We start from the raw sequence: 112,977 nt of genomic DNA, 5'->3' as shown, positions 1-112,977 counted from the left end.
CGTCAACGGTCTGGAATTCGCGACCGTCGTTCAGGGTGATCAGGCTAGGGGTGGAGCAGCCGGCCAGGGTGGCGAAGGCGCCGATCAACAGGGCGGGCAGCAGAAGCTTTTTCATGCGGTGTTTCCTGAAGTTCTGAAGGTGGAGCCATTAGGATGCCTGTGCCGGTATGCGAGGGCCGGTGCAGGCAAGCGTATCAGTCGATGTACTCGAACAGCTTGACGATCTTTTGCACGCCCGACACGCCCTGTACCACGGCAGTGGCGGAGTTGGCTTCCTGCCGGGTAACCAGGCCTAGCAGGTAGACGATACCGTTCTCGGTGATGACCTTGATGCGTGAGCTGGGCACGGCATTGTCGGTGAGCATCTGGGTCTTGATCTTGGTGGTCAGCCAGGCGTCGTTATTGCGCGCAAGGATGGAGGAGGGTTGCATCACCTGCAGCTCGTTATGCACCCGCTTGACCCGCTGCACTTGGCTGGCAGTCTGCTCGGCCAGGCTCTTCAGGTCGGCGCGCGGGGTTTGGCCGGCGAGCAGGACAATGCCGTTGTAGCTGCTGACGACAATGTGCGAACCCTTGTCCAGATCAGGGTTGGCCTTGGAGATGTTTACAGCGGCCTTGGTTTCGATCAACGAGTCGTCGATCTTGCTGCCGATGGTGCGAGTGCCGCGATCATCCTCGATCGGCGAATTGCGGGTCGAGGTCAGTACCGAGCTGCAGCCGGTGACGCTCAGGCACAGGGTCAGGGCCATCAGGCCGAGGCGCTTGGGGATCATTCTTCACTCCCGAACAGTTGGCTGTCGATCAGATCACACAGGCAGTGGATCGCCAGCAGGTGGACTTCCTGGATGCGTGCAGTGACCGTCGAGGGTACGCGGATCTCCACGTCCTCGGGCAACAGCAGCGAAGCCATGCCGCCACCGTCACGCCCGGTCAATGCTACGACAATCATTTCGCGATCATGTGCCGCCTGGATCGCTTGAATCACGTTTGCCGAGTTGCCGCTGGTCGAAATCGCCAGCAGGACGTCGCCGGGCTGGCCCAAGGCGCGAATCTGCTTGGAAAAGATTTCGTTGTAGCTGTAGTCGTTGGCAATCGAGGTCAGTGTCGAGCTGTCGGTGGTCAAAGCGATTGCCGGCAGGCTCGGACGCTCGCGCTCAAAGCGGTTGAGCAGCTCCGAAGAGAAATGCTGGGCGTCGCCGGCCGAGCCGCCGTTGCCGCAGGCGAGCATCTTGCCCTCGTTGAGCAGCGCATTGACCATGACCAGGCTGGCCTGCTCGATGTGCGGTGCCAGGATGTCCATTGCCTGTTGCTTGGTATCGATGCTGGCCTGGAACAGCCGGCGAATTCGGGATTGCATGTCCATCTGGTGACCTTAAGTGGGGCGGTGGCCTTTGCTACGCGCAACAGGGACCAGCCCGCGAAACATAGAGCAAAAATAGGGGAGTGGGTTCAGCATTCGAAGGCGTTTTTCAGCCATTGAAGCGGCCTGCCTGCATGGTGGCTACCCTGCAAGGCGACAACATCGAAGCGGCAAGGGTGGTTGGCCCAGCAAGACTCCTTCAGCAGAAAAAGGCTGGCGGCATGCACCAGTCGCTTCTGCTTGCGCCCGTCGATACTGCCCAGGGCGCCACCGAAGCCCGCGTGCAACCGATAGCGGACTTCGACGAATACTACTGTATCGGTGTCGAGCATGACCAGATCAAGCTCGCCGCCTTTGCATCGCCAATTGCGCGTCAGCAGTTGCAGGCCTTGCCCTTGAAGAAACTCAAGGGCCTGGTTTTCTGCGGCCTGGCCGGCGCTGGTTGGCGATGCTTGGGGCATCAGCGGATGGTATCGGGCAGGCGCTTGACCTGGCCGCCAGAGAATTCAGCCCATGGCAGCTGGCGCTCGATGCGCTGGCTGGCGCTCATGCTCAGGCTGCCGGAAAGGCCTTGTACACGGTTGTCCGGCAGTGCTTTGAGCTGGCCCAGGCGTGGCGCCAGGCTATAGGCGTCTACGCCCATTGCATACAGGCGGCCGAGGCTGCCAGCGGCTTGTGGCCACTGCTGAACCACCTGCTGGCGCAGGCTGTTGGTGGTGTCGAGCAGCCACGGGGTTTCGCAGAAGCGAATGCCGTTCATGTCTTTGTACTGGTTGACGTCACCGCTGGCGCTGTAAAGATTCGAGGTGGCGTAGACCGGAACGTCGCCAGCGTACTGGAAGTTCAGGGTCGGTTTGATCTGCTGCGCCTGTTGCGGGGTCGAGGCGAGGAAGATGAAGTCGATGTCCTGGCGGCGCGATGGCTGCGCGGCAATGGTGCCGCCCACGGTGCTCTGCAGGCTCTGTGCGCGGCCTTCGCTCTGGCGCAGCTGGAACAGGTTGGCGATCTGCTGGGCCAGGGCGACCGGCTGGGCGATGCGTTCGGCGGCGATGATGGTGCCGCCATTGCCTTCCCAGTCTTGGCGGAACGCGGCAAGCACGCGGTCGCCCCATTCACCGCTCGGCACCAGGGCCACCGCGCGAACCATGCCGTCGGCGCGGGCGCGGCGCGAGACTTCGCGGGCTTCGTCTTCGGCCGCCAGGCCGAACTGGAAAAGCTGTGGCGGGGCGTTCTGGCCGGCGTCGGCGTAATTCAGGGCGAGGGTCGTGATGGGCAGCTGCGCATTGGCGGCCAGTTTCTTTACCAGCGCTTTTTCCAGGGGGCCGACTACCAGTTGCACGCCATCGGCCTGGGCCAGACGATAGAACTCGTCCAGCGAGCCGATGCGTGAGCTGTCGTACACCTGTACGGCCGGCGCTTGCTGGCCAGCTTGCTGGGCCTGGAAGTGCGCGGCCATGAAGCCGTCACGCAGGGCGCGGGCGACACCGGCAAGCGGGCCTTCCTGGGGCAGCAGCAGACCGATCTTGGTCAGCGGCTGGCTTGCCAGTTCCTTGAGCTTGACCAGAGCCGATGGCAGCTGCTGTGCCGCGGGGTGGTCGGGGTGCTGCTTGCGCCAGGTTTCGATGGCGGCCTGTTGCTGCTCCAGAGTGCCGGCGCTTTTCACGGCCAGGGCCAGGCTGGTCCAGCCGGCCAGGGTCTGGTCGCCGGCGGGCTGCTGCAGTTGCTCTGCCGGCAGCGAGGCGACCAGGGCCCAGATCGCGTCATTGTTGGCGCTGGCAGCCTGGCCGCTGAGCAGTGGGCCCAGCATTACGCGCTGTTGTGCAGCGGCCAGGGCCTGGCCGTCGGCTTCAAGGGCGGCGGCGTGGACGCCGTAGGTGCGCACCTGCTGCTCTGCCGGCAATTGGGCGAGGTGCTGCAGGCTGGTGTGCGAGAGGGCGCTGAGGGCGGCTTTGGGCTGGTTGCGGCTCATGGCCAGTTCGGCGCCAAGTGTGGCGGCGAAGATTTGTTGGGCGGGCTTGAGCGTATCCATGGGGACCTGCTCGAGAATGCGTGCGGCGCGCGGGTAATCCTTCTGCTTGTATGCCAGGTCGGCAGCGCTCAGGCGCAGCAGGGCGGCATCTTCGGCAGACGTGCTGGCCGCCGCTTTTTCGAGCAGTTGCTCGATGCTGGCGTCCGGCGTGCGTGGCAGCTCTCCGAGGCTGGATGAGGGCGAGCTGGCGCAGGCTGCCAGCAGGGCAGCGAGGCAGAGGGCTGTGAGCAGCCGCAGGCAAGCGATCATGTAAAGGTCCTGTTACTCGATCAAGTTGGCCGGCAATTGTACCCAAGCGTTGGCCGGGGCGCGATGTTGCTGAACGGGAACCTTCACTATAGGTGTACTTGACGTGGCCGCAGGTGAAGTTCTTTGCGCCCTGTTACCGGCGCTCGGGCTACAATGGCGCCTTTGATCCGAAAGGCAGGTGTGCGCAGTGACTGATGTGGCAGGGGCTTCGAAATCCACCGTGGGGACGCTGTATGTGGTCGCAACCCCCATTGGCAACCTCGACGACATGAGCGCCAGGGCATTGAAGGTGCTGGCCAACGTCGCCTTGATCGCCGCCGAGGACACCCGGCACTCGATCCGCCTGCTGCAGCATTTCGGCATCGACACGCCGCTGGCAGCCTGTCACGAGCACAATGAGCGGGACGAAGGCGGGCGATTCATCACCAAGCTGTTGGCCGGTGAGGATGTGGCGTTGGTTTCCGATGCCGGTACACCGTTGATTTCCGATCCTGGCTACCACCTGGTGCGTCAGGCGCGAGCCGCAGGCGTCGATGTGGTGCCTGTGCCTGGCGCCTGCGCGCTGATCGCCGCGCTTTCGGCGGCCGGGCTGCCTTCCGATCGGTTCATTTTCGAAGGTTTCCTCCCCGCCAAAAGCGCCGGTCGCCGTGGCCGGCTCGAGCAGGTGAAGGAAGAGCCGCGCACGTTGATTTTCTACGAAGCGCCTCATCGTATTCTTGAGTGTCTGGAGGATATGAAGCTGGTGTTCGGTGCCGAGCGCCCGGCGTTGCTCGCACGTGAGCTGACCAAAACCTTCGAGACCCTCAAAGGGTTGCCGCTCGCAGAGTTGTGCGAGTTCGTGGCGGGTGACAGTAACCAGCAGCGCGGCGAGTGCGTGGTGTTGGTCGGTGGCTGGAGTGCGCCGGAAGGTGAGGCGGCGATCAGTGTCCAAGCGCAGCGTGTGCTGGACCTGCTGCTGGCCGAGTTGCCGCTCAAGCGTGCGGCGGCCTTGGCGGCCGAGATCACCGGTGTGCGCAAGAACCTGTTGTATCAGGCGGCACTGGAAAAGCAGAAACCGCAGTAGTGGCAATTTGATATAGTTGCGGTATTGCTTGTTCTTGAGCGCAGCTGCCGTTAACCTTGGCGCCGGAGAGTCGATCGGACAGTCGCTGCCTGCTTTTGTTCCGCAACTTTTGTTGCGTAACGGCGGGGGGAGGAAAGTCCGGGCTCCATAGGGCAGAGTGCCAGGTAACGCCTGGGAGGCGCGAGCCTACGGAAAGTGCCACAGAAAATAACCGCCTAAGCACTTCGGTGCCGGTAAGGGTGAAAAGGTGCGGTAAGAGCGCACCGCACGTCTGGCAACAGTTCGTGGCTAGGTAAACCCCACTCGGAGCAAGACCAAATAGGGTTCCATCAGGCGTGGCCCGCGTCGGAACCGGGTAGGTTGCTAGAGGCGTCCAGTGATGGCCGTCGTAGAGGAATGACTGTCCTCGACAAAACCCGGCTTACAGATCGACTCTCCACCTCTCCTCCCTTCTGCTCGATCGATAGCAGAGCGCGTTTGTAATACCGAAAAGATCTTACTCTTAATAAATCACTTTAAGTTCAAACGGTATCCGTTTGAGTGGGTTTGATTTTTCACGTTTTTTTTTGCCCCCAGTACTCCTTCCTTCTTCCTTTATTGAGCTAAATCTCGGTCCTGTAAGGGTTTTCCCTATGAACGCGCCTTGACGGTGCAGCGGACGGATTCCTATAGTGTGCGCAAGTGGCAGAAAGTGGGATGAAGTGGGTTTTCTGGCACAAAAAAGCTACCATTGTGGGGAATCGCAGCCGTGTTCCGCGGAGCCAACGCCGTCAGCCTCGATGCAAAGGGCCGTCTCGCCATGCCGAGCCGGTACCGTGACGAGCTCGATTCGCGTTGCAATGGTCAGCTGATCGTGACCATCGACGCCGTCGACCCCTGCTTGTGTGTTTATCCCCTCGATGAGTGGGAGCAGATTGAAGCCAAGTTGCGTGCCTTGCCGTCGTTGCGTGAGGAAAACCGCCGCCTGCAGCGTTTGCTGATCGGTAATGCGGTGGACCTGGAGCTCGACGGCAGTGGCCGTTTCCTGGTACCGCCCCGCCTGCGGGAGTACGCCAAGCTGGACAAGAAGGCGATGCTGGTGGGGCAGTTGAACAAATTCCAGCTGTGGGATGAGGATGCCTGGAACGCAGTTTCGGCAGCCGACCTTGCAGCTATCCAACAACCGGGCGCCATGCCCGACGATTTACGTGACCTGATCCTGTGACCATAGATAGCGGCTTCAACCACATCACCGTCCTGCTCGACGAAGCTGTCGAGGCATTGGCCCTGCGCGCCGACGGTTGCTATCTCGACGGCACCTTCGGCCGCGGCGGGCACAGCCGTCTGATCCTCAGCAAGCTCGGGCCGCAAGGGCGGCTGCTGGGCTTCGACAAAGATCCTCAAGCGATTGCCACGGGGCAAGCGCTGGCGGCCGAAGACGGCCGCTTTGTCATTGTGCAGCGCAGTTTTGCCGAACTGGGCGCGGAAGTGGCCGAGCGCGGGCTGGCTGGCAAGGTCAGCGGTATCCTGCTTGATCTGGGCGTGTCCTCGCCCCAGCTGGACGACCCCGAGCGTGGTTTCAGTTTCCTCAATGACGGCCCGCTGGACATGCGCATGAACCCCGACCAGGGCGTCAGTGCTGCCGAGTTCATCGCCACCGCGCCGGTTGAGGAAATTGCCCGCGTTTTCAAAGAGTACGGCGAGGAGCGTTTTGCCGGGCGCATGGCGCGTGCCGTGGTAGAGCGCCGCGAAAAGCAGCCGTTCACGCGTACTGCGGACCTGGCCGAGGTGCTCAAGGTCGCCAACCCTGCCTGGGAAAAGGGTAAGAACCCGGCTACCCGTGCCTTCCAGGGCCTGCGCATTCACGTTAACAACGAGCTGGGCGATCTTGAGGCCGGCCTTGAAGCCGCGCTCGATGCGCTGGAAGTCGGCGGCCGTTTGGCGGTGATCAGCTTCCACTCGCTGGAAGACCGTATCGTCAAGCTGTTCATGCGCAAACTGGTCAAGGGTGAAGCGGACAACCTGCCGCGCAACCTCCCGGTTCAGCACAAGGTCTTCGAGCCGAAGATCCGTCTGATCGGCAAGGCCCAGTTTGCTTCCGAAGCCGAGCTCAAGGCCAATCCGCGGTCGCGCAGCGCCGTGATGCGGGTGGCGGAGAAGCTTCGGTGAGCCGGCTATTTGCCAAACCTTTGCCAGGCGGAAGCTTCCTGATGCTTCTGCTGTTCGTTGGCGTGCTTGTTTCGGCCATTGCCGTATCGTACAGCGCCCACTGGAATCGCCAGTTGCTCAACACCCTGTACGGCGAGTTGAATGAGCGCGACAAGGCCCAGGCCGAGTGGGGCCGGCTTATCCTCGAACAAAGCACTTGGACCGCTGCCAGCCGCATCGAGAACCTGGCTTCCGAGCAGCTGAAGATGCACGTGCCTGCCGCCGACGAAGTACGGATGGTGGCGCCATGATGAAGCTCGAAGGCGCGCTCTACCCCTGGCGCTTCCGCGTGGTGATCGGCTTGCTGGCGTTGATGGTCGGTGCCATCTGCTGGCGCATCATCGACCTGCAGGTGGTCGACCGTGACTTCCTCAAGGGCCAGGGCGATGCCCGCAGCCTGCGTCATATCCCTATTCCGGCACACCGTGGTCTGATTACCGATCGCAATGGTGAGCCTCTGGCCGTCAGTACGCCTGTCACCACCTTGTGGGCCAACCCCAAGGAAATGCAAGCCTCCAAGGAGCGCTGGCCGCAACTGGCCGCAGCACTGGGGCAAAACGCCCAACAGCTGAGCGAGCGCCTGACCCAGCAGGCCAGCAAAGAATTCATCTACCTGGTCCGCGGCCTGACCCCGGAGCAGGGGCAGCATGTGCTCGACCTGAAAGTGCCGGGTGTATACGGCCTTGAAGAATTCCGCCGCTTCTATCCCGCCGGTGATGTCACCGCGCACATGGTCGGTTTCACCGACCTGGATGACCATGGCCGCGAAGGGGTGGAACTGGCCTACGATGAATGGCTGGCCGGGGTGCCCGGCAAGCGGCAAGTGATCAAGGACCGGCGCGGCCGCTTGATCAAGGACATTCAGGTAACCAAGAACGCCAAGGCCGGCAAGACCTTGGCGTTGTCCATCGACCTGCGCCTGCAATACCTGGCCACTCGCGAACTGCGTAACGCAATCGCCGAACAGGACGCCAAGGCCGGCAGCCTGGTGATCATGGATGTCAAGACCGGTGAGGTCCTGGCGATGGTCAACCAGCCGACCTACAACCCGAACAACCGTCGCACCATGTTCCCGGCGGCGATGCGTAACCGGGCGATCATTGACGTGTTCGAGCCAGGCTCCACGGTCAAACCGATCTCCATGAGCGCCGCATTGGAGAGTGGGCGCTGGAAGCCCACCGACAAGGTCGAGGTGTACCCGGGCAGCTTGCAGATCGGCCGCTACACCATCAAGGACGTGTCCAGGAGCGAGGGGCCGATCCTCGACCTGACCGGCATCCTGATCAACTCCAGTAACGTCGGCATGAGCAAGATCGCCTTCGATATCGGCGGCGAAGCCATCTACCGGGTCATGTCCCAGGTCGGCCTTGGCCAGTACACCGGCCTTGGGTTCCCGGGGGAGCGCGTTGGCAACCTGCCCAACCATCGCGAGTGGCGCAAGGCCGAAACCGCGACCTTGTCCTATGGCTACGGCGTCTCGGTTACCGCCCTGCAGCTGGTGCATGCCTACGCGGCGCTGGCCAACGACGGCAAGATGGTGCCGCTGTCGATCCTCAAGGTCGACAAGGCGCCCGAGGCAGTCCAGGCCATTCCAAAGGACACCGCCGAGACCGTGCAAGGCATGTTGCAGCAAGTGATCGAGGCGCCGCGCGGGGTATTCCGTGCCCAGGTGCCGTTCTATCACGTGGCCGGCAAGTCCGGTACCGCACGTAAAGCCACAGTTGGCGCCAAGGGCTACACCGAAAACGCCTACCGCTCGCTGTTCGCCGGCTTCGGCCCGATGAGCGACCCGCGTTACGCCATTGTCGTGGTCATCGACGAGCCGAGGAAAGGCGGTTATTTCGGTGGTCTGGTATCGGCGCCGGTGTTCAGCAACGTCATGTCGGGCACCCTGCGGCTGATGAATGTGCCGCCAGACAACCTGCCACCGCCTGCCGACCCGCAACAAGTCAATGCAGTACCCGCCAAGGGAGGGCGTGGATGATGACAATGCCACTGAGCAAGCTTTTCGCCCACGCCAGTCGCGACCCGCTGATCCGTGAGCTGACCCTGGACAGCCGTGCTGTGCGCGCAGGTGACCTGTTCCTGGCCGTGCCGGGGGCCAAGGTCGATGGCCGTGACCATATCAGCGACGCGCTGGCCCGTGGTGCCGCCGCAGTCGCTTACGAACAGCAGGGCACCCATGTGCTGCCGATCACCGATGTGCCGCTGATCCCGGTCAAAGGCCTGATCGCCCAGCTGTCGGATATTGCCGGCCGCTTCTATGGCGAGCCGAGCCGTCAGCTGAACCTGGTCGGGGTTACCGGCACCAACGGCAAGACCAGCGTCACTCAGCTGGTGGCCCAGGCGCTCGATGCACTTGGCCAGCGGTGCGGCCTGATCGGCACCCTGGGTACCGGGTTTCATGGTGAGTTGCAGAGCGGTCGGTTGACCACGCCAGACCCGATTGCGGTGCAGTCGACCCTTTATGATCTGAAAAAGGCTGGCGCCAAGGCTGTGGCGATGGAAGTATCCTCGCACGCCCTGGAACAGGGTCGTGTTGCTGCGCTGGAATTCGATATCGCGGTGATGACCAACCTGTCCCGTGATCATCTGGACTATCACGGCAGCATGGAGGCCTATGAGGCCGCGAAGGCCAAGCTTTTCGCCTGGCCTGGCCTGCGTTGCCAGGTGGTCAACCTGGATGACGGATTCGGGCGTCGCCTGGCGGCTGATTTTGCCCGTCGTCCGAGTGTCGATCATATCGAGACCCGTTTGCTCAGCTATAGCCTGGAAAACTCCGACGCTTCCTTGTATTGCCGTGAAGCCAAATTCGACGACGATGGCGTACGCGCCATCATCGTCACTGCCCAGGGTGAGCGCACCTTGCGCAGCCAGCTGCTGGGCCGCTTCAACTTGAGCAACATGCTCGCGGCCGTGGCCACTCTGATGGCTCTGGATTATTCGCTGGATGAAATCCTCAAGGTCACCCCGCAATTGCAGGGCCCGGTGGGCCGCATGCAGCGCCTTGGCGGTGGTGAGAAGCCGCTGGTGGTGGTCGACTACGCGCACACTCCTGACGCCCTGGAAAAAGTACTCCAGGCCCTGCGCCCGCACGCCCACGGCCAATTGCTGTGCCTGTTCGGTTGTGGCGGCGATCGCGATCGTGGCAAGCGTCCGCTGATGGCCGAGGTGGCCGAGCGCCTGGCTGACCGTGTACTGGTCACTGACGATAACCCACGTACCGAAGACCCGCAGGCCATCTTCAACGACATTCGCCCTGGTTTTGCCCGGCCCGCCGAGGTCGAGTTCATCGCTGGCCGTGGCGAGGCCATTGCACACCTGATCGCTTCTGCTGCCGCCTCGGACGTCATCGTCCTGGCCGGCAAGGGGCACGAGGATTACCAGGAAATCAATGGCCAGCGCCATGACTTCTCCGACTTGGTCGAAGCCGAAAAGGCACTTGCAGCCTGGGAGGCTCCACATGCTTAAGCCCATGACACTCAGCCAGCTGACCGCAGCACTGAGCGCTCGCCTGGTCGGCGCAGACGCCAGCTTCAGCGGTGTCAGCATCGACAGCCGCAGCGTCGGCGCCGGGCAGTTGTTCGTCGCCCTGGCGGGGCCGCGTTTCGATGGCCACGACTACCTGGCCGATGTGCAGGCCAAGGGGGCTGTGGCAGCGCTGGTGGAGCGTGAAGTGGCCGATGTCGACCTGCCGCAACTGGTGGTTGCCGACAGTCGTCTGGCCCTCGGCCAGCTTGGTGCGCTGAACCGTGCCGGCTACGACAAACCTGTGGTAGCGATCACCGGCTCCAGCGGCAAGACCACGGTCAAAGAGATGCTTGCCTGCATCCTGCGTACCCGTGGCCCTGTTCATGCCACCCGTGGCAACCTGAACAACGACCTGGGTGCACCGCTGACCCTGCTGGAAATTGCCCCGCAGCACAGCGCCGCCGTCATTGAGCTGGGCGCTTCGCGCATTGGCGAGATCCGCTATACCGTGGGCCTCACCCAGCCACAGGTGGTCATCATCAACAACGCAGGTACTGCCCACGTCGGCGAGTTCGGCGGGCCAGAGAAGATCGTTGAAGCCAAGGGCGAGATTCTCGAAGGGCTGGGCGAGGGTGGCACGGCCATCCTCAACCTGGACGACAAGGCCTTTGCCATCTGGAAGGCGCGTGCGGGTGCGCACAAGGTCATCAGCTTTGCCCGCAGCGACGCCCGCGCCGACTTCCATGCCACCGACATCGGGCGCGACGCGCGGGGTTGCCCGTCGTTCACACTGCATGGCGCCGGCGCATCGGTGGCCGTGCAGCTCAATGTGCTCGGTGAGCATAACGTCAGCAACGCCTTGGCCGCCGCCGCCGCCGCCCATGCCGTTGGTCTGAGCCTGAGCGGCATTGCCGCCGGCCTGAACGCCATGCAGCCGGTCAAGGGCCGTACCGTGGCGCAAATCGCCCCGAATGGCGTGCGCGTGATCGATGACAGTTACAACGCAAATCCCACCTCGATGTGCGCGGCCATTGATATACTCGCCGGCTTTTCCGGTCGCACCGTTCTGGTGCTGGGGGATATCGGCGAGCTGGGGCAGTGGGCCGAAGAAGGCCACCGTCAGGTGGGCGATTACGCGCGCGGTAAGGTCGATGCCCTGTATGCAGTGGGTACCAACATGACACATGCGGTCAAGGCGTTCGGCGCCAATGGCCGTCATTTCGCAACTCAAGCTGAGCTGATCGAGGCCGTTCGTGCCGAAACTGCCAGCAACACCACTATCTTGATCAAGGGCTCGCGCAGCGCTGCGATGGAAAACGTCGTGGCTGCATTGTGCGGTGCCAGCGGGGAGAAACATTAATGCTGCTGCTGTTGGCTGAGTATCTGCAACAGTTCCACAAAGGCTTCGCGGTCTTCCAGTACCTGTCCCTGCGCGGGATCCTTGGCGTACTGACCGCGTTGTCGCTGGCGCTGTGGCTGGGCCCGTGGATGATCCGTACCCTGCAGATCCGCCAGATCGGTCAGGCCGTCCGTAATGACGGCCCGCAATCGCACTTGTCCAAATCCGGCACGCCAACCATGGGTGGTGCCTTGATCCTGTCCGCCATCGGCATCAGCACCCTGCTGTGGGCCGACCTGTCGAACCGCTATGTGTGGACGGTACTGATCGTCACGCTGCTGTTCGGCGCCATCGGGTGGGTCGACGACTACCGCAAGGTGATCGAAAAGAACTCGCGCGGCCTGCCTAGCCGCTGGAAGTACTTCTGGCAGTCGGTGTTCGGCCTGACGGCGGCGATCTTCCTGTATCAGACGGCCCCGACCACTGTCGAAACCACCCTGATCGTGCCGTTCCTCAAGGACGTCACCATCCCGCTGGGCATCGGCTTCGTCGTCCTCACCTACTTCGTCATCGTCGGGTCGAGCAATGCGGTCAACCTGACCGATGGCCTCGATGGCCTGGCGATCATGCCGACGGTGATGGTTGGCGGTGCGCTGGGCATCTTCTGCTACCTGTCGGGTAACGTGAAGTTCGCTGAGTACTTGCTCATTCCTTATGTGCCGGGTTCAGGTGAGCTCATCGTGTTCTGCGGCGCGCTGATCGGCGCCGGCCTGGGCTTTTTGTGGTTCAACACCTATCCGGCCCAGGTGTTCATGGGTGACGTCGGCGCGCTGGCGCTGGGCGCTGCACTGGGCACCATCGCCGTAATCGTGCGCCAGGAAATCGTGCTGTTCATCATGGGCGGCATCTTCGTGATGGAAACCCTGTCGGTGGTGATCCAGGTGGCTTCCTTCAAGCTGACCGGCAAGCGCGTGTTCCGCATGGCACCGATCCACCACCACTTTGAACTCAAGGGTTGGCCTGAACCACGGGTGATTGTCCGTTTCTGGATCATCACCGTGATTCTGGTGCTGATCGGCCTTGCAACCCTGAAACTGAGGTAGACGAGCGTGTCACTGATCGCTTCCGACCAATTCCGCATCGTTGTCGGCCTCGGCAAGAGCGGCATGTCCCTGGTTCGCTTCCTGGCGAACCAGGGCATTGCCTTTGCGGTCGCCGACACCCGCGAGCAACCGCCGGAACTGGACACCCTGCGCCGTGATTACCCGCAGGTGGAAGTACGCTGTGGTGAACTGGACGTGGACTTCCTGTGCCGCGCCAACGAGTTGTATGTGAGCCCAGGCCTGGCACTGGCCACGCCGGCCCTGCAGCAGGCGGCGGCGCGTGGCGTGAAGCTGTCCGGTGACATCGAACTGTTCGCCCGCCATGCCAAGGCGCCGATCGTGGCGATCAGTGGCTCCAATGCGAAAAGCACGGTAACCACCCTGGTCGGCGAGATGGCCGCCAAGGCCGGCAAGCGCGTGGCCGTCGGCGGCAACCTGGGTACACCGGCCCTGGACCTGCTCAGTGATGATGTCGAGCTGTATGTCATGGAGCTGTCGAGCTTCCAGCTGGAAACCACCGACCAGCTCAATGCCGAAGTTGCCACGGTGCTGAACATCAGCGAAGACCACATGGACCGCTACAGCGGCCTGCCGGCCTATCACCTGGCCAAGCACCGGATATTCCGTGGCGCCCGCCAAGTGGTGGTGAACCGCCAGGATGCCCTGAGCCGGCCGTTGCCGGTCGAAAATCGCCCGTGCTGGAGCTTTGGCCTGAATCAGCCGGACTTCAAGGCCTTCGGCTTGCGTGAAGTCGAGGGCGAGAAGTACCTGGCTTTCGAGTTCCAGGCACTGATGCCGGTCCGTGACCTGAAAATTCGGGGTGCCCACAACCAGAGCAACGCCCTGGCGGCCCTGGCCCTCGGGCATGCCGCCGGTCTGCCGTTCGAGCCGATGCTCGAAGCCCTGCGCGAATTCGGCGGCCTGGCCCATCGTTGCCAATGGGTGCGTGCGCGCAACGGTGTGAGCTGGTACGACGATTCCAAGGCGACCAACGTCGGTGCTGCCCTGGCCGCCATCGAAGGCCTGGGCGCGGATATCGACGGCAAGCTGGTGCTGATCGCCGGCGGCGACGGCAAGGGTGCCGATTTTGCCGCCCTGCGTCAGCCGGTGGCACGTTTTTGCCGCGCCGTTGTGTTGCTCGGCCGTGATGCCGAACGCCTGGCCGAGGTGCTAGGTGATGCCGTGCCGCTGGTGCGGGTCAAGACGCTGGACGAGGCCGTGCAGCAATGCGCCGAGCTGGCCCTGCCGGGTGACGCCGTGTTGCTGTCGCCGGCGTGCGCCAGCCTCGACATGTTCAAGAACTTTGAAGAACGCGGGCGGCTGTTCGCCCAGGCGGCGGGAGGGCTGGCATGATCTTCGGCATCCTCAAGCCGTACCCGTCGCCGCTTATCAGCGGCCGTGGCATCGACCTCGACTTCGCCTTCCTGGCCGGCTGCCTGGCGCTGCTCGGCCTGGGCCTGGTGATGATCACCTCGGCGTCGTCGGAAGTGGCCGCAGTACAGTCAGGCAACCCGCTGTACCACATGTTCCGCCATCTGGTTTATGTGGCCATTGGCCTGGTCGCCTGTGGTGCGACCCTGCTGGTGCCGATCGCCACGTGGCAGCGCATGGGCTTCATGATGCTGGTTGGTGCCTTTGGCCTGCTGGTACTGGTGCTGGTGCCTGGCATTGGTCGGGAAGTGAACGGCTCGATGCGCTGGATCGGCTTCAGCTTCTTCAACGTCCAGCCTTCGGAGATCGCCAAGGTCTTCGTGGTCATTTATCTCGCCGGCTACCTGGTACGTCGGCAGACCGAAGTGCGCGAAAGCTGGATGGGCTTTTTCAAACCGTTCATCGTGCTGCTGCCGATGGCCGGCCTGCTGCTGATGGAGCCGGACTTCGGTGCCACCGTGGTCATGATGGGCGCTGCCGCAGCCATGCTGTTCCTCGGCGGAGTAGGGTTGTTCCGCTTCAGCCTGATGGTGGTGCTGGCGGTGGTCGCAGTGTTCGTGCTGGTGCAGGCGCAGCCCTACCGGATGGCGCGCCTGATCACTTTTACCGACCCCTGGTCCGACCAGTTCGGCTCTGGTTACCAGTTGACCCAGGCATTGATCGCCTTCGGCCGCGGCGAGTGGCTGGGCGTAGGGCTGGGCAACAGTGTGCAAAAGCAGTTCTACCTGCCTGAAGCGCACACCGACTTCGTGTTCTCGGTACTCGCCGAGGAGTTGGGCGTGGTCGGTTCGCTGGTGACCATCGCGCTGTTCGTATTCGTGACCGTGCGCGCCCTCTACATCGGCCTGTGGGCCGAGAAGGCCAAGCAGTACTTTGCCGCCTACATGGCATTTGGCCTGGCGTTCCTGTGGATTGGCCAGTTCCTGATCAACATTGGCGTGAACGTCGGCTTGCTGCCGACCAAGGGCCTGACCTTGCCCTTCCTCAGTTACGGGGGCAGCTCCCTGGTGATCTGCTGTGCCTGCGTCGGCTTGTTGCTGCGTATCGAATGGGAAAGCCGCACGCACTTGGGCAGCGAGGAACACGAATTCAGCGAAAGCGATTTTGCCGAGGAGACCAGTCATGGCCGCTGACGGCAAAAACGTACTGATCATGGCGGGTGGCACCGGAGGCCATGTGTTCCCGGCCCTGGCCTGCGCACGTGAGTTCCAGGCGCGCGGCTATACCGTGCACTGGCTGGGCACCCCCCGCGGCATCGAGAATGAGCTGGTCCCCCAGGCCGGCCTGGCGCTGCACCTGATCCAGGTCAGCGGCTTGCGTGGCAAGGGCAAGCTGTCGCTGCTCAAGGCACCGTTTACCCTGGTCAAGGCCGTGCTCCAGGCGCGGCGTATCATTGGCCAGCTCAAGCCGGTCTGCGTGATCGGCTTCGGTGGCTATGTGACCGGCCCTGGCGGCGTCGCCGCGCGTCTGTGCGGTGTGCCGCTGGTGATTCACGAACAGAACGCCCGCGCCGGTACCGCCAATCGCCTGCTGGTGCCGTTGTCGGCGCGTGTCTGCGAGGCTTTCCCAGGCACGTTTGAAGCTGGCGAAAAGCTGCGTACCACCGGCAATCCGGTGCGCCCTGAGCTGTTCATGGACGCGCAGCGTGCGCCCTTGGGCGAGCGCCGTGCCCGCCTGTTGGTCATGGGTGGCAGCCTGGGTGCGGAACCATTGAACAAATTGTTGCCTAAGGCCCTGTCCGAGGTGCCCGCTGACCTGCGGCCCGAGGTGTTCCATCAGGCCGGCAAGCACCACGCGCCGATCACCGCCGAGCGTTATCAAGAGGCGGGTGTCGAGGCTCAGGTAGAGCCGTTCATCAAGGACATGGCCCACGCCTACAGCTGGGCCGACCTGGTGGTGTGCCGGGCCGGTGCCCTGACCGTCAGCGAGCTCGCGGCGGCCGGCCTGCCTTCGATGCTGGTGCCTTTGCCCCATGCCATCGACGACCACCAGACCCATAACGCCCAATATCTGGCTCGGGAAGGCGCCGCCTTCCTCATGCCACAAGCGACAACTGGCGCAGCGCAACTCGCTGAACGCCTGAACGAGGTGCTGATGCAACCCGAGAAACTCAACACCATGGCACGCACCGCACGGGGCCTTGCCAAACCTTCCGCAACCAGCACCGTGGTCGATATCTGCCTGGAGGTGGCCCATGGTTGAAAGCCAGAAAGCCATGCCCCAGCCGAAGATGGGCCGTATTCATCGTATCCACTTCGTCGGTATCGGCGGCGTGGGCATGTGCGGTATTGCCGAAGTGCTGCTGAATCTGGGCTATGAAGTGTCCGGCTCCGACCTCAAGGTGTCGCCGGTTACCCAGCGCCTGGAGTCGTTCGGTGCCGAGATCTTCGTTGGCCACCGTGCCGAAAACGCCGCCAATGCCGATGTACTGGTGGTGTCCAGCGCCATCAACCCGGCCAACCCGGAAGTCGCCACTGCGCTTGAACGGCGCATCCCAGTGGTGCCGCGTGCCGAAATGCTCGCTGAGCTGATGCGCTACCGCCATGGTGTGGCGGTTGCCGGTACCCATGGCAAAACCACCACCACCAGCCTGCTGGCCTCGGTATTTGCCGCCGGTGGCCTGGACCCGACGTTCGTCATCGGTGGCCGCCTGACCGCTGCCGGCACCAATGCGCAGTTGGGAACCAGCCGTTACCTGATCGCCGAAGCCGACGAAAGCGACGCCAGCTTCCTGCACCTGCAGCCGATGGTTGCTGTGGTCACCAACATCGACGCCGACCACATGGCCACCTACGAGGGTGACTTCAACAAACTGAAGAAAACCTTCGTCGAGTTCCTGCACAACCTGCCGTTCTACGGCCTGGCCGTGATGTGCCTGGACGACCCGGTGGTGCGTGAGATCCTGCCGCAGGTCAAGCGCCCGACCGTGACCTACGGTTTCAGCGAAGAGGCTGACATCCGCGCGATCAACGTCAGCCAGAAGGGCATGCAGACCCACTTCACCGTGCTGCGCCGTGATCGTGAGCCGCTGGAAGTGTCGGTCAACATGCCGGGTAACCACAACGTGCTCAATGCCCTGGCCACCATCGCCATCGCCACCGACGAAGGCATCAGCGACGAAGCCATCGTGCAGGGGCTTTCGGGCTTCCAGGGTGTCGGTCGACGCTTCCAGGTGTACGGCGAACTGCCGGTTGAAGGCGGCAGCGTGATGCTGGTCGACGACTACGGCCACCACCCGACCGAAGTGGCGGCGGTGATCAAGGCTGTACGCGGTGGCTGGCCAAGCCGTCGCCTGGTCATCGTCTACCAGCCACACCGTTACAGCCGCACCCGTGACCTGTACGACGATTTCGTGCAGGTGCTGGGCGATGCCAACGTGCTGCTGCTGATGGAGGTGTACCCGGCCGGTGAAGAGCCGATACCCGGTGCCGACAGCCGTCAGCTGTGCCACAGCATCCGCCAGCGCGGCAAGCTGGACCCGATCTACATCGAACGCGGCGCCGAGCTGGCACCGCTGGTCAAGCCGCTGCTGCGTGCCGGTGACATCCTGCTGTGCCAAGGTGCCGGCGATGTCGGTGGCCTGGCCCCGCAATTGATGAAAAGCCCGCTGTTCGCTGGCGCCAAGCAGGAGAAGTCGAAATGACCAGCGCCTACGAGAAGCTACATTCAACCCTGGACGTCAACGCGTTCGGCCGTGTCGCTGTACTGTACGGCGGCAAGAGCGCCGAGCGTGAAGTCTCGCTCAAGTCGGGCGCTGCCGTGATCGAGGCGCTGCGCAGCGCCGGTGTCGACGTGGTCGCCATCGACGTGGGCGATGACCTGCTGGCCCGCCTGCAAAGCGAGAAGATCGACCGTGCCTTCATCATCCTGCACGGCCGCGGCGGTGAGGACGGCAGCATGCAAGGCCTGCTGGAGTGCCTGGGCATTCCCTACACCGGCAGTGGCATCCTCGCCTCGGCCCTGGCCATGGACAAGCTGCGGACCAAGCAGGTATGGCAAAGCCTGGGCATTCCGACCCCGCGTCATGCTGTGCTGGCCAGCGAAGAAGATTGTGTTGTAGCTGGTACGGAACTGGGCTTCCCGCTGATCGTCAAACCTGCCCATGAAGGCTCTAGCATCGGCATGGCCAAGGTGAACAGCGAGCAGGAACTGGTCGCTGCCTGGCAAGACGCCGCCAAATACGATTCTCAGGTGCTGGTCGAGCAATGGATTCACGGCCCGGAGTTCACCATTGCCGTTCTGCGTGGCCAGGTGCTGCCGCCGATCGCCCTGGGCACTCCGCACGTGTTCTACGACTACGACGCCAAGTACATCGCCAATGACACCCAGTACCGCATTCCGTGCGGGCTGGACAGTGCCAAGGAGCAGGAGCTTATCGACCTGACCGCGCGCGCCTGCGATGCCATCGGCATTGAAGGGTGGGGCCGTCTGGACGTGATGCAGGACGAGCAGGGCCGGTTCTGGCTGCTCGAAGTAAACACCGCGCCGGGCATGACTGATCATAGCCTGGTGCCCATGGCGGCCCGCGCGGCCGGTCTGGACTTCCAGCAACTGGTGCTGGCGATCCTGGCCGACAGCGTAGCGACGCGAGGTTAACAAACCATGCAAGGCGCAATGATACGTCAGCAGCAACCCGTTACCGGCCGTAGCAAGCCGGTGCCGCGTGGTGCCAGCCGACTGGTGGCCGACGAGCCCGTATCGGCGCGCCTGCCGCGGCCCAGCCTGGGCGGCCTCAAGCGCCTGCTGTGGCCGGTGTTGCTGGTGGCCGCAGGCTTTGGCGCCTACGAGGGCGCCATTCGCCTGATGCCGTACGCCGACCGGCCGATCACCAAGATCGACGTGCAGGGCGACCTCAGTTACATCAGCCAGCAGTCGGTGCAGCAGCGGATCGCGCCATACGTGGCAGCGAGTTTCTTCAGCGTCGACCTCACGGCGATGCGAGCCGAGCTCGAACAGATGCCATGGATCGCCCACGCCGAAGTACGCCGGGTTTGGCCGGACGAGGTGGTGATTCGCCTGGAAGAACAGTTGCCGGTGGCACGCTGGGGTGAGGAAGCCTTGCTCAACAACCAGGGCCAGGCCTTCACCCCGCGCGAGTTGGCCAACTACGAGCATCTGCCGCAGTTGGCCGGGCCGCAGCGTGCCCAGCAGCAAGTCATGCAGCAGTATCAGGTTTTGAGCCAGATGCTGCGCCCCTTGGGCTTTTCCATCGCTCGCCTGGAGCTGCGCGAGCGTGGCAGCTGGTTCCTGACCACCGGTGCGGGCAGCACCGGGCAGGGCGTCGAGCTGCTGCTGGGGCGCGATCATCTGGTGGAGAAGATGCGCCGTTTCATTGCCATTTACGACAAGACACTCAAAGAGCAGATCACCAACATCGCCCGCATTGATCTGCGTTATTCCAACGGACTTGCCGTTGGTTGGCGGGAACCGAACGCACCGACGACGGCCCAACCCGCCGTTGCGAAGAATTAGAGAGAGGCAGGACCATGGCAAACGCGCATAGCGGCAAAATGATCGTCGGGCTGGACATTGGCACCTCCAAGGTGGTGGCGCTGGTGGGTGAAGTAGGCGAAGACGGTACCCTGGAGATCGTCGGGATCGGTACTCACCCTTCCCGCGGCCTGAAGAAGGGCGTGGTGGTGAACATCGAGTCCACCGTGCAGTCGATCCAGCGCGCAGTGGAAGAAGCGCAGCTGATGGCTGGCTGCCGCATCCACTCGGCGTTCGTCGGCGTGGCCGGCAACCATATCCGCAGCCTGAACTCCCACGGCATCGTCGCCATTCGCGACCGCGAGGTCAGCCTTGCCGACCTCGAGCGTGTGCTTGACGCTGCCCAGGCCGTGGCCATTCCGGCTGACCAGCGCGTGCTGCACACCCTGCCGCAGGACTACGTGATCGATAACCAGGAAGGTGTGCGCGAGCCGCTGGGCATGTCTGGCGTGCGCCTGGAAGCCAAGGTTCACGTGGTCACTTGCGCGGTCAACGCGGCGCAGAACATCGAGAAGTGCGTGCGCCGTTGTGGCCTGGAAATCGACGACATCATCCTCGAGCAACTGGCCTCGGCCTACTCGGTGCTGACCGACGATGAGAAAGAGCTCGGTGTGTGCCTGGTGGACATCGGCGGCGGCACCACCGACATCGCCATCTTCACCGAAGGCGCGATCCGTCACACTGCGGTCATCCCGATTGCCGGCGACCAGGTCACCAACGACATCGCCATGGCCCTGCGTACACCCACCCAGTACGCCGAGGAAATCAAGATCCGTTACGCCTGCGCCTTGGCCAAACTGGCCGGCGCCGGCGAGACCATCAAGGTGCCGAGCGTGGGCGACCGCCCACCGCGCGAACTGTCGCGCCAGGCCCTGGCCGAGGTGGTAGAGCCCCGTTACGACGAGCTTTTCACGCTGATCCAGGCCGAGCTGCGCCGCAGCGGTTACGAGGACCTGGTGCCGGCCGGCATCGTCCTCACCGGCGGCACCGCGAAGATGGAAGGCGCCGTGGAACTGGCCGAAGAAATTTTCCACATGCCGGTACGCCTGGGCGTACCGCACAGCGTTCGGGGGTTGAGCGACGTGGTGCGCAACCCGATCTATTCCACCGGCGTGGGCTTGCTCGCTTACGGCCTGCAGAAGCAGTCCGAAGACTTGCCCCTGACCGGTAACAGCAGCAGCAACAGCTATGGCGATGAACCGAAGGCCCCAGTGCTTGAGCGCTTCAAGCGGTGGGTTCAGGGCAACTTCTAAGTTTCAAAGCAGTAGTGGTAGGCGCGACAACTAGAGAACTGAAAGGAGAGGGAAAATGTTCGAGCTCGTAGACAACGTCCCGCAAAGCCCGGTCATCAAAGTGATCGGTGTCGGCGGTGGCGGCGGCAACGCCGTCAACCACATGGTGAAAAGCAGCATCGAAGGCGTCGAGTTCATCTGCGCCAACACCGATGCTCAGGCGCTGAAAAACATCGGCGCGCGCACCATCCTGCAACTGGGTACCGGGGTCACCAAGGGCCTTGGTGCAGGTGCCAATCCGGAAGTCGGCCGTCAGGCTGCTCTGGAAGACCGTGAGCGCATCGCCGAGGTGCTGCAGGGCACCAACATGGTGTTCATCACTACCGGCATGGGCGGCGGTACCGGTACCGGTGCAGCGCCGATCATCGCCGAAGTGGCGAAGGAAATGGGCATTCTCACGGTTGCCGTGGTAACCCGCCCGTTCCCGTTCGAAGGTCGCAAACGTATGCAGATCGCCGATGAAGGCATCCGCATGCTGGCCGAGAGCGTCGACTCGCTGATCACCATTCCCAACGAGAAGCTGCTGACCATCCTGGGCAAGGATGCCAGCCTGCTGTCCGCCTTTGCCAAGGCTGACGATGTACTGGCCGGTGCCGTTCGCGGTATTTCCGACATCATCAAGCGCCCGGGCATGATCAACGTCGACTTCGCCGACGTGCGCACCGTGATGGGCGAGATGGGCATGGCGATGATGGGTACCGGTTGCGCCAGCGGCCCGAACCGTGCTCGCGAAGCCACCGAGGCGGCAATCCGCAACCCGCTGCTCGAAGACGTCAACCTGCAGGGCGCCCGCGGCATCCTGGTGAACATCACCGCAGGCCCTGACCTGTCGCTGGGCGAGTACTCCGATGTGGGTAGCATCATCGAAGCCTTCGCCTCCGACCACGCGATGGTCAAGGTGGGCACCGTGATCGACCCGGACATGCGCGATGAGCTGCACGTGACCGTGGTGGCCACTGGCCTGGGCGCGCGTATCGAGAAGCCGGTCAAGGTGGTCGACAACACACTGCAGACTGCCCAGCAGGCGTACGAGGCCTCCAACCCGGCCCCTGTTCGTCAGGAGCAGCCAGCGGTCAACTACCGTGACCTGGAGCGTCCGACCGTGATGCGCAACCAGGCCCACGCAGGCGCTGCCGCAGCAGCTAAACTCAACCCTCAGGATGACTTGGACTACCTGGATATCCCGGCCTTCCTGCGTCGTCAGGCCGATTAATGGAATTTATCAGGGGTATAAGGGTGATTGGTGTTCAGCAAAGGCCGGGTCTGTTATCATCCTCAGCCTTTGTTGATACCTGTTCGCAATTTGCGCTGAAGCGGCCAATGCCATGATTAGACAACGCACCCTGAAGAATACCATCCGTGCCACAGGCGTCGGCCTGCACTCCGGGGAGAAGGTCTATCTGACCCTCAAGCCTGCGCCTGTCGATACCGGCATCGTCTTCCGTCGCGCCGACCTCGACCCTGTGGTCGAGATCCCGGCACGTGCGGCCAACGTCGGTGAGACCACCATGTCCACCACGCTGGTCAACGGTGACGTCAAGGTCGATACCGTCGAGCACCTGCTTTCCGCCATGGCGGGGTTGGGCATCGATAACGCCTACGTCGAGCTCTCCGCCTCGGAAGTTCCGATCATGGATGGCAGCGCCGGTCCCTTCGTATTCCTGATTCAGTCTGCCGGCCTGGAAGAGCAGGACGCAGCCAAGAAGTTCATCCGCATCCTGCGTGAAGTGACAGTGGAGGAGGGCGACAAGCGCGCTACCTTCCTGCCTTTCGAAGGCTTCAAGGTGAGCTTCGAGATCGACTTCGATCACCCGGTCCTCAAGGGCCAGACCCAGAGCGCCGTCGTCGACTTCTCCAGCACTTCGTTCGTCAAGGAAGTCAGCCGCGCCCGTACTTTCGGCTTCATGCGTGACATCGAGTACCTGCGCAAGCACAACCTTGCGCTGGGTGGCAGTGTCGAGAACGCCATCGTTGTCGATGAGACCGGTGTCCTTAACGAAGACGGCCTTCGCTCCGAAGACGAGTTCGTCAAGCACAAGATCCTCGACGCCATCGGCGACCTTTACCTGCTGGGCAACAGCCTGATTGGCGAGTTCAAGGGCTACAAGTCCGGGCACGCGCTGAACAACCAGCTGCTGCGCAAGCTGATCAATGAAACCGATGCCTGGGAAGTGGTCACTTTCGAAGATGCCAGTACGGCACCGATCTCTTATATGCGCCCTGTTGCGGCCGTGTAAGTTCGAACACTCTCTCTAGTGATTAAGGCCACCTTCGGGTGGCCTTTTTTATGGGTTGTGCTCAGGCCTGCTGACTCAACCCTTGCCCTTGGCGTGACTGGCCAGGCGTTCCAGTGCTTCACGCAGTTTGGGGTCGGTGATGCCTTCGGCGGAACCCCGAATGCCTTCGGCGGCATTGGTCGACAGCTCGGTCATGTTACCGCCGCGCTTGGCCGGAACCAGCGGCGGCTGCACCTTGTAAAGGATGCGCTGAAGGTTGCCGAACGCTTCCAGCGCCTGCAGCTGACGCATCAGGCGCTTCTGCTGATAGCGCAGGCGGGTGGCCCAGTGCCCGTCCGTGACCACCAGCAGCAGCGTGCCGTCGCGCCACGAAGCCACGTGGCAGTGCTCGCGGGCTGCCGGTTGCAACTGGCTTTCCAGCAGGCGCTGCAGGTGCGCCAGGCGTTCGGCCTGGTTCAGCAACAGGCGCAGCGGGCGCACCTGGCGCAGCAGTGCCGAAGGGGGCTGGGCGGGGAGGGTTTGTAGGCCATGGGGGTCGCATCAGGTTACAAGATTGGCAGTCTAACACCTCTGTCGGCCCCACTGACGGCGCCAGCGCCATCGCACACAGACAGCATACGAGTCATTCTCGATACGTTTCATGATGCTCCGGGTTGAACTCAGCGAAAATGCCCTTATCTTAGAAACGCCCCCGCCAAAGCGCTGTGCCAGCATCGTGGAAATCCACCACTTTCCTCACCATCGTTTCCGGGTAGAATGCTCGTTCGCATGCGGCCCAAGGGCTGCACGGGCGACTCATGGGGCCGCCCTCCATCCCTACGTGTGGAAGATCCTGCCGATATGTTTGCGCCTTTGTTAAAGAAACTTTTTGGAAGCAAGAACGAGCGTGAAGTCAAACGCATGCTCAAGACGGTGAACATCGTCAATGCCTTCGAAGAGAAAATGGTCGCCCTCTCCGATGAGCAACTGCGCGCCAAAACCGCAGAGTTCAAGGAGCGTCTGGCCAAAGGCGAGACACTGGACCAACTGCTGCCTGAAGCCTTCGCCGTGGCCCGTGAAGCCGGCAAGCGCGTGATGGGCATGCGCCACTTCGATGTGCAGCTGATCGGCGGCATGACCCTGCACGAGGGCATGATCGCAGAAATGCGCACCGGTGAAGGCAAGACCTTGGTCGGTACCCTGGCCGTTTACCTCAACGCCCTTTCCGGCAAAGGGGTGCACGTGGTCACGGTCAACGACTACCTGGCCCGCCGCGACGCCAACTGGATGCGCCCTCTGTACGAATTCCTCGGTCTGTCCGTAGGCATCGTCTCGGCCTTCCAGCCACCAGAGGAAAAGCGCGCTGCGTATGCCTCCGATATCACCTACGGCACCAACAACGAGTTCGGTTTCGACTACCTGCGCGACAACATGGCTTTCAGCCTGGAAGAGAAATTCCAGCGTGAACTGAATTTCGCCGTGATCGACGAAGTCGACTCGATCCTCATCGACGAAGCCCGTACGCCGCTGATCATCTCCGGCCAGGCAGAAGACAGCTCCAAGCTGTACATCGAGATCAACCGCCTGATCCCGCGCCTGACCCAGCACATCGAAGAAGTCGAAGGCCAGGTCACCCAGGAAGGTCATTTCTCCATCGACGAGAAGAGCCGCCAGGTCGAGCTCAACGAAGCCGGTCACCAGTTCATCGAAGAGATGCTCACCCAGTCCGGCCTGCTGGCTGAGGGCGAGAGCCTCTACTCGTCGCACAACCTGGGCCTGCTGACTCATGTCTATGCCGGCCTGCGTGCGCACAAACTGTTCCACCGCAATGTCGAGTACATCGTTCAGGACGGTCAGGTCCTGCTGATCGACGAGCACACCGGCCGTACCATGCCTGGCCGTCGCCTTTCCGAAGGCTTGCACCAGGCCATCGAGGCGAAAGAGAACCTGAACATCCAGGCCGAGAGCCAGACCCTGGCTTCGACCACCTTCCAGAATTATTTCCGTCTGTACACCAAGCTGTCCGGCATGACCGGTACCGCCGACACCGAAGCGTTCGAGTTCCAGTCGATCTACGGCCTCAACGTGATGGTGATTCCGCCGAACAAGCCGCTGGCGCGTAAGGACTTCAACGACCTGGTGTACCTGACCGCGGACGAGAAGTACGCCGCGATCATTGCCGACATCAAAGAAAGCATGACCCAGGGCCGTCCGGTTCTGGTGGGTACTGCGACCATTGAAACCTCCGAGCACATGTCGAACCTGCTGAAGCAGGAAGGCATCGAGCACAAGGTCCTGAACGCCAAGTACCACGAAAAGGAAGCCGAGATCATCGCGCAAGCGGGGGCTCCGGGTGCACTGACCATTGCCACCAACATGGCCGGTCGTGGTACCGACATTCTTCTGGGCGGTAACTGGGAAGCCGAGGTGGCTGCCCTGGAGAGCCCGAGCCCCGAGCAGATCGCTCAGATCAAGGCCGACTGGCAGAAGCGTCACCAGCAGGTGATCGAGTCCGGTGGCCTGCATGTGATCGCCTCCGAACGCCATGAATCGCGTCGTATCGACAACCAGCTGCGTGGCCGTTCCGGCCGTCAGGGCGACCCGGGTTCCAGCCGCTTCTACCTGTCGCTGGAAGACAGCCTGATGCGTATCTTCGCCTCCGATCGGGTGAAGAACTTCATGAAAGCACTGGGCATGCAGTCCGGTGAGGCCATCGAACACCGCATGGTCACCAACGCCATCGAAAAGGCGCAGCGCAAGGTCGAAGGGCGCAACTTCGATATTCGTAAGCAACTGCTCGAATACGATGACGTGGCCAACGAACAGCGCAAGGTGATCTACCACATGCGCAACAGCCTGCTGGCTGCCGAAAACATCGGTGACACCATCGCCGAGTTCCGTCAGGAAGTGCTCGATGCCACCATCAGCCAGCACATCCCGCCGCAGTCGCTGCCCGAACAGTGGGACGTTGCCGGCCTGGAGGCTTCGCTGGCCAGCGACTTCGCCATCAAGCTGCCTATCCAGCAGTGGCTCGACGAGGACGATCACCTCTACGAGGAGACCCTGCGCGAGAAGCTGCTGAAGGAAATCACCGACGCCTACAACGAGAAGGAAGACCAGGCCGGCATCGACGCCCTGCGTACCTTCGAGAAGCAGATCCTGCTACGCGTGCTGGACGACCTGTGGAAAGACCACCTGTCGACCATGGACCACCTGCGCCACGGCATTCACCTGCGTGGTTATGCGCAGAAGAACCCGAAGCAGGAGTACAAGCGCGAATCCTTCACCCTGTTCCAGGAATTGCTCGAGTCGATCAAGCGCGACACCATCCGCGTGCTGTCGCACGTTCAGGTACGCCGCGAAGACCCGGTCGAAGAAGAGGCCCGCCTGCGCCGCGAAGCCGAAGAACTGGCCAGCCGCATGCAGTTCCAGCACGCCCCTGCGCCAGGCCTTGAGAGCGAGCAACTGAGCGAAGAAGGTGCCGAAGTGGCAGTCGCCGTTGCCCCGGTGCGCAACGATCAGAAGCTGGGCCGCAACGAGCCGTGCTGGTGTGGTTCGGGCAAGAAGTTCAAGCATTGCCATGGTCAGATCGAGTGATCTGAACAGACGTTTGTAAAAGCCTGGGGCCGCATTGCGGCCCTTTCGCGACACAAGGCCGCTCTCACATATCGCGCTCGCTCACCGGTTGGCGCGGTCCCTGTAGGAGCGGCCTTGTGCCGCGAATGGGGCGCGAAGCGGCCCCGCTCTTTCCTCATCACTTCACCGTTTTTCTAGGAGCGCTCTAATGGCTGTTGGTCTTGGTCCTTTGCCCACCCTGCACCCGGTTCCGGGTTTTGAACTCGGCATCGCTTCTGCCGGCATCAAGCGCCCAGGGCGCAAGGATGTGGTGGTCATGCGCTGCGCCGAGGGCTCCAGCGTGGCAGGCGTGTTCACCCTCAACGCCTTTTGCGCAGCACCGGTGATCCTTGCCAAGCAACGCGTTCAGGGCACTGTGCGTTACCTGCTGACCAACACTGGCAACGCCAACGCGGGCACCGGCGCGCCGGGGCTGGCCGCTGCTGAGCGTACCTGCGCCAAGCTGGCGGAACTGGCCGGTGTGCCTGCCGAGTCGGTGTTGCCATTCTCCACCGGTGTGATCGGTGAGCCGCTGCCGGTCGAAAAGATCGAAGGTGCCCTGCAGGCCGCTTTGGACAACCTGTCGGAAAAAAACTGGGCTGAAGCCGCCACCGGCATCATGACCACCGACACCCTGCCCAAGGGCGCCAGCCGCCAGTTCCAGCACGAAGGCGTGACCGTCACCGTTACCGGTATCAGCAAAGGCGCCGGCATGATCCGCCCGAACATGGCCACCATGCTCGGCTACATCGCTACCGACGCCAAAGTTGCCCCGGCCGTGCTCAAGGACCTGATGCTCGACGGCGCCAACAAGTCGTTCAACCGCATCACCATCGATGGCGACACCTCGACCAACGACTGCTGCATGCTGATCGCCACCGGCAAAGCGGGCCTGCCGGAAGTCACCGAGGCCAGCGGCGCGCTGTTCGAAGCGCTGAAGAAGGCGGTGTTCGAAGTGTGCATGGAAGTGGCCCAGGCCATCGTCCGTGACGGCGAAGGCGCTACCAAGTTCGTGACCGTGCAGGTCAATGGCGGTGGTAACCATCAGGAGTGCCTGGATGTCGGTTACGCTGTCGCTCACTCGCCGCTGATCAAGACCGCGCTGTTCGCCTCCGACCCGAACTGGGGCCGTATCCTTGCTGCCGTAGGGCGCGCTGGGGTGCCTGCGCTGGATGTAAGCCTGATCGACGTGTACCTCGACAATGTGTGTATCGCCAGCAAAGGCGGCCGCAGCCCGAGTTATACCGAAGAGCAGGGCTCGGCAGTGATGGCTCAGGAAGAGATCACCATCCGTATCGAGCTGGGCCGTGGCCAGTGCAGCGAAACCATCTGGACCACCGACCTGTCCCACGAATACGTGAAGATCAACGCCGAATACCGTACCTGATCCAATGGCCTAATCGCCGAAAAGCCTGCTCGCAGCCACCTGTGGAAGCCGGCTTGCCGGCGATGGGCTGCACAGCAGCCCCAAGGCCACCGACATTGCCACATCATCGGAGCCGACCCATGAGCTATCACCTGATCATCGGCGACAAGCTGTATTCTTCCTGGTCGCTACGCGGCGCCCTGGCCCTTGAGCTGGCCGGCGTTCCCTACGAAGAAAGCCTGATCAAACTCAACCAGCCCGACACCCGTCAGCGCATTCTCGCGTTCTCCTCCACCGGCAAGGTGCCGCTGCTCAAGACCGAGCACGGGGTGATCGCCGACTCCCTGGCCATCGCTGAATACCTTAACGAGCGCCACCCCGAGGCCCACTTGTGGCCTGTCGATGTGGCAGCCCGTGCCCAGGCCCGTTCGGCCTGTGCGCAGATGCACAGCGGTTTTTTCGCCCTGCGTGGCGCCATGCCCTTCGATCTGTCCCGGGACGAAGCGCTGGAAAACATCCCGCTGGATGTGCAAGTGGATATCGACCGTATCGTCGCGCTGTGGTCCGAATGCCGCCTGGTGGCCAAGGACAGCGGCCCGTTCCTGTTCGGCAAGCCGACCCTGGCCGATGCCTTCTTCGCCCCGGTTGCCGTGCGCCTGCGTACTTACCGTGTAGAGGTGCCAGCGCAGGCTGCGAGCTATATCGAAACCATTTACCAATGGCCGGCCTTCAAGGCCTGGCAGCAAGCAGGCCTGGCGGAGCGTGAAGGGTGAAACGGATTCATGTAGCAGCAGCGGTGATTCGCGGTACAGACGGCCGCATCCTCATTGCCCGACGGGCCGACAGCCAGCATCAGGGTGGCCTGTGGGAATTCCCTGGCGGCAAGGTGGAGGAGGGCGAAAGCGTCGAAGCGGCGCTGGCTCGCGAGCTTCGCGAAGAGCTGGGTATCGAAGTGACCCGTTCACGGGCGCTGATCAAGGTCAGCCACGACTACCCGGACAAACAGGTGTTGCTCGATGTCCGTGAGGTCGAAGCGTTCACAGGTGAACCCCACGGCGCTGAAGGCCAGCCGCTGGCCTGGGTGTCGCCGAGGGAATTGCCACAGTATGAGTTCCCCGAGGCCAACAAGCCGATCGTGGCCGCCGCGCGCCTGCCCGATCAGTACTTGATCACCCCGGACGGCCTGGACGTGCCCGAGATGCTCAAGGGTATACAGAAGGCTGTTGCCGCCGGCATCCGCCTGATCCAGTTGCGTGCGCCGGACATGTACGACCCCAAGTACCGCGATGTGGCGGTGGATGCGGTGGGGCTATGTGCGGGCAAGGCACAGTTGATGCTCAAGGGGCCGCTGGAGTGGTTGGGCGACTTCCCCGCGGCGGGCTGGCACCTGACGGCAGCGCAACTGCGCAAATACGCCGCCAAGGGCCGGCCTTTCCCTAAAGATCGTTGGCTGGCAGCGTCCTGTCACAGTGCTGAAGAGCTGGCACTGGCTGAGCAGATGGGTGTGGATTTCGTCACGCTCTCGCCAGTGCAGCTGACGCAGACGCATCCTGAGGCCTCGCCGCTGGGTTGGGATGAGGCTCAGCGCTTGATTGCCGGGTTCGGCAAGCCGGTGTTCCTGCTCGGTGGTGTTGGGCCAGGCGAGCGTGAGCGGGCCTGGCAAACCGGGGCGCAAGGTGTTGCCGGGATTCGGGCCTTTTGGCCTGAGGCCTGAGGCGGCCGTCGCAGGGGGCTGCCAGGCAGCCCCTTTGCGGTGTCAGCCTGCTGGCTTGTCCGCAGCCTGCCACAACACCTCGGCAACCCCCTGCCGCCGCCCGATGATCCGCGCCGCCACAAACAGCAGATCGGAAAGGCGATTGATATACGCCAACCCCACGCCTTCCAGCGGCTCAACCGCATTCAGTTGCTGGCAGCGTCGTTCCGCACTGCGTGCCAGGCTTCGGCAGACGTGCGCCTGGGCGATCAGCGCCGATCCACTGGGCAGGATAAAGTTCGTCAACGGCCCCAGTTCCTCGTTCCACCCATCGATGGCAGCCTCAAGCCGTTCCACCTCGGCCTCGTTCAGTGCCTTGTAACTGGGCATCGCCAGCTCGCCGCCCAGGTCGAACAGGCGGTGCTGGCATGGCGCCAGAACCTCGCTGACCTCATCCAGACCTTGCTCTGCAAGGCCGGCCAGCAGCAGCCCAAGCTGGCTGTTAAGGCTGTCCACCTCGCCAATTGCCTCGATCCGCGGGTGGTCCTTGGGCACTCTGCGCCCATCGCCCAGGCCGGTTTCACCTGTGTCACCGGTGCGGGTGTAAATCTTCGACAGGCGATAGCCCATGTCATGTCTCCGTCTGGTTCGGGGCCGCTGCCGACGGCTGGCCGAGGGGCAGGCGCAGGGTGAAGCAGGTGCCCTGGCCGGGCGTGGACTGCACTTCCATCTGCCCCTTGTGGTTATTGGTGATGATGAAGTAGGAAACCGACAAACCGAGCCCGGTGCCCTGGCCGATTTCCTTGGTGGTGAAGAAGGGCTCGAAGGTGCGCTTGCGGACCGCTTCGGGCATGCCGACGCCGTTGTCCTCGACCTGGATCTCGGCCCACGGCGGGCTGAGCCGGGTACGCAAGGTGATCCTTCCTGGCTCGCTGGGCTGAGGCCGTTGGTGAATGGCCTGGGCGGCATTCTTCAGCAGGTTCAGCAGCACTTGCTCCAGCTCGTTGGCGGTGCACGGCACCGGCCCCAGGTTGGGGTCGAACTGGCGGACAATGGCCTGGCCCTTGAAATCGAAACCGATGGTCAGGTCGAAGTCGTTACCGGCGATTTCCACGGCCTGGTCGATCAATGCCGGCAGGTCGCAGGGCGCCAGTTGGCGGTTGCTACGGCGGCTGAAACTGAGCATATGAGTGACGATCTTGGCCGCCCGGGCACCGGCCTGCTGAATGCCATCGAGCAGTTGCGGTACCTCGCGGCTTTCCAGGTAGCGATTGACGCTGGGCAGGTCGATGCCCAGCTCGCTGGCTTGCTCCTGGTTGCGCGGCAGCTCCGGCGACAGTCGCCTGCGGATGTTCTGCACGTTGTGCAGGATCGCGCCCAGCGGGTTGTTGATTTCGTGTGCCATGCCGGCGGCCAGGCCACCGACCGAGAGCATCTTTTCCGATTGCACCATCATTTCCTCCAGCGACAGGCGCTGGGTGATGTCGTCGATGCGGATGACCACGCCGCGGCCGCCGCCACCCATCAGTGGATAGAAGGTCAGGGCGTAATGGCGCAGGTCGTCGCCTTTGGCCCAGGTGACCCGCTCGATCTTGGCGACACGGTGTTTTTCCACGGTTTCCTTGAGCTGCGGCAGGAACGGCTTGAGCGGCTCGAAAGCGATGAAGATCGGCTGGTTCAGCGCTTCGTCCAGCGGCGTGCCGGAGAGCACCGTGGCCTCGTGATTCCACTGGGTGACATAAAGCTGCTCGTCGAGGGCGATCAGCGCCGAGGGCATGGAGTCAATGATGCTGTTGAGATAGTTCTGAAAGCCCGTGAGCTTTTTCTCGATCTTGCTGCGCACCTGGACTTCCAGTTCCAGCTTGCGGTTGGTGTGGCGGGTTTCCTCGGCCAGGCCCTGGGCCTGATCGTAAGCGTCCTGGAATTCGTCGCGGGTGCGCTTGAGTTGCTGCTCGCGCGCCTCGATGCGCGAGAGCATGGTGTTGAAAGCGTCGGCGAGGCTGCCGATCTCATCGTCGTTGCCCCTTTTGGCACGCAGCGCGTAGCTTTCTTCACGGGTGACCTGGCGGCTGAGTTCTTCGAGCTGATTGATCGGCTGGGTGATCAGGCGTTTGATCTGCCGGGCGATGACCAGCCATAGCAGGATGCTGAACACCAGGATCGCCAGGCTGGCGCTCAGGGTGCCGGTGTAGAACGCGGTTGGCAGTTCGCTGCTGGCCACCAGCAGCAGGTGCGCGGGCGGGCTGGCATCACGGGGGATACGGATCAGTTGGGTGCTGCGAAATTCCATCAGGCGCCAGCCGTCGATGTTTCGATAGCGCTTGGGCAGGGCCAGCGGGTCGCCATGTTGCAATTGGGCCAACATGCGACCATCGCCACCATAGACCGCCGCAGCGCGCAGCGGCGTATAGCTGTCCAGCTCTTTGAGCAGCGCCGTGGCAGTGTCCTGGGATTCGCCGGCGCGTGCTGCCAGCTGAGGGTTGGCGACCAGGCGGCCGATGGTCTGCAACGCTTGCGGCGCCATGCTTTCCTGGGTGATCCAGTAGGCGGCGCTGATGAACGTCAGGTTGGCCACCAGCAGGATGGTCACCAGCAGTACCAGCAGGGCGGCCAGCAGCTTCTGCCCGACCGGGAGGTTTTCCAGGCGTTGGCGCAAGGTCATGGGCTAGGCAATGTCCGTATCCGGTTGAAAGGGCGCGTCAGGCGCTTGGCAAGCCACGTGCACGCAGGTTATCGACCAGCCGCTGGTGCAGGCGTTCCAGCCCAGGCAGCACCATGCCATGGCGCGCGGCTGAGCGGCAGGCATGGCCAAGCAAGTAATGCACCTCGGTACGCCGGCCTGCGCGCACATCCTGATACATCGAAGAGTAGTTGGCTGACGTGGCGAGGATCACCCGTTGTACTTCTTCGCCCAGATTATCGGCGGCTTCGGGTTGGCCACAGCGGCCCAGCAGTTCGCCGAGTTCGGCAATCAACCCATCGACTTCGCTCAGGTGCCCCAGCAGCCCGCCGTTCTGGCAGTCATGCAGCACGGTCAGCGGATTGATCGCGCAATTGAGCGCGAGCTTGCGCCACAGGCGGGTAAGTATGTCGACGGTCCATTCAGCCGGGATACCGGCGTCATGGAGCTCGTCGAACCACTCTGGCGCCGCGGGGTTGGCCGGGTCGCCCAGCCAGTTGAAGCCGTGGCCGGCAAAGCGTACCCGCCAGTCGTCCTCGCGGAATGCGCCCTCGGTGCTGGAGGCGAAGATGCAGCGGGCCAGCGGTACCTGATCGGCGACTTCGTCCTGGCTGCCCAGCCCGTTCTGCAGCAGCACGATTTGCGCGCCAGCGGCCAGGCGCGGGGCCAGCCGTGCGATCGCAGGTGCTGCGTCGTAGGCCTTGCAAGCCACCAGCAGGCGGTGCACCGGCCCGTTGGTATCGGCTGTTTCGGCAGGGATCGCGTAATGATTGGCGTGGTCCTGTTCGACCAGCGTCAGGCCGCCAGTCTGTTCATAGGCCAGCAACCGCTGCCGATCGCGCAGAATCAGGCGCACCGCCTTGCCGGCACGTGCCAGTCGGCAAGCCCAGAGGGTGCCGAGGCTACCGGCGCCGAGAATATGCCAGGTGCTGCTCATCTGCGTTTCGCAACCCGTTATAATAAGCCCGCATTTTAACCTTCAAACCCCGACGCGCTCCATCTTCAGACCGAGCGCGCTTTTATTTTATGGAGAACAACCATGCCTTCGTTCGACGTGGTATCGGAACTGGACAAGCACGAAGTGCAGAACGCCGTCGAAAACGCCATCAAGGAGCTCGACCGTCGTTACGACCTCAAGGGCAAGGGCAGCTTCGAGTTCAAGGAAAAGGAACAGACCGTGCTGCTGACTGCCGAGGCTGAGTTCCAGCTCGAAGCGATGATCGAGATCCTGCGCCTGGCGCTGGTCAAGCGCAAGATCGACGTGAAATGCCTGGAAACCCAAGACGCCTACGCCTCGGGCAAGGAAATGAAGCAGGAGGCCAAGTTCCGCGAAGGCATCGACAAAGAGCTGGCCAAGAAGATCGTCGCCCACATCAAGGATGCCAAGCTCAAGGTCCAGGCTGCCATTCAGGGTGAGCAGGTGCGCGTGACCGGCAAGAAGCGTGATGACCTGCAAGAGGCCATTGCTGCCTTGCGTGCCAAAGAGTTCGACATGCCGCTGCAGTTCAACAACTTCCGCGACTGATCCTTGTTGGCAGGAACCCCGATGGCGCAATGATGTCCATGGGGGCCATGGCCGCTGAATTTTTCGCGGCCGGTTTTACCGTGTACTTGCCGTTCGGCATCAGGAGATGAACATGGATTTGAACGCTGAAGTCGATCAGCTGGTCCGCCAATCGCAGACCTGGGTCCCCTTGATCATGGAGTACGGCAGCCGTGTGCTGCTGGCACTGCTGACCCTGGCGGTCGGCTGGTGGATCATCAACAAGGTCAGCGCCCGCCTGGGCAAACTGGTAGGTCTGCGTAACGCCGACCTGGCGCTGCAGGGCTTCATCAGCACCTTGGCCAACATCGTGCTGAAGGTGCTGCTGCTGGTCAGTGTGGCCTCGATGATCGGCATCGAAACCACCTCCTTCGTCGCTGCCATCGGTGCCGCCGGCCTGGCCATCGGCCTGGCCCTGCAGGGTAGCCTGGCGAACTTTGCCGGTGGCGTGCTGATCCTGATGTTCCGCCCGTTCCGCATCGGCGACTGGATCGAGGCGCAGGGTGTGGCGGGCACGGTGGACAGCATTCAGATCTTCCACACTGTGCTGCGCACCGGTGACAACAAGACAGTGATCATGCCTAACGGCAGCCTGTCCAACGGCATCATCACCAACACCAACCGCCAGCCGACGCGCAAGGTGGTGTTCGACGTAGGTGTGGATTACGAGGCCGACCTGCAGAAGGCCCGCAACGTACTGCTGGAGCTTGCGCAGGACCCTCGCGTGTTGCCCGACCCGGCGCCGCAGGCCGTGGTGGCGACCCTGGGTGACAGCTCTATCACCGTATCCTTGCGCCTGTGGACCAAGACCAGCGATTACTGGGATGTGCTGTTCATGCTCAATGAACATGCGCGTGATCGCTTGAAGGCCGAAGGAATCGACATTCCGTTCCCGCAGCGGGTGATTCGTGTGGTCCAGGAGCCTGCCGCGCAGTAACGCTGAGGTTGCACCATGGGGGCCGCTGTGCGGCCCAATCGCCGGCAAGCCGGCTCTAACAGGTATGCACTGCGCCTGATGCTTGCAGTGAGCCTGGAGGAGCCGGCTTGCCGGCGATTGGGGCGCGCAGCGGCCCCTTGTATTTACACTTGTTCACAGCCAAGCCGCGTCATTTCTGGCATATAGCCTGACCCCACCTGCCTCTGCACCGATACCCCACCATGAAACCATTGCTGTACATCACCCCTTTCAGAGCCCTGTTGTTCGGCCTGACCCTGGCCCTGTTCGAACTGCTGACCTACCTGGCCAGCGACGCCGTCATGCCAGCCATGCCGGTGGTGGTCGACCATCTGAACGCCAGCCCCGAATACATCCCGCACGCGTTGAACCTGTACCTGCTCGGTGGTGTGGTGCTGCAGTGGCTGATCGGCCCGCTGGCCGACCGTTATGGTCGTCGCCCACTGCTGCTGGCCGGTTGCGCGCTCTTCGGCGCGGCTTGCCTGGCTACCTATTGGGTGCAGGACATTGGCCTTTTCAACCTGCTGCGGCTAGTGCAAGGCATCGGCCTGGGCTTTGTGGTGACGGTAAGCTACCCGGCCCTGAACGAAGCGTTCAGCGAGGCCGATGCGGTACGGATGATGGCGTTGCTGGCCAATATTGCCTTGCTGTCGCCACTGCTCGGCCCGCTGGTGGGTACCCTGATGTTGCAATGGCTGGACTGGCGCTGGCTGTTCGTGGCGTTCGCCGTTGGCGCTGTGTTGGTGTGGGGGCTGCTGTACCGCTTGATGCCCGAGACCTTGGGCGTGGAGCGGCGCGACGGCTCACGCCTGGCGTTCACGCCGATCCACCTGCTGCCGCTACTGGCGGGCTATGGCCAGTTGCTGGCCAACCGGCGTTTCGTCGCCGGCAGCGCGGCATTGGGCCTGGTGGGCCTGCCGCTGATCGGCTGGATCGGCCTGTCACCCGTGTTGCTTATCCATGACGAGGGGCTCAGCACGATGGAATACGCCCTGTGGCAGTTGCCAGTATTCGGTGGGCTGATCCTGGGCAACCTGATCATCAACCGCATCGCTGACCGCTATCCGCTGCCGGCGCTGGTGCGCGGTGCGCTGTGGCCATACCTGGCAGGCTTGTGCCTGATGGTGCTTGCCACCTGGTACTGGCCCACCGTGACCAGCGTGGTGGCGGGCATGTCGCTGTATGCGCTGGGCCTGGGCGTGGCCAATGCGGTGCTGTACCGCATGACACTGTTCTCCAGCGATCAGAGCAAAGGCTTGGTGTCTGCGATGCTGGGGATGATCACCATCGCCTTGCTGGGCTTGGGCGGGGCGCTGATGGCGATGATCGGGGCGGGGGCGAGCTTGATGCACTTTGCCTTGGCGGCAGGTGTAGCGGGGGCGCTGGCGCTCTGGCCGTTGTGGTTTGTGGTCGGTGGCCGGCCTGATGAGGGTGCTGTCGCTCAGTAGCGATTGCCTGGCCCCATCGCCGGCATGCCTGCGATGGGGCGGGTACAGGCCGCGAGTCTCCCTCAGGGCTGCTCGGTTGCCGAGTTCTCCACCGGTGCCTGTTTCCCGCGGCCCGCTTCCTGTCGCCATTGCAAGGCGATCAGGATCAAGGTCGGTACACCCAGCAGGGCGGTGATCAGGAAGAAGTCGTGATAACCGAACTTCTCGACAATCACCCCCGAATAGCCGCCGATCAGGCGTGGCAACAGCAGCATGATCGAGCTGAGCAGGGCATATTGCGTGGCCGAGAACTTCAGGTTGGTCAGGCTCGACAGGTAGGCGACGAATGCCGATGTCGCCAGGCCCGAGCTGAAGTTGTCCAGCGAAATGGTGACCACCAGCATCTGAAGATTTGGCCCCATGTCGGCCAGCATCAGGAACAGGATGTTGGTACCCGCCGAGGCCGCACCGCCGATGAACAGGATCGGCAGTATGCCGAAGCGCACGATCAGCAGCCCACCTGCACCTGCGCCCACCAAGGTCATGATCAGGCCGAAGATCTTGCTGACGCTGGCAATCTGGTCCTTGGTGAAGCCCATGTCGATGTAGAACACGTTCGCCATGACGCCCATCACCGTGTCCGACATCCGATAGGTGGCGATCAGGCCCAGCAGCAGCAGGGCCTGCCAGCGATAGCGGGTGATGAAGTCGTTGACTGGCGTCAGCACTGGCGCCAGGCCGCGACGGCCCATGCTCGACAGGCACGCCCAACTCAGCAGCACATAAAGGATAAGACGCAGGAAGGCGCGGTCTTCGAGCAGCAGGTCCAGTGGTGTGGCATCGCCGAAGATGACGCTGGCCCAGTCGGTGTTGAACAGCTGGGTGAAGCTAGCCGGTACCGACACCAGCAGGATGATCAGCACAAACACCGAGGCCAACTGGTGAATAAGCCCATAGCGCGCTGCCGACAACTGGGTGCGCAATGGTACGGGAGGTTCGCGCATCACCAGCGTGGTGAACAGCGCAGGCAGCATCATCACGCCGAACAGTACGTAAGTGCCGGCCCAGGCCTTGTGCAGGTAGCTGAAACCGGTGGAGCCGAACCATTCGGCAAAGAACAGGGCGCCAGCAGTGGCGAGCAGCGCAGCGATCCGGTAACCGGCCATGTAGCTTGCGGCCAGGGCGGCCTGGCGTTGATCGTCGGCAATCTCCAGGCGATAGGCATCGACAGCGATGTCCTGGGTGGCAGACGCGAACGCGACCAGCACGGCCAAAGCGATGAGCCACGACAGATGTTGCTGAGGGTCACACAGGCTCATGCCCACCAGGCCGATCACCACCAGTGCCTGTGACAGCAACAGCCACGAGCGCCGGCGACCCAGCCCACCCAGCAGCGGCAACCGCCATTGATCGAGCAGCGGCGACCATACCCATTTGAAGGCATAGGCCAGGCCGATCAGGCTGGCATAGCCAATGGTTTCGCGCGCCACGCCAGCTTCGCGCAGCCACACCGACAGGGTCGAAAACACCAGCATGTAGGGCAGACCGGCAGCGAAGCCGAGCAGCAGAAGCACCAGGGTTGACGGGCTGGCATAGGCAGCGAGCGCAGCGCGCCAGGTTTTACGGGGCATGGGCCAACATCTGCCTCAAGTTTGCGAAAACAAAACGCGCACTCTAACCGCTGTGCTCCATTGGGCGCCAGCCATGGCGCATCATATCCACACGATTATTGGCTACATTCACGCCCTCCGCACGCAGCCGCGCCCTTTGTTCATCTCCCGAGGGAGTCCCCAGCGCCAGGCTCAGACGACCGCCGGCACCCAGTACACGGTGCCACGGCAGACGGGTGTCCGCAGGAAGCTGGCCGAGGGTCTTTCCAACCCAACGCGCCGCTCGGCCAAGGCCCGCCAATTCGGCGAGCTGGCCGTAGCTGACCACCTTGCCTGCTGGCACCTGGCCCAGCACTGAATAAAGCGCCGTTCGTCGGGCCTCGGGCGTCTGCAGCGCGTACTCATGTGCCTCAGACATCGCGGCAGCCCTGGCCTGAAGTGAAACCGGACCAGTGGTCACGGCAAATGCGTATTGAACTCAACGCCATAGTGGGGGGTCTTTCCTTGCTCTGGTCGTCCGCATCCGGATAATGCCCGGCTCATTCGTCTAATCGAACCTGTATTTCGCTTATGCATTCTAGATCCTTGCTGTGCCTGTTGACCGCTTCCCTGTGCGCTGCTCCTGCGTTCGCCGACACCGTGTGGATGAAGAACGGTGACCGCTTGAGCGGCAAGATTCGGGTCTTCGATGGTGGCAAGCTGCTGCTGGAAACCCCATACGGTGGTTCTATTTCGCTGGACTGGAAGCAGGTCCAGACCCTGGAGAGCGACCAGGAGCTGCTGGTCAAGCAGGACGCCTACAACGGCGAGCGGGCCAAGTCGTTGAAGGCCGCCGAGCCTGGCAAGGTGACCCTGGCCAACGGTGAGACGCCCAAGACTGTAGAGCTTGCCAGCATCGAGCAGATCATGAAGCCCAAGCCTGTGGTCGAGGACCTGGTCTGGAAAGGCAATATCGATGCCGCGCTGGACTACCAGCGTGCCGAGAACGATACCGACGACTATGACATCGGTTTCAAGACCACGGCCCGTCATGGCCGTTGGCGGCACAACGCCGAAGGCGAGTACAACCGCGAGACCAAGGACGACGTCACCACGACCAACAACTGGAGCGCAGAGTATGCGCTCGATCGCTTCATCACCGAGAAATGGTTCTGGCAGGGGCGTCTTGAGTACAAGCGGGATCACATCGAGGATCTGGCGCGTCAGCGCACCGTGGGTACCGGCCCCGGTTACCAGTTCTGGGATGACGAACTGGGTGCGTTCTCGCTTGGTTCACTGATCAATCGCACCGACTTCGAGTATCAGAATGGCGGCAAGGACAACTTCTATTCGGCAGCGGTGAAGTGGGACTACACCCGTTACCTGATCGGCAAGAATGTCCAGCTGTTCACCAACGGTGAGTTCGCCAAGCCGCTGGGGGGCGTTGCCGACTATTCGCTGGATGCCGAGGTGGGGCTGCGCTACAAAGTGACCGAATGGGCCTCGCTCAATCTCAAGGCAGAAAAAGACATCATCACCGGCACGCGTGAGAGTGACCTGGACAAGACGCGCTATACCGCAGGCTTTGGCGTGACCTGGTAGGGGTCAGCTTCAAGCTGCAAGCTAAAAGCGAGTGGCATGGCGCCTCGCTCCTGCTTTTTCTTGCAGCTTGAAGCTTGAAGCTTGAAGCTTACAGGTAGCTTGCAACCCAATAGCCACCTGTCGAGGAGTCAGACGTGAGTCAGAAGGCCATCCGCCCCGCCCGGGAACTGCTGCTCAAGGAGTACCGCGGTGTACTCTCGACCCATTCCAAGTCCATGCCTGGCTTCCCTTTCGGTTCTGTGGTGCCTTATTGCCTGGATGCCGAGGGCAACCCGCTGATCCTCATCAGCCGCATCGCCCAGCACACCCACAACCTGCAGAAAGACCCCAAGTGCTCCTTGCTGGTGGGGGAGCGGGAAGCCGAGGACGTGCAGGCCGTTGGCCGCCTGACGATCATGGCCGAGGCGCACAAGCTGGTCGATGAGGCTGCCGTCGACGCCGCTGCCGAGCGCTATTACCGTTACTTCCCCGATGCCGCCAACTATCACAAGGCGCACGATTTCGACTTCTGGGTGCTGCAGCCGGTGCGCCATCGTTACATAGGTGGCTTCGGGGCGATCCACTGGCTCGATCAGGTGACGTTGGCCAACCCCTTCGCCGGCAAGGCGGAGGCCAGCATGATCGAGCACATGAACAGCGATCATGCCAACGCCATCGCCCACTACGTCGAATTGAGCGACCTGCCGCGTAGCGCGCCAGCGCAGATGGTCGGCATCGACAGCGAAGGCATGCACCTGCGCATAGGCCAAGGTATCCATTGGCTGGCTTTCCCAAGCAATTGCAATACGCCGACACAAGTTCGCGAGGCCTTGGTTTTACTGGCGCGCGCCGACCAATGGCCGGCCGCGACAGAAGTCGAAGCTTGAAAAACCGAGCGCACGCATCCATCTGATGGTCTTAAAGGAAGATAGTCTTCCGTCGAGGAATCCTTGATGCGTGTTTTTCTACTGCTGTTTCTGCTTTTCCCTGTGCTGGAGTTGTTCGTCTTCGTCAAGGTCAGCTCAGCCATCGGTTTCTTCCCGGCGCTGCTGTTGATAATCGCAGGTTCCGCCTTGGGTGTGCTGGTGATGCGTGTGGCCGGCCTGGCCACCGCCTTGCGTGCCCGTGAAAGCCTGCAGCGTGGCGAACTGCCCGCCGAGGACATGTTCCAGGGCATGATGCTGGCGGTGGGCGGTGGCCTCCTGCTGCTTCCGGGCTTCATCAGTGACGTGCTGGGCCTGCTCTGCCTGTTGCCCTTCACCCGCCATCTGGCCGCACGCAAGATGCGACAGCGTGCCGAGGCCCAGGCCATGCGCCAGCGCGCGTTCCAGGACGACCCCTCTCAGGCACAGCCGCGCGACAGCGGCCATCGGCCCAATGTGATCGAAGGCGAATACGAACGTCGCGACAAGTAGACATCCCCGGGGCCGCTTTGCGGCCCCAAGCTTTTCTGCTCGTTGAAAAATTTTCTGCAGCAAGCCTTGTAATTGATCATGCCGGCCTCATGTATGTGGTCACCGCAAGGTTTCTGGTGGCAACGCCAGACAATACACAGGTGGTTCGCCCGTCGCGGGCCACCCCCGGCAACGCCGGACCGCATCAACCCGCCGGTGTCGACACCGGCCGATGAAAACCACAAATTGGGAGAGATCGACAATGAAGCTTCGTCCTCTGCATGACCGCGTAGTCATCCGTCGCAGCGAAGAAGAATCGAAAACCGCTGGCGGTATCGTCCTGCCGGGTTCGGCCGCTGAAAAACCAAACCGTGGCGAAGTTGTCGCCGTCGGCACCGGTCGCATCCTGGACAACGGCGAAGTACGTGCGCTGGCCGTCAAAGTGGGTGACAAAGTGGTTTTCGGCCCTTACTCGGGCAGCAACACCGTGAAAGTCGATGGCGAAGACCTGCTGGTAATGAGCGAGAACGAAATCCTCGCCGTTGTCGAAGGCTGATTTCCCCGACTTCCCGTTACTCCAAAGAATTTCAAGGATTAAACGATCATGGCTGCTAAAGACGTAAAATTCGGCGATTCCGCCCGTAAAAAAATGCTGGTTGGCGTCAACGTTCTGGCTGACGCGGTAAAAGCGACCCTGGGCCCGAAAGGCCGCAACGTGGTCCTGGCCAAGAGCTTCGGCGCGCCGACCATCACCAAGGACGGCGTTTCCGTCGCCAAAGAGATCGAACTCAAAGACGCCTTCGAAAACATGGGCGCCCAACTGGTCAAGGAAGTCGCTTCCAAGGCCAACGATGCTGCCGGTGACGGCACCACCACCGCGACCGTTCTGGCTCAGGCCATCGTCAACGAAGGCCTGAAGGCTGTCGCTGCCGGCATGAACCCGATGGACCTCAAGCGCGGCATCGACAAGGCCACCGCTGCCGTCGTCGCCGAGCTGAAAAACCTGTCCAAGCCATGCGCCGACTCCAAGGCCATCGCTCAGGTTGGCACCATCTCCGCCAACTCCGACAACTCCATCGGCGAAATCATCGCTGAAGCCATGGAAAAAGTCGGCAAAGAAGGCGTGATCACCGTTGAAGAAGGCTCGGGCCTGGAAAACGAACTGTCCGTCGTAGAAGGCATGCAGTTCGACCGCGGCTACCTGTCGCCGTACTTCGTCAACAAGCCGGACACCATGGTTGCCGAGCTGGAAGGCCCGCTGCTGCTGCTGGTCGACAAGAAAATCTCCAACATCCGTGAGCTGCTGCCAGTTCTGGAAGCCGTTGCCAAGGCCGGCCGCCCACTGCTGATCGTTGCTGAAGACGTCGAAGGCGAAGCCCTGGCTACCCTGGTCGTCAACAACATGCGCGGCATCGTCAAGGTTGCTGCAGTCAAGGCACCAGGTTTTGGCGACCGTCGCAAGGCCATGCTGCAGGACATCGCCGTCCTGACCGGCGGCCAGGTCATCTCCGAAGAAATCGGCCTGACCCTGGAAACCACCACCCTGGAGCACCTGGGTAACGCCAAGCGCGTCATCCTGTCCAAGGAAAACACCACCATCATCGACGGTGCTGGCGTGGACGCCGACATCGAAGCACGCGTCAAGCAGATCCGTGCCCAGATCGAAGAGACCTCTTCGGACTACGACCGTGAGAAGCTGCAAGAGCGCCTGGCCAAGCTGGCTGGCGGTGTTGCCGTGATCAAGGTCGGTGCTGGCACCGAAGTTGAAATGAAAGAGAAGAAAGCCCGCGTTGAAGACGCCCTGCACGCTACCCGTGCAGCCGTCGAAGAAGGCGTGGTGCCTGGCGGTGGTGTTGCTCTGGTTCGCGCCCTGGGCGCCATTGTCGACCTCAAAGGTGACAACGAAGACCAGAACGTCGGTATCGCCCTGCTGCGTCGCGCTGTTGAAGCGCCGCTGCGCCAGATCACTGCCAACGCCGGCGACGAGCCAAGCGTTGTGGCCGACAAGGTCAAGCAAGGTTCGGGCAACTACGGCTACAACGCCGCTACTGGCGAATACGGCGACATGATCGAGATGGGTATCCTTGACCCAGCCAAGGTCACCCGTTCGGCCCTGCAAGCAGCTGCTTCGATCGGCGGTCTGATGATCACCACCGAAGCCATGGTTGCCGACCTGCCGGAAGACAAGCCAGCTGGCGGCATGCCAGACATGGGCGGCATGGGCGGTATGGGCGGCATGATGTAAGCCAGCCTCACCCCCTGTAACAGGAAAAGCCCCGGTTCGTGAGAACCGGGGCTTTTTCGTTTGCGTCAACTTCGTTGAATTTCCACCAGCACTGGCACTGTCCGTGCGATGGCCTTAAGCTGCGCCTGCCGCGCACCATAGCGAAGCGCCGCACAGGAGAACCCGATGCGCATTCTTTTGGTTGAAGACAACCGCGATATCCTTGCCAACCTGGCTGATTATCTGGGCATGAAGGGCTATACCGTCGACTGCGCCCAGGACGGCCTGTCAGGTCTGCACCTGGCTGCCACTGAGCACTACGACCTGATCGTGCTCGATATCATGCTGCCTGGAATCGACGGTTACACCCTGTGCAAGCGCCTGCGCGAGGATGCCCGTCGCGATACGCCGGTGATCATGCTGACCGCCCGCGACCAACTCGACGACCGCCTGCAGGGCTTCCGCTCCGGCGCCGACGATTACCTGCTCAAACCGTTCGCCCTGTCCGAACTCGCTGCGCGCATCGAAGCCGTGCTGCGCCGCGCCCAGGGCGGCGGGCGACGTACCCTGCAGGTTGCCGACCTGAGTTACGACCTGGACACCCTCGAAGTCACTCGCCAGGGGCGCTTGCTCAAGCTCAACCCTGTCGGCCTCAAGCTGCTCGCGGTGCTGATGCAGAAAAGCCCCCACGTGTTGCGCCGCGAGGTACTGGAAGAGGCGCTGTGGGGTGATGATTGCCCCGACAGCGACAGCTTGCGCAGCCATGTACACCAGCTGCGCCAAGTAATCGACAAACCGTTCGAAAAGCCGTTGCTGCATACCGTCCATGGCGTCGGCTATCGCCTCGCCGAGGGTCGCGATGGAGTTTAAGCAAAGCCTGGCGCAGCGCATCATCATCGCGTTTGCGCTGATGAGCGCGCTGGTGGCTGGGGCGTTCGCCTTCGGTATCGTCGCCACTGTCCACCTGGTTGAAGAGCGCTTGATCTCCTCGGTGCTGGGCGGCGACCTGCAGCGCCTGTTGCGCATGGACAGCATCAGTGACTGGAGCCATCGGCCGCGCCCTGACCAGCTGTTCTACTTCAGCGGTGGGCGCGATGACTTCGAGCTGCCAAAAGATTTGCGCCACCTCGATGCAGGCTTTCATGAGGTATTTCGCGACCAGCTTTCCTACCACGCAATGGTGGAAATCGTAGACGGCCGACGTTATGTATTGCTGCAGGACCAAAGCGATTTCGAAGAGCGCGAGCGGGTACTGTTCGCCGTCGTCATGGTGGGCTTCGTGCTCAGCCTGGTACTGGCGGTGTTCCTCGGCTGGCTGCTGGCACGGCGAGTGATGGCACCGGTGATCCGCCTGGCGCGGCAAGTACGCCATCGTGATCAGCTTCTTGGCCTGGCACCGCCCTTGGCACCCGATTACGCAGCCGATGAAGTTGGCCAGCTAGCGGTGGCATTCGACGATACCCTTGGCCGTTTGCGCGATGCACTGACCCGCGAGCGTCTGTTCACCAGTGATGTCAGCCACGAATTGCGCACGCCGCTGATGGTGCTGGCCACCTCCTGCGAGCTGTTGATCGAAAACCCCAATCTGGATAGCCGCTCACGCAGCCAGGTCGAACGCATCGCCCGGGCCACCGAAGAAATGCGTGAGTTGGTCAAAACCTTCCTGATGCTCGCCCGTGCCCAGCGCGACCAAGGTGCCGTGGCCTCCCAGGCGACGCTGCGCGAGGTGGCCGACGATCTGATAGGCGTATGGCGCGACACCATCGAGCAGAAAGGGCTGACGCTGTACTTCGATGGCCGCGTCAGTGCAGGCCCGCTGCTTTACAACGCGACGTTCCTGCAATCGGTGATGGGCAACCTGTTGCGCAACGCTGCGCACTACACCGACAGTGGTTACATCCGCCTGAGTCTTGAAGCCAATGGGTTCAGCGTCGAGGACAGCGGGGTCGGCATTCCGGAGGAGCAGCGCGAGGCGATGTTCAAACCGTTCGTGCGTGGTGATGAGCGACGCGGCGAAGGTCTGGGGCTTGGCTTATCGCTGGTACAACGGATCTGTGACGACCAGGGTTGGCGCGTTACGCTGACTTCTACCGCCCCCCATGGTTGCCGTTTTCAGGTGGACTTGAGCCAAGGCGCTGAAAAGTCCGATCCGTTAAAGCTTTGCGAGTAAATTACTGGGCTATATTCCTTTAGGGATAACACTTTTTTCACATTGGCATGACCTGTTTCCTACGCAGTGTTACTTAAGGTACATGCAATGGAGCCAGGAGATGCCCAATGCGTAGCCCGATCAAACTCGAATTTTCCAAGAAGTACGACCAGCAACATGCTCGGGAGTATTTCCTCAAGCACCAGGATGGTCTGGCACGTCGCCTTTCCCACAAGCGCGATGAGCAATTGGCCCGTCGAGCCTTGGCGCTGGCCGGAGAACCGGGGTTGGTGCTGGATCTGCCTTGCGGCGCGGGCCGTTTCTGGCCACTGCTGGCAGAAAAACCCAACAGGGTAATCATTGGTGCCGACAATTCCGAGGCGATGATCGAGACTGCCTGTGCCGCACAACCGCCAGAGGTGGTAGCGCGGGTACGCCCTTTGCAAACGTCAGCGTTCGCCATCGACTTGCCGGACAACTCGGTCGACAGCATTTTTTGCATGCGCTTGTTTCACCACATCGGTGAGGCAGCCCACAGAAAAACGATTCTTTCGGAGTTTCAAAGGGTTAGCCGTGACAGCGTAATCCTGTCATTGTGGGTGGACGGAAACTTCAAGGCCTGGCGGCGTCAAAAGCTCGAGCAACGGCGCAGTGCCAAAGCCGAGCCGGGCAGTTACCAGAATCGTTTCGTGTTACCGGCAGAGACAGTCGAAGAAGAATTCAAGGCCGCCGGCTTCAGGATCCAGGAACGCCTCGATTTCCTGCCGTTCTATGCCATGTGGCGGGTCTATGTATTACGTAAGGGGTAGTGTTTGATGGCTGTAGCCCAGAGCGGGGAGTCACGCTTCGATTATTACTGGCGTCAGCAGGGCGAATGGGTCGAGGAACCCAACCAGCGCCGCGGTGGTGAAAGTGGCGTGCAACGCCTCAACGATGCCGATGGCAAGTTGCTGTATGCCAAGCGCCAGGTCGGGCACATCTACCGCAGCCTGTTGCACCCCTTCGGCAGGCCGACGGTGCTGCGTGAGCTCGACGCGCTGAACAGCTTCGAGCAACTGGGCGTGCGTGTCCCGCGCATCGTATTTTGTGGGGCCGAGCGCGATGCCGACCACCAATGGCGTGCGCTGCTGGTCAGCGAAGCGCTCGATGGTTTCATCGAACTCGATGCCTGGCATGCCCAAGGTGCGCGCGAGCACTACCCGCAAGTGGTACATGAACGCATGCTCAAGGAGTTGGCTGACAACCTGGCCCGCATGCACCTGGGCCACTGGCAGCATGGCTGCCTGTATGGCAAGCACGTATTCGTCAAAGTGATCGGCGAGGGCGAACAGGCCCGTGTTGAAGTGGCATTGCTCGATCTGGAGAAGTGCCGCCGCCGTATCAGCTGCCAGCGCGCGGCGGGCAATGACCTGCGTCAGTTGCGCCGCCATTCGTCGCTCAATGACGCGGAATGGCAATCGTTGCTCTACTTTTACCAGATGGCGTTTGGCAGCGCTGTCAAAGGGTTAGGGCAATGAAACTAGAAATCGCTCGAGCATTGTTTCTGATAGCGGGTCTGGCTGTGACCACCGTGGCGGTAGCGGCGTGGGAAGAGCCACGGCCCAGAGTGTTCAGCAAGGCTGAACAGGCAGAACAATGCGCGTTGCCCAGGGACGTGAAGCAGCAGGTCCAGGCCCAGCCGGACCAGGATTTGCTGTTGCTTCTGTTCGGGCTGCGGCAGGGCTTGCGGCCTGCAGGCTGACCTGCTTTGAGCACAAGAGGCCCCGCTATTGCGGGGCCTTTGCTTTCTGTAGTTGGCCCGCTCAGGCTACGACAGGTTCCGTCGCCGCTGTCTTGTGCGCCAACAGGGTGTAAATGCACGGCAGCACAAACAAGGTAAACAACGTCCCGATCGACATCCCCGTCGCAATCACCGTACCGATGTCAAAGCGGCTCACTGCCCCGGCCCCGGTCGCCAGAATCAGCGGCACCATGCCAAATACCATTGCGGCGGTGGTCATCAGCACCGGGCGTAGACGAATGGCCGCAGCTTCCTCGATCGCCTCCCTTGCGCTCAGCCCTTTTTCCTCACGCAACTGGTTGGCGAACTCGACGATCAGGATACCGTGCTTGCTGATCAGCCCGATCAGCGTCACCAACCCGACCTGGGTATAGATGTTCATGCTGGAAACACCCAGGAATAGCGGCAACAGCGCCCCGCAGATCGACAGCGGTACCGTCACCAGAATCACCAGCGGGTCGCGGAAGCTTTCAAACTGTGCCGCCAGTACCAGGAAGATGATCGCCAACGCCAGGCCGAAGGTCACCCACAGCGCGCTGCCTTCCTGTATGTACTGCCGTGCCGCGCCGGCATAGTCGAAGGAGAACCCTTCCGGCGCCTGCTCGGCAGCAATATCCCGCACTGTCTGCAAGGCTTCGCCGATGCTGACCAAAGGCACGCCCTGGATGATTGCCGAGTTCAGTTGCTGGAACTGGTTGAGCTGGCGTGGACGCGCTCGGTCGCTAAGGGTGATCAGTGTGGACAGTGGCAGCAGTTGGCCCTGGTCGTTCTTGACGTAATAGCTGTTGAGCCAGCCGGCGTTGTCGCGGTAGGGCCGTTCGACCTGGGCGATGACTTTGTAGCTGCGGCCTTCGAGGGTGAAACGGTTGATTTCCCCCTCGCCCAGCAAGGTCGCCAAGGTGCCGCCAAGGACGTCCATGGATACACCCATCTGTGCAGCCTTGGCGCGGTCGATGTCGACTACCACTTCGGGCTTGTCGAACGCCAGGTCGATGTCGAGGAAGGCAAATTTGCCCGATGCCTGGGCGCGTTCCTTGACCCGTTGGGCAACCTCCAGCAGCGCCGGGTAATCACCTGCGGTATTGATGACGAACTGGAACGGCAGGCCTTCGCCGGTCCCCGGCAGTGACGGCAGGTTGAAGCCGAAGATCTGCAGGCCGCTGATGTTGTCGAGTTTGGCCTGTACCAGGGGCAGCAACTCCATTTGCGTGCGGTCGCGCTCGTTCCAGGGCTTGAGCAGGAAACCGCCGATGCCGCTCTGCACACCGTTGAATCCGTTGATCTGGAACGACGAGTAGTATTCGGGGAAGGCCTTGAACAGTGGGGTGAACTGGTCGGTGTAGGCATTGAGGTAGTCGAGGTTGGCTGGTTGTGGCGAGCTGCTGATCATGAAGATGACCCCCTGATCTTCGTTCGGTGCCAGCTCGTTCTGGGTGAACTTGAGCAGCACCGGGATCAGGCACAGGATGATCACGGCGAACACCAGCACCACCGGGCGGCTGTCCAGGGTGGTGTGCAGCAGGCGCTGGTAGCGGCCCTTGATCCGCTCGAACAGCACGTCAAGGCGATGGGCCAGGCCGCTGGCATTCTGCTCACGACGCAATAGCAGGGCACACATCATCGGCGACAGGGTCAGGGCGACGACGCCCGAGATGATCACCGCCCCTGCCAAGGTCAGGGCGAACTCCTTGAACAAGGCGCCGGTGAGCCCGGTCAGGAAGCCGATCGGTGCGTATACCGCGGCCAGGGTGATGGTCATCGACACCACTGGCATGGCGATTTCCCGCGCACCTTCCAGCGCCGCGTCCACCGGTGACTTGCCTTCCTCCATGTGCCGGTGGATGTTTTCCACCACGACGATGGCATCGTCCACCACCAGGCCGATGGCCAGCACCATTGCCAGCAGGGTCAGCAGGTTGAGCGAATAGCCCATCATCTGCATGAAGAACAGCACCCCGATCATCGACAGTGGGATGGTCACCACCGGGATCAGTACCGAGCGCAGCGCGCCGAGGAATAAGAACACCACCACGATGACGATCAGCACTGCTTCGCCAAGGGTCTTGACCACTTCGTCGATCGAGGCCTGGATGAACAGCGTGGCGTCATAGGCAATCGACCCCTTGAGCGCGGACGGCAACTGGCTTTGCAGCTCCGGCATGATGCGGCGTACTTCCTTGATCACCTCCAGCGGGTTGGCGGCCGGGGTGGCCTTGATGCCGATGTAGACCGAAGGCGTGCCATCGAACGAGCTGACCGTGTCGTAATTTTCCGCGCCCATCTCGACCCGTGCCACATCACCGAGCAATACACGGCTGTCACCGGAGGTCTTGAGCGGCAATGCGGCAAAAGCCTCGGCCGACTTCAGTTCGGTGTTGGCGTTGATGCTGGTGACCACGTATTCGCCCTTCACCTCACCAGCGGCGGCGAGAAAGTTGTAACGGCGTACGGCGCTGGTCACGTCGGTGGCGGCAAGGCCGAACGCTGCCAGTTTGACCGGGTCGATCCAGATGCGCATGGCGAACACCTGGTTGCCGAGGATCTCTGCCTCGGCCATGCCCGGCAAGGTTGCAAGTTTCGGCTGGATGACCCGTGACAGGTAGTCGGTGATCTGCGGGTTGCTCATTTCCTTGCTGTAAAAGCTGATGTACATCAGCGCCGAGGCATCTGCGGCTTCTTTGCTCAGTACCGGGTCTTCTGCGTCTTGCGGCAACTGGTTGCGCACTTCGTTGGCCTTGGCCAGCAACTCGGTGAACAGGCGGTCGCTGTCGGCGCCGATGCGCGCATAGATGGAGATGATCGAGAAGTTCTGCCGGCTCACCGAGGTCATGTAGTCGATGCCTTCGGCGCTGGCCAGGCTCTGCTGCAGCGGTTGGGTGATGTAGCCCTGAATGGTTTCTGCGTTGGCGCCGGGGTAGGCCGTGGTCACCGTGATCAGGGCGTTTTCCATCTGCGGGTACTGGCGGATCTGCAGCTTGTTCCAGGCCTGGAAACCCAGCAGCAGGATCAGCAGGCTGACCACGCTGGCCAGCACCGGGCGGCGGATGAACGGGTCGGTGAACGCCATGCCTGCCTCCTTATCAGTCCGCGCGTGGGGCGCCTTGTTCGGGTTCGAGCGCTGCGTCCTGGCCGATGCGGATCGCCGCGCCAGGGCTCAGCTTGAGCTGGCCGGCGGTGACCACCTGTTCGCCCGCTGCGAGCCCTTTGCTGACCACCACCACGCCGTCGCGCCGCTCGCCGGTCTGCACGCTGCGCTGTTCGGCGCTAAGCTGCGGCCGGCCACTGTCGTCCCGCTCGGGATTACCGTCCTTGTCTTTCTTCGGCGTGGCGACATACACGGAATTGCCATACAGCGTGTAGGTGATGGCGCTTTCGGGCACTACCACCTGTGGGCGCGGGTCAGGCAGCAGCACCAGCAGGTTGGCGAACATGCCCGGCAGCAGCTTGCCATCCGGGTTGGCCATTGTCGCGCGCACCAGCAGGTTGCGCGTGCTCTCTTCAACCTTGGGGTTGATGGCGCTGAGGCTGGCAGGGAAGGTCTGGCCAGGGTAGGCCGCCACCTGCACCTGTACCTGCTGGCCGAGGCTCAGCTGTGGCAGTGCCTGCTCCGGTACATTGAAGTCGACGTAAAGGCTGGAGAGGTCCTGCAGGGTAGCGATCACAGAGCCGGCCGCCAGGTAGTCACCCACATCCACCTGGCGGATGCCGATCGTACCGCTGAACGGGGCACTGATGCTCTTCTTGGTTTTTGCGGCCTTGAGCTGGTCGACAACCGCCTGGTTGCGCCGGTATTGGGCAGTGAGGCGATCATATTCGCCGCGGGAGATGGCCGAATCACCCACCAGCTGGCTGCCGCGGCCGAAGTCCACTTTGGCCAACCCCAGGTCGGCCTGGGCAGTCCCCAGCAGGGCGGTTTCCTGATCGTCATTGAGCTTGAGCAGCAGTTGCCCGGCCTTGACCTTCTGACCGGAGTCGAAGTGCAGGGATTGAACGATGCCTTCCACCTCCAGGCTCAGCTCGACACCCTGCAGGGCCTTGAGGCTGCCGACGGCGGGCAGGCGCTGCTGCCACTCGCGCTGCTCGGCCATGGCCACCGCCACGGTGATGGGAGGCTTGGGGGCAGTGAACACCTGGATCTGCCGGTAGATCGAGAAGGCCTTGTAGCCCCCCAGGGCCAGCACGATCAGCAGAACGACGGCCAACATGATGAGCATGCGGCGGCGCAGCATAAGTCCGGTTCCTTGGATGCGAGGTTGTTATTGGTTTTGACACGACAACGGGCGGTCCTGCCCACGTGCGGATGGGGGAAGTATTGACTGTTTTTCGATTGAGGGGAAATGGATTGCGCCCCCGTAGGGGCGCGCAGGCCTGATCAGGCCAGGTGCAGGTGGTTGTCCCAGAAACCGGAAGGCAAATCCATCGGCTGGCCGATCAATTCCTGCTTGCGGCAATCATAGAACCGGCAACGCCCTTGCCCGGACGTCACGACAAAACCATCCTTCACCGCGCCCACCCCGGCACAGTCCGGCATCGGCGCATCCAGCCTGACTGCGCCACTGTCCAGGTCCCAGACGAACAGGCGGTTGGCCCGCGGCGCCGTCAGTGCCACCAGGCGCAGGTCGCTGTGGATGGCGACGCTGGCAGTGTACTGGGCCATGGCTTGCAGCTGGCGCTCTGGCACCGGGAAGGCCTTGAACGGCTCGCCTGGGCGCTTGATTGCCAGCAGCTCGGCGGTTTCATCGGCATCGCCCATGAACTGCTGGCAGGCGGCGATGGTGCCATCGCTGCCCACTGCCAGGTGGCGCACGCTGTTCATTTGCTGGGCCAGGGTTTCCTTGCTCAGCAACGTGCCGTCGCGCTGCATCAGTACCAGGCTCGGCTCCATGGCATTGAGGTTCATCTCGACCCGGCTTTCGGCCTCGGTGCGGATACCGCCATTGGCCACGACCAGAGTCTCGCCATCGGGCAGCCATGCCACTTCATGCGGGCCGATGCCGTGGGTGGGGATCTCGCCGGTGTGAACCAGGCGTTCACCCTCGAAGCGGTACACGCCCAGTACGCCACGCCCTGGATCGGTGGTGTCGTTCTCGGTGGCATACAGCCATTCGCCGCCTTTATGAATCACGGCGTGGCCGTAAAAATGCCGGTCAGGCTGCGACGAGACGGTCTGCAACAAGCGCCCGTCGCGCAGGTCGATCAGGTAGCTTTCGGTTCCGGGACGGCGCGCGACGAACAGGGCGATCGGCAGCTCTGGATGGTTGATGATGGCATGGCAACGCTGGGCCACCTGGGTGCTGAACACCTGGGTGCCGTCCAGGCGGAACCCGACGGCATAGTGCTTGCCGTCGCCATCGTCACGCGCCGACAGCAGCAAAGGATCGCTGCCTTTGTTGCGCATCAGGCTCCAGCCTCCCAAGGTCAGGGCGCTGAGCAGAACGCTACCGATTTTGAGTGCCTGGCGTCGCAGCATGATCAGTCACCGTCGTTGGCATTGAAGCCCAGCTGGATGTTCAACGCCTTGGCCAGTTCGCCTTCGTGCAGGCGGTGAACGACGTTGAGGCTGTCGTAGATCTGGTTGAGGCGCTGCATGCCATCTTCGTCAGCCAGCAACTCGCCCAAGGTCTTCTGGTTATCGGTCAGCAGTTTGACCGAGGTGGCGTAGGCGTCGTCGATCTTTTGCGCCAGGGCTTTCTGGTCGCTGCCCAGCAAGCCGCGCAGGCCTTGGTTGTCGACCCCGACCCAGACCGCCTGGGCGGCCTTGAGGCTGGCTTCCAGGCTTTTCAGCGAGGCGTGGCTGCGCCAGGCTTCGGCCTGCAGTGGCTGCGCAATGCCTTTGCTCTGGCGGCCCATCGGTGCGCCGAGCTTCTTCTTCAGGGTGTCCAGCGCAGTCACCTGCGCACGCAACAGGTCGGCGATCGCCTCGTGCGAGTCGGCATAGCGCTGGTTGGGGAACTTGGTCATCTGCGAGAGCATGCCGTCGGTGCTGTTCCAGCCTTTGAGGATATCTTCAGCCAAGGCCTTCTGGTGCTCACCGATGGCGACCAGCAGCGGGCAGTATCGGGCTTTCTGTTCGGCGGTGGCGACATCCGGCTTGCTGTCGAACAGGATGTATTCGTAGGCCGACAGGCCGCGCACCACGACGCTGGACTTGCCCAGGGTCTGGGCGTCGATCGGCTTGTCGCCATTGACCAGTTGCTCGACCTGGCGACCGACCAGGTTCTTCTTGTCGGGCCAGAACTGCACCTGCCAGGCGCGGTTGCCCTCGGCCAGCGGGCCGACCAGCAGTGGCTGCAGCTCGGCCCAGGCTTTCTGCGCGTTGAGGAAATCGGCGCGAGCGCTGTCCAGGCTCTCTTTGCCTTCGCAGTAGGCCAAGGCACTGGCGGCCAGCTGGCGGTCGGCTTCGACCCAGCGGCTGTAGGTGGGCAGGATCACCTGCTTGGCGATGGCGGCGGAGGTCACGGCCTGCGGGTCTTGCGGTGAACAGGCACCGAGGGCGAGTGCGGCGAGGCTGGTGAACAACAGTTTGGGTCGGAACATGCCCGGCTCCTTGCGCTTTTAAAGTGAGTTCAGGAAAGCCAGCAGCGCAGCGCGCTGCTCGGTATTGAAAGTCAGAACATGGTCGCGCGCTGCCTGCGCTTCGCCGCCGTGCCAGAGCACGGCCTCGAGCAGGTTGCGGGCGCGGCCGTCATGCAGGTACTGGGTGTGGCCACTGACCGCTGGACTCAGGCCGATGCCCCACAGCGGCGGGGTTCGCCAGTCTTGGCCGTTGGCGGCAAATTCGGTGCGATCGTCGGCAAGGCCCGGGCCCATGTCGTGCAGCAGCAGGTCGCTGTAGGGGCGGATCACTTGCCCGGCCAGCTCTGGCTCGGGGGCGTCGGCGGCAGTGGTGAACTGCGGGGTGTGGCAACCCTGGCAGCCGGCCTGATAGAACAGGTTCTTGCCGGCCAGCACTTGCGGGGCGCCGACATCGCGCCGGGCTGGCACGCCCAGGTTGCGGGTGTAAAAGGTGACCAGGCGCAGGATGTTGTCGCTGACTTCCTTTTCGCCGTCGGTGCCGTCGCCATTGGGGGCTGCAAGGCAATCGCGCTGCGCCGGGGTGCAGTCGTCCCGGGGCTGCAGGCTGCTGGTCAAACCCATGTCCCCGGCAAAGGCGTGCACGTTCTGCTGGTTGACGTTCGGTTGCCCGGCCTTCCAGCCGAAGCGACCGACCACGGTCTTGCTCTGGGCGTCGTCCCAAACCCGGTTGGCCCGGCCGCGAATACCGTCGCGGTTGCGATCATCGGGGTCTTCGTTGGCCAGAATCTGAGCTTCGGGGATGGCTTCGAGCAGACCCAGGCCGATCATGGGCGGTGCCACGCGTGCAGAGAAGCGGGTGTCAGGGTGCATCGGCCCATAGCCGAGCTGGGTGATTTGCAGGGTAGGGCGACGCAGTTCGACCTGATGGCCGTCGTTGAAGCTGACGGTCTGGTTGTCGTAAGTCACGCGCACCTTGCCTTCCGGGGCCACACCAGGGTTGGCCATGTCCTGCAACTGGGTGCCATAGACAGGCTCCGGGACCACGCCCAGGCGCTCGATTTCTTTTGCCAGGTAAGGCTGGTCGGGGATCGACAGGCGCACCAGCATCGACACCGCGTTGCTGTCGCCAGGCTCTGGCGGATGGCCACGGCCGTCGCGTACGTGGCAGTTCTGGCAGGCGTTGGTGTTGAACAGTGGGCCCAGGCCATCGCGTGCAGTGGTGGTGGACGGGGCGATCACCCAGGGGTTGCGGAAGAAACTGTTGCCTACGGCAAAGTCCAGGCGGCGCTCGGGCGACAGGTTGGCCGAGGGCAGGGAAAAGGCATTGCGGTCGTTGCGCTGGACAGTCGCCTGGCCACCGGACAGCGCTTCGCCAGGCTCTGCCTGAGTGAAACGCGGGGCGTCGTCACAGGCGGCAAGGGCGAGGGCCAGCAGCGGAGGGGAGAGTCGGGACAGCGACAAGGACATGCAAAATCCTGGGCGTAGGCGAAAAACCGGCGTGCAAGCTTAGCAGGCTGAGAATGTTTGAATAAGAGGAATTTGCAATTGCTGGATGAAACTGCTGTCAGTTTTGGCCCTGTAGCAGGCAAGCCAGCCCTCACAGGCACCGCGCAGAACTCAAGAACTGCGCGCCCCGGTGGAAGCTGGCTTGCCGGCGACGGGCTGCGTAGCAGCCCTACTAACGCTAACTGACTGGCGTTAGCCTTTTTTGCCTGCCAATGCCGAATCAGAACTCGTGATCGGCAGTGTCCGGGTTCAGGTTGGCAATGCCCAGCTTGCCTGCAGCCTGCTCGATCGCACCGGTCTGCTTGACCAGGGAGGCAATGGCATCACGCACGACCTGGTTGCCGGCAGCGTTGTCGGCTGCGATCAGTTGGTCGTAATGCTCGCCTTTGAGCGCGTGGTCGACAATGACCTGAAGCTTCGCCTCGGTCGCTTCCAGGTCGGCCTTGAGGGTAGCGTCGGCAGCCGGGTCGGCCTTGGCCACCAGCGACGACAGGCTCGGGCCGGTCAGCTTGGTACCGTCGGCTCGGGTGTACTCGCCCAGGTAGACGTTGCGGATGCCCTTGGCGTCGTAGAAGTGCGAGTAGTGGGTGTTGTCGCTGAAACAGTCCTGTTCGTCTTCCGGCGAATTGGCTTCCAGCGAGACCTTCATGCGCTCGCCAGCCAGTTCGCCCAGCGACAGGCTGCCCATGCCGAACAGCATCTTGCGCAGGCCGTCGGTGGCAGGCTCGGCTTCCAGCGTGGCGCGGTAGTTGTCGGCGACGTTCGGGGCCCAGTTGCCGACCATTTCTTCGAGGTCCTTGACCAGCAGCTCGGTGACCGACTTCAGGTAGGCGCGGCGACGCTCGTTGTGGCCGCCGGTGGCGCCTTTACCTTCGAGGTAGTCCGAAGCAGGGCGGTTGCCTGCGCCTGGGCCGGTACCGTTGAGGTCCTGGCCCCAGAGCAGGAATTCGATGGCGTGGTAGCCAGTGGCGACGTTGGCTTCGGAGCCGCCCAGTTCGTTCAAACTGGCCAGCTTCTCAGGGGTGATGTCCTTGACATCGACCTTCTCCTCACCGACCTGGATTTCGGTGTTGGCAATGATGTTCGAGCTTGCAGCCGGGTTGCCCAGCGCATGTTCGTAGCTCTTGTCGACGTAGTCGATCAGGCCTTCGTCAAGCGGCCAGGCGTTCACCTGGCCTTCCCAGTCGTCGATGATCGTGTTGCCGAAGCGGAAGGCTTCGCTCTGCAGGTACGGTACGCGCGCTGCAGCCCAGGCTTCTTTGGCAGCTTTGAGGGTGTCGTCGTTGGGGTTGGCAAGGAATGCATCGATGGCTGTTTGCAGGGACTTGGCCGTGCTCAGCGAGTCGCTGTAAACGGCGTAGACCATCTCGGTGTAATGCTTGACCACGGCCTTGCCGGCCGCTTCGTCGACAGCAGCCGGTGCTGCGGCGGCGGTGCTCGCGGCGGCAGGTGCCGCAGCTTGCGGGGCGGCGGCCTTCTCGTCCTTGCTTTCACCGCAACCGGCGAGAGCGATGGCGATGGCCAGCAGACTGGCGGAGGCCAGAGGCATACGAATCATTGTTGGTTTCCCTGCGTCGTGTGGTTGGACAGTGCGCCGTGGCACGTAAAACTACAACATCATGCGAAAGATTTGCATTTGCTGTAAAGGGGTGGGGCGCAATTATGTAAATGCCGGTTAAGGCCTGGAACCAACAGGGGCAGGGGTTATAACGCAGAAACCTGATTGCGCTGGGCCTGGCGCAGGAAACTGGTCAGCTCGCGCGCTGACAGTGGCTTGCTGTAGTGATAGCCCTGACCTTCGTGGCAGCCTTGGGCGATGATGTAGGCTTCCTGCTCGGACGTCTCCACGCCCTCGGCGATCACCTGCATGCCCAGGCTTTTGCCCAACTGGATGATCGCCCGAACGATGGTGGCATCGTCATCGTCGTCCAGCAGGTCCTGGACGAAGCTCTTGTCGATCTTGATCTTGTCCAGTGGCAGCGACTTGAGGTAGCTGAGCGACGAGTAACCGGTGCCGAAGTCGTCGATGGCGATCATCGCACCGGAGCGGCGCAGGCTGAGCAGGTGCTGGGCGGCGGTGCTGATGTCTTCCATCAGGCCGGTCTCGGTCACTTCCAGTTCCAGGCTGCGCGGTGGCAGACGGTAAGCCTGCAGCAGATTGTTGACCACGCGCGGAAGTTCGTTGTGATGCAGTTGCACGGTGGACAGGTTGACTGCCATGCGCAGTTCGCTGAAGCCCAGATCATGCCATTCGCGCAGTTGCCTGCAGGCCTGGTCGAGTACCCACTCGCCGATGGTGATGATGTTGCCGTTCTGTTCGGCCAGCGGGATGAACTGGTCCGGCGGGACCATGCCAAGTTCAGGATGCTGCCAGCGCAGCAAGGCTTCGACGCCGACCACGCGGTGATCGCGGTAGCTGATCTGCGGCTGGTAGACAAGGAACAACTGGTTGCGCGACAGCGCCTCGCGCAGGTCCTTTTCCAATTCACGGCGTCGACGCATCTCGCTGTCGACGCTGGCGATGTAGAACTGGTAGCGGTTGCGCGAGCGGGCCTTGGCCAAGGTCATGGTCTGTTCGGCCTTTTGCAGCAGCTTCTCGGTGCTGTCGCCGTCTTCGGGGAACAGGGTGATGCCGATGGTGGCGCGCAGGCGAATCTGCTGGTGATCCAGGTCGAACGGCGCTTCCAGGTCATCGAGGATGCTCTGCGCCAGTTCTGCGGCCTCGTAGGGCTGTTCGATAGTGGCCTGCACCAGGGCGAACTGGTCGCCACCCAGGCGTGCCAGCGCCCCCAGGCGGCCACTGTGGGCGCGCAGGCGGTCAGCCAGGGCGAGCAGCAACTGGTCGCCGACCTGATAGCTGAACTGCTCGTTAATGCCTTTGAAGTCGTCCAGGCCCACGCACAGTACGGCGACGCGATGCTGCAGGCGGGCGCCGTCTATAAGGATCTTGTCGAGCTGTGCCTGTAGCTGCTGGCGGTTCGGCAGGCCGGTCAGGAAGTCGTATTGGGCCATGCGTTGCAGGCTGTTTTCGGCTTCGTGGCGCAGATGGGTATTGCGCTCGATCGAGGCCAGCAGCTGGTTTGCGGTGTTGACCCAGATGCCCAGTTCGTTTTTTTCATGGCCTTTGAGCAGCGGAATCTGGTGCTGGCTGGGGCGGTCAGGGTTGATCTGGGTGAGGTGCTCGATGATTTTCGACAGCGGTTTGGTCAGCAGCCAGTGGTAGACCAGGTACAGCACCAGGCCCATGGCCAGGGCGCGCAGCACGCCGGAAATGAAAATGATGATGGCGTTGAGCAGGAAGCCTTCACCGTAGGCGGCAGTGTCCAGGGTGATACTCAGGTCACCGTAGTACTCGCTGTAGGGGCCGCGGCCGACCAACTGAGTGGTGTAGGTGCGTTCCTGGCCAAGGAGCAGGTCGGTCAACCAGCGTACGGGAGAGTCCTGCAGCGGGCGGGACTTTTCGGCGAGCATGGTTTCATTGGGGTGGCCGATGGAAGCCTGGCGTACAGACTCGTCCTGGAACAGGCCTTCCATGACCTGCATGCCCATTTCCCGATCAAGGCTGTAGACCGCCTGGGTCGAGGGATCGCGAAACATGTCGAGGATGCGCTGGGCGTCGCTGTCGACGGTCTGACGGGTCTTGTAGGTGTCATAGACGATCTGCGCGCAGCTAAGAACGACACCGACCGCCAGCGCCGAAAGGAGCACGACCCTGAGCAACTTGACCGATAAGCTGTTCCGCAATTCCAGCTTCAATGGGGGTTTCCTTAATCCATGCGCATGACATCATTTTGCCATTAACCTTGGCGATACACTATCGGCCGGTGGAGCTGCCCTGAGCAGTGTATCGGTTGCCTGACCCTGCAACTTGAGTGCGCTGTAGCGAACTTTCAGACGTTTGATGTTAGCGCGCTCTGCGGGGGGAGCAAGAGCCGCCGGGAAAACTGTTCGTTGGGAGCCTGTGATGCCGGCACCGGCCATAAAAAAACCCGGCGCATGGCCGGGTTTTCAGTTCAAGGCGCAAGATCAGGCCTTGAAGGTCTTGCCTTCGAACTGCTCGGCAACGAAGGCCCAGTTGACCAGGTTCCAGAATGCTTCTACGTACTTCGGGCGCAGGTTGCGGTAGTCGATGTAGTAGGCGTGTTCCCAGACGTCGCAGGTCAGCAGCGGGGTGTCGCCGCTGGTCAGCGGGCAGCCGGCACCGATGGTGCTGGCCAGGGCCAGGGAGCCGTCGGCCTTCTTGACCAGCCAGCCCCAGCCGGAACCGAAGGTGCCAACCGAAGTCTTGGTGAACTCCTCCTTGAACTTGTCGAAGGAACCGAATGCGGCGTTGATGGCTTCAGCCAGCGCACCGGTAGGCTGGCCACCACCGTTTGGCGACAGGCAGTTCCAGTAGAAGGTGTGGTTCCAGACTTGAGCGGCGTTGTTGAAGATGCCGCCCGAAGAGCTCTTGACGATCTCTTCCAGGGTCTTGCCTTCGAATTCGGTGCCTGGGACCAGGTTGTTCAGGTTCACGACGTAGGTGTTGTGGTGCTTGTCGTGGTGATACTCCAGGGTTTCCTTGGAGATGTGCGGCTGCAGGGCATCGTGGGCGTACGGCAGCGGCGGCAATTCAAAAGCCATGGTGGATCTCCTGATTCAGGTCTAGTTCGCGGTTTGCGCAAGGCCGATCACGGGCGGCCCTATGTGCGTCGGCGAGTTTGTACTCTTTGCGACGCAAGGGCTGGATCATAGCACCAGCCCCGCCGCATAACCACGCAACAAAGATAGGGAATAGAGGTTCCAGAGCGGTTGCCTGCCGCCGACGGGTGGCGCTCCGTTGCAATCTTGCAGCTCAAGCAAAGATCAGCTGCGCCGCCACGGCGAACATCATCACGGCCACCATCAGGTCGAGCATCCGCCAGGTGGCCGGGCGGGCCAGCCAGGGCGCCAGCCATGCAGCACCGATCGCCAAAGTCGAGAACCATAGCAGCGAAGCGCTGGCGGCCCCTGCCACATAGGCGCCCGGCACGGTCTGCTGTGCGCCCAGCGAGCCGATCAGCAACACGGTGTCCAGGTACACATGCGGGTTCAGGAGGGTAACGGCCAGTGCACTGAGCAGCACCGCACGCCGCGAGCGCATGCCTTGGCCTTGCTGATGCTGCAGGCTCTGTTTGGAGCATGCACTGCGCAGGGCCTTGGCGCCGTACCAGAGCAGAAACACCGCGCCACCCCAGCGTGCAATCGCCAGCAGCGTCGGATTATGCGCCAGCACCGTGGCCAGGCCGAATACACCGGCGGCTACCAGCAGGGCGTCGCAGACGATGCACAGTGCTGCCACCGGCAGGTGATGTTCACGGCGCAGGCTCTGCGCCAGGACGAAGGCGTTCTGTGCGCCAATGGCCATGATCAGGCCGAAGGCCACCAGCATGCCGTTCAGATAGCTTTGCCACATGGCAGATACTCCAGAGAAGATGCTGGCTATTGTGCGGATCCCCCCTGTATAAGAAAAACAAATAGTGCTGATCCGTCATTAGGAAAATCGATGTTCGACTACAAGCTGCTTGCCGCGCTCGCGGCGGTGATCGAGCAAGGTGGTTTCGAACGTGCAGCGCAGGTGCTGGGGCTGTCGCAATCGGCTATCTCACAGCGCATCAAGCTGCTCGAGGCGCGGGTTGGTCAGCCGGTGCTGGTGCGCGCCGCGCCACCGAGCCCGACCGAGGTCGGGCGACAGTTGCTCAACCATGTGCAGCAGGTGCGGCTGCTCGAACGTGACCTGCAGCGTCAGGTACCGGCACTCGATGAAGAGGGCATGCCAGAGCGTCTGCGCATTGCGCTCAACGCTGATAGCCTGGCGACCTGGTGGGCAGCTGCGGTGGGTTCGTTCTGCGCCGAGCAGCAGGTACTCACCGACCTTGTGGTGGAAGACCAGGAGGTTGGCCTGAAGCGCATGCGTGCCGGGGAGGTGGCGGCCTGCCTGTGCGGCAGTGAGCGGCCGGTGGCCGGCGCCCGCAGCATGCCGCTGGGTGCCATGCGCTACCGGGCGCTGGCCAGCCCGGCATTCATGGCGCGCTATTTCCCAATGGGTTTCGAGGCCCGGCGCCTGGCCCGCACGCCGGCGATCGTGTACGGCCCGGACGATTTTCTGCAGCACCGATACCTCGCTTCTCTCGGTATCGAAGATGGCTTCCTGCACCACCTTTGCCCGTCGTCCGAAGGCTTCCTGCGCATGACCGAAGCTGGCCTGGGCTGGGGCCTGGTGCCTGAGTTGCAGGCCCGTGAGCAGTTGAGTAGTGGGCGACTGGTGGAAATTTGTGCCGATACCCCCATCGATGTGCCGCTGTACTGGCATCATTGGCGCAACGGCGGGCAACTGCTCGCGCAACTGACCGAACACCTGCGGCACACGGCACAGCATTGGCTGGTGCCCTTGTAGTGGCGGCTGGCGTCTGTTGCATCTGAAATCTGAGGCGGAGTGTTACATGCGAATTCTGGTCACTGGCGCGAGCGGCTTCATCGGCGGGCGCTTTGCGCGCTTCGCCCTGGAGCAAGGCCTGGATGTGCGGGTCAGCGGCCGGCGCGCCGAGGGCGTCGAGCACCTGGTCAAGCGCGGTGCGCAGTTCATCCCCGGCGACCTCGGTGACGCCGAACTGGCCCGGCGCCTGTGCCAGGGCGTCGAGGCGGTGGTGCATTGCGCGGGGGCGGTGGGCACCTGGGGGCGCTATCAGGATTTTTACCAGGGCAATGTGGTGGTCACCGAGAACGTGGTCGAGGGCTGCTTGAAGGAGCATGTCCGTCGCCTGGTACACCTGTCGTCGCCGTCGATCTACTTCAATGGCCGTTCGCGCCTGGATATCCGCGAGGACCAGGTGCCGCGCCGCTTTCACCATCATTACGCGCAGACCAAATACCTTGCTGAACAAAAGGTCTTCGGCGCCCAGGAGTTTGGGCTCGAAGTTCTGGCCCTGCGCCCGCGCTTTGTAACCGGAGCCGGTGATGCCAGTATTTTCCCGCGGCTGATGCAGATGCAGCGCAAGGGCCGTGTGGCGATCATCGGCAACGGCCTGAACAAAGTCGATTTCACCAGCGTGCACAATCTCAATGAGGCACTGCTTGGCGCGCTGTTCGCCGATGATCGCGCGTTAGGGCAGGCCTACAACATCAGTAATGGTCAACCGTTGCCATTGTGGGATGTGGTCAATTACGTGATGCGCCAGATGCAGTTGCCCCAGGTGACCCGTTATCGCGCCTACGGCATGGCCTACAGCATGGCGGCGCTGAACGAGGCCGCTTGCATGCTCTGGCCCGGGCGACCCCAGCCCACCCTCACGCGCCTGGGGATGCAAGTGATGAGCCGCGATTTCACCCTGGATATCAGCCGCGCCCGGCAGTACCTGGACTATCAGCCCAAGGTCAGCCTGTGGACGGCGCTGGATGAATTTTGCGCGTGGTGGAAGCACCAGCCCCTTGGCCAGTGAACCAGGCGCCAGGATGATGGTCATCAGTGCGCCGCGTGAGCGGTTTATACTCATGTCTCTTTGCTACTACCGCGGTTGAAACTATCCATGCGTAACGATGCCCACGACGATTTTGATGATGTGCCAACCCTGCGTGCCGGCACCCTGGATGACGACGAACTGTTGCCGGCGCGTGTGTCGCGCAACCGCCAGAAGGCCACCAGACCCGCCAGTACCGGCCCACTGTGGGCGTTGCTGGGGGCTTCGTTCATCGCGCTGGCCGGGCTCGGCTGGTGGAGCTTTCAGCAGATCTCGCTGATGGAGCAGCAACTGGTGGCCACTCAGGAAAGCTTTGCGCGCATCAGCGAGGAAGCGGCGGGGCGCTTGCAGGCGATCAGTGGCAAGGTCGCTGCCACCGAGAGCTCTACCAGCACCGGCAGTGAGGCGCTCAAGCTGCAGATCCGCCAACTGCAGGCCAGCCTGGCCGAGCAGGGCAAGCAACAGCAGGGGGTGGCCGGGCAGACGGGTGACCTGGGCAAGCGTCTGGAGCAGGTGCTGGCCGATACCCGCGAGCAGCAAAAGGCGGTAACTGAGCTGCAAACCCAGTTACAGGCGCAGTTGAAGGCGGTGAATGCCGAGCTGGCGGCGTTGAAGTCAGGCCAGGTGGATGGCGGCAAGCTCGATGGGCAGCTCAAGAGCCTTAGCGAGGAGGTGGCCGCACTGAAGAAGCAGGGCAACCCGAAAGCGGCGATCGAGAGCCTGGAGCAGGACGTGCTGGTATTGAAGAGCCAGGTGGACAATCGCCCGGCTGCGGCGCCAGCAAGTGGCGCTTCGGTGCAGGAGTTCGATGCGTTTCGTGGGCAGACCACGCGTAACTTCAACACCTTGCAGAGCCAGATTCAGAACCTGCAGCAGCAGATCAATGCTCGGCCTTAGGGCCTTAGGGGAGGGCTTCGCCCTCCTTTCGCGACACAAGGCCGCTCCTACACGAAATTGAGCGGTCGACTGTCGGGGCGGCCTTGTGTCGCGAAGGGCCGCAAAGCGGCCCCGGCGATCTGACTTACAGCCGCGGGTAATCGATGTACCCCACCGGCCCTTTTGCATAGAAGGTTTCCGGGTGCGCCTGGTTCAGCGGCGCATCGGCCGCCAGCCGTGCCGGCAGGTCCGGGTTGGCAATGAACGGCACACCGAACGCCACCGCATCCGCCTTGCCACTGGCCAACGCGGCATTGGCACTGGCCTTGTCGAACCGCTCGTTGACGATGTAAGGGCCACCGAACGCTGCTTTGATCAGCGGGCCGATACTGTCATCGGCTTCTTTCTCCCGAGAGCAGATGAAGGCGATACCCCGCTTGCCCAGTTCCCGCGCTACATAGGTGAAGGTCTCGGCGCGGTCGGCATCACCCATGTCATGGGAGTCTGCGCGCGGCGCAAGGTGCACGCCGACACGGCCTGCGCCCCACACGCCGATGGCGGCGTCTGTCACCTCCAGCAGCAGGCGGGCACGGTTTTCCAGTGAACCACCGTAGCGGTCGGTGCGCTGGTTGGTGCTGCTCTGCAGGAACTGGTCGAGCAGATAGCCGTTGGCACCGTGGATTTCCACGCCATCGAAACCGGCAGCCTTGGCGTTCTCTGCGCCACTGCGGTAAGCCTCGACGATGTCGGCGATTTCTTCGCTTTCCAAGGCCCGTGGGGTCGGGTATTCGGTGATCGGGCGCACCAGGCTGACATGGCCCTTGGGCTGGATGGCGCTGGGAGCCACCGGCAGTTCACCGTTCAAATAGCTGGGGTGGGAAATGCGGCCAACATGCCACAACTGCAGGAATATACGACCGCCTGCGCCGTGCACGGCCTTGGTCACGTTGTTCCAGCCGCGTACCTGCTGGTCGTTCCAGATGCCTGGCGTATCAGGGTAGCCGACGCCCATGGCAGAGACCGAGGTCGCTTCACTGAGGATCAGCCCGGCGCTGGCGCGCTGCACGTAGTACTCGGCCATCAGCGCGTTGGGCACCCGGCCTTCGTCGGCGCGGCAGCGGGTGAGCGGCGCCATGATGATGCGGTTGGGCAGTTGCACATCGCCCAGTGTGATCGGATCGAAAAGCGTGGTCATAACGGGTTACCTACCTTGTCAGAGCGCTTGGCGCAGTTGTTCGAGGAACGCCTGGATGGTGGCTTCGTCGCGTTTGAAAAAATGCCACTGGCCGATCTTCTGGCTGCTGATCAGGCCTGCGCGCTGCAACGTTGCCAGGTGGGCAGAAACGGTCGACTGCGACAGGCCGCAGCGTTGATCGATCTGGCCGGCACAGACACCGTGCTCGGTGCTGTGGTGCTGGGCGGGAAAGTGCGCTGCCGGGTCTTTCAGCCAGTTGAGGATTTCTCGCCGGACCGGGTGGGCCAGGGCTTTTATTATGTCGTCGAGATCGAGAGGCATGGTGTGGGGCTCGTGGTGTAGCGGTATATCGCGATATGACGAAATATAAATCGGTATTTCGCGATATAGAAATATGAAGTGGTTCTGAGCTGAGCGCGAATCGTTATATCGCGTTATAACGATATACGGATGCGCAGTGCTAAACTGCGCCCATGAATTACCTCGCACACCTGCACCTGGGCGGCCCGGCGCCGCAACAACTGCTTGGCAGCCTGTACGGCGATTTCGTCAAAGGCTCGCTGGAGGGGCGCTTTGCGCCAACGCTGGAGGCTGCCATTCGGCTGCATCGGCACATCGACAGCTACACCGATCAGCACCCGTTGGTATTGGCAGCGCTGGCGCGGTTCCCCCGGGAGCGGCGCCGCTATGCCGGGATCATTGTGGATGTGTTCTTCGACCATTGCCTGGCGCAACACTGGGGCGACTATGCCGAGCAGCCGCTGGAGCAGTTCACCGGTGCGTTCTATCGCGTGTTGCTGGCCGAGCCCGAGTTGCCAGGGCGGCTGGCGCGCATTGCGCCCTTGATGGCCGCAGATGACTGGCTGGGAGCGTATGGCGATTTTTCCACCCTGGAGCAGGTCTTCAACGGCATTGGGCGACGCTTGTCCCGGCCTGAGGGCATGATGGGCGTGATGGCGGAGCTTGAGCGGTTGTACGAGCCGTTGCTGGCTGATTTCCGTGAGTTCTATCCACAGTTGCAGACGTTTGCCGCCGCACAGAGGTCTGGCCGATAGCGGTGTACTGCCAATCAGGCATCAAGCAGCACGGGCCTGCCGGCGCGCTGCCACCTCGACTTCGCCAACCCCGAACAACGCAATGTGGATAGCCTGTTGCGCCTGAAATGCCAACGCCGCGCGTTCTTTGTCCACGCTGCTGATCGGCTGCAACAGGTGGATGCACACCTCACCCCGCGGCTCGGCGAACAGCCGCATCAGGTGTGACACGAGGTCATCATCACCGATGAACGGCGCAACCAGGTCAGCCTCGCCGTTGCGCAGGTACTCAATGGCAACAGGCTGCACTGCCACACCCTGATCGATGGCGCCTGCCAGCAAACGCCCATGGAAGGTGCGCAACTGGCGCCCGTCGGTGGTGGTGCCCTCGGGGAAGATCAACAGCGGCCTGGCGTCGCCCAGTTGTGCGCTGATCTGTTCACGCAAGCGCTGGCTATCGCCGCCGCCGCGGCGGATGAACAATGTGCCGGCTTTCTCCGCCAGCCAGCCAGCCACGGGCCAGTGGCGGACTTCGGCCTTGGACAGAAACGACAGCGGCAGCAGCATGCCGAGCAGCGGGATATCGGTCCAGGACACGTGGTTGCTGACCCACAACATCGGCCGTTTGGGCAGTTCACCGATTACCCGCACGTCGAAGGGCAGGGCAGCGACCAGGCGTTTCATGAACAGGCAGGTCCAGCGCTGGCGGCGCTCGATGGAGGCCTTCATGCCCATGCGTTCACCGATGGCGATCACGCTGGCCATGAGCATGCCGAAAAGCAGTACCAGCAACAGCCTTGCGAGGCGGGCGAACACCCGCAGTTTGGGCATCAGACCGCTGCCTTGAAGTGGCGGGCGTAACGTGGGCAGAGGTCATCACGCTTGAGCAGGATGAACACGTCGGCCACCTGGAAGTCCTCATCCCAACAGGGTTCACCGCAGATCTTCGCACCCAGGCGCATGTAGGCCTTCAGCAGCGGCGGCATTTCGGCGATGACGTTGTTCGGCAGGGCCAGGGTGGGCAGCGGGTTCTTTGGCTCCGCACGCAGGTGTTCGTTGCACAGGTAACGCTCACGCAGGCGTTGCATGATGGCATGGGCCTGAACCCCGCCATCCTGCATGGGGATGCTCGCGCAGCCCATCAGGTAGCTGTAGCGGCCTTCATTGAGCACTTCGGCCAGCTCACCCCAGAGCACAGCGATGGTGCCGCCGTTGCGGTAGCCGGGGTCGACGCAGGTGCGGCCCAGTTCGAGGATTGGGCCTTGCAGTTGCAGCAGGCCATGCAGGCTGAATTCTTCTTCGCTGTAGAAGCGCCCCAGGCTGCTGGCGGCCTGATGGTCGAGCAGGCGGGTGGTGGCGACCAGTTCGCCGGTGTTCAGGTCGCGTACACCGATGTGCCGGCAATGTACGTCGTAGTCATCCATGTCCAGGCCCAGTTCAGCGCCCTTGAGCCTGGCCTTGAATTCTGCGCTGAACACTTTGTAGCGCAGGGCCTGTGCTTCCTGCAGGGCCGCGGCGCCGACCAGGCGTTCGGCTTGCAGACGGCGTTCAGTGCTGTTGTCGCCAGAGCGAGCTGTCCGAGTCATTGCGAGTCTCCCTAAGCCAGCCATGAAGGGTTGCGGCCGGTCGGCTTTGTTGTGCAAAGTCAGCCTAGGTAGGCGCGGTGTCACCCCTGTGAACCTTTGGTGATGCTTGCGTGACACCCCCTGACAAGCGAGGAGCGTCCGATGGCCTGGTTGCAACGACTCAACGATCCCCTTCGCCAGCCTATGGCCGGTACTTTGGGTGAGGCATATGCCGCGCAGCTCGAGCGCCTCGGTGGGTGCGCCCCGTTCGAGCTGGCGGTGCTGGGTGGGCGCGCCATGGCCACACCCGGCCTGGCGTTTCTCATTGGCTACCAGGCCGCCTTGCGCATGCTGTGGCCTAGCGCCCCGGCCAGTCTCGGCGCGTTATGCGCCACCGAACGGCGTAGCGTGCGCCCTGCGGACATGCAGACGCGCCTGGAGGGTTTACGCCTGACCGGCAGCAAGGACTTCGTGACCGCCGGGCTTGACGCCGAATGGCTGCTGGTGGCGGCGCGCAGCGAAGGGCAGGGTGAAGCACCGCGCCTGAGCCTGGGAGTGGTTTATCCGGGTGAGCCAGGAGTGACCCTGGAGGCGTTGCCGACCCTGCCTTTGATGCCTGAGGTCGGCCACGGGCGCCTGCAACTGCGCCAGGCTGCCTGCGAGTTGTTGGCAGGTGATGGTTGGGATGCGTACGTCAAACCGTTTCGCTCGCTGGAAGATTTGTACGTACTGGCGGCGATGGTTGCCTGGTTGTATGGCGTAGCGCAGGAATGCGGCTGGCAACAGGAGCTGCGGTTGCGCCTGATTGCCTTGTTGGCCGGCTGTGCCGAGGCCAGCCGCCAGTGCGCCGACAGTGTTGGCTGCCATTTGTTGTTGGCGGGCTTGTTTGCGCAGTTTCAGGCACTGAAAGGGGCCATCGACAAAGCGCTGTCGGCCGGGCCGGCGCAATGGGCGCAGTTGTGGCAGCGTGATCAGGAGGTGATGGCGCTGGCGACGGCTGCTCGGGAAAAGCGCCTGGCCAAGGCTTGGGAGGCTGCCGGATTGTCATGAACGCCTGCCAGGATCGCCTGATCCGTTGAAAAACCGGGTCGCCTTGCGGCCCCAAGAGGCGTTTATGTTGAGGGCAGGGTTGTTGATCCTGGCGGTGGCGGTGGCGGTCGGTTCGGCCAGGGCAGAGGACTGGCCCCTACCGGATTGGCAGGCCGACATCACGGCCATCGACTGGCAGGCTGTCGACAGCTATGCCTTCCCTGAACGCGACGCCACCAAGCGCAGCGGCATTCGCAGCGACGCCCTGCTGATCATCCGTGACGGCCGTATCCTGCACGAACGGTACGCCGCACCTACTACCGCGAAAACCGCCCACCTGACCTGGTCGGTGAGCAAAAGCGTGCTGGCGACAGTGCTGGGCGTGGCCCAAGGTGAGGGGCGTTTTCAACTGCAGGACCCTGCGGCCCGCTTTTACCCGCCCATGCAGGCACACCCCGACGTGCGTCTGGCCGATCTGTTGCATTGGGCCAGTGGCCTGGCCTGGCAGGAAGACTACGAATACGCACCGCTGAAATCCTCGGTAGTGGCCATGCTCTACACGCGCGGGCGCCATGACATGGCGGCTTATACCGCTTCAAGGCCCGTCGCCGAAAAGCCCGGGCAGCGATTCATCTATTCGAGTGGCGACAGCAATGTCCTGGCCGCCGCATTGCGCGGCATGCTCAAGGGCAGTGCTTACCCTGACTACCCCTGGCAGGCGCTGTTCACCCCTCTGGGCATTCACAGCGCCGTTTGGGAACGCGATGGCAGTGGCACCTTCGTTGGCTCTTCCTACCTCTACCTCAGTGCCCGCGACCTGGCGCGCATCGGCCTGTTGATGCAGCGTGAAGGACGCTGGGGTGGCCGCCAGTTGCTGCCGGCAAGCTGGGTTGCTTTCAACCGTACCCTGTTCAGCCAGGCTACACCGCTGCCCGGCGAAGCCAACCCGGGTGGCCACTGGTGGCTCAACCAGCCACTGCCGGGCAGTGCTTCACCTTGGCCTGACGCGCCGGCAGACACCTATGCCGCCCTCGGCCACTGGGGCCAGGCCCTTTACATACTGCCGACCCACAAGCTGGTCATCGTCCGCTACGCCGACGACCGTGATGGCAGTTACCACCATAACGAACTGCTCAAGCGTGTGCTGGCAGCGCTGGCCAAGGAGGGTGCATGAAGCGCCTGCTGGGGCTGGTGATGGTTGCCTTGTTGGGCTGGGCCTGGCTGGAACGCCAGGCATTGGCGGATTTCCCCGGTATTCTTTCGGCTTATTCGGCCAAGGAATATTGCTCCTGCCGTTTTGTCATGGGCTTGGACCCCGCCTATTGCCGGGGTTATGTCGCGCAGTGGTTGCCGTTGAGCATGCTGGAGGAGGACAGCCAGCAGCGTCTGGTTGTCGCAGCGGGCCTGGGCCAGCGCAATCAGGCGGCATGGCAGGGGGCGCAGGCTGGCTGCCGCTTGCTGCCATGAAGACGGCCGGGTAAGGTTGGCGGTCTGGTTTCACGAGATCTGTCATGTTCAAGCTGCCCCGTCTTCTACCCGCACTGTTGCTGGCTCTGTGCCTGCCCGCCCACGCCAATTGGCACCTCGATGGTGAATCCTCACGCCTTTCATTCGTCACCGGCAAGGACGGCGATACGGCCGAGGTCCATCGTTTTCTGGTACTGCATGGCACCGTCGACCGCAAGGGCGCAGCCGGGCTGCGTATCGAGATGGACTCGGTGAGCAGTGGTATCCCGCTACGGGACGAGCGCATGCGTGACGACCTGTTCGAGGTCGGCCGCTTTGCCGAAGCGACGGTCAAGGCCCAACTCGACCTGCGGCCGATAAACGACCTGGCCGACGGCGCGCAGGTCGAATTGCGCCTGCCACTGACCGTTACGCTGCATGGCCAGTCGCACAGCTACAACGCCTTGTTGCTGGCAACCCGCCTCGATGCGCGGCGCTTTCAGGTGGTGACCCTCGAACCGTTGATACTGCACGCCCACGACTTCGGCCTGCTGCCCGGCCTGGAAACCTTGCGCAAGTTCGCCAAGCTCAAATCCATCAACCCGACGGTACCGGTCAATGCGGTGCTGATTTTCAACGCCCGCTGACATGCCGGGGCCGGTCTTTCCCTGGCGCGATGGCAACCAGTTCGAACTGCTGATCGACGGCCCCGAATTCTTTCCACGCATGCTCCAGGCGATCGAGGGTGCTCAAGCCCAGGTCGATCTTGAGCTGTACCTGGTCGAGGCTGGTGCCTGCGCCGAGGCGGTGGTCCAGGCACTGGAGCAGGCGGCCCGGCGCGGTGTACGCGTGCGTTGCCTGTTCGACGACTACGGCTCGTTGGCTTTCAATGCTGTTTTGCGCCAACGCCTGCTGGATGCCGGTGTGTACCTGCGCTGGTACAACCGCCTGCGCTGGCGCCGCGGCGTGCGCAACCTGTATCGCGACCATCGCAAGTTGCTGCTGGTTGACGAGCGCTTGGCGGTGGTCGGTGGTACCGGTGTCACCGATGAGTTCTGGACGCCGGGTGAAGCGACCAGCGAGTGGCATGAGGTGATGGTGCAGATGCGCGGCCCGGTGGTCAGTGATTGGCAGCTACTGTTCAACCGCCAGTGGCAGGCCAACAACCGCCGTACGGCCTGGCGCCCCGCTGAAGGCTTCGGCCTGCCGCGCCTGCCCAAGGTGCCGGTGCAGGGCCAGGGCATGGGCCGGGTGGCCTATGCCGACGCCCGCCAGCACCGTGACATCCTGCATTCGCTGGTGCGTGCGCTCAACAGCGGTAAACAGCGGGTCTGGCTGGCCACACCTTACTTTTTGCCTACCTGGAGCGTGCGCCGCTCGCTGCGCCGGGCGGCAGGCAAGGGTGTCGATGTGCGCCTGCTGCTCACCGGCCCGCGGACCGATCACCCCTCGGTACGCTACGCCGGTCATCGTTACTACCCTCGTTTATTACGCGCGGGGGTACGTATCTACGAATACCAGCCGTGCTTCCTGCACCTGAAGATGGCGCTGGTGGATGATTGGGTCAGCGTCGGCTCGTGCAACTTCGATCACTGGAACCTGCGCTTCAACCTGGAGGCCAACGTCGAGGCATTGGACCCGCCGCTGACGGCCGCCGTGGTCGCCAGCTTCGAGCGCGACTTCAGCCTGAGTGACGAGGTCGATCTTGACCACTGGCACGCCCGGCCGTTGTGGCGCCGCGTGAAGCAGCGGGTGTGGGGCTGGCTCGACCGCCTTGTGGTCAACCTGCTCGACCGTCGCGACTGAAGCAGACTATCGTGCAGTGGTTGTTCCCCAAACTACCGAAGGAGTGGATGCGATGACTGCGAAGAAGATTCTCATGCTGGTGGGCGACTACGTCGAGGACTACGAGGCGATGGTGCCTTTCCAGGCCTTGAGCATGGTGGGCCACACGGTGCATGCGGTGTGCCCGGAAAAAATCGCGGGCCAGACGGTGCGCACGGCGATCCACGATTTTGAAGGCGAGCAGACCTACAGCGAGAAGCCAGGCCACAACTTTGCCCTGAACCATGATTTCGTCCAGGTCCGTGCCGAAAGCTACGACGCCTTGCTGATCCCAGGTGGCCGAGCTCCGGAGTACTTGCGCCTGGATGAGCGTGTGCTGGCGCTGGTAAAGGCTTTTGATCAGGCCGGCAAGCCGATTGCGGCGGTTTGCCATGGTGCGCAGTTGCTGGCGGCGGCTGGCGTGCTGGAAGGGCGTGAGTGCAGTGCGTATCCGGCGTGTGCGCCGGAGGTACGTCTGGCAGGGGGGAAGTTCATCGACATCGCCGTGGACCAGGCTCACGTAGATGGCAACCTAGTGACGGCTCCTGCGTGGCCGGCGCACCCGGCATGGCTTGCGGCCTTCCTCAAGGTGCTGGGGACGCGTATCAGCTGAGCGAGTCAAGGAAAGCTGGGGTGCACCGGCATTGAAAGCTGCGTAGTGGGCATTTACCCGTTCGGTAGCGGTCCTGGAACAGTTCCTGTCGTGTGGGGAAAAGGTGGGGCATTGGTATGGATGTTAGGGTTTCCCCTCAAGCCCGGCTTAGCCGAGCGCGTCACCCACCTCGACAGAACGACCGCCAAGCATGGAAATACGCCTGTTGCACGGTGCCGCTATCGCGCCTTACATCGATGACCTCGCTCGCCTGCGCCTGACTGTGTTGCGCGAGTTCCCCTATCTGTATGACGGCACAGTAGAGTTTGAGGCCGAGCACATGGCAGCCTATGCCCGCTCCGGCCGCAGCCTGGTAGTGCTGGCCCTGGACGATGGGCGTGTGGTTGGCGCCTCGACCGGCCTGCCACTGGTGGACGTTGCGCCCAAGTTTCAGCAGCCGTTCCTGGCGCAGGGGCGCGACCCTGCCAGCGTGTACTATTTCGGCGAATCGCTGGTGCTGCCCGAATATCGTGGCCAAGGCCTGGGTGTGCGCTTCTTCATCGAGCGTGAGTCCTACGCGCACAAGCTGGCCGAATTCGACTACTGCGCGTTTTGCACCGTCGAGCGCCCTGGCATGCACCCCAGACGGCCTGCCAACTACAAGCCATTGCACGGTTTCTGGCGAAACCGGGGCTTCCTGCATGACCCATCCCTGCGCACTCATTACGCTTGGCGCGATTTGGGCGAACAGGAAAGCAGCAACAAGATCATGTCATTCTGGCTCAAGGAACTACCCATATGATCCGCGTGGCGGGCTGCCAGTGAACCATAGGGGTGCATGAACGATTGGGGCTGCAAAGCAGCCCCGATACCGCTTACTTGACTTCTACCGCCAGGCTTTCGGCGATCTTGCTCTGCCACAGCGCAGGGCCGGTGATGTGCACCGACTCACCGTTGCTGTCCACCGCGACGGTGACTGGCATGTCTTTGACTTCGAACTCGTAGATCGCTTCCATGCCCAGTTCGGCGAAGGCCAGAACCTTGGACTTGCGAATCGCCTGGGCCACCAGGTAGGCAGCGCCGCCGACGGCCATCAGGTAAACGGCCTTGTTGTCCTTGATCGCTTCGATGGCGGTCGGGCCACGCTCGGACTTGCCGATCATGCCCAGCAGGCCGGTCTGTTCAAGGATCTGGCGGGTGAACTTGTCCATCCGGGTGGCGGTGGTCGGGCCAGCCGGGCCTACCACTTCGTCACCGACCGGGTCGACCGGGCCGACGTAGTAGATGAAGCGGCCTTTGAGGTCAACCGGCAGCGCTTCGCCACGGTTGAGCATCTCGACCATGCGCTTGTGCGCGGCATCGCGGCCGGTGAGCATCTTGCCGTTGAGCAGGATGGTCTCGCCCGGCTTCCAGCTGGCCACTTCTTCCGGGGTGATGTCGTCGAGGTTGACGCGGCGGGCGCTCGGGCCGGCTTCCCAGACGATTTCCGGGTAGGCGTCCAGCGACGGGGCTTCAAGCTCGGCCGGGCCGGAGCCGTCGAGCACGAAATGCGCGTGACGGGTGGCGGCGCAGTTGGGGATCATGCACACCGGCAGGGATGCGGCGTGGGTCGGGTAGTCCATGATCTTGACATCGAGCACGGTGGTCAGGCCACCCAGGCCCTGGGCGCCGATGCCCAGCTGGTTGACCTTCTCGAACAGCTCCAGGCGGATCTCTTCGAGGCGGTTCTGCGGGCCACGGGCTTTGAGTTCATGGATGTCGATGGACTCCATCAACACTTCCTTGGCCATGACTGCGGCTTTTTCGGCGGTACCGCCGATGCCGATACCGAGCATGCCAGGCGGGCACCAGCCGGCACCCATGGTCGGGACGGTCTTCAGGACCCAGTCGACGATCGAGTCGGACGGGTTGAGCATGGCCATCTTCGACTTGTTTTCCGAGCCGCCGCCTTTGGCTGCCACATCGACTTCGACCTTGTCGCCAGGGACGATCGAGTAGTGGATGACGGCTGGAGTGTTGTCCTTGGTGTTCTTGCGGGCACCGGCCGGGTCGGCCAGGATCGAAGCGCGCAGAACGTTTTCAGGCAGGTTGTAGGCGCGACGCACACCTTCGTTGATCATGTCGTCGACGCTCAGGGTGGCGCCGTCCCAGCGCACGTCCATGCCGACGCGCACGAATACGGTGACGATACCGGTATCCTGGCAGATCGGGCGGTGGCCGGTGGCGCACATGCGCGAGTTGATCAGGATCTGGGCGATGGAGTCGCGCGCGGCAGGCGACTCTTCACGCAGGTAGGCCTCGTGCATCGCCTGGATGAAATCGACGGGGTGGTAGTACGAAATGAATTGCAGGGCGTCGGCGACGCTCTGAATCAGGTCGTCTTGCTTGATCACGGTCATGCAGCGCGCTCCTCTTAAAGACGGGAACATTCGTAAAGGCCTTCCGACACTGCACACCTGCGTGTCGAAACGCCTGGCAAGGCGTCGACAGGTCAGGCCGACGCAAAAAGGCGCGGCAGTATAGCGCGCCTGTGCCTGCGAAACACCTGCGTGTGGTCTGGACCATGGTCTGCAGGCGACGGGCATCCTTTTTGCTGCCGATGCCGGCTTGCCTTAGAGTGGCGATGTATAGCCGGAGAAGTGATGACCATGCCTGAACTCTGTGTCGGCGAGCGCCGCTGGACGGTGCCCACCGGCAGCAATCTGCTCGATGCCCTGAACGACGCGGGGCTGAATGTGCCTTACAGCTGCCGTGCAGGTAGCTGTCACGCCTGCCTGGTGCATTGCCTGGACGGGCAACCCGCCGATGCACGGCCCGAGGCCCTGGCGCTGGAAAAACACGCACAGGGCTGGCGGTTGGCATGCCAGTGCCGGGTGATTGACGACCTGCGCGTAGCGGTGTTCGACCCCCTGCAGGACGGCATCTCTGCACAGGTCTGTGCGCTGGACTGGTTCGGTGATGTGCTGCGCTTGCGCCTGCGGCCGGAGCGGGCATTGCGTTATCAGGCCGGTCAGCATGTGGTGCTGTGGAACGGTGCGGTGGCCCGGCCCTATTCATTGGCAAGCCTGCCGGGCGAAGATGACTTCCTTGAGTTCCATATCGACTGCCAGCGCCCGGGCGCCTTTTGCGACAAGGCCCGTGGTTTGCAAGTTGGCGATACGCTGCGCCTGGGGGAACTGCGCGGTGGGGCGCTGCATTACGACCTGGACTGGCAGGGGCGGGCGCTATGGTTGCTGGCAGCAGGTACCGGGCTTGCGCCATTGTGGGGCATCTTGCGCGAGGCGGTGCGGCAGGGGCATCGGGGGGAGATCAGGGTGATGCATGTGGCGCATGATGACGCCGGGCATTACCTGGCTGAGCCGTTGATGCAGATCGAAGGCGTGATTGTCGAGCGGGTACTGGCGGATCAGCTGGATGCAGCGCTGGCGACATTGCGGCCATCATCGCGGCAGACTATCGCGTTGGTGTGTGGCTCGCCGGGAAGTGTAGAGCGTTTCGCGCGGCGGCTGTTCATTGCGGGGGTACCGAGGAATCAGGTATTTGCCGATGTGTTCGTCGAGCATGCCTGAAGACGGTGTGCAGTGATTGAACCGGCGCCGCAGAGCGGCGCCGGTTGAGGCAGATCAGCCGACCAGCGGATCACCGACATGCAGGATCTTCATGCCGTTGGTACCACCGATGGTGTGGTAGCTGTCGCCCTTGGTCAGGATCACCCAGTCGCCTTGCTCCACCAGGCCACGCTTGAGCAGTTCGTCGACTGCCGCCTGGCTGACCTTGTCGGCCGGCAGCGAAGCCGGGTCGAACGCGATCGGATAGACGCCGCGGAACATCGACGCGCGTGCCTGGGTAGCGCGGTGCGGCGACAGTGCGTAGATCGGTACGTGCGAGCGCAGGCGCGACATGATCAGCGGGGTGTAGCCACTTTCGGTGAGGGCGATGATCGCCTTGACGCCGGGGAAGTGGTTGGCAGTGTACATCGCCGCCAGGGCGATGCTCTCGTCGCAGCGCTCGAAGGTGGTGTGCAGACGGTGGCTGGACTTCTGGCTGGTCGGGTGCTTTTCAGCGCCCAGGCAGATGCGCGCCATGGCCTGTACCGCTTCGATCGGGTAGGAACCGGCGGCGCTTTCGGCCGACAGCATCACCGCATCGGTGTTGTCCAGCACGGCGTTGGCCACGTCGGACACTTCGGCGCGGGTCGGCATCGGGTTCTGGATCATCGACTCCATCATCTGGGTCGCCACGATCACCGCCTTGTTGTTGCGGCGTGCGTGCTGGATGATCTTCTTTTGGATGGCGATCAGCTCGGCGTCGCCGATTTCCACGCCCAGGTCGCCACGGGCAACCATCACGGCATCGGAGGCGGCGATCAGCTTGTCGAGGGTTTCGTCGTCGGCAACGGCTTCGGCACGCTCGATCTTGGCCACCAGCCAGGCGCTGCCGCCGGACTCGTCGCGCAGCTTGCGGGCATATTCCATGTCGCTGGCGTCACGCGGGAAGGACACGGCCAGGTAGTCCAGGTCCATTTCCGCGGCCAGCTTGATGTCGGCCTTGTCTTTTTCGGTCAGGGCCGGCGCGGTCAGGCCGCCACCTTTGCGGTTGATGCCTTTGTGGTCCGACAGGGGGCCACCGATGATCACCACGCAGTGCAGTGCATCCGCGGTAGCGGTCTCGACGCGCATGACCACACGGCCGTCGTCGAGCAGCAGTTCGTCACCAACGCCGCAGTCCTTGACCAGGTCGGGATAGTCGATACCGACGATGTCCTGGTTGCCTTCGGTCAGCGGGTGGGCGGTGGAGAAGGTGAACTTGTCACCGATCTTCAGTTCGATGCGCTTGTTGCTGAACTTGGCGATGCGGATCTTCGGACCCTGCAGGTCGCCCAGCAATGCGACATGGCGGCCGTTCTTGGCAGCGATTTCACGGATCAGGCGGGCGCGCGCCTTGTGCTCGTCCGGGGTGCCGTGGGAAAAGTTCAGGCGTGCCACGTCCAGGCCGGCGAGGATCAGTTGTTCGATCACTTGCGGCGAATTGCTGGCGGGGCCGAGGGTGGCGACGATTTTGGTACGGCGGATGGTCATGCACAGACTCCTATAGTGAAGCGCAGCGAAAGGCTACTCCTGAATCGCCCTGTAGTCATTGTTCCGTTGCACTACCTGCAGGCGGGTACGATAGGGCAGCTGCAAGCTGCAAGTTGCAAGTTGCAAGCTGAAGAAATATACCGGCACGCCGATATACTCTTTATTAAAGGAGATCCCCATGCGAGCCCTGATCGTTTTTGCCCTGGCGGCCAGCGCCGTCGGCTGTACCCGCTGGTCCATGGACCACCATCTGAACAACGCCTATCGTGCGTACGACCGAGGCGATTGCCAGCGGGTCATGCTCGAGCTGTCGCAGGTCGACCGTACCAGCCGCGCGCGGCCGTTCATCCATCCGGAAGTGTCGTTGCTGCGGGGTCAGTGCCTGGAGCGCCAGAAGCTTTTCGTGGACGCAGCACAAACCTACGAATACCTGATCCAGCAGTATCCGCGCAACGAGTACGCCTACCGGGCCAAGGCGCGACTGCAGACTCTGGAGAAGCTGGGCCACTACCGCGCTGGCGAGGGTGCGATGGCCAGCCCGGTGAATACCTCTCCTTGGCGTTAACACCAAGGTATCGTTTATTTCACGGGATTTGCCGCGTGCGCTGCGTTAACCTGTAACTCACTTGTTACAACAACCGCCAGTACCTCGTATTCCTGGCATCGGGTACGGACTGCAATTGTGACCATGTTCAATCAGCGTCATATCGAACGCCATCAGTTACCTTGTGTACTGAGGGTCTTCAACCGCTTTACCGATCAGCCGATCGGGCAGCTGGGCAATGCCTCGGAAGATGGCTTGATGTTGATCAGCCAGTTACCGGTGCTGGTGGGGCCGGATTTCGAGTTGCAGTTGCGCCTGCCGCTGCCCGGTGGTGGCTTTCAGTTCATCAACCTGACCGCCAGTTGCCTGTGGTGCCGTGAGGACCAGACGCCTGGCCATTACGATTCGGGCTTCATGCTGCTGCAGGCACCACGCGAATACGACGAATTCGTGCGCTCGTTGCGCGACTATTTCAGTTTCCACCCGGCCAACGCTTCCGTCTGAGGCCATGTCCGCTAGAATCGGGGCGACCTTTGATCAGGACGTCCCCGTGACCTCTAGCATTTTCTGGCACGACTACGAAACCACCGGTATCAACCCGCGCTGCGACAGGCCGTTGCAGGTGGCCGGAGTGCGCACCGACTTCGAGCTCAATGAGATCGACGAGCCGATCAGTCTTTATTGCCGCCCCAGCGACGATATCCTGCCGCACCCGGCGGCCTGCCTGGTGACGGGTATCACCCCCCAGCAACTGGCCAGCCAAGGCCTGTGCGAAGCCGAGTTCATGACGCGGGTGCACGCGCAACTGGCCCTCCCGGGGACCTGCGGCGCCGGTTACAACACCTTGCGCTTCGACGACGAGGTTACCCGCTACAGCCTGTACCGCAACTTCTTCGACCCCTATGCCCGGGAGTGGCAGGGCGGCAATAGCCGCTGGGACTTGATCGATGTGGTACGCACTGCTTATGCCCTTCGCCCTGAAGGCATCGTCTGGCCGCAACAGCACGGGCGCACCAGCCTGCGTCTTGAACTGCTCAGCAAGGCCAATGGCATCGAGCATGGGCATGCACACGAGGCACTTTCCGACGTGCGGGCCACCATCGCACTGGCGCGTCTGATCCGGCACAAGCAACCCAAGTTGTATGAGTGGCTGTTCCAGTTGCGCAGCAAGCACAAAGTGATGGAGCAAATCCGTCTGCTGCAGCCGTTGGTGCATATATCGGGGCGGTTCTCGGCGGCGCGCAATTATCTGGGGGTGGTCTTGCCTTTGGCCTGGCACCCACGTAATCGCAACGCGCTGATTGTGTGCGACCTGCAACAGGAAACCCTACCCTTATTAAGGGAAAGTGCCGAGGTGCTTCGTGAACGCTTGTACACGCGTCGTGAGGAATTGTCTGACGGACAATTACCCATACCGCTGAAGTTGGTGCAGATCAATCGCTGCCCGGTAGTGGCGCCGCTCTCGGTATTGCGCGCGCCCGATCAGCAACGGCTCGGTATCGATTTGGCGCTCGTGCAATCACGCGCTGAAGAGTTGGCCAATCAACAGAATGCTTGGCAACACAAGCTGGAACACATTTACGGCAAGGACGACTTTGTTCCGAGTGACGATCCGGAACAGCAATTGTATGAAGGGTTTCTCGGCGACCGCGACCGCCGGCTGTGCGAACAAGTAAGAACGCTGGACCCTGCACAGTTGGGGCAAGGCCACTGGATGTTCGATGACCCGCGCATGCCTGAGTTGTTGTTCCGGTATCGGGCGCGCAACTTCCCGGAAACCTTGAATAGCGAAGAGCGGCAACGCTGGTATGGTTTCTGCCAGCAGCGGCTGAGCGATCCGCATTGGGGGGCACCCAACACGCTGGGTGACTTCGAGCAGGCGCGCCAAAGCGCCTGGGCCAACGCGGACGAGGCCGGGCGTCAGGTGCTGGATGCCTGGCAGGCGCATGCCCGACAACTGGCGGAGCAGTTTGCCATCAGTGTTTGAGTGGTTTTATACAAGCAAACAAAAACGCCGGCATCGTGCCGGCGTTTTTGTTTTTAGCAGTACAGCGATCGAGCGGACAATCAGTCCAGCAGGGTCGCCCAGCTTTCAACCACATCGCCACCCCATTTGGCTTTCCACTCTTTCAGGGTTTTGTGGTTGCCGCCTTTGGTTTCGATCACTTCACCATTGTGCGGGTTTTTGTATTGCTTGACCTTGCGCGCACGTTTGGTGGCGGTGGTCTTGACGGCGCCACGTGGCCCTTTGCTCAGTTTCGACTCCGGGTCGAGCAGGGCAATGACGTCGCGCAGCGATTTGGAGTATTCGCCCATCAGGGTGCGCAGTTTGCCTTCGAACTCCAGTTCTTTTTTCAGCTTGTCATCCTGCGACAGGTTGGCCAGGCGGGCCTGAAGTTCCTTGATGGCTTCTTCGGTGGCGCGGTATTCGTTGATCAGGGACATGGAGTGTTCCTTAATGCGTGTTCGGAAATGTGTGGAGCAATAATAGACAGGCGAAACTCTCAAGTAAACCTATTAATCAGTTCCTCAACTGTTTATGTCGCTGTGACAAAATATCTCAAGGTTAAAAAAATATTTACATAAGGCCCGGCAATTCGTCATGTTTCACCCACGCTGTTGCAGCGTGCCGCAGCTTGCGTGTAAGCGAGGAGGCGGGCGGCGGTGTGGTGCAATGATTACTGCGTTTTTCCGGGCGGGCCGCTAGAATGAGCGCCTTTGCGAAGTTCTGGAGTCTTATTCATGCGCACCTATCGTCTGGTGATCGCTTGCCCCGACCGTGTTGGTATCGTGGCGAAAGTCAGTAATTTCCTGGCTTTGTACAATGGCTGGATCAACGAAGCGAGCCACCACTCCGATGAGCAGAGTGGCTGGTTCTTCATGCGCCATGAAATCCGCGCCGAATCGCTGCCATTTGGTATCGAGGCCTTCCGTGAAGCCTTCTCGCCGATCGCCGAAGAGTTTTCCATGGCCTGGCGCATTACTGACTCGGCTCAGAAAAAGCGCGTGGTGCTGATGGCGAGCCGCGAATCCCACTGCCTGGCTGACCTGTTGCACCGCTGGCACACCGATGAACTGGATTGCGAGATCCCCTGCGTGATTTCCAACCACAACGATCTGCGCAGCATGGTCGAGTGGCACGGCATCCCGTTCTTCCATGTACCGGTCGACCCGAAAGACAAGGCGCCTGCGTTTGCTGAAGTGTCGCGCCTGGTTCAGGAACATGCGGCCGATGTGGTGGTGCTGGCGCGTTACATGCAAATCCTGCCACCGCAGTTGTGCCAGGATTACGCCGAAAAAGTCATCAACATCCACCACAGCTTCCTGCCGTCGTTCGTCGGTGCCAAGCCTTACCACCAGGCCGCCCTGCGTGGGGTGAAGCTGATCGGTGCTACTTGCCACTACGTGACTGAAGAGCTGGACGCAGGCCCGATCATCGAGCAGGACGTGGTACGTGTGAGCCATGCCGACAGCATCGAGGACATGGTCCGCTTCGGCCGCGACGTCGAGAAGATGGTGCTTGCCCGTGGCCTGCGCTATCACTTGGAAGACCGCGTGCTGGTGCACGGCAACAAGACTGTCGTGTTCGACTGATACGGGCTTTGGGGCTGCAACGCGGCCCCAGCTATGCAGGGGATGCAACATGACAAGCTCACGCAACAAACCCACCGCATCAGCACCGCCCACCCTTGGTGAAGGCTGCCTTGCCCGCTATGACCCCGATGCCCTGAGCGAACAGGACGGCACCGATTTTCCCGGTGCCGCCGAGCTCTGGCGCCAGCTCAACCCGCCTGACGCCGCCAGCGCTCCAGTAGCGGGCGCGCCAGCAGGCAGACGAACACCGGCCCCCCGGCCAGCAGGTAAAAATAGTAAGTGACCGCACGCCAGATCAGGATCGCTGCGGCAGCGGTGGAGCTGCCCACCAGAGGCGTCAACAGGCTTGCCGATGTCAGCTCGGCGGCCCCGGCTCCGCCCGGCAGCAGGCTGAATTGCCCGGCACTGAGCGAGAGCATCTGCACCAGAAAACTCGGGATCCACGACAACTCCACGCCCAAGCCTTGCAACACCAGGTACAGCACGCTGTAGCGCAGGCTCCAGTGCGCGCAGGTGAGGGTGAACACAAGCACCAACGTGCTTTTGGGAAGCTGCCAGGTCTGCGCCAAGGCATCGATGAAATGCAACAGCTTGCGTGCCCAGCGCCGTTTGCGCGCCGGCGCCATCCCCATGCGCTGCAAAAGCCGCCCGTTGAGGCGCATCACCGTCCGTCGGTAACGTAGCAGCGCCACTATTGCCGCCAGTGCCGAGCACAGCAACAGCGCGCTGCCCAGCAACATGCTCTGCTGGCTGCGGCCAAGGCTGTGGAACAGTGCGTAACCGGCTATTGCCAACATGGCACAGAAGAAGAACAGCAGGTCGTTCAACTGGTCCATGGCAAACACCGCACCGCTGCGTGCCGGGCCGATACGGTCGCGGGCCAGCAGCGCCATGAGTGTCAGCGGCCCACCACTGCCGCCTGGGGTGGTGCAAATGGCGAATTCGGTGGCCATCACCACGCCGAGGCTGCGTACGTGCCCAAGCTTTGCTCCCTGCTGGCCAAGCAGCAGGCGCAGCCGCACGGCATTGATCACCCAGCACAGCAGGATCATGCCCAGCAGGGTCAGCATCAAGCCGGGGTCGAAGGCCTTGAGCCGGGGCAGCAGTTCGCTTCCCCCCAGCAGGGCCGGTATCACCATGGCCGTCACCAAAGCCATGGCCAGCCAGCCCAGACGGTTCATCCGTTTGCCTGGCGCTGTAGCCAGGCCGACTTGGTCAGGGGGGCGCGGCCTTGCATCAGCAGCTTGTCCAGCGTTCGCAGCCAGTAATCTCGTGAGGAGCGGTGGCGCATGTCCACCGGATGCAGCCCAAGGCGCAGGGTTTGCGCGTTGCGCCAGCGCCTGCATTGCCAGTCACAGACCACTCGCGACACGCTGCGGCGCCAGGTGCTGCGGGCACTCCAGACCAGGCCGGGGGCATTGAACGCAGTGAAGTCCGGCAAGCGATACAGGTGCTGTGGTGTGCTGGTGTAGCGCAACGGCAGTTGGCTCAGGGCCTGGCGGGTGCCTTGGCTCATCAGCCAGGCCGGGGCGACGAAGCCTGCGACGGGCCAGTCTTGCCGGGCGAAGACTTCAAGGCCGGCCTCCAGGCGTTGCATGGCCTGCGCCTGGTTCAAGGCATAGAATTCACCTTCATGGGTGTACAGGCGGCGCATGAAGTACTCACGCAGGCTGCTTGGCGATGGCCCATCGTCGGCGTGATACAAGCCATGCAACGCCAGTTCATCGCCACGCGCCAGGCGCCGTTCGAGCAGGCGGCAGAATGCTGGGGAGCCTGCCAGCGGGTTGCGGTGATGGAAGTTCGGCACTACCAGCCAGGTCATGGGCACATGGCCCATTTCGTCGACCGCCTGAACGAAGGGCTGGTAGTCCGGCCAGGTCTCAGGCGCGATATCGTGCAGCACGAGCATCAGGCTGCCCGGCGCGGTGCTGGCCTCAAGCATGGGCGCGTACCTGTGGTTGATGGCCAAGCACCGCTTGATAGTGCTGCAGCAGGCCGGCGACGACATTGTCCCACGAATAATGTTGCTCAACGTGGCTGCGGGCCTGGGCCCCGAGCTTGCGCACGCCGGCTTCGAACACCTCACGCACTGCAGTGGCCATGGCCTGCCCATCGTTTGCCCGGCACAGGCGCCCGCACTGCTCATTGACGATCTCGCCGAAGGCCCCGGCGTGCACGGCCACCACGGGAGTGGCGCTGGCCATTGCTTCAAGGATGACCAGGCCGAAGGTTTCCTGGTCGCCGGCATGCACCAACAGGTCGGCGCTGGCCACCAGCCTGGCGACGTCCTGCGGCGCGCAGAATCGATTGATCACGCTGACGTTGTCAGGGACGTTGGCTGGCATGTTCGAGCCCACCAGCAACAGGTGGTAAGGGCGGCCAAGACGCTGTATGCAATCGAGCAGTACGGGCAGGTTTTTTTCCCGCGAGCCACGGCCAGCGAAGACCAGCAGGCGACTGGTATCGGGTATGCCCAGTTCGGCGCGCAGTTGCGGGTCACGGTGTTGCGGGTTGAACGTGGCCAGATCGACGCCCAGGCGCTGCACATGGACATCGCGCACACCCAGGCGGCGAAGCTTGTCGGCCATCACCTGGCTGGGCGCCAGCACTCGGTCGAAATTGCCGTACAGCTTGCTGACATAGGCTTCTACATTTGGCATGAACCAGTTGCCCATGCGGTTGCTGACCAGCAGCGGCAAGTCGGAGTGATAGAAACCGATCACGGGTACATCCAGCTGACGCCGCGCCTCGAGGGCCGCCCAGGCGGTCAGGTAGGGGTCACCCACCTCGATGAGGTCGGGCTTGAGGCCGCGCAGCACATTGCACCAGGGGGCCAGCCGCACTGGGAAGCGGTAGCCTTTGCCGAAGGGCAGGGGCGGAGCCGGAACTTGATAGATGCCGTCTTCCTGGCGAGCGCTGGCTCCGGGAATCAACAGGCTGTGGCGTACGCCGTCAATGGCGTCGAGACGGTGGTGTTTGGCATCAAGATAAGTGCGTACGCCGCCGCTGGCCGGGGCGTAGAACATGGTGATGTCAGCGATGTGCACGATCAGCATCCCTCCGGGATCGACTTTTGGTCCGTCATCGGGCTGTAACAGGCCGGGGATGACGCGCCTAAGGTTGACCTACCTGAAGGATAGTTTGTTCGGTTGGGTTGGGTGGGAGCTGCAAGCAAGAGGCGGCGCCAAATCCACTTTTACTTGCAGCTTGCAGCTTGCCGCTTGGCGCTAGATGCGGAAGCTGCCTACCAGGTGCTTGAGGCGGGAGGCCTGCTGCTCCAGGTCCGAGCACGCCCGCAGGGTGGCCTGCAGGTTCTCGACCCCTTCCTGGTTGAGCATGTTGATCTCATTGATGTCCATGTTGATCGAGTCGACCACGGCTGTCTGCTCCTCGGTTGCAGTGGCCACCGACTGGTTCATGCCGTCGATTTCACCGATGCGCACGGTGACGCTGTCCAGGCGCTCACCGGCCTGGTTGGCGATCGCCATGCTGTCCTGGCTGTGGCGCTGGCTCTGGCCCATGGTATCGACCGACTCGCGGGCACCGACCTGCAGCTCCTCGATCATCGCCTGTACCTGTTGCGCCGACTCCTGGGTACGGTGCGCCAGGTTGCGTACTTCGTCGGCGACCACGGCAAAACCACGCCCGGCTTCTCCAGCCCGTGCGGCTTCGATGGCGGCGTTCAGCGCCAGCAGGTTGGTCTGTTGGGAAATACTGGTGATCACCTCAAGGATCTGGCCGATGTTCACCGTCTTGCTGTTGAGCGTTTCGATGTGCGCGCTGGAGGTGACGATCAGGTCCGACAGGCGATTCATCGCCTCGATATTGCGCGTCACGACTTGCTGGCCCTCTTCGGCCAACAGGCGTGCAGAGCTTGCATGTTGCGAAGCCTGGGCGGCATTGCCGGCGATTTCCTGGGCGGCGGCACCCAGTTCGTTGATGGCCGCGGCAACGCTGTTGGTGCGGTTGGACTGCTCGTCCGAGTTGGTCATCGACGAGTTGGAGGCGCTGATCACGCGCAGGGCCACTTCGTTGACCTGCTCGGTGGCCGAGGACACCTCGCGGATCGAGCCGTGGATGCGCTCGACGAAGCGGTTGAAGGCGGTGCCGAGGATGCCGAACTCATCATGGTTGTGGATTTTCAGGCGTTTGGTCAGGTCGCCTTCACCTTCGGCGATGTCTTCCATGGCGCGGGTCATGGTGAGCAAGGGTTGCATCAGCACGCGGATCAGCAGGCCCAGCAAGCCAATGATGATCACGACCGCCACCGCCGTGGCGATCACGGCCGACGTACGGAAGTTGCTGAGCATGGCAAAGGCTTTGTCCTTGTCCACCGACAGGCCGATGTACCAGTTGGCCGATGGCAGGCCCTTGATCGGGGTGAAGGTCAGCAGGCGGGTCTGGCCATCGGCCTCGATTTCGGTGAGCTCGCCGGTTAGTTTCGGCGTGTGCTGCGGGAACAGGTCCGACAGCGATTTCATGACCAGTGCCTTGTCCGGGTGCACCAGAATCTTGCCTTGGTCGTTGACCAGGAAGGCATAGCCCATGCCGCCGAAGTTCAGCGAGTTGATGATCTGCACCAGGCCGTCCAGGGCCAGGTCGCCACCGACTACGCCGACACTCGCGGACACTTTGCTGAGGATGCCGATGACCATCTGGTTGGTGGTCATGTCGATGTAGGGCTCGGTGAGGATGGCGCCCGGGGCGCTCATGCCATCCTTGTACCAGGGGCGGGTGCGTGGGTCGTAGCCATCAGGCATCTTCGAGTCGGGTCGCACGCTGAAGCCACCGTCGACCTTGCCCAGGTAGACGGTCAGGAAGCTTGACGTCAGGGCGCTCTGGCCCATCAGCGTTTCTGCGCTGGCAGGTTGCTGGGCGATGTTCTGCGCCAGGTTTTCAACCAGTTTTATACGGCCTTCGAACAGGTTGCGAATGTTGTTCGAAGTGGATGTGCCCATTTCAGCCAGATAATTCTCCAGGTTTTCACGGATGGCATTACGCTGGAGATAGTCGTTGTAGAGGGTGAACAGGCTGAAGGCGAGTATCACGATCAGTGATGCGGCCAAAAGAATCTTGTGGCTGAAACGAAGGCTTTTGTTCATGGCGTGATCGGTTCCGCTAAGGTTTTTATCGGGCGTTCGCACGAGTACCGCTTAAAACAGTGCAACATCCCGAAAGTCCTTTCAGGGGTGTTCTGTCTTCAAAGGCGAATATCATCCAGAGCTATCGGCTGGTGGGTGGGCAAGCTTGAGCAGAGGATTAAAAAGATGTCGGAAACTTCGACCATAGTTGTAGGCGCTGGCCCGGATGGCCAGCCTGTGACTCAAGCCATGCGCCTGGCTAACCGCCATGGCCTGGTTGCCGGTGCCACCGGTACCGGCAAGACCGTGACCTTGCAACACCTGGCGGAGGTGTTCAGTGATGCTGGTGTGGCAGTGTTCGCCGCCGATGTCAAAGGTGACCTGTGCGGTGTCGGTGCGGCGGGTGCGCCCCAGGGCAAGGTGGCCGAGCGCATTGCCGGCATGCCTTGGCTGGGTTACAAGGCGCAGGCCTACCCGCTGAGCCTGTGGGATATCGCCGGGCAGTCCGGCCACCCGCTGCGCACCACCCTCAGTGAGATGGGGCCGCTGTTGCTCGGCAATCTGCTTGAGCTGACCGACAGCCAGCAGGCTGCGTTGTATGCCGCATTCAAGGTGGCTGACCGTGACGGGTTGCTGCTGCTCGACCTCAAGGACCTCAAGGCGCTGCTGGCCCACCTTAAAGACAATCCCCAGTTGCTGGGCGAAGACAGTGCGCTGATGACCACGGCCTCGACCCAGGCATTGTTGCGGCGTTTGGCAACGCTGGAGCAACAGGGTGCCGAGGCGCTGTTCGGTGAGCCGGCATTGCAACTTGAGGACCTATTGCGCACGGACGCTGATGGTCGTGGGCGAATTCATCTGCTCGATGCCAGCCGGTTGGTGCATGAGGCCCCGAAGGTATACGCCACCTTCCTGCTGTGGCTGCTGGCCGAGCTGTTCGAGCAATTGCCGGAGCGAGGCGACGCCGACAAGCCGGTGCTTGCGCTGTTTTTCGACGAAGCGCACCTACTGTTCAACGGTACCCCGAAAGCTCTGCAGGATCGCTTGGAACAGGTGGTTCGGCTCATTCGCTCCAAGGGCGTGGGGGTATTCTTTGTCACCCAGTCGCCGGGCGATCTGCCCGACAGCGTTCTGGCCCAATTGGGGTTGCGCATACAGCATGGGCTAAGGGCCTTTACCGCCAAAGAGCAAAAATCGCTGCGGGCCGTGGCAGACGGCTTTCGCCCGAACCCGGCATTCGACACTCTGGCAGTGCTGACCGAGCTGGGGATTGGCGAGGCTCTGGTGGGTACGCTTGAAGAAAGGGGTACGCCGGCGATGGTTCAGCGGGTGTTGATTGCGCCGCCGCAATCGCGAATCGGGCCGTTGGGTGTGGCCGAGCGTAGTGCGCTGATAACAGGGTCACCGTTGGCGGGGCGCTATGACAAGCCTATTGACCGGGAGTCGGCGTACGAAATGCTGGCCCGGCGCAAAGGCGAGCCGGTAGAGCCCGTGCCGGCGCCCAAGGCGGATGATGACAGCCTGGTCGACAAGGCCGGGGATTTCTTGCAGAGCGCGGCGGGGCAGGCGATCAAGTCGGCGGTGCGTCAGGCGGCCAACCAGTTGGGGCGCCAGCTGGTGCGGGGGTTGATGGGGTCATTGCTCGGGGGCAAGAAGCGTTAGCATTCACAGGGACCGCGCAGCTCTTGAGGGCTGCGCTGTACCTGTGGGAGCCGGCTTGCCGGCGATGGGCCGCAAAGCGGCCCTTTTCACTGCACTGTTATGGCTCAGCCGATAGCCTTGGATGCCAGCCAGAACAAGCCAGCCGCCAGGCCCATCGTCGCCGGCAGGGTCAATACCCAGGCCAGCAGGATGGTTTTCACTGTGCCGCCTTGCAGGCCGCTCTTGTTGGCAACCATGGTGCCGGCCACGCCGGACGACAACACGTGGGTAGTCGAAACCGGCAGGGCGAACACGTTGGCCATGCCAATGGCGCATGCTGCGGTGATCTGGGCCGACATGCCCTGGGCATAGGTCATGCCCTGTTTGCCGATCTTCTCGCCTACGGTCAGTACCACGCGTTTCCAGCCAACCATGGTGCCCAGGCCCAGAGCCAGGGCGACGGCAACGATTACCCAGAACGGGGCATATTCGGTGGTGGCGGTGAGGTCCTTGCGCAATTTGTCGAGGTCGGCCTTTTCACGCGCATCCAGCCCCGGCAGCTTGCCGACCTTCTTCGCCGTGTCATCCAGGCACAGCAGATAGCGGCGCACTTCCACGCGCTTGTCGGCTTCCAGGGCACGGTAATCGGTCACGCCCTGCAGCGAGGATTGCAGTGCGGCGATGGTGGGTTCGGTCTGCTGCGGGTTGCAACTGAACTGCTCCGGCAGGTCGCTGGCTTGCGCCTTGCCCAGTGCCAGGAACTCGCCCAGGGTGGCGGCGTTGCGCTGGTAGAACTGGCTCAGGTGCATCGTCGCGTCGCGGGTGCGCTCGATCTGGTAGGTGGTGCTGTTCAGGTCGAGCACGAACTTGGCCGGAACAATGCCGATCAGTACCAGCATGATCAGGCCGATGCCTTTCTGGCCATCGTTGGAGCCGTGTACGAAGCTCACGCCCATTGCCGAAATCACCAGCACCAGGCGGTTCCAGAAGGGGGGATGCTTCTTGTCGTCGAGCTTGCGGCGCTGCTCTGGCGTCTTGTGCATCTTCGACAGCGGGCGCCACCATTTCAGGCCGAGCAGCAACAGCGCAGCCACAGCAAAGCCGGCCATGGGCGAAATGACCAGGGACATGGCGATGTCGATCGCCTTCTGCCAGTTGACGCCGTCACCCAAGGGAATGTCGCTGATCAGGGCATTGGCCAGGCCCACGCCAAGGATCGAACCGATCAAGGTGTGCGAGCTCGAGGCCGGGATGCCGAAATACCAGGTACCCAGGTTCCAGGTGATGGCCGCAGCCAGCAACGAGAAGACCATGGCCAGGCCATGCCCGGTGTTCACATTGATCAGCAGCTCGACCGGCAGCAGGTGAACGATGGCGTAAGCCACCCCGACACCGCCCAGCAGAACGCCAAGGAAGTTGAACACCCCGGAGAAGAACACGGCCAGGTGTGGTGGCATGGCTTTGGTATAGATGACGGTGGCTACCGCGTTGGCGGTGTCATGAAAGCCATTGATGAACTCGAATGCGAGCACGAAGGTCAGGGCGAGCAGCAGGCTCACCAATACCCAGGCATCCAGTCCGCTGAATAAATCGATCATGAAGGTTGTCTGGCGGTCATTTGGGGGGCGGGATTATGCCAGAAAACCTTGGCAATCGATGCACCCGCAGCTGACCGATGGCAGTCTTTTGATCGACTTCCAAACGTTGTCGTCCACGGAGTAATGCGTAGAAGGTTTCGCTAAAAATCACAAAAAACGCCGAATTTCGCCGTATTCCTGTAAACGGGAATGGCCATTCATGATTCAAACGACTGTATGAAATTTGTGTAATTCCATTTCATACTCGGCCTGTCGGTAACGATCGGTCCCGCGAGCGCCGCCCTCGACCGCCAGTGCAATTGCCCGCGGCAAACGGCTCAGGTGTCTTCGTTGCGCAACTCTTTCTCCATCTTTTCCAGTTCCTGGTTGAAGGCCTGATCCTGGACCGTGGCCCGTTTGCGCCAAGGTTTGCGCTCCGGTTCCGGTTGAGCGGCGTAAGTGGTGACTTCACCACCGTAAACTTCCTTGTAACGTTCAGCCTGGCGCTCCAGTTCCGCGCGCAGTTCATCTTTCGTCACAGTAGTACCTGAATGTAAAAAGTGGCCGTTAGTGCGTGCACGTGCACGTTGCCCATGCACAGGGCGTGCTGGTCGTCGGATAAGGGTCAGGCCGTAAGTGCCTTGCCCGAATGAGGATCCGGGCCAGCCGACTGGATTATAGCAATCGATAAAACGCCAGACAGTGTTATTTACCCAGCCCTTACAACCGTCGTTCAAGTTGCGGGTAATGGCTGCTTGTGCAAAGTTTGAACGGCCGGCGCGTGGAAAGTTCGCTGCTGTTCAGATATCAGGCAGGGAAACAAAAACGGCCTCGCACAAAGACGAGGCCGTTGCCTGGGGACTTCTACGGTGGGTACCTGACCAGTCTCTCCAAAGAAGCCACAAGTGGCAGTAGAAAGGTATAAGTAAACGTGTCAGCGGTCAATTGCGATTATCGGCCGTTTGTTCGATAATCGCACGAAGCAGCGAATTTTTTGAGGTGAGCGATGAGTGACGAAATCCCGGCCAACGAATCTGCCAGCCCGGAGTCGGTACGCCCGAGCGCCCCTGCCTTGGCACCGCCGATCGTGGCCTCGCCAGCCAAGCGTATTCAGGCATTTACTGGTGACCCGGACTTCATGACCTCGCTGGCGCGGGGCCTTGCCGTAATCCAGGCATTTCAGGAGCGCAAGCGCCATCTGACCATCGCTCAGATCAGCCACCGCACCGAGATCCCACGAGCGGCGGTGCGTCGTTGTTTGCATACGCTGATCAAGCTCGGCTATGCCACGACCGATGGGCGTACCTATTCGCTGCTGCCCAAGGTGCTGACCCTGGGTCATGCCTACCTTTCGTCGACGCCGCTGGCGATGTCGGCCCAGCCCTATCTGGACCGCATCAGCGATCAGTTGCACGAGGCTGCCAACATGGCCACCCTCGAAGGCGACGACATTCTTTATATAGCCCGTTCGGCCACTGTGGAGCGGTTGATATCGGTCGATCTGTCAGTCGGTGGGCGGCTGCCGGCCTACTGCACGTCGATGGGGCGCATTCTGTTGGCAGCGATGGACGACACCAGCTTGCGCGAGTACCTCGACCGCGCCGACCTCAAGGCCCGCACCAGCCGTACCTTGCATGATCCGGAGTCGCTGTTCGCTTGTATTCAGCAGGTGCGTGAGCAGGGCTGGTGCGTGGTCGACCAGGAACTGGAGCAGGGGCTGCGCTCGATTGCTGTGCCGATTTATGATGCGTCCGGGCAGGTGCTTGCGGCGTTGAATGTCAGTACCCATGTGGGGCGTGTAAGCCGAAGCGAGCTGGAACAGCGGTTCTTACCGATCCTGCTGGCATCCAGTCGCGATCTTTGCCATCAGTTGTTTGGCTGAAACACGTACAGCCCGTCGTGCCGCTGTGCACTGTTATCGAACATGCCAACCGTTTCCTGTTCGATAAACGCACAGTGTCGCTCTGGACGAATTGCGCGCCCTCCATTGGCTGATTAATGTCTCTCGCAGCGGTCGGCTGTGCCGACCGAACAAGAAAAACACAAGAGGCGCACACCATGACCACTGTCACTTTGCTGCTGCGGCCGCACCCGCACGCAGTTCCGTTGTATCCAGGCTGAATCAGGCCGCATTTCATCGACTTTGAACCCTGTACCGGTTGCCCTTGTGCAGTGGCTCGACTGTGCCCAATTTCTGGATAACAACAATGAACAAGCCACAATCTGTCGGGAACTGCCTCGACGTTCAATCATTCATCAATGAACAACCGCTGTCGCGCTATCAATGGCGCGTGGTGATCCTTTGTTTCCTGATTGTCTTCCTCGATGGTCTGGATACTGCGGCCATGGGGTTTATCGCTCCGGCATTGTCCCAGGAATGGGGCATCGACCGCGCCAGCCTTGGCCCGGTGATGAGCGCCGCGTTGATCGGGATGGTGTTCGGTGCCTTGGGTTCAGGGCCGCTGGCCGACCGCTTTGGCCGTAAGGTCGTGCTGGTAGGTGCGGTATTGGTGTTCGGTGGTTTCAGCCTGGCCTCGGCCTACGCCAGCAACGTCGACCAGTTGCTGATGCTGCGCTTTCTGACCGGCCTCGGGCTGGGTGCCGGCATGCCCAATGCCACCACGCTGCTTTCCGAATACACCCCGGAGCGCCTCAAGTCGCTGTTGGTGACCAGCATGTTCTGCGGTTTCAACCTGGGCATGGCTGGTGGTGGGTTCATTTCCGCGAAGATGATCCCGGCCTACGGCTGGCATAGCCTGTTGGTAGTGGGCGGTGTGCTGCCGCTGCTGCTGGTTGTGGTGCTGATGGTCTGGCTGCCTGAGTCGGCACGCTTTCTGGTTGTACGCAACCGCGGTACCGACAAGGTGCGCAAGACCCTGGCGCCGATTGCACCGGCCGTCGTTGCGCAGGCAGCCAGCTTCAGTGTGCCGGAACAGAAGGCTGTGGCCGCGCGCAACGTGTTCGCAGTGATCTTCTCCGGCACCTATGGCCTGGGCACGATGCTGCTGTGGCTGACCTACTTCATGGGCCTGGTCATCGTCTACCTGCTGACCAGCTGGCTGCCGACGCTGATGCGTGACAGCGGCGCAAGCATGGAGCAGGCCGCGTTCATCGGTGCGCTGTTCCAGTTCGGTGGCGTACTCAGTGCCGTGGCAGTAGGCTGGGCCATGGACCGTTACAACCCGCACAAGGTCATCGGTATCTTCTACTTGCTGGCGGGCGTGTTCGCTTATGCGGTAGGGCAGAGCCTGGGCAACATTACCGTGCTTGCCACTCTGGTGCTGGTAGCCGGGATGTGTGTGAACGGCGCGCAATCGGCCATGCCTTCGCTGGCGGCGCGGTTCTATCCGACCCAAGCGCGTGCCACCGGTGTTTCCTGGATGCTCGGCATCGGCCGCTTTGGCGCGATCCTCGGCGCCTGGAGTGGTGCGACCCTGCTTGGCCTGGGCTGGAACTTCGAGCAGGTGCTGACGGCATTGCTGGTGCCAGCTGCGCTGGCCACGGTAGGCGTGATCGTGAAAGGCCTGGTGAGCCACGCCGACGCGACCTGAGCCTGCGCTGACGGGCCGCGTTGCGGCCCCTTGGGAAAGGGATGGCTGGGTGACAATATGTTCGATAAACGCACGGATAGTCGATTATCGGATTGTCAGCGACCCGCCACTCTCCTTAATCTGAGCCCAACGTAGCACCCTGAACCGAGGTCGACCTGGGTGCGCTGCGTGACTTTGAAACCCGCACCGCCGAGGCCCATGGCCCACTGGCAGGAGAAGCTTGATGCGCGACGTATTTATCTGTGACGCTATTCGCACCCCCATCGGCCGCTTCGGCGGCGCCTTGGCCGGCGTGCGTGCCGATGATCTGGCCGCTGTACCGCTCAAGGCGCTGATCGAGCGTAACCCGGGTGTGCAGTGGGATCAGGTCGACGAAGTGTTTTTTGGCTGTGCCAACCAGGCCGGTGAAGATAACCGCAACGTGGCACGCATGGCCCTGCTGCTGGCGGGCCTGCCCGAGAGTATCCCGGGTGTGACCCTGAACCGCCTGTGCGCCTCGGGTATGGACGCCATCGGTACTGCATTCCGTGCCATTGCCAGCGGCGAGATGGAGCTGGCCATTGCCGGCGGCGTCGAGTCCATGTCGCGCGCGCCGTTTGTCATGGGCAAAGCCGAGAGCGCTTACTCGCGCAACATGAAGCTTGAAGACACGACCATCGGCTGGCGCTTCATCAACCCGCTGATGAAGAGCCAGTACGGTGTGGACTCCATGCCTGAAACCGCTGATAACGTCGCAGACGATTACCAGGTTTCGCGTGCCGACCAGGATGCCTTCGCCCTGCGCAGCCAGCAGAAGGCCGCCGCAGCCCAGGCTGCCGGCTTCTTCGCCGAAGAAATCGTGCCTGTGCGTATCGCCCACAAGAAGGGCGAAACCATCGTCGATCGCGATGAGCATCTGCGCCCGGAAACCACCCTTGAGGCACTGACCAAGCTCAAACCGGTCAACGGCCCGGATAAGACGGTCACCGCTGGCAATGCCTCGGGCGTGAACGACGGTGCTGCGGCACTGATCCTGGCCTCGGCTGAAGCGGTGAAGAAGCACGGCCTGACCCCGCGTGCCCGTGTTCTGGGCATGGCCAGCGGCGGTGTAGCGCCACGGGTGATGGGCATTGGCCCAGTACCGGCGGTGCGCAAGCTGACCGAGCGCCTGGGTGTAGCCATGAGCGATTTCGATGTGATCGAGCTCAACGAAGCGTTTGCCAGTCAAGGCCTGGCGGTGCTGCGTGAGCTGGGCGTGGCCGATGATGCGCCGCAAGTGAACCCCAACGGCGGTGCAATTGCCCTGGGCCACCCGCTGGGCATGAGTGGAGCGCGCCTGGTGCTGACCGCACTGCACCAACTGGAGAAGAGCGGCGGGCGCAAGGGCTTGGCGACCATGTGTGTCGGTGTTGGCCAAGGTCTGGCGTTGGCCATCGAGCGGGTTTGACCTGTCCCGGCCTTTTCGCGGGACAAGCCCGTTCCCACAGGGGACCACGCCTCTCTTGTGAGAGCGGGCTTGTTTCGCGAAGAGGCCGGACTTATGAGACACAAGGCCAATAGCCAGCCCAGAAGCGGAACGAGTGTGTTACTAAGTATGTCTAGACCTACTTAGCACACTCCAGGAGTAAAGCCGTCATGACCTCAACCTATTACACCGGTGAAGAGCGCAGTAAGCGCATCTTCGCCATCGTCGGTGCCTCTTCAGGCAACCTGGTGGAATGGTTCGACTTTTATGTCTACGCCTTCTGTGCAATCTATTTTGCCCCGGCCTTCTTCCCCTCTGACGACCCCACTGTTCAATTGCTCAATACCGCTGGCGTGTTCGCCGCTGGCTTCCTGATGCGGCCTATCGGTGGCTGGATCTTCGGTCGCCTGGCGGACCGCCATGGCCGCAAGAATTCCCTGATGATCTCGGTGCTGATGATGTGTTTCGGCTCCTTGATGATTGCCTGCTTACCCACCTACTCGAGCATTGGCACCTGGGCCCCGGCATTGCTGTTGCTGGCCCGCTTGATTCAGGGCCTTTCGGTAGGCGGCGAGTACGGCACCACCGCGACCTACATGAGTGAGGTGGCGCTGCGTGGCCAGCGTGGTTTCTTTGCTTCGTTCCAGTATGTCACCCTGATCGGCGGCCAATTGCTGGCAGTGCTGGTGGTGGTGATCCTTCAGCAACTGCTGACCGAAGATGAACTGCGTGCCTGGGGCTGGCGCATTCCGTTCGTGGTCGGTTCCATCGCTGCGCTAATCTCGCTGATGCTGCGCCGCTCGCTGCACGAGACCAGCAGCGCCGAAACCCGCAAGGACAAGGACGCTGGTTCCATCAAAGGCCTGTTCCGCAACCACACGGCAGCCTTCATCACCGTGCTCGGCTATACCGCCGGTGGCTCGCTGATCTTCTATACCTTCACTACGTACATGCAGAAGTACCTGGTCAACACTGCGGGCATGACCGCGAAGAACGCCAGCTTCGTGATGACCGGCGCCTTGTTCCTGTACATGGTGATGCAGCCGTTCTTCGGCATGCTCTCCGACCGTATCGGCCGACGTAACTCGATGCTGCTGTTCGGTGCCTTGGGGACGCTGTTCACCGTGCCGTTGCTGATGGCGCTAAAGACCGTCAGCAGCCCGTTCATGGCCTTCGTGCTGGTGACCCTGGCGCTGTGCATCGTCAGTTTCTACCCCTCGATCAGTGGCCTGGTGAAGGCTGAGATGTTCCCGCCGCAGGTGCGTGCGCTTGGGGTAGGCCTGGCTTACGCGGTAGCCAACGCAATGTTCGGCGGCTCGGCCGAGTATGTGGCCCTGGGCTTGAAAAGCCTGGGTATGGAGAACACCTTTTACTGGTACGTGACGGCGATGATGGCAATCGCGTTCCTGTTCAGCCTGCGTCTGCCGAAACAGGCGGCGTACCTGCACCATGATGATTAAGGACGTTGCATGAGCAACCTACTGTTCGACGCCTATTTCACCGCCCCGGCCATGCGCGAGATCTTTTCTGACCGCGGCCGTCTGCAGGGCATGCTCGATTTCGAAGCTGCCCTGGCCCGTGCCGAGGCTGCTGCCGGCCTGGTGCCGCACAGCGCGGTAGCGGCCATCGAGGCCGCCTGCCAGGCCGAGCGCTTTGACGTTCGCGCGCTCGCCGATGCCATTGCCACGGCAGGCAACTCGGCAATCCCGCTGGTCAAGGCGCTGGGCAAGGTGATCGCCAGTGGTGTTCCCGAGGCCGAACGCTATGTGCACTTGGGCGCCACCAGCCAGGACGCGATGGATACCGGGCTGGTGCTGCAGTTGCGTGATGCACTGGCGCTGATCGAGGCTGACCTCGCCACGCTGGCCGAAACCTTGTCGCGCCAGGCCCTGCTGCACGCCGACACACCGCTGGTGGGACGTACATGGCTGCAGCACGCCACCCCGGTGACTCTGGGCATGAAGCTGGCCGGCATACTGGGCGCCGTTACGCGCCACCGTCAACGGCTGCAGGAGCTGCGTCCGCGCTTGTTGGTACTGCAGTTCGGTGGCGCCTCCGGCAGCTTGGCGGCCTTGGGCAGCAAAGCACTGCCGGTCGCCGAGGGCCTGGCCGCACAGTTGCAACTGACCTTGCCCGAGCAACCCTGGCACACCCAGCGCGATCGCCTGGTGGAATTCGCCTCGGTGCTGGGCCTTATTGCCGGTAGCCTGGGCAAGCTGGGCCGCGATGTCAGCCTGCTGATGCAGACCGAGGCGGGCGAGGTGTTCGAGCCTTCCGCGCCTGGCAAGGGTGGGTCGTCGACCATGCCGCACAAGCGCAACCCGGTGGGCGCTGCAGTGCTGATCGGTGCCGCCACCCGGGTGCCGGGGCTGCTATCGACGCTTTACGCAGCCATGCCCCAGGAGCACGAGCGCAGCCTCGGCCTGTGGCATGCCGAGTGGGAAACACTGCCGGAGATCTGCTGCCTGGTTTCAGGCGCCTTGCGTCAGGCCCAGGTGATCGTCGAAGGCATGGAGGTGGACGCCGAGCGCATGCGCCGCAACCTCGACCTGACCCAAGGCCTGGTGCTGGCCGAGGCGGTGAGCATCGTCCTGGCCCAACGCCTTGGCCGCGACCGCGCCCATCACTTGCTCGAGCAATGCTGCCAGCGCGCCGTGGCCGAACAGCGCCATTTGCGCGCTGTGTTGGGCGACGAGCCGCAGGTGACCGCCGAACTGACTGAACAAGAGCTAGACCGTCTGCTCGACCCTGCCCATTACCTTGGCCAGGCCCGCGTCTGGGTGGCGCGCGCTGTGGCTGAACATCAACGATTCACTGCCTGAAGGAGACCGCTGTGGCGCATTTGCAACTGGCCGATGGCGTACTGAACTATCGACTCGATGGCCCGGACGATGCCCCGGTGCTGGTGCTGTCCAACTCCCTGGGGACTGACCTGGGCATGTGGGACAGTCAGATTCCGCTGTGGAGCGAGCACTTGCGTGTACTGCGTTACGACACTCGCGGTCACGGCGCTTCGCTGGTCACCGATGGCCCATACAGCATCGAGCAACTGGGCGGCGATGTGCTGGCGCTGCTCGATGCACTGGATATCCGGCATGCCCACTTCGTCGGCTTGTCCATGGGTGGCCTGATCGGCCAGTGGCTGGGTATCAATGCGGGCGAGCGTCTGCACAGCCTGACCCTGTGCAATACCGCGGCCAAGATCGCCAATGACGAAGTGTGGAATACCCGCATCGACATGGTGCTCAAAGGCGGCCAGCAGGCCATGGCCGACCTGCGCGACGCCTCGATCGCTCGCTGGTTCACCCCCGCGTTTGCCCAGGCCCAACCTGAGCAGGCGCAGCGCATCTGTCAGATGCTCGCGCAGACCTCTCCACAGGGCTATGCCGCCAACTGCGCGGCAGTACGCGACGCCGATTACCGTGAGCAACTCGGCCGTATCCAGGTGCCTACGCTGGTCGTTGCCGGTACCGAGGACGTGGTGACCACGCCGGAACATGGCCGCTTCATGCAGGCCGCGATCATCGGTGCCACCTATGCCGAATTCCCGGCAGCGCACCTTTCCAATGTCGAGATCGGCGAGGCGTTCAGCCTTCGCGTGCTTGACTTCCTGCTGGCTCGCTGAGGAATCTGCCATGGATGAGAAACAACGTTACGACGCCGGCATGCAAGTACGCCGCGCAGTACTCGGCGATGCCCACGTGGATCGCAGCCTGGAGAAACTCAACGACTTCAATGGCGAGTTCCAGGAAATGATCACTCGCCATGCCTGGGGTGATATCTGGACCCGCCCAGGCCTGCCACGGCACACGCGTAGCCTGATCACCATCGCCATGCTGATCGGCATGAACCGCAACGATGAACTCAAGCTGCACCTGCGCGCGGCGGCCAACAACGGCGTGACCCGTGAAGAGATCAAGGAAGTGCTGATGCAGAGCGCTATCTACTGTGGTATTCCGGCAGCCAATGCCACCTTCCACCTGGCAGAATCGGTGTGGGATGAGTTAGGTGTAGAGTCTCGTCAACAGTCGTGAAGCTCACGCACCTGTAGGAGCGGCCTTGTGTCGCGAAAGGGCTGCGAAGCGGCCCCAGGATGGTTGCAGCGTCGCTGAAATTGATGGGGCCGCTTCGCAGCCCTTTCGCGACACAAGGCCGCTCCTACGCAGAGCGCAGCGCCACCGGCCCGGCATTGGCCTCAACTGCATGCTTGAGCGCCGGGCACATTCCCAGCATGAACGCCGCCTCCGCCACCACGAACAGCGGCCCGATGATCAGCCCGCTGATATCGTCGACGAACGCCGGCTTGCGGCCTTCGTAGTAATGCCCGACGAACTGGATGATCCAGCCCACCACAAATGCCCCTGCCCCAGCACTGAGCCACAGCGCGGTGCTTTGCAGCGCCAGTGCCTGGCCAACCCACAGGCACAGCCCCAGCAGCAAGCCCATCACCAGCCCGAAACGCAGGTCCAGGCGCAGGTAGAACCACACCGACGCTGCCGCTGCCAGCAGGGCAGGGGAAAGCCAGACCCCGGCGACGTCCCAGCCCGGGCGCGACAGCAGGATGGTCACGGCCAGCACGATCAGCGGAATGCCGACGAAGTGGGTAGCGATATTGCGTGGGTCGCGGTGGTAGCTGGCGTATTGGCTCAGGTGTTCAACGAGGTTTTTCATTGTTGTTCCTCCCTGGGTGGCCTGTTTGCATGGTGTAGCCTGTGCCGCACTGTTGGCGGGCACAGGCCACTCATACTGCTCAGGATAGCCTGTGGCGCACCACCATCATCAGCTTAGCGAATGGTGGCAGTGCGCATGGCTGATGGCCGGTGAGATCACAACAGGTTCAACGGATAACTCACGATCAAGCGGTTCTCATCGAACGCGTTGGTGCTGAAGTCCCTGCGCATGGTGGAGTTGCGCCATTTCACCGAAAGGTCCTTGAATGACCCCGACTGCACCACGTAGGCCAGTTCGGTTTCCCGCGCCCATTCCTTGCCGTCGTCGATGCTGCCAGAGGTGACATTGTCGCCCTTGATGTAGCGGTTCATCAGGGTCAGGCCGGGGATACCGACGGTGACGAAGTTGAAGTCATGGCGCACCTGCCAGGAACGTTCCTTGGCATTGTCGAAGCTGGAGTTGTAGCTGTCGTTGGCCAGGGTGCCGCCGCTGGTGCCGTTGACCCGCAACCAGGCATCGTCGCCACTGACTTTCTGCAGGCCGACGTAGAAGGTGTTGCCCTTGTAGCGTGCCGAGAGCATGGCCGAGGCCGTGCGGTTGTCGAGCTGGCCTGCGCGTTCGGCCCCGTCTTCTTTGCCGATGAAATAGCCGAGGTTGGCGCCCAGGGTCCATTCGCCCAGCGGCTGGCTATGCACCAGGTTGATGTATTGCTGACGGTAGATGTCCTTGAGCTGGGCATCCCACAGGCCGATCATCGTGCGCTTGTCGTTGAAGGTATATTCGCCACCGCCGAAGTTGAAACGATCGGAGGTGAACGCCGCCCGCCCATTGAGCGACATGTCTTCCATGCTGGCGTCGTTGCGCGGGCTGTTGGCGCGGAACTGACCCGCGTACAGGGTCAGGCCCTCGATTTCTTTCGAGGTGAGCTGGCCGCCGCGGAAGGTCTGCGGCAGCGAGCGGCCGTCATCCGAGCGCAGAATCGGCAGCACTGGCATCCATTCGCCTACTTTCAGTTCGGTCTGCGACAGCTTGGCTTTCAGTGCAACGCCCAGGCGGCCGAAGTCGTCGGCGGGCCGGCCGTCATCGTGGACCGGTAGCAGGTTGGTATTGGTGGTGCCCTTACCGCCGTCGAGCTTGACCGAATACATGCCCAGTACATCCACGCCGAAACCTACGACGCCCTGGGTGAAGCCGGAGCGGGCATCGAGGATGAAGCTTTGCGTCCATTCCTCTCCCTTGGCTTGGGAGTGAGCCGGGTCGACAAAGTTGCGGTTGATGTAGAAGTTGCGCAGGTTGAGGGTGGCCTTGGCGTCCTCCATGAAACCGCCTTCGGCGGCCAATGCGGGGAGGGCACAGGACATGGCCAACAGGCCGGGCAGCAGCTGGCGTGCGGGGTGCGAAATGCTCATCTGTCGTGGATCTCTTGTTTTTATTGGCGAACCGGTGCGCTGCAGAGTGCAGCCTGCAGGGCGGGTCTTTTTGTCAAATTGGCAACGTGTTGCTGGAGAGGATGGTGCGGGGAGGGCAGCAGTGAGGCAATTCGTCGCAAGCGGAAGCGGGCGATAATCGAACGGAATGTTCCAGTTGGTTAATTATTTGTCAGGCAGCGTTGTGCGCAACAAAAAACCCACCGCGAGGGGTGGGTTTTTGTGTTTACCTGAACAGTCAGCTCTTCGGTGTTGCCGCCGATGCCTGCTGATTGGCCTGCCCGGTCTGCTCGTACCAGCCACCGCCGAGCGCTTTGTACAGGTTGACCTCGCTGGTCAGCTGCGACAGGCGATCGGTGATCAGCGACTGCTGTGCACTGAACAGGTTGCGCTGGGCGTCGAGGAAGGTCAGGTTGCTGTCGATACCGATGCGGTAACGGCGTTCGGCCAGGCGGTAGTAATCCTGGTTCGCCTGCACCAGGTCACGTTGCGCCTGCAACTGCTCTTCGAAGGTCTTGCGTGCCGCCAGGCCATCGGAGACTTCCTGGAAGGCGGTCTGGATGGTCTTTTCATACTTGGCGACGTTGATGTCCTTCTGGATCTTCGAGTAGTCCAGGCTCGCCTTCAGACTGCCGGCGTTGAAGATCGGCAGGTTGATCTGCGGCTGGAACAGCCAGGTCCCCGAACCACCTTTGAACAGCCCGTCCATGTCCGGGCTCAGGGTGCCGGCGTTGGCGGTCAGGCTGATGCTCGGGAAGAACGCTGCTCGCGCTGCGCCAATGTTGGCGTTGGCGGCCTTGAGCAGGTGCTCGGCTTCCTGGATGTCCGGGCGGCGCTGGAGGATGTCCGACGGCAGGCCAGCCGGCACTTCCGCCAGCTGGTCGGCATCGAGCTCCAGCGGCTTGGGCAGGTTGGCCGGGATGCCGGTACCCACCAGCACGGCCAGGCTGTTGAGGTCCTGGGCGACAAGGCGCTGATACTGCGAATACTTGACCCGTGCCCCTTCCACGGCGGTGCGCGCCTGGCTGAGGTCGAGCGCCGAAGCTACACCGACTTCGTTGCTGCGGCGGGTCAGGTTGTAGCTTTCCTCGTAGGTCTTGAGCGTCTCTTCGGTCAGCTTGAACAGTGCCTGGTCGGCCTGCCAGGTGTAGTAGGCGTTGGCCACGCTGGCCACCAGGGCGATCTGCGTGGAGCGACGCGCCTGCTCACTGGACAGGTAGGTTTCCAGGGCCTGCTCGGTCAGGCTGCGTACGCGGCCGAACAGGTCCAGCTCGTAGGCGCTGACGCCCAGCGTGGCCGAGTACTGGCTGGTGATGTTGGCCTCACCGGTTGTCGACAGGTCCGCCGGGACGCGCTGGCGGCTGCCGCTGCCGGTGGCTGAAACCGCCGGGAACAGGTCGGCGCGCTGGATGCGGTACTGCGCGCGGTAGGCGTCGAGGTTCAGTGCCGCCACGCGCAGGTCACGGTTGTTCACCAGCGAAGTCTGGATCAACTGCTGCAGTGCCGGGTCGTGGAAGAACTGGCGCCAGCCCTGTTCGGCGGCGGCCACGTCGGCCGACTCGGTCGGCGAGTACGCAGGGCCTTGCGGCCACTGCGCTGCCACCGGTGCTTCCGGCGTCTGGTAATCAGGGATCAGCGAGCAGCCGCCGAGAATGAAAGCGGTTACCGCCAGGGACAACAAAGACTTGGTCATTGCCCAGCCTCATAACGTGGAGTTTCAGGGGTGGCGTCCTGTTCCGGCTTTTTGCTGCCGAACAGCGACGACACTGCGACGAAGAACAGCGGTACCCAGAAGATGGCCAGCACGGTCGCACTGATCATGCCGCCGATTACCCCGGTACCGATGGCATGCTGGCTGCCCGCGCCAGCGCCGCTGGAAATGGTCAACGGTACCACGCCGAGGATGAATGCCAGCGAGGTCATGATGATCGGGCGCAGACGCATGCGGCATGCCTCGATCGCTGCGTCATACAGGCTCTTGCCTTGTTCGTGCAGTTCCTTGGCGAATTCCACGATCAGGATCGCGTTCTTCGCCGCCAGGCCGATGGTGGTCAACAGGCCTACCAGGAAGTACACGTCATTGGACAGGCCGCGCAGGCTGGTGGCGATCAGCGCACCGATGATGCCCAGTGGAACGACCAGCACGACGGCGATCGGGATCGACCAGCTTTCATACAGTGCTGCCAGGCACAGGAACACGAACAGGACCGAGAGGGCGAACAGTGCCGGCATCTGCGAGCCGGAGAGCTTTTCCTCGTAGGACATGCCGGTCCAGGAGTAGCCGATGCCGTCCGGCAGTTCGCCAGCGATCCGCTCCACCTCAGCCATGGCTTCACCGGTACTGTAGCCTGGTGCCGGTGCACCGAGAATCTCCATTGCCTCAACGCCGTTGTAGCGCGACAGCTTGGGCGAACCGTAGGTCCATTCACCTGTGGCGAAGGAGGAGAACGGCACCATCTCGCCTGCAACGTTGCGCACGTACCACTTCTGCAGGTCTTCCGGGCTCATCCGGGCGTTCGGTTCGCCCTGGATGTACACCTTCTTGACCCGGCCGCGGTCGATGAAGTCGTTGACGTAGCTGGCACCCAAGGCAATCGACAGGGTGTTGTTGATGTCGGAGATGGTCACGCCCAGGGCGCTGGCACGTTCGTCATCGATGGTCAGCTGGTACTGCGGCTCATCGTTCAGGCCGTTCGGACGCACGGCGCTGAGCACCTTGCTCTGGGCAGCCTTGGCCAGGAACTGGTTGCGCGCTTCCATGAGTTTCGCATGGCCGACGCCACCACGATCCTGCAGGAATACGTCGAAGCCGGTGGCGTTACCCAACTCCAGTACCGCAGGCGGAGCAAAGGCGAACACCATCGCATCACGGAAGCTGAAGAAGTGCTGCTGGGCACGCTCGGCCAGGCCGAACACGCTGTTCTCCTTGGAGCGTTCGTCCCACGGCTTGAGCATGATGAACGCCATGCCCGAGCTTTGCCCGCGACCGGCGAAGTTGAAGCCGTTGACGGTGAACACCGACGACACGGTATCGGCTTCGTCCTCGAGCAGGTACTCACGCATCTGGTCAATCACCACCTGGGTGCGCTCGGCACTGGAACCGGCCGGTGTCTGCACCTGGGCGAACAGTACGCCCTGGTCTTCCTCGGGCAGGAACGCGGTAGGGATGCGGGCGAACAGCCAGATCATGCCGACGACGATCAAGGCGTAGCCCAGCAGGAACGGCACCTTGTTGCGCAGGATGGTACCCACGCTGCGCTCGTAGCCGTTCACGCTGCGGTCGAAGTTGCGGTTGAACCAGCCGAAGAAGCCACCTTTGGCCACATGGTGCTCGCCCTTTTTAAGCGGCTTGAGCATGGTGGCGCACAGCGCCGGGGTGAAGATCAGTGCCACCAGCACCGACAGGCCCATGGCCGAGACGATGGTGATGGAGAATTGCCGGTAGATCACACCCGTGGAGCCGCCGAAGAAGGCCATCGGCAGCAGCACTGCCGACAGCACCAGGGCGATACCCACCAGCGCGCCCTGGATCTGCTCCATCGACCGCTTGGTCGCCTCTTTGGGCGGCAAGCCTTCCTCGGACATGACCCGTTCGACGTTCTCCACCACGACGATGGCGTCGTCCACCAGCAAGCCGATGGCCAGGACCATGGCGAACATGGTCAGGGTGTTGATGCTGAAGCCCGCTGCGGCAAGGATGCCGAAGGTGCCCAGCAATACCACCGGTACGGTCATGGTGGTAATGATGGTGGCGCGGAAGTTCTGCAGGAACAGGTACATCACCAGGAATACCAGGACCACGGCTTCGATCAGGGTGTGGATAACCCCGCTGATCGATTCGGTGACCACCGGCGTGGTGTCATACGGGAACACCGCCTTGACCCCTGGCGGGAAGAACGGCTCCAGGTCGCTGATGGTCTTGCGCAGGGCCGTGGCGGTATCCAGGGCGTTGGCGCCGGTCGCCAGCTTGACCGCAAGGCCCGAGGCCGGCTTGCCGTTGAACTGGGCGCTGATGGCGTAGTTTTCGCCGCCCAGGCCGACCTGGGCAACATCGCGCAAGCGAACCTGCGAGCCATCGCTGTTGACCTTGAGCAGGATATTTTCGAACTGCTCGGCGGTCTGCAGGCGAGTCTTGCCGATGATGGTGGCGTTCAGCTGGGTGCCGGGTATGGCAGGCAGGCCGCCGAGCTGGCCGGACGACACCTGCACGTTCTGCGCGGCGACCGCGGTCTTGACGTCGACCGGAGTCAGCTGGAACTTGTTCAGCTTGGCCGGATCGAGCCAGATACGCATGGCGTACTGTGCACCGAACACCTGGAAGTCACCGACACCTGCCGTGCGCGAAATCGAGTCCTGCATGTTGGAAACGATGTAGTTGGCAAGGTCATCCTTGGTCATGCTGCCGTCTTCGGACACCAGGCCGATCACCATCAGGAAGTTCTTCACTGCCTTGGTGACGCGGATACCTTGCTGCTGCACTTCCTGCGGCAGCAGTGGGGTGGCCAGGTTCAGCTTGTTCTGTACCTGAACCTGCGCGGTATCAGGGTTGGTGCCCTGCTCGAAGGTGGCGGTGATGGTCATGCTGCCGTCGGAGTTGCTCTCCGAGGACACATAACGCAGGTTGTCGATACCGTTGAGCTGCTGCTCGATCACCTGCACCACGGTGTCCTGCACGGTTTGCGCCGAGGCGCCCGGGTAGGTCACGGAGATGGCGATGGCCGGCGGCGCGATGCTTGGGTACTGGTTGATCGGCAGCTTCAGGATCGACAAAGCGCCGACCAGCATGATCACCAAGGCGATCACCCAGGCGAAGATCGGGCGATCGATAAAGAACTTCGACATGGTTTACTCCGCTTTGGCGTCTGCTTTGGCCGCGCTGGCCTGATCAGGGCTGCCCGGTTTCTTGACGTTGGTGGCATCGCTGACCTTGACCTCGACACCCGGGCGCACGTACTGCAGGCCCTCGGTGATCAGGCGGTCGCCCGGGTTCAGGCCTTCTTCGATCAGCCAGTCGCTGCCCAGGGTGCGGCTGGCCTTGAGCTGGCGCAGTTCGACCTTGTTCTCCTGGTTGACTACCAGCGCGGTCGGTGCACCCTTGAGGTCACGGGTCACGCCTTGCTGCGGGGCCAGGATGGCATTGCTGTTGACCCCGGCCTTGAGCCGCGCGTGCACGAACATGCCGGGCAGCAGGGTGTGATCAGGGTTGGGGAAGATGGCGCGCAAGGTCACCGAACCTGTGGTCTCGTCGACCGCCACTTCGGAGAACTCCAGGCGACCTTCCTGCTTGAACAGGCTGCCGTCTTCCAGCACCAGCTGGACGGACGCGGCGTTGTCGCCGGACTTCTGCAGCTGGCCGCTTTCCAGGTCACGGCGCAGCTTGAGCAGCTCGGCGGTGGACTGGGTGACATCGACGTAGATCGGGTCGAGTTGCTGGATGGTGGCCATGGCATTGGTCTGGCCATTGCTCACCAGCGCACCTTCAGTGAACGACGAGCGACCGATACGACCGCTGATCGGCGCCAGTACCTTGGTATAGCGCAGGTCGATCTGGGCACTTTTGAGCGCTGCCTCGGCCTGCAATCGTTTGGCATTGGCGTCGTCGTATTCCTGCTTGGACACCGCCTGTTCGTCTATCAGCTGCTTGTAGCGCTCGGCCAGCGAGCGGGTAGCCTGGAGGTTGGCCTGGGCGTTGGCCAGGGTGGCCTCGTATACGGCAGGGTCGATCTGGTACAGCTGCTGACCGGCCTTGACGTCGCTGCCTTCCTTGAACAGGCGCTTGAGAATGATGCCATTGACCTGAGGGCGCACTTCGGCAATGCGATAGGCGCTGGTGCGCCCCGGCAGCTCGGTGGTCAAGGTGAAGGCCTGGGGCTGGATTGTCACGACGCCGACCAGAGGAGCCTGTGCTGCGGGCGCGGCTTCTTCTTTGTTACAGCCACTTAGCAGAGTTGCCAGGGCGACGGCGGAAACCAGAGCGGTAACGGCTGGCTTGAATTGCATGAGGATCCTCGGGTCGCTAGAGCAGGGAGACGCTCAAGAGTAATGGAAGAGTCTTGTCAGAAAAAATGCTATCCGGTGGATAAATAGCTTACTAACGAATATACTTACATTCATGGTTGTTTGTAAATACCGTTGGGTAGTACTTGGCTACTATCCGGCCCCTTGATTAGCCCATCCGGAGGCACCCTTCAGAGGTGACCCCGGCGGATTCCCCGCAAGCAACGTGCCTGCGGGCCCAGATGAGGTTGTACTGCCATGGTCCGTCGAACCAAAGAAGAAGCCCAGGAAACCCGAACCCAGATCATCGAGGCGGCGGAAAAGGCTTTCTACAAGCGTGGGGTTGCGCGAACCACCCTGGCTGACATCGCCGAACTGGCGGGCGTGACCCGCGGTGCTATCTACTGGCATTTCAACAATAAGGCGGAGTTGGTGCAGGCGCTGCTCGACAGCCTGCACGAAACCCATGACCACTTGGCGCGTGCCAGTGAAAGCGAGGACGAACTGGACCCACTCGGCTGCATGCGCAAGCTGCTGCTGCAAGTGTTCAACGGGCTGGTGCTCGACGCCCGGACCCGGCGTATCAATGAGATCTTGCATCACAAGTGCGAGTTCACCGATGACATGTGTGAAATTCGCCAGCAGCGCCAAAGTGCGGTGCTGGATTGCCATGAGGGCATTACCCTGGCGTTGGCCAATGCCGTGCGCCGTGAGCAGTTGCCGGCCGGGCTGGATGTAGAACGGGCAGCCGTGGCCCTGTTTGCCTATGTCGATGGCCTGATCGGGCGCTGGTTGCTACTGCCAGACAGCGTCGATCTGCTGCGCGATGCCGAAAAATGGGTGGACACCGGGCTGGATATGCTGCGCTGGAGCCCTGCCTTGCGCAATTGACACTTTGTTAAGGATTGTGAGGGAGTGTTTTCCCTGAGCATTAAGGGATGATTAAAACCTAAGGTGCTCCCCTAGCGCCCACGCAACTGCCGGTCCGGCAATGCCACTGCCGCCACCAGCCCCAGCAGCGCCACCGTGGCGCTGCCCAGCAACAGGTGCCTGAAGGTTTCCAGCAATCGTGCCTGGGTTGCAGGATCCGCTTCCCCAGCCTGCAGGCTCCCCAGCAACGGATTACCCGCCAATTCGACCCCCCCCTGATGCAGCAGTGCCAGCAGTACGCTGGACATGCAGGCCACGCCCATGGCGCCGCCAAGTGAGCGGAACAGATTGGTCGTGCTGGTGGCCACGCCGATGTCCTTGCTATCCACAGCGCTCTGGGTGCCTACCAGCGATGTCGGGAACTGCAGCCCACAGGCGATGCCTGTGAACAACATGAAAAGCGCACTGAGAACGCCCGACTGCGGTGGGGTGATGGCCATGGCGAAGATCGCCACCGGCATCAGCAACGCACCGGCGAGGATCTGCGGCTTGTAGCGGCCAGTGAAGCTGGTCATGCGCCCGCCGGTGAATGCACCGATGGGCAGGCCAATGGCCAAGGGCAGCAGGTGCAGCGCGGCGCTGTCGGCCCCGGCCCCGGTGATGCCCTGGTAGCGCAGGGGCATCAGCATGGTCAGAGAGATCGATTGGAAACTGGCGAAGAAAATCACCGCCCAGCACAGCACGGCCACCCGGTTGCCGAACAGCCCCAGTGGCAGCAACGGTTCCTGGCAACGACGTTCATGCCCGATGAACAAGGCTGTGCCAAGCCCGGCACAGGCGAACAGGGCCATCACGGCAGGCGCAGTCCAGGCGTGGCCCTGGCCGACCAGGGTAATGCCCAGCAGCAGGCTGCCCAGGCCAAGGATCAACAACACCGCCCCCACATAGTCCACCTGAGCCTGGCGGCGTTGCACGGGCATGCCCTCCAGGGCGCGGTGGATGGCCCACAGGGCGGCCAGGCCCAAGGGCAGGTTGATCCAGAACACCCAGCGCCACGACAGGTATTCGGTCAGCCAGCCACCCAGTACCGGCCCGGCCACGCTGGCTGCGGCATACATGCTGCTGAAATAGCCCTGGTAGCGGCCACGCTCCCGGGGTGGTACGAAGTCGCCAATGATCGCCTGGCTCACCGAAACCATGCCGCCCGCACCGATACCCTGCAGCACCCGCGCCAGCACCAGCTGCTGCATGTCCTGGGCCAGGGCACAGGCGATGGAGGCCAGGGTGAACAGGCTGATGCCGGTAAGGATCATGCGGCGGCGCCCATACAGGTCCCCCAGCTTGCCGTAGATCGGCACTGCCACGGTCATCGCCACCATGTAGCCCGATATCACCCAGGCCAGCAGCCCGACGTCATTGAACCGGGCGGAGATGGCTGGCAGTGAAACGGCGACGATGGTCTGGTCGAGGGCGCCAAGGAAGATGGCCAGCATCAACGCGGTGAGGACGCTGCGCAGGGCGGTCGGGGGCAGTGCGGCGGTCACGGAGGGGCACCTTGTTTGAAAGACAGCAGTGGCTTTGCTGGCCCACGAGCGGGCCGGCACCAATACCGCGATTGTAACCTGACTTAGGTAGCTACCTATGTACTATCAGCATCGCCCATGCAAGATCGGCATTGGCGCATTCATCCAGTGCTGCATGGCTGCGTGATATCGTGCATGGACCGCAGAGCCTTGAATCCGCGGGTCGCACCAGCTTGGTGCAGCATGATGTCGCAGGATTCCAGTGCCGCTGTATCCCACACCTTTTATTCCTCTGCCTGCATGTCGAGCATGAGCGCCCCGATGGCGACGGTTGGAACAGGTCAGGTAGACCCGATTCAGGGGTCGGTAGCAACCGTTCAATTTCACGTATAAGCGGAGTGATCATGCCCAAGGCTTCCCATCAAGATCTGCGTTTTGCCTTCCGCGAGCTGCTCGCTTCAGGTTCCTGCTATCACACGGCCTCCGTGTTCGACCCGATGTCGGCGCGTATTGCCGCTGACCTGGGCTTCGAAGTCGGCATTCTCGGCGGGTCGGTCGCCTCGCTGCAGGTGCTGGCCGCACCAGACTTCGCCCTTATCACACTGAGTGAGTTCGTCGAGCAGGCTACCCGCATCGGCCGTGTGGCCCAGCTGCCGGTGCTCGCCGATGCCGACCACGGTTATGGCAATGCGCTGAACGTCATGCGCACGGTCATCGAACTGGAACGCGCCGGTGTGGCTGCGCTCACTATCGAAGACACGCTGCTGCCGGCCCAGTTCGGGCGCAAGTCCACCGACCTGATCCCGGTCGAAGAGGGCGTTGGCAAGATCCGTGCGGCGCTGGAGGCCCGGGTCGACTCGTCGCTCTCGATCATCGCCCGCACTAACGCCGGCGTGCTCAGCACCGAAGAAATCATCGTGCGCACCCAGAGCTACCAGAAGGCCGGTGCCGATGCTATCTGCATGGTGGGTGTCAAAGACTTCGAGCAACTGGAGCAGATCGCCGAGCACCTCAGCGTGCCGCTGATGCTGGTGACCTATGCCAACCCGAACCTGCGCGACGATGAGCGCCTGGCACGCCTTGGCGTACGGATCGTGGTCGATGGCCATGCCGCCTACTTTGCCGCGATCAAGGCCACTTATGACTGCCTGCGCCTGCAGCGCGGCCAGCAGAACAAGTCGGAAAACCTCACGGCCACCGAGCTGTCGCACACCTACACCCAGCCTGAGGACTATATCCGCTGGGCCAAGGAATACATGAGCGTCGACGAGTGATCGGCATTGCGCCGTTCGGCTCAGCGGACGGCGCTCAAGGTGGCGGTGTGCGGCACGCAGTGCGCCTGCTCGCAACTGGCTGCCGCGTTGGGCTGGCTGCGTAGCAGCTCGGCGCGCCAGCAGGCGGAGCCGTAAAGCCCGACGGCTGCAGTCATTGCCATGACAAGGGCGACTCTTCTTGATTTGATGCCCATGGTGCTCACCTCCTGTTGCAAAAACAGGTGATACCTCAAGCATAGGTCAATCACAGGTGGACGCTTGACGCAACAGCCCGGTTGCGCGGCAGTTCACAACAAATCTTTATCCCACTCCGGTTCGTCCCTGAACCGCTGCGCCAGAAAATCCAGCATGCTGCGCAAGGTCGCCGGCATATGCTTGCGTGATGTGTACACCGCATTCAGGTTCAGCTCCTGCGGGCGTGCATCAGGCAGCAGGCGCACCAGTTCGCCTGTACGCAGGGCCGCGGCAGCCTGGTAAGTCGGCAGCATGGCGACCCCCGCACCGGCCAGTGCCGCCTTCTGCAGGGTCATGGCCTCGTTGGCACTGATATTACCTTCGACCGGGACAGTGATCGGCTGGCCGCCCACTTCGAAATGCCAGACGCTGTGGCCGAAGTAGGCATGAGTAAGGCAATTGTGCTGGCTCAGTTCCTCGACCCGTTGCGGGGTGCCATGCTCATGCAAGTAGGCGGGTGCCGCGCAGACGACTGAGCGGCATACAGTGAGGCGCCGGGCGATGAGGTTCGGGTCCAGGTCGTTGCTGGTGCGGATGGCCAGGTCGATGCGCTCGTCCACCAGGTTGACCGTGCGATCAAGCATCTGCAGCTCGACTCTCACCCCAGGGTAGCGGCGCACATACGCGGCTACCGCATCCACCAGTTGTGCCTGGCCGAATGAGGTACTGACGCTGATGCGCAGGGCGCCACGGGGCGCATCCGCCGGTTGCTGCACGGCGGCCTGCAGGTCGCCGGCCAGTTCCAGCAGATGCCGGCAGCGGGGCAGGGTCTCCAGGCCAGCGGCGGTCAGGCTCAATTTGCGCGTGGTGCGCTGCATCAAGCGCGCGCCAACCCAGTCCTCCAGCTCGGCGAGGTAGCGCGAGACCACCGGGCGGGACAGCTGCAGTTGATCGGCCGCCGCCGACTGGCTGCCCAGGTCGACGACGGTGACAAAAACGCGCATCGCGTTCAGACGGTCCATGATTTGCCCGATTTCAGAAACAAACTATGTTCGAGCATCGCATTTTTTGTCATGGATCGGGCAACTAAGCTGTTGATCATTCTTCTCGCGGACGGTCACAGAGCATGTCGATATTCACTCCCTTGCGCAGCCTGGTGCTGGCATGTGTCGCCTTGGCTGGCCAGGCCCAGGCTGCCGAGCCGTTGCAACTGGACATTTACAACCCAGGCCATGAGGCCATCTTCCCGGTCAGCTCGGTAATCGTCAGTGGCGAAAAGGACGCCATCCTGGTCGACGCCCAGTTCGGCAAGGCCCAGGCCGAACAGCTGGCGCAACGCCTGCGTGCTGGCGGCAAACACCTGACGACCATCTACATCAGCCATGGCGACCCGGACTACTACTTCGGCCTCGACACCCTGACCCAGGCCTTCCCTGAGGCCAGCGTGGTTGCTTCGGCCGACACCGTTGCCCATATCCGCCAGACCATGGATGCCAAGCTGGCTTACTGGGGCCCGCAGATGGGCTCCGACAAACCGGCGCGGCTGGTGGTGCCACAGGTGCTCGATGGCAATCGCCTGATGCTGGAGGGGCAGCCGCTCGAAGTCATGGGGCTGGATGGCCCGCAACCTGAGCGCAGTTTTGTCTGGATTCCGTCGATCAAGGCGGTGGTGGGTGGGGTGGTGGTCTCCGAAAACATCCATGTGTGGATGGCCGATACCCAGTCAGCCAAGTCGCATGCGGATTGGCTTGGCACGCTCAAGCACATCGAGCAGCTGGCACCGCGTACTGTCGTGGCCGGCCACTACTTGGGGCAGAGCGATCATTCGCTCGATGCCGTGCATTTCACGGCGAGCTACATCCAGGCGTTCGATGTTGAAGCGGCCAAGGCCAAAGACGCCGATGGGCTGATCGGCGCAATGAAGAAGCGTTACCCGGGCCTGGCCGACGAGAGCTCGTTGGAGCTCGGTGCCAAGGTCGCCAAGGGCGAGATGAAGTGGTAATTCCATTCAACTGAAGGAGTGTTCCTCATGAGCAAGATCGCAATCATCGGTGCTACTGGCCGCGCTGGCAGCCAACTGCTGGAAGAGGCGTTGCGCCGCGGGCACAGTGTGCTCGCCATTGCCCGCGACCCTTCGACACTGCAGGGGCGCGCGGGCGTGACCGTGCAGGCGCTCGACGTCAAGGACAGCGCGGCGCTGCACAAGGCGCTGGCGGGTGTGGATGCGGTGCTGAGCGCTGCGCGTTT

General features: G+C 62.3%; 102 protein-coding genes, 1 other RNA gene and 2 pseudogenes (2 of these 105 only partly in view). 63 read left to right on the top strand and 42 right to left on the bottom strand.

Translation table 11 applies throughout. The features are described 5' to 3' along the window. The 5 genes from NGJ21_RS07805 to NGJ21_RS07785 form a co-directional block, all read right to left on the bottom strand. Positions 1-115, bottom strand: partial view of a YgdI/YgdR family lipoprotein gene (locus NGJ21_RS07805; RefSeq protein WP_046784845.1) — the 5' portion only. Its footprint begins 104 nt before the window's first position; only the first 115 of its 219 coding nucleotides appear in the window; it begins with the start codon at positions 113-115; the stop codon falls past the left edge of the window. 79 nt (positions 116-194) lie between these two features. After that, positions 195-773, bottom strand: a complete 579-nt coding sequence (locus NGJ21_RS07800; protein WP_115273637.1) for a BON domain-containing protein — start codon at positions 771-773, stop codon at positions 195-197. Then, the gene (locus tag NGJ21_RS07795) at positions 770-1,363 is read right to left on the bottom strand and encodes a phosphoheptose isomerase (RefSeq protein WP_008097558.1); all 594 of its coding nucleotides are present in this window, start codon (positions 1,361-1,363) and stop codon (positions 770-772) included. The genes NGJ21_RS07800 and NGJ21_RS07795 overlap by 4 nt, the downstream gene beginning before the upstream one ends. Before the next feature lie 86 nt (positions 1,364-1,449). Then, positions 1,450-1,821: a YraN family protein gene (locus tag NGJ21_RS07790; RefSeq protein ID WP_046784846.1), complete on the bottom strand. Its 372-nt coding sequence runs from the start codon at positions 1,819-1,821 to the stop codon at positions 1,450-1,452. Continuing rightward, positions 1,821-3,638 carry a penicillin-binding protein activator gene (locus tag NGJ21_RS07785; RefSeq protein ID WP_251961987.1) on the bottom strand — a complete coding sequence of 606 codons (1,818 nt, stop codon included), beginning with the start codon at positions 3,636-3,638 and terminating at the stop codon, positions 1,821-1,823. The genes NGJ21_RS07790 and NGJ21_RS07785 overlap by 1 nt, the downstream gene beginning before the upstream one ends. A 187-nt stretch (positions 3,639-3,825) precedes the next feature. On the opposite strand from NGJ21_RS07785, the gene rsmI reads away from it, so the two are divergent. From rsmI to lpxC, 18 genes are all read left to right on the top strand, one after another. Next, complete coding sequence (gene rsmI, locus NGJ21_RS07780) at positions 3,826-4,701, top strand: 16S rRNA (cytidine(1402)-2'-O)-methyltransferase (RefSeq protein ID WP_046784848.1); 876 nt, start codon at positions 3,826-3,828, stop codon at positions 4,699-4,701. Between the two features lie 66 nt (positions 4,702-4,767). Further along, an RNA gene (gene rnpB / locus NGJ21_RS07775) (RNase P RNA component class A) lies at positions 4,768-5,141 on the top strand. Positions 5,142-5,449: 308 nt separating this feature from the next. After that, the gene (mraZ, locus tag NGJ21_RS07770) at positions 5,450-5,905 is read left to right on the top strand and encodes a division/cell wall cluster transcriptional repressor MraZ (protein ID WP_011535546.1); all 456 of its coding nucleotides are present in this window, start codon (positions 5,450-5,452) and stop codon (positions 5,903-5,905) included. After that, on the top strand, positions 5,902-6,849 hold the full coding sequence (gene rsmH / locus NGJ21_RS07765) for a 16S rRNA (cytosine(1402)-N(4))-methyltransferase RsmH (protein WP_502943494.1): 948 nt from the start codon (positions 5,902-5,904) through the stop codon (positions 6,847-6,849). The genes mraZ and rsmH overlap by 4 nt, the downstream gene beginning before the upstream one ends. Further along, the gene (gene ftsL, locus NGJ21_RS07760; RefSeq protein ID WP_012312861.1) at positions 6,846-7,139 is read left to right on the top strand and encodes a cell division protein FtsL; all 294 of its coding nucleotides are present in this window, start codon (positions 6,846-6,848) and stop codon (positions 7,137-7,139) included. The genes rsmH and ftsL overlap by 4 nt, the downstream gene beginning before the upstream one ends. Continuing rightward, on the top strand, positions 7,139-8,872 hold the full coding sequence (locus NGJ21_RS07755; protein WP_161872110.1) for a peptidoglycan D,D-transpeptidase FtsI family protein: 1,734 nt from the start codon (positions 7,139-7,141) through the stop codon (positions 8,870-8,872). Before ftsL ends, NGJ21_RS07755 begins: the two co-directional genes overlap by 1 nt. Continuing rightward, positions 8,869-10,359 carry a UDP-N-acetylmuramoyl-L-alanyl-D-glutamate--2,6-diaminopimelate ligase gene (gene murE, locus NGJ21_RS07750; protein WP_182445246.1) on the top strand — a complete coding sequence of 497 codons (1,491 nt, stop codon included), beginning with the start codon at positions 8,869-8,871 and terminating at the stop codon, positions 10,357-10,359. The genes NGJ21_RS07755 and murE overlap by 4 nt, the downstream gene beginning before the upstream one ends. Beyond that, the gene (locus tag NGJ21_RS07745; protein WP_115273639.1) at positions 10,352-11,719 is read left to right on the top strand and encodes a UDP-N-acetylmuramoyl-tripeptide--D-alanyl-D-alanine ligase; all 1,368 of its coding nucleotides are present in this window, start codon (positions 10,352-10,354) and stop codon (positions 11,717-11,719) included. The genes murE and NGJ21_RS07745 overlap by 8 nt, the downstream gene beginning before the upstream one ends. After that, positions 11,719-12,801: a phospho-N-acetylmuramoyl-pentapeptide-transferase gene (gene mraY / locus NGJ21_RS07740; RefSeq protein ID WP_012312865.1), complete on the top strand. Its 1,083-nt coding sequence runs from the start codon at positions 11,719-11,721 to the stop codon at positions 12,799-12,801. Before NGJ21_RS07745 ends, mraY begins: the two co-directional genes overlap by 1 nt. 6 nt (positions 12,802-12,807) lie before the next feature. Beyond that, on the top strand, positions 12,808-14,154 hold the full coding sequence (murD, locus tag NGJ21_RS07735) for a UDP-N-acetylmuramoyl-L-alanine--D-glutamate ligase (RefSeq protein WP_115273640.1): 1,347 nt from the start codon (positions 12,808-12,810) through the stop codon (positions 14,152-14,154). Further along, positions 14,151-15,365 (top strand): putative lipid II flippase FtsW, encoded by a 1,215-nt coding sequence (ftsW, locus tag NGJ21_RS07730; protein WP_046784852.1) that lies wholly within the window; start codon positions 14,151-14,153, stop codon positions 15,363-15,365. Before murD ends, ftsW begins: the two co-directional genes overlap by 4 nt. After that, positions 15,355-16,434, top strand: coding sequence for an undecaprenyldiphospho-muramoylpentapeptide beta-N-acetylglucosaminyltransferase (murG, locus tag NGJ21_RS07725; RefSeq protein ID WP_115273641.1), 1,080 nt, complete (start codon positions 15,355-15,357; stop codon positions 16,432-16,434). The genes ftsW and murG overlap by 11 nt, the downstream gene beginning before the upstream one ends. Then, on the top strand, positions 16,427-17,875 hold the full coding sequence (gene murC / locus NGJ21_RS07720) for a UDP-N-acetylmuramate--L-alanine ligase (protein ID WP_046784854.1): 1,449 nt from the start codon (positions 16,427-16,429) through the stop codon (positions 17,873-17,875). Before murG ends, murC begins: the two co-directional genes overlap by 8 nt. After that, positions 17,872-18,828 (top strand): D-alanine--D-alanine ligase, encoded by a 957-nt coding sequence (locus NGJ21_RS07715; protein WP_046784855.1) that lies wholly within the window; start codon positions 17,872-17,874, stop codon positions 18,826-18,828. The genes murC and NGJ21_RS07715 overlap by 4 nt, the downstream gene beginning before the upstream one ends. Positions 18,829-18,834: 6 nt before the next feature. Continuing rightward, the gene (locus tag NGJ21_RS07710; RefSeq protein ID WP_012312871.1) at positions 18,835-19,704 is read left to right on the top strand and encodes a cell division protein FtsQ/DivIB; all 870 of its coding nucleotides are present in this window, start codon (positions 18,835-18,837) and stop codon (positions 19,702-19,704) included. Positions 19,705-19,718: 14 nt separating this feature from the next. Beyond that, positions 19,719-20,975, top strand: a complete 1,257-nt coding sequence (gene ftsA, locus NGJ21_RS07705; protein WP_012312872.1) for a cell division protein FtsA — start codon at positions 19,719-19,721, stop codon at positions 20,973-20,975. A 55-nt stretch (positions 20,976-21,030) separates the two neighbouring features. After that, positions 21,031-22,227, top strand: coding sequence for a cell division protein FtsZ (gene ftsZ / locus NGJ21_RS07700; RefSeq protein ID WP_003251871.1), 1,197 nt, complete (start codon positions 21,031-21,033; stop codon positions 22,225-22,227). 112 nt (positions 22,228-22,339) lie between these two features. Beyond that, a complete protein-coding gene (lpxC, locus tag NGJ21_RS07695; RefSeq protein WP_039603495.1) occupies positions 22,340-23,251 on the top strand; it encodes a UDP-3-O-acyl-N-acetylglucosamine deacetylase in 912 nt (303 codons plus the stop codon). A 75-nt stretch (positions 23,252-23,326) separates the two neighbouring features. Here lpxC and NGJ21_RS07690 read toward each other — a convergent pair. Beyond that, positions 23,327-23,781: pseudogene (locus NGJ21_RS07690) on the bottom strand (DUF721 domain-containing protein). Between the two features lie 310 nt (positions 23,782-24,091). Here NGJ21_RS07690 and secA point away from each other — a divergent pair. The 4 genes from secA to NGJ21_RS07670 all read left to right on the top strand — a co-directional run bounded on the left by secA (position 24,092) and on the right by NGJ21_RS07670 (position 29,925). Further along, positions 24,092-26,827, top strand: a complete 2,736-nt coding sequence (gene secA, locus NGJ21_RS07685; protein WP_174142273.1) for a preprotein translocase subunit SecA — start codon at positions 24,092-24,094, stop codon at positions 26,825-26,827. Between the two features lie 187 nt (positions 26,828-27,014). Then, positions 27,015-28,232 carry a bifunctional glutamate N-acetyltransferase/amino-acid acetyltransferase ArgJ gene (gene argJ, locus NGJ21_RS07680; RefSeq protein WP_251961986.1) on the top strand — a complete coding sequence of 406 codons (1,218 nt, stop codon included), beginning with the start codon at positions 27,015-27,017 and terminating at the stop codon, positions 28,230-28,232. Positions 28,233-28,351: 119 nt separating this feature from the next. Next, a complete protein-coding gene (locus tag NGJ21_RS07675; protein WP_237861009.1) occupies positions 28,352-28,984 on the top strand; it encodes a glutathione S-transferase family protein in 633 nt (210 codons plus the stop codon). Then, a complete protein-coding gene (locus tag NGJ21_RS07670; protein WP_125923881.1) occupies positions 28,981-29,925 on the top strand; it encodes a Nudix family hydrolase in 945 nt (314 codons plus the stop codon). The genes NGJ21_RS07675 and NGJ21_RS07670 overlap by 4 nt, the downstream gene beginning before the upstream one ends. A 42-nt stretch (positions 29,926-29,967) precedes the next feature. Here NGJ21_RS07670 and NGJ21_RS07665 read toward each other — a convergent pair whose 3' ends face one another. From NGJ21_RS07665 to NGJ21_RS07655, 3 genes are read right to left on the bottom strand one after another with little or no spacing between them, the layout of a single operon-like run. Next, entirely contained in the window at positions 29,968-30,534 is a 567-nt protein-coding gene (locus NGJ21_RS07665; protein WP_115273646.1) for a cob(I)yrinic acid a,c-diamide adenosyltransferase, read from the bottom strand. 1 nt (position 30,535) lies between these two features. Next, the gene (locus NGJ21_RS07660) at positions 30,536-32,566 is read right to left on the bottom strand and encodes a sensor histidine kinase (protein WP_115273647.1); all 2,031 of its coding nucleotides are present in this window, start codon (positions 32,564-32,566) and stop codon (positions 30,536-30,538) included. A gap of 37 nt (positions 32,567-32,603) precedes the next feature. Continuing rightward, positions 32,604-33,521, bottom strand: a complete 918-nt coding sequence (locus NGJ21_RS07655; protein ID WP_115273648.1) for a putative 2-dehydropantoate 2-reductase — start codon at positions 33,519-33,521, stop codon at positions 32,604-32,606. A 102-nt stretch (positions 33,522-33,623) separates the two neighbouring features. On the opposite strand from NGJ21_RS07655, the gene NGJ21_RS07650 reads away from it, so the two are divergent. From NGJ21_RS07650 to NGJ21_RS07640, 3 genes are all read left to right on the top strand, one after another. Continuing rightward, complete coding sequence (locus NGJ21_RS07650; RefSeq protein ID WP_046784865.1) at positions 33,624-34,109, top strand: YajQ family cyclic di-GMP-binding protein; 486 nt, start codon at positions 33,624-33,626, stop codon at positions 34,107-34,109. A gap of 112 nt (positions 34,110-34,221) precedes the next feature. Next, complete coding sequence (locus NGJ21_RS07645) at positions 34,222-35,064, top strand: mechanosensitive ion channel family protein (protein ID WP_115273649.1); 843 nt, start codon at positions 34,222-34,224, stop codon at positions 35,062-35,064. Positions 35,065-35,285: 221 nt separating this feature from the next. Then, a complete protein-coding gene (locus NGJ21_RS07640; RefSeq protein WP_251961985.1) occupies positions 35,286-36,530 on the top strand; it encodes an MFS transporter in 1,245 nt (414 codons plus the stop codon). 62 nt (positions 36,531-36,592) lie between these two features. Here the strand turns inward: NGJ21_RS07640 and NGJ21_RS07635 are convergent, their stop codons facing one another. Together NGJ21_RS07635 and NGJ21_RS07630 are read right to left on the bottom strand one after the other, a co-directional pair. Further along, positions 36,593-38,140 carry an AmpG family muropeptide MFS transporter gene (locus NGJ21_RS07635; protein WP_039603670.1) on the bottom strand — a complete coding sequence of 516 codons (1,548 nt, stop codon included), beginning with the start codon at positions 38,138-38,140 and terminating at the stop codon, positions 36,593-36,595. Positions 38,141-38,183: 43 nt separating this feature from the next. Then, positions 38,184-38,537 (bottom strand): MGMT family protein, encoded by a 354-nt coding sequence (locus NGJ21_RS07630; protein WP_080952075.1) that lies wholly within the window; start codon positions 38,535-38,537, stop codon positions 38,184-38,186. 152 nt (positions 38,538-38,689) lie between these two features. Here NGJ21_RS07630 and NGJ21_RS07625 point away from each other — a divergent pair, with 152 nt between their 5' ends. The 10 genes from NGJ21_RS07625 (at position 38,690) to NGJ21_RS07580 (ending at position 47,187) form a co-directional block, all read left to right on the top strand. Then, positions 38,690-39,700: a DUF481 domain-containing protein gene (locus tag NGJ21_RS07625; protein WP_046784869.1), complete on the top strand. Its 1,011-nt coding sequence runs from the start codon at positions 38,690-38,692 to the stop codon at positions 39,698-39,700. A gap of 134 nt (positions 39,701-39,834) precedes the next feature. Then, positions 39,835-40,566 (top strand): HugZ family pyridoxamine 5'-phosphate oxidase, encoded by a 732-nt coding sequence (locus NGJ21_RS07620; RefSeq protein WP_119688324.1) that lies wholly within the window; start codon positions 39,835-39,837, stop codon positions 40,564-40,566. Between the two features lie 66 nt (positions 40,567-40,632). Next, positions 40,633-41,094 carry an FxsA family protein gene (locus NGJ21_RS07615; RefSeq protein WP_115273651.1) on the top strand — a complete coding sequence of 154 codons (462 nt, stop codon included), beginning with the start codon at positions 40,633-40,635 and terminating at the stop codon, positions 41,092-41,094. Between the two features lie 241 nt (positions 41,095-41,335). After that, on the top strand, positions 41,336-41,629 hold the full coding sequence (locus NGJ21_RS07610; protein ID WP_009395550.1) for a co-chaperone GroES: 294 nt from the start codon (positions 41,336-41,338) through the stop codon (positions 41,627-41,629). Between the two features lie 48 nt (positions 41,630-41,677). Continuing rightward, on the top strand, positions 41,678-43,318 hold the full coding sequence (gene groL, locus NGJ21_RS07605) for a chaperonin GroEL (RefSeq protein WP_046784872.1): 1,641 nt from the start codon (positions 41,678-41,680) through the stop codon (positions 43,316-43,318). A gap of 165 nt (positions 43,319-43,483) precedes the next feature. Continuing rightward, positions 43,484-44,167 carry a two-component system response regulator ColR gene (gene colR / locus NGJ21_RS07600; protein ID WP_003255215.1) on the top strand — a complete coding sequence of 228 codons (684 nt, stop codon included), beginning with the start codon at positions 43,484-43,486 and terminating at the stop codon, positions 44,165-44,167. Further along, the gene (locus NGJ21_RS07595) at positions 44,157-45,467 is read left to right on the top strand and encodes a sensor histidine kinase (RefSeq protein ID WP_046784873.1); all 1,311 of its coding nucleotides are present in this window, start codon (positions 44,157-44,159) and stop codon (positions 45,465-45,467) included. The genes colR and NGJ21_RS07595 overlap by 11 nt, the downstream gene beginning before the upstream one ends. A gap of 107 nt (positions 45,468-45,574) precedes the next feature. Continuing rightward, positions 45,575-46,255: a class I SAM-dependent methyltransferase gene (locus NGJ21_RS07590; protein ID WP_115273653.1), complete on the top strand. Its 681-nt coding sequence runs from the start codon at positions 45,575-45,577 to the stop codon at positions 46,253-46,255. Positions 46,256-46,261: 6 nt separating this feature from the next. Then, positions 46,262-46,963, top strand: a complete 702-nt coding sequence (locus NGJ21_RS07585) for a lipopolysaccharide kinase InaA family protein (protein WP_046784875.1) — start codon at positions 46,262-46,264, stop codon at positions 46,961-46,963. Continuing rightward, positions 46,960-47,187 (top strand): hypothetical protein, encoded by a 228-nt coding sequence (locus NGJ21_RS07580; RefSeq protein WP_046784876.1) that lies wholly within the window; start codon positions 46,960-46,962, stop codon positions 47,185-47,187. Before NGJ21_RS07585 ends, NGJ21_RS07580 begins: the two co-directional genes overlap by 4 nt. Positions 47,188-47,248: 61 nt before the next feature. On the opposite strand, the gene NGJ21_RS07575 is transcribed toward NGJ21_RS07580, so the two are convergent. The 9 genes from NGJ21_RS07575 to NGJ21_RS07535 form a co-directional block, all read right to left on the bottom strand. Next, positions 47,249-50,293, bottom strand: a complete 3,045-nt coding sequence (locus tag NGJ21_RS07575; protein WP_046784877.1) for a multidrug efflux RND transporter permease subunit — start codon at positions 50,291-50,293, stop codon at positions 47,249-47,251. 13 nt (positions 50,294-50,306) lie between these two features. After that, positions 50,307-51,455 (bottom strand): efflux RND transporter periplasmic adaptor subunit, encoded by a 1,149-nt coding sequence (locus tag NGJ21_RS07570; protein WP_115273655.1) that lies wholly within the window; start codon positions 51,453-51,455, stop codon positions 50,307-50,309. Positions 51,456-51,598: 143 nt separating this feature from the next. After that, entirely contained in the window at positions 51,599-52,696 is a 1,098-nt protein-coding gene (locus NGJ21_RS07565; RefSeq protein ID WP_251961984.1) for a DUF1513 domain-containing protein, read from the bottom strand. Between the two features lie 2 nt (positions 52,697-52,698). After that, positions 52,699-53,763, bottom strand: coding sequence for an imelysin family protein (locus NGJ21_RS07560; RefSeq protein ID WP_119688326.1), 1,065 nt, complete (start codon positions 53,761-53,763; stop codon positions 52,699-52,701). A gap of 18 nt (positions 53,764-53,781) precedes the next feature. Then, complete coding sequence (locus NGJ21_RS07555) at positions 53,782-55,209, bottom strand: di-heme oxidoreductase family protein (protein ID WP_251961983.1); 1,428 nt, start codon at positions 55,207-55,209, stop codon at positions 53,782-53,784. 259 nt (positions 55,210-55,468) lie between these two features. Then, the gene (locus NGJ21_RS07550) at positions 55,469-56,806 is read right to left on the bottom strand and encodes an imelysin family protein (protein WP_046784882.1); all 1,338 of its coding nucleotides are present in this window, start codon (positions 56,804-56,806) and stop codon (positions 55,469-55,471) included. A 146-nt stretch (positions 56,807-56,952) separates the two neighbouring features. Then, a complete protein-coding gene (locus NGJ21_RS07545) occupies positions 56,953-59,004 on the bottom strand; it encodes a putative bifunctional diguanylate cyclase/phosphodiesterase (protein WP_046784883.1) in 2,052 nt (683 codons plus the stop codon). A 270-nt stretch (positions 59,005-59,274) separates the two neighbouring features. Beyond that, complete coding sequence (locus NGJ21_RS07540) at positions 59,275-59,871, bottom strand: superoxide dismutase (protein ID WP_012312902.1); 597 nt, start codon at positions 59,869-59,871, stop codon at positions 59,275-59,277. A 211-nt stretch (positions 59,872-60,082) separates the two neighbouring features. Continuing rightward, a complete protein-coding gene (locus NGJ21_RS07535; RefSeq protein ID WP_046784884.1) occupies positions 60,083-60,682 on the bottom strand; it encodes a LysE/ArgO family amino acid transporter in 600 nt (199 codons plus the stop codon). 90 nt (positions 60,683-60,772) lie between these two features. Here NGJ21_RS07535 and NGJ21_RS07530 point away from each other — a divergent pair, with 90 nt between their 5' ends. From NGJ21_RS07530 to NGJ21_RS07520, 3 genes are all read left to right on the top strand, one after another. Continuing rightward, positions 60,773-61,663, top strand: a complete 891-nt coding sequence (locus NGJ21_RS07530) for a LysR family transcriptional regulator ArgP (RefSeq protein WP_046784885.1) — start codon at positions 60,773-60,775, stop codon at positions 61,661-61,663. 46 nt (positions 61,664-61,709) lie between these two features. Next, complete coding sequence (locus NGJ21_RS07525; protein ID WP_046784886.1) at positions 61,710-62,705, top strand: NAD-dependent epimerase/dehydratase family protein; 996 nt, start codon at positions 61,710-61,712, stop codon at positions 62,703-62,705. A gap of 87 nt (positions 62,706-62,792) precedes the next feature. Then, entirely contained in the window at positions 62,793-63,620 is an 828-nt protein-coding gene (locus tag NGJ21_RS07520; RefSeq protein WP_237860897.1) for an ATPase, read from the top strand. 124 nt (positions 63,621-63,744) lie between these two features. On the opposite strand, the gene NGJ21_RS07515 is transcribed toward NGJ21_RS07520, so the two are convergent. After that, positions 63,745-64,794, bottom strand: a complete 1,050-nt coding sequence (locus NGJ21_RS07515) for an alkene reductase (RefSeq protein ID WP_046784888.1) — start codon at positions 64,792-64,794, stop codon at positions 63,745-63,747. 18 nt (positions 64,795-64,812) lie between these two features. After that, positions 64,813-65,115, bottom strand: a complete 303-nt coding sequence (locus NGJ21_RS07510; protein ID WP_046784889.1) for an ArsR/SmtB family transcription factor — start codon at positions 65,113-65,115, stop codon at positions 64,813-64,815. A gap of 152 nt (positions 65,116-65,267) precedes the next feature. Between NGJ21_RS07510 and NGJ21_RS07505 the strand changes: the two genes are divergently transcribed. Next, the gene (locus NGJ21_RS07505) at positions 65,268-65,849 is read left to right on the top strand and encodes an acyl carrier protein phosphodiesterase (protein ID WP_115273660.1); all 582 of its coding nucleotides are present in this window, start codon (positions 65,268-65,270) and stop codon (positions 65,847-65,849) included. 21 nt (positions 65,850-65,870) lie between these two features. On the opposite strand, the gene NGJ21_RS07500 is transcribed toward NGJ21_RS07505, so the two are convergent. Together NGJ21_RS07500 and olsB are read right to left on the bottom strand one after the other, a co-directional pair. Continuing rightward, positions 65,871-66,659 (bottom strand): lysophospholipid acyltransferase family protein, encoded by a 789-nt coding sequence (locus NGJ21_RS07500; protein WP_251961982.1) that lies wholly within the window; start codon positions 66,657-66,659, stop codon positions 65,871-65,873. After that, positions 66,659-67,414 carry an L-ornithine N(alpha)-acyltransferase gene (olsB, locus tag NGJ21_RS07495; protein WP_174142076.1) on the bottom strand — a complete coding sequence of 252 codons (756 nt, stop codon included), beginning with the start codon at positions 67,412-67,414 and terminating at the stop codon, positions 66,659-66,661. The genes NGJ21_RS07500 and olsB overlap by 1 nt, the downstream gene beginning before the upstream one ends. A 141-nt stretch (positions 67,415-67,555) precedes the next feature. Between olsB and NGJ21_RS07490 the strand changes: the two genes are divergently transcribed. The 7 genes from NGJ21_RS07490 (at position 67,556) to NGJ21_RS07460 (ending at position 73,086) form a co-directional block, all read left to right on the top strand. Continuing rightward, positions 67,556-68,443: an acyl-CoA dehydrogenase middle domain-containing protein gene (locus NGJ21_RS07490; protein ID WP_251961981.1), complete on the top strand. Its 888-nt coding sequence runs from the start codon at positions 67,556-67,558 to the stop codon at positions 68,441-68,443. Between the two features lie 64 nt (positions 68,444-68,507). Then, a complete protein-coding gene (locus NGJ21_RS07485) occupies positions 68,508-69,596 on the top strand; it encodes a serine hydrolase domain-containing protein (RefSeq protein ID WP_125923896.1) in 1,089 nt (362 codons plus the stop codon). Further along, positions 69,593-69,889 carry a hypothetical protein gene (locus tag NGJ21_RS07480; protein WP_046784895.1) on the top strand — a complete coding sequence of 99 codons (297 nt, stop codon included), beginning with the start codon at positions 69,593-69,595 and terminating at the stop codon, positions 69,887-69,889. Before NGJ21_RS07485 ends, NGJ21_RS07480 begins: the two co-directional genes overlap by 4 nt. 44 nt (positions 69,890-69,933) lie before the next feature. Further along, positions 69,934-70,515, top strand: coding sequence for a YceI family protein (locus tag NGJ21_RS07475; RefSeq protein WP_046784896.1), 582 nt, complete (start codon positions 69,934-69,936; stop codon positions 70,513-70,515). 1 nt (position 70,516) lies between these two features. Further along, positions 70,517-71,674, top strand: a complete 1,158-nt coding sequence (locus tag NGJ21_RS07470; protein ID WP_115273663.1) for a phospholipase D-like domain-containing protein — start codon at positions 70,517-70,519, stop codon at positions 71,672-71,674. 52 nt (positions 71,675-71,726) lie between these two features. After that, entirely contained in the window at positions 71,727-72,305 is a 579-nt protein-coding gene (locus NGJ21_RS07465; RefSeq protein WP_012312917.1) for a DJ-1/PfpI family protein, read from the top strand. A gap of 190 nt (positions 72,306-72,495) precedes the next feature. Then, positions 72,496-73,086 (top strand): GNAT family N-acetyltransferase, encoded by a 591-nt coding sequence (locus tag NGJ21_RS07460; RefSeq protein ID WP_115273664.1) that lies wholly within the window; start codon positions 72,496-72,498, stop codon positions 73,084-73,086. Between the two features lie 73 nt (positions 73,087-73,159). Here the strand turns inward: NGJ21_RS07460 and NGJ21_RS07455 are convergent, their stop codons facing one another. Continuing rightward, entirely contained in the window at positions 73,160-74,683 is a 1,524-nt protein-coding gene (locus NGJ21_RS07455) for a fumarate hydratase (RefSeq protein ID WP_016488901.1), read from the bottom strand. Positions 74,684-74,932: 249 nt separating this feature from the next. On the opposite strand from NGJ21_RS07455, the gene NGJ21_RS07450 reads away from it, so the two are divergent. Beyond that, the gene (locus NGJ21_RS07450; protein WP_251962016.1) at positions 74,933-75,853 is read left to right on the top strand and encodes an iron-sulfur-binding ferredoxin reductase; all 921 of its coding nucleotides are present in this window, start codon (positions 74,933-74,935) and stop codon (positions 75,851-75,853) included. A gap of 54 nt (positions 75,854-75,907) precedes the next feature. Here the strand turns inward: NGJ21_RS07450 and pyk are convergent, their stop codons facing one another. After that, the gene (pyk, locus tag NGJ21_RS07445) at positions 75,908-77,362 is read right to left on the bottom strand and encodes a pyruvate kinase (protein WP_012312923.1); all 1,455 of its coding nucleotides are present in this window, start codon (positions 77,360-77,362) and stop codon (positions 75,908-75,910) included. A 178-nt stretch (positions 77,363-77,540) separates the two neighbouring features. On the opposite strand from pyk, the gene NGJ21_RS07440 reads away from it, so the two are divergent. From NGJ21_RS07440 to sbcB, 3 genes are all read left to right on the top strand, one after another. Further along, positions 77,541-77,927, top strand: a complete 387-nt coding sequence (locus NGJ21_RS07440; protein WP_046784899.1) for a hypothetical protein — start codon at positions 77,541-77,543, stop codon at positions 77,925-77,927. A 123-nt stretch (positions 77,928-78,050) separates the two neighbouring features. After that, positions 78,051-78,410: a PilZ domain-containing protein gene (locus NGJ21_RS07435; RefSeq protein ID WP_046784962.1), complete on the top strand. Its 360-nt coding sequence runs from the start codon at positions 78,051-78,053 to the stop codon at positions 78,408-78,410. Between the two features lie 46 nt (positions 78,411-78,456). After that, positions 78,457-79,893 (top strand): exodeoxyribonuclease I, encoded by a 1,437-nt coding sequence (gene sbcB, locus NGJ21_RS07430; RefSeq protein ID WP_251961980.1) that lies wholly within the window; start codon positions 78,457-78,459, stop codon positions 79,891-79,893. Positions 79,894-79,973: 80 nt separating this feature from the next. Here sbcB and mvaT read toward each other — a convergent pair whose 3' ends face one another. Beyond that, on the bottom strand, positions 79,974-80,351 hold the full coding sequence (mvaT, locus tag NGJ21_RS07425; RefSeq protein WP_012312927.1) for a histone-like nucleoid-structuring protein MvaT: 378 nt from the start codon (positions 80,349-80,351) through the stop codon (positions 79,974-79,976). 297 nt (positions 80,352-80,648) lie between these two features. On the opposite strand from mvaT, the gene purU reads away from it, so the two are divergent. Then, positions 80,649-81,500: a formyltetrahydrofolate deformylase gene (purU, locus tag NGJ21_RS07420; RefSeq protein WP_012312928.1), complete on the top strand. Its 852-nt coding sequence runs from the start codon at positions 80,649-80,651 to the stop codon at positions 81,498-81,500. 188 nt (positions 81,501-81,688) lie between these two features. Here the strand turns inward: purU and gpgF are convergent, their stop codons facing one another. The 5 genes and pseudogenes from gpgF to NGJ21_RS26035 form a co-directional block, all read right to left on the bottom strand. Next, positions 81,689-82,681 (bottom strand): glucosaminyl phosphatidylglycerol flippase, encoded by a 993-nt coding sequence (gpgF, locus tag NGJ21_RS07410; RefSeq protein ID WP_046784901.1) that lies wholly within the window; start codon positions 82,679-82,681, stop codon positions 81,689-81,691. Further along, positions 82,678-83,442 carry an N-acetylglucosaminyl phosphatidylglycerol deacetylase gene (gene gpgD, locus NGJ21_RS07405; protein ID WP_251961979.1) on the bottom strand — a complete coding sequence of 255 codons (765 nt, stop codon included), beginning with the start codon at positions 83,440-83,442 and terminating at the stop codon, positions 82,678-82,680. The genes gpgF and gpgD overlap by 4 nt, the downstream gene beginning before the upstream one ends. Continuing rightward, the gene (gene gpgS, locus NGJ21_RS07400; protein ID WP_046784903.1) at positions 83,435-84,556 is read right to left on the bottom strand and encodes an N-acetylglucosaminyl phosphatidylglycerol synthase; all 1,122 of its coding nucleotides are present in this window, start codon (positions 84,554-84,556) and stop codon (positions 83,435-83,437) included. Before gpgS ends, gpgD begins: the two co-directional genes overlap by 8 nt. 171 nt (positions 84,557-84,727) lie before the next feature. Then, a complete protein-coding gene (locus tag NGJ21_RS26040; protein ID WP_371316836.1) occupies positions 84,728-85,492 on the bottom strand; it encodes a methyl-accepting chemotaxis protein in 765 nt (254 codons plus the stop codon). 93 nt (positions 85,493-85,585) lie between these two features. After that, positions 85,586-86,602, bottom strand: a pseudogene (locus NGJ21_RS26035) (HAMP domain-containing protein); the annotation flags it as partial. 165 nt (positions 86,603-86,767) lie between these two features. Between NGJ21_RS26035 and NGJ21_RS07390 the strand changes: the two are divergent. Beyond that, positions 86,768-88,243: a helicase HerA-like domain-containing protein gene (locus tag NGJ21_RS07390; RefSeq protein ID WP_196997549.1), complete on the top strand. Its 1,476-nt coding sequence runs from the start codon at positions 86,768-86,770 to the stop codon at positions 88,241-88,243. Between the two features lie 104 nt (positions 88,244-88,347). Here the strand turns inward: NGJ21_RS07390 and NGJ21_RS07385 are convergent, their stop codons facing one another. Together NGJ21_RS07385 and NGJ21_RS07380 are read right to left on the bottom strand one after the other, a co-directional pair. Beyond that, a complete protein-coding gene (locus tag NGJ21_RS07385) occupies positions 88,348-89,820 on the bottom strand; it encodes an inorganic phosphate transporter (RefSeq protein WP_012312934.1) in 1,473 nt (490 codons plus the stop codon). 317 nt (positions 89,821-90,137) lie between these two features. Continuing rightward, positions 90,138-90,338, bottom strand: a complete 201-nt coding sequence (locus NGJ21_RS07380; protein WP_012312935.1) for a hypothetical protein — start codon at positions 90,336-90,338, stop codon at positions 90,138-90,140. A 467-nt stretch (positions 90,339-90,805) separates the two neighbouring features. Here NGJ21_RS07380 and pcaR point away from each other — a divergent pair, with 467 nt between their 5' ends. From pcaR to pcaC, 7 genes are all read left to right on the top strand, one after another. After that, positions 90,806-91,681 carry a pca regulon transcriptional regulator PcaR gene (gene pcaR, locus NGJ21_RS07375; protein WP_012312936.1) on the top strand — a complete coding sequence of 292 codons (876 nt, stop codon included), beginning with the start codon at positions 90,806-90,808 and terminating at the stop codon, positions 91,679-91,681. Positions 91,682-92,006: 325 nt separating this feature from the next. Further along, on the top strand, positions 92,007-93,350 hold the full coding sequence (gene pcaK, locus NGJ21_RS07370; RefSeq protein ID WP_039602158.1) for a 4-hydroxybenzoate transporter PcaK: 1,344 nt from the start codon (positions 92,007-92,009) through the stop codon (positions 93,348-93,350). A 220-nt stretch (positions 93,351-93,570) separates the two neighbouring features. Next, positions 93,571-94,776, top strand: coding sequence for a 3-oxoadipyl-CoA thiolase (gene pcaF / locus NGJ21_RS07365; protein ID WP_177010419.1), 1,206 nt, complete (start codon positions 93,571-93,573; stop codon positions 94,774-94,776). A gap of 188 nt (positions 94,777-94,964) precedes the next feature. Further along, entirely contained in the window at positions 94,965-96,254 is a 1,290-nt protein-coding gene (locus tag NGJ21_RS07360) for an MFS family transporter (RefSeq protein ID WP_251961977.1), read from the top strand. A 9-nt stretch (positions 96,255-96,263) separates the two neighbouring features. Continuing rightward, positions 96,264-97,616 carry a 3-carboxy-cis,cis-muconate cycloisomerase gene (locus NGJ21_RS07355; RefSeq protein ID WP_125924260.1) on the top strand — a complete coding sequence of 451 codons (1,353 nt, stop codon included), beginning with the start codon at positions 96,264-96,266 and terminating at the stop codon, positions 97,614-97,616. Positions 97,617-97,627: 11 nt separating this feature from the next. Further along, complete coding sequence (gene pcaD, locus NGJ21_RS07350) at positions 97,628-98,419, top strand: 3-oxoadipate enol-lactonase (RefSeq protein ID WP_115273673.1); 792 nt, start codon at positions 97,628-97,630, stop codon at positions 98,417-98,419. A 10-nt stretch (positions 98,420-98,429) separates the two neighbouring features. Next, positions 98,430-98,828, top strand: a complete 399-nt coding sequence (pcaC, locus tag NGJ21_RS07345; RefSeq protein WP_012312942.1) for a 4-carboxymuconolactone decarboxylase — start codon at positions 98,430-98,432, stop codon at positions 98,826-98,828. 124 nt (positions 98,829-98,952) lie between these two features. Here pcaC and NGJ21_RS07340 read toward each other — a convergent pair whose 3' ends face one another. From NGJ21_RS07340 to ttgA, 5 genes are all read right to left on the bottom strand, one after another. Then, the gene (locus NGJ21_RS07340; protein WP_012312943.1) at positions 98,953-99,465 is read right to left on the bottom strand and encodes an Mpo1 family 2-hydroxy fatty acid dioxygenase; all 513 of its coding nucleotides are present in this window, start codon (positions 99,463-99,465) and stop codon (positions 98,953-98,955) included. Positions 99,466-99,620: 155 nt separating this feature from the next. After that, the gene (locus NGJ21_RS07335) at positions 99,621-100,874 is read right to left on the bottom strand and encodes an OprD family porin (protein WP_119688336.1); all 1,254 of its coding nucleotides are present in this window, start codon (positions 100,872-100,874) and stop codon (positions 99,621-99,623) included. Between the two features lie 256 nt (positions 100,875-101,130). Next, the gene (locus tag NGJ21_RS07330; RefSeq protein WP_046784917.1) at positions 101,131-102,585 is read right to left on the bottom strand and encodes an AdeC/AdeK/OprM family multidrug efflux complex outer membrane factor; all 1,455 of its coding nucleotides are present in this window, start codon (positions 102,583-102,585) and stop codon (positions 101,131-101,133) included. After that, the gene (gene ttgB, locus NGJ21_RS07325; protein WP_251961976.1) at positions 102,582-105,734 is read right to left on the bottom strand and encodes a multidrug efflux RND transporter permease subunit TtgB; all 3,153 of its coding nucleotides are present in this window, start codon (positions 105,732-105,734) and stop codon (positions 102,582-102,584) included. Before ttgB ends, NGJ21_RS07330 begins: the two co-directional genes overlap by 4 nt. Before the next feature lie 3 nt (positions 105,735-105,737). Then, complete coding sequence (gene ttgA, locus NGJ21_RS07320; protein WP_046784919.1) at positions 105,738-106,892, bottom strand: toluene efflux RND transporter periplasmic adaptor subunit TtgA; 1,155 nt, start codon at positions 106,890-106,892, stop codon at positions 105,738-105,740. A gap of 255 nt (positions 106,893-107,147) precedes the next feature. On the opposite strand from ttgA, the gene ttgR reads away from it, so the two are divergent. After that, positions 107,148-107,780 carry an efflux transport transcriptional regulator TtgR gene (gene ttgR, locus NGJ21_RS07315; RefSeq protein WP_046784920.1) on the top strand — a complete coding sequence of 211 codons (633 nt, stop codon included), beginning with the start codon at positions 107,148-107,150 and terminating at the stop codon, positions 107,778-107,780. A 71-nt stretch (positions 107,781-107,851) separates the two neighbouring features. Here ttgR and NGJ21_RS07310 read toward each other — a convergent pair whose 3' ends face one another. Beyond that, complete coding sequence (locus tag NGJ21_RS07310; protein ID WP_251961975.1) at positions 107,852-109,303, bottom strand: MDR family MFS transporter; 1,452 nt, start codon at positions 109,301-109,303, stop codon at positions 107,852-107,854. Between the two features lie 383 nt (positions 109,304-109,686). Between NGJ21_RS07310 and NGJ21_RS07305 the strand changes: the two genes are divergently transcribed. Next, positions 109,687-110,556: an oxaloacetate decarboxylase gene (locus NGJ21_RS07305; protein WP_046784922.1), complete on the top strand. Its 870-nt coding sequence runs from the start codon at positions 109,687-109,689 to the stop codon at positions 110,554-110,556. A gap of 20 nt (positions 110,557-110,576) precedes the next feature. Here the strand turns inward: NGJ21_RS07305 and NGJ21_RS07300 are convergent, their stop codons facing one another. Together NGJ21_RS07300 and NGJ21_RS07295 are read right to left on the bottom strand one after the other, a co-directional pair. Next, complete coding sequence (locus NGJ21_RS07300) at positions 110,577-110,717, bottom strand: hypothetical protein (protein WP_168216568.1); 141 nt, start codon at positions 110,715-110,717, stop codon at positions 110,577-110,579. Positions 110,718-110,843: 126 nt separating this feature from the next. Then, on the bottom strand, positions 110,844-111,752 hold the full coding sequence (locus NGJ21_RS07295; protein ID WP_115273676.1) for a LysR family transcriptional regulator: 909 nt from the start codon (positions 111,750-111,752) through the stop codon (positions 110,844-110,846). A 104-nt stretch (positions 111,753-111,856) separates the two neighbouring features. On the opposite strand from NGJ21_RS07295, the gene NGJ21_RS07290 reads away from it, so the two are divergent. Both NGJ21_RS07290 and NGJ21_RS07285 read left to right on the top strand, forming a co-directional pair. Continuing rightward, on the top strand, positions 111,857-112,732 hold the full coding sequence (locus NGJ21_RS07290) for an MBL fold metallo-hydrolase (RefSeq protein WP_115273677.1): 876 nt from the start codon (positions 111,857-111,859) through the stop codon (positions 112,730-112,732). 27 nt (positions 112,733-112,759) lie between these two features. Further along, positions 112,760-112,977 carry the 5' end (the start) of an NAD(P)-dependent oxidoreductase gene (locus NGJ21_RS07285; protein ID WP_115273678.1) on the top strand. It continues 397 nt past the right edge of the window, so 218 of the gene's 615 nt are visible here — the first part of the coding sequence; it begins with the start codon at positions 112,760-112,762; its stop codon lies beyond the right edge, outside the window.

The sequence above is a fragment of the Pseudomonas sp. Marseille-Q5299 genome (assembly GCF_943737035.1).
In the GTDB taxonomy this organism is placed as follows: domain Bacteria; phylum Pseudomonadota; class Gammaproteobacteria; order Pseudomonadales; family Pseudomonadaceae; genus Aquipseudomonas; species Aquipseudomonas putida_E.
This window is presented reverse-complemented; position numbering and strand designations above follow the sequence as displayed.

Bases quoted from the DNA above. Each gene is read 5' to 3' on its own strand.
- groL (WP_046784872.1), top strand. From the start codon at position 41,678: ATGGCTGCTAAAGACGTAAAATTCGGCGATTCCGCCCGTAAAAAAATG.
- NGJ21_RS07565 (WP_251961984.1), bottom strand. From the start codon at position 52,696: ATGCTGCGACGCCAGGCACTCAAAATCGGTAGCGTTCTGCTCAGCGCC.
- NGJ21_RS07540 (WP_012312902.1), bottom strand. From the start codon at position 59,871: ATGGCTTTTGAATTGCCGCCGCTGCCGTACGCCCACGATGCCCTGCAG.
- NGJ21_RS07580 (WP_046784876.1), top strand. From the start codon at position 46,960: ATGAAACTAGAAATCGCTCGAGCATTGTTTCTGATAGCGGGTCTGGCT.
- argJ (WP_251961986.1), top strand. From the start codon at position 27,015: ATGGCTGTTGGTCTTGGTCCTTTGCCCACCCTGCACCCGGTTCCGGGT.
- NGJ21_RS07450 (WP_251962016.1), top strand. From the start codon at position 74,933: ATGCCTGAACTCTGTGTCGGCGAGCGCCGCTGGACGGTGCCCACCGGC.
- pcaC (WP_012312942.1), top strand. From the start codon at position 98,430: ATGGATGAGAAACAACGTTACGACGCCGGCATGCAAGTACGCCGCGCA.
- mraY (WP_012312865.1), top strand. From the start codon at position 11,719: ATGCTGCTGCTGTTGGCTGAGTATCTGCAACAGTTCCACAAAGGCTTC.
- NGJ21_RS07520 (WP_237860897.1), top strand. From the start codon at position 62,793: ATGCGTAACGATGCCCACGACGATTTTGATGATGTGCCAACCCTGCGT.
- gpgD (WP_251961979.1), bottom strand. From the start codon at position 83,442: ATGCTTGAGGCCAGCACCGCGCCGGGCAGCCTGATGCTCGTGCTGCAC.
- colR (WP_003255215.1), top strand. From the start codon at position 43,484: ATGCGCATTCTTTTGGTTGAAGACAACCGCGATATCCTTGCCAACCTG.
- NGJ21_RS07570 (WP_115273655.1), bottom strand. From the start codon at position 51,455: ATGCTGCGCCGCCGCATGCTCATCATGTTGGCCGTCGTTCTGCTGATC.
- NGJ21_RS07645 (WP_115273649.1), top strand. From the start codon at position 34,222: ATGGATTTGAACGCTGAAGTCGATCAGCTGGTCCGCCAATCGCAGACC.
- ftsZ (WP_003251871.1), top strand. From the start codon at position 21,031: ATGTTCGAGCTCGTAGACAACGTCCCGCAAAGCCCGGTCATCAAAGTG.
- NGJ21_RS07525 (WP_046784886.1), top strand. From the start codon at position 61,710: ATGCGAATTCTGGTCACTGGCGCGAGCGGCTTCATCGGCGGGCGCTTT.
- NGJ21_RS07560 (WP_119688326.1), bottom strand. From the start codon at position 53,763: ATGTTCCGACCCAAACTGTTGTTCACCAGCCTCGCCGCACTCGCCCTC.
- NGJ21_RS07515 (WP_046784888.1), bottom strand. From the start codon at position 64,794: ATGACCACGCTTTTCGATCCGATCACACTGGGCGATGTGCAACTGCCC.
- NGJ21_RS07455 (WP_016488901.1), bottom strand. From the start codon at position 74,683: ATGACCGTGATCAAGCAAGACGACCTGATTCAGAGCGTCGCCGACGCC.
- NGJ21_RS07355 (WP_125924260.1), top strand. From the start codon at position 96,264: ATGAGCAACCTACTGTTCGACGCCTATTTCACCGCCCCGGCCATGCGC.
- purU (WP_012312928.1), top strand. From the start codon at position 80,649: ATGCGCACCTATCGTCTGGTGATCGCTTGCCCCGACCGTGTTGGTATC.
- NGJ21_RS07500 (WP_251961982.1), bottom strand. From the start codon at position 66,659: ATGCCCAAACTGCGGGTGTTCGCCCGCCTCGCAAGGCTGTTGCTGGTA.
- NGJ21_RS07630 (WP_080952075.1), bottom strand. From the start codon at position 38,537: ATGTCTGAGGCACATGAGTACGCGCTGCAGACGCCCGAGGCCCGACGA.
- NGJ21_RS07615 (WP_115273651.1), top strand. From the start codon at position 40,633: ATGCGTGTTTTTCTACTGCTGTTTCTGCTTTTCCCTGTGCTGGAGTTG.
- NGJ21_RS07510 (WP_046784889.1), bottom strand. From the start codon at position 65,115: ATGCCTCTCGATCTCGACGACATAATAAAAGCCCTGGCCCACCCGGTC.
- NGJ21_RS07480 (WP_046784895.1), top strand. From the start codon at position 69,593: ATGAAGCGCCTGCTGGGGCTGGTGATGGTTGCCTTGTTGGGCTGGGCC.
- ftsW (WP_046784852.1), top strand. From the start codon at position 14,151: ATGATCTTCGGCATCCTCAAGCCGTACCCGTCGCCGCTTATCAGCGGC.
- NGJ21_RS26040 (WP_371316836.1), bottom strand. From the start codon at position 85,492: ATGACCAACTCGGACGAGCAGTCCAACCGCACCAACAGCGTTGCCGCG.
- murE (WP_182445246.1), top strand. From the start codon at position 8,869: ATGATGACAATGCCACTGAGCAAGCTTTTCGCCCACGCCAGTCGCGAC.
- NGJ21_RS07530 (WP_046784885.1), top strand. From the start codon at position 60,773: ATGTTCGACTACAAGCTGCTTGCCGCGCTCGCGGCGGTGATCGAGCAA.
- NGJ21_RS07305 (WP_046784922.1), top strand. From the start codon at position 109,687: ATGCCCAAGGCTTCCCATCAAGATCTGCGTTTTGCCTTCCGCGAGCTG.
- NGJ21_RS07360 (WP_251961977.1), top strand. From the start codon at position 94,965: ATGACCTCAACCTATTACACCGGTGAAGAGCGCAGTAAGCGCATCTTC.
- NGJ21_RS07555 (WP_251961983.1), bottom strand. From the start codon at position 55,209: ATGTCCTTGTCGCTGTCCCGACTCTCCCCTCCGCTGCTGGCCCTCGCC.
- NGJ21_RS07660 (WP_115273647.1), bottom strand. From the start codon at position 32,566: ATGACCTTGCGCCAACGCCTGGAAAACCTCCCGGTCGGGCAGAAGCTG.
- NGJ21_RS07795 (WP_008097558.1), bottom strand. From the start codon at position 1,363: ATGGACATGCAATCCCGAATTCGCCGGCTGTTCCAGGCCAGCATCGAT.
- NGJ21_RS07785 (WP_251961987.1), bottom strand. From the start codon at position 3,638: ATGATCGCTTGCCTGCGGCTGCTCACAGCCCTCTGCCTCGCTGCCCTG.
- secA (WP_174142273.1), top strand. From the start codon at position 24,092: ATGTTTGCGCCTTTGTTAAAGAAACTTTTTGGAAGCAAGAACGAGCGT.
- NGJ21_RS07655 (WP_115273648.1), bottom strand. From the start codon at position 33,521: ATGAGCAGCACCTGGCATATTCTCGGCGCCGGTAGCCTCGGCACCCTC.
- NGJ21_RS07755 (WP_161872110.1), top strand. From the start codon at position 7,139: ATGAAGCTCGAAGGCGCGCTCTACCCCTGGCGCTTCCGCGTGGTGATC.
- NGJ21_RS07715 (WP_046784855.1), top strand. From the start codon at position 17,872: ATGACCAGCGCCTACGAGAAGCTACATTCAACCCTGGACGTCAACGCG.
- NGJ21_RS07505 (WP_115273660.1), top strand. From the start codon at position 65,268: ATGAATTACCTCGCACACCTGCACCTGGGCGGCCCGGCGCCGCAACAA.
- ttgA (WP_046784919.1), bottom strand. From the start codon at position 106,892: ATGCAATTCAAGCCAGCCGTTACCGCTCTGGTTTCCGCCGTCGCCCTG.
- lpxC (WP_039603495.1), top strand. From the start codon at position 22,340: ATGATTAGACAACGCACCCTGAAGAATACCATCCGTGCCACAGGCGTC.
- mvaT (WP_012312927.1), bottom strand. From the start codon at position 80,351: ATGTCCCTGATCAACGAATACCGCGCCACCGAAGAAGCCATCAAGGAA.
- NGJ21_RS07665 (WP_115273646.1), bottom strand. From the start codon at position 30,534: ATGGGCTATCGCCTGTCGAAGATTTACACCCGCACCGGTGACACAGGT.
- NGJ21_RS07745 (WP_115273639.1), top strand. From the start codon at position 10,352: ATGCTTAAGCCCATGACACTCAGCCAGCTGACCGCAGCACTGAGCGCT.
- NGJ21_RS07295 (WP_115273676.1), bottom strand. From the start codon at position 111,752: ATGGACCGTCTGAACGCGATGCGCGTTTTTGTCACCGTCGTCGACCTG.
- NGJ21_RS07635 (WP_039603670.1), bottom strand. From the start codon at position 38,140: ATGCCCCGTAAAACCTGGCGCGCTGCGCTCGCTGCCTATGCCAGCCCG.
- NGJ21_RS07440 (WP_046784899.1), top strand. From the start codon at position 77,541: ATGCGAGCCCTGATCGTTTTTGCCCTGGCGGCCAGCGCCGTCGGCTGT.
- NGJ21_RS07590 (WP_115273653.1), top strand. From the start codon at position 45,575: ATGCGTAGCCCGATCAAACTCGAATTTTCCAAGAAGTACGACCAGCAA.
- NGJ21_RS07465 (WP_012312917.1), top strand. From the start codon at position 71,727: ATGACTGCGAAGAAGATTCTCATGCTGGTGGGCGACTACGTCGAGGAC.
- NGJ21_RS07390 (WP_196997549.1), top strand. From the start codon at position 86,768: ATGTCGGAAACTTCGACCATAGTTGTAGGCGCTGGCCCGGATGGCCAG.
- NGJ21_RS07790 (WP_046784846.1), bottom strand. From the start codon at position 1,821: ATGCCCCAAGCATCGCCAACCAGCGCCGGCCAGGCCGCAGAAAACCAG.
- NGJ21_RS07490 (WP_251961981.1), top strand. From the start codon at position 67,556: ATGGCCTGGTTGCAACGACTCAACGATCCCCTTCGCCAGCCTATGGCC.
- gpgS (WP_046784903.1), bottom strand. From the start codon at position 84,556: ATGCTGATCGTGCACATCGCTGACATCACCATGTTCTACGCCCCGGCC.
- murG (WP_115273641.1), top strand. From the start codon at position 15,355: ATGGCCGCTGACGGCAAAAACGTACTGATCATGGCGGGTGGCACCGGA.
- NGJ21_RS07640 (WP_251961985.1), top strand. From the start codon at position 35,286: ATGAAACCATTGCTGTACATCACCCCTTTCAGAGCCCTGTTGTTCGGC.
- olsB (WP_174142076.1), bottom strand. From the start codon at position 67,414: ATGACTCGGACAGCTCGCTCTGGCGACAACAGCACTGAACGCCGTCTG.
- NGJ21_RS07800 (WP_115273637.1), bottom strand. From the start codon at position 773: ATGATCCCCAAGCGCCTCGGCCTGATGGCCCTGACCCTGTGCCTGAGC.
- NGJ21_RS07550 (WP_046784882.1), bottom strand. From the start codon at position 56,806: ATGATTCGTATGCCTCTGGCCTCCGCCAGTCTGCTGGCCATCGCCATC.
- NGJ21_RS07535 (WP_046784884.1), bottom strand. From the start codon at position 60,682: ATGTGGCAAAGCTATCTGAACGGCATGCTGGTGGCCTTCGGCCTGATC.
- NGJ21_RS07475 (WP_046784896.1), top strand. From the start codon at position 69,934: ATGTTCAAGCTGCCCCGTCTTCTACCCGCACTGTTGCTGGCTCTGTGC.
- NGJ21_RS07385 (WP_012312934.1), bottom strand. From the start codon at position 89,820: ATGATCGATTTATTCAGCGGACTGGATGCCTGGGTATTGGTGAGCCTG.
- NGJ21_RS07575 (WP_046784877.1), bottom strand. From the start codon at position 50,293: ATGGCGTTCACCGACCCGTTCATCCGCCGCCCGGTGCTGGCCAGCGTG.
- NGJ21_RS07335 (WP_119688336.1), bottom strand. From the start codon at position 100,874: ATGAGCATTTCGCACCCCGCACGCCAGCTGCTGCCCGGCCTGTTGGCC.
- ftsA (WP_012312872.1), top strand. From the start codon at position 19,719: ATGGCAAACGCGCATAGCGGCAAAATGATCGTCGGGCTGGACATTGGC.
- NGJ21_RS07300 (WP_168216568.1), bottom strand. From the start codon at position 110,717: ATGGCAATGACTGCAGCCGTCGGGCTTTACGGCTCCGCCTGCTGGCGC.
- NGJ21_RS07485 (WP_125923896.1), top strand. From the start codon at position 68,508: ATGTTGAGGGCAGGGTTGTTGATCCTGGCGGTGGCGGTGGCGGTCGGT.
- ttgB (WP_251961976.1), bottom strand. From the start codon at position 105,734: ATGTCGAAGTTCTTTATCGATCGCCCGATCTTCGCCTGGGTGATCGCC.
- gpgF (WP_046784901.1), bottom strand. From the start codon at position 82,681: ATGAACCGTCTGGGCTGGCTGGCCATGGCTTTGGTGACGGCCATGGTG.
- NGJ21_RS07290 (WP_115273677.1), top strand. From the start codon at position 111,857: ATGTCGATATTCACTCCCTTGCGCAGCCTGGTGCTGGCATGTGTCGCC.
- NGJ21_RS07610 (WP_009395550.1), top strand. From the start codon at position 41,336: ATGAAGCTTCGTCCTCTGCATGACCGCGTAGTCATCCGTCGCAGCGAA.
- NGJ21_RS07460 (WP_115273664.1), top strand. From the start codon at position 72,496: ATGGAAATACGCCTGTTGCACGGTGCCGCTATCGCGCCTTACATCGAT.
- NGJ21_RS07470 (WP_115273663.1), top strand. From the start codon at position 70,517: ATGCCGGGGCCGGTCTTTCCCTGGCGCGATGGCAACCAGTTCGAACTG.
- pyk (WP_012312923.1), bottom strand. From the start codon at position 77,362: ATGACCATCCGCCGTACCAAAATCGTCGCCACCCTCGGCCCCGCCAGC.
- pcaK (WP_039602158.1), top strand. From the start codon at position 92,007: ATGAACAAGCCACAATCTGTCGGGAACTGCCTCGACGTTCAATCATTC.
- NGJ21_RS07435 (WP_046784962.1), top strand. From the start codon at position 78,051: ATGTTCAATCAGCGTCATATCGAACGCCATCAGTTACCTTGTGTACTG.
- NGJ21_RS07625 (WP_046784869.1), top strand. From the start codon at position 38,690: ATGCATTCTAGATCCTTGCTGTGCCTGTTGACCGCTTCCCTGTGCGCT.
- ttgR (WP_046784920.1), top strand. From the start codon at position 107,148: ATGGTCCGTCGAACCAAAGAAGAAGCCCAGGAAACCCGAACCCAGATC.
- NGJ21_RS07595 (WP_046784873.1), top strand. From the start codon at position 44,157: ATGGAGTTTAAGCAAAGCCTGGCGCAGCGCATCATCATCGCGTTTGCG.
- NGJ21_RS07585 (WP_046784875.1), top strand. From the start codon at position 46,262: ATGGCTGTAGCCCAGAGCGGGGAGTCACGCTTCGATTATTACTGGCGT.
- pcaR (WP_012312936.1), top strand. From the start codon at position 90,806: ATGAGTGACGAAATCCCGGCCAACGAATCTGCCAGCCCGGAGTCGGTA.
- NGJ21_RS07330 (WP_046784917.1), bottom strand. From the start codon at position 102,585: ATGACCAAGTCTTTGTTGTCCCTGGCGGTAACCGCTTTCATTCTCGGC.
- NGJ21_RS07710 (WP_012312871.1), top strand. From the start codon at position 18,835: ATGCAAGGCGCAATGATACGTCAGCAGCAACCCGTTACCGGCCGTAGC.
- NGJ21_RS07650 (WP_046784865.1), top strand. From the start codon at position 33,624: ATGCCTTCGTTCGACGTGGTATCGGAACTGGACAAGCACGAAGTGCAG.
- murC (WP_046784854.1), top strand. From the start codon at position 16,427: ATGGTTGAAAGCCAGAAAGCCATGCCCCAGCCGAAGATGGGCCGTATT.
- NGJ21_RS07675 (WP_237861009.1), top strand. From the start codon at position 28,352: ATGAGCTATCACCTGATCATCGGCGACAAGCTGTATTCTTCCTGGTCG.
- NGJ21_RS07340 (WP_012312943.1), bottom strand. From the start codon at position 99,465: ATGAAAAACCTCGTTGAACACCTGAGCCAATACGCCAGCTACCACCGC.